The sequence below is a fragment of the Myxococcota bacterium genome (assembly GCA_039030075.1).
Classification (GTDB): Bacteria; Myxococcota_A; UBA9160; order UBA9160; family SMWR01; genus JAHEJV01.
The window spans coordinates 51,031-164,199 of sequence record JBCCEW010000011.1 but is presented as its reverse complement, the minus strand read 5'-3'; the positions used below and the strand labels follow the sequence as shown (position 1 = coordinate 164,199).

Sequence of the window (113,169 nt, the reverse complement as noted above, 5' to 3'; positions counted from 1 at the left end):
GTCGGCCGTCGGTCCTCCCCCGCGGCGCGATAGGGGGCCCGGTACTCGGCGAGCTCGGCTTCGCTGAGCTCGCGCATCACGAGCCGCGGGACCAGCGAGTCGACGAAGAAGTTCCGGCGCAGGATCAGCCACTCGCCCAGCCCGCCGCGCATCGCGCGAAACAGCAGCGACTGGCTGAACGCCATGTCGCCGAAGCGCGCCGGACGCAGGATCGCCTCCATGTGGGCGATGCCGCGAACCCGCTCGGGGTAGCGACGCGCCCAGTCGAAGCCGAGGGCCGAACCCCAGTCGTGTACGACGAGCACCACGTCGTCGTCGCCACTCACGGCCGCGAGGAAGGCTTCGAGATAGCGGCGATGTTCGACGAAGCGGTAGCGCCCGTCGGCCCCGTCGGGAGTGCGCGGCGGAAGCTTCGCCGAGTCGCCCATGCCCACGAGGTCGGGGGCCAGCACCCGACCATGGGGTTCGGCGTGGGGCCAGACGTTGCGCCAGAGGTACGACGACGTGGGATTGCCATGCAGGAAGACGATCGGGCGCCCCGCGCCGCGCTCGATGTAGGCCATCTCGACGCCCTCGACGGTGACACGCTGCTTCGCGCGCGCGAACGCGGAGGGTTCGGCCGGCGGGGCATGCACCGCGCAGCTGGTGGCCGCAACGGTGAGGCTGAGTCCGAGCGCGGCGACGCGGGCGCGACGGACGACGAGATTCCAGGGGGGCATGGCAGCTCCAGAGAGGGCGGGCGGGACCAAAGAGAGGCCAGACCGCTTAGCGCCGCCGGGATCGGTTCGCGAACATATCTCGCGAACCGCGCCCCGCGCGGACGCCGAGGAGGCCTCCGTGAGCGAGATCGACGCCTACGCCACCCACACCGTCACCAACCAGGCCACGGCCTTCGAAGACATCAACCTGTTCACCTCCGACGTCGCCCTCCGCGAGGGCACCGCAGCGATGGGCGCGGGCTGGGCGGAAGCGAAGCTGGTGGCCTTCGGTGCCCTGTGCGGGTCGGCCGAGTTCCGGGAGTGGGGTCACCAGGCGAACCGCCACGAACCCGAGCTGCGCACCCACGATCGCTTCGGACATCGCATCGACGAAGTGGCGTACCACCCGGCCTGGCACGAGGTGATGCGGCGCGCGATGGCTCACGAGGTGCACAACCTGCCCTGGCGTCACCGGCGCGCGGGCGGGCAGGTGGCGCGCAGCGCGCTCCACTCGATGCTCAGCCAGGTCGAGAGCGGGAGTTGCTGCCCGCTGACCATGACCTTCGCCGCGCGGCCCGCGCTCGCGGCCGACCCCGAGGTGCTGGCGGCCTGGGACGCCGGGCTGTGTGGCACCGAGTACCAGCCGGAGCTGCGGCCGGCGCCGGAGAAGCCCGCGGTGCTCATCGGGATGGCGATGACCGAGAAGCAGGGCGGTAGCGACGTGCGCGCGAACACGACGCGGGCGACGCCGACGGCGTCCTCATCGAACGGCACCGAGTACCGCCTGGTCGGCCACAAGTGGTTCTGCTCGGCGCCGATGTCCGACGCCTTCCTCACCCTGGCCCAGACCGACGCGGGCATCACCTGCTTCGTGGTGCCGCGGGTCCTGCCCGACGGCACCCGCAACGCCATCCGTATCCAGCGCCTGAAGGACAAGCTCGGCAATCGCTCGAACGCGTCGAGTGAGATCGAGTACGCGGGCACCCACGCCTGGCGCCTCGGAGAAGAAGGACGCGGCGTGCGCACGATCCTCGAGATGGTGCACCACACGCGACTCGACTGTGTCTCGGGCAGTACGGGTCTCATGCGTCAGGCGCTGGCCCAGGCGCTCCACCACGCGAGTGGGCGCGCGGTGTTCGGGAAGCGGCTGTTCGACCAGCCGCTCATGCAGTCGGTGCTCGGGGACCTCGCGCTCGAAGTCGAGGCGGCCACGGCATTGATGCTGCGCCTGGCCCAGGCCTTCGACCACGCGGAAGAAGACGAGGGCGAGCGCGCCTTCGCGCGGATCGCGACGGCGATCGGAAAGTACTGGGTGTGCAAGCGCGCCCCGTCGATGATCTACGAGGCGATGGAGTGTCTGGGCGGCGCGGGCTACGTCGAAGAGTCGATCCTGCCGCGGCTCTATCGCGAGGCGCCGGTGAACGCGATCTGGGAAGGGTCGGGGAACGTGATGTGCCTCGACGTGCTGCGTGCCATGGTGCGGGAGCCCGACTCGGTCACGGCGCTCTTCGGCGAGCTGCGCCGCACGAAGGGCACCGACGCGGCATTGGACGCCCACGTCGATCGGCTCGAGGCCGACCTGCGGAAGCCGGAAGACATCGAGCGCCGGGCACGCTCCCTCGTGGAAGGGCTTGCCCAGGCGCTGCAGGCGTCGGTACTCCTGCAGCGCGCGCCGTCGGCGGTGTCCGACGCCTTCGTCGCGGCCCGCATCGGCGCACCGGCCCAGACCTTCGGCGCGTTGCCCGCAGGCGTGGATACGGCGCCGCTCCTCGAGCGGGCACTTCCGGTCGAGCGCGGTTAGCGCCGCAGGCGCAGCGCTCCGCTCGCCCCGAGCAACACGACCAACAGCGCGGCTGCCCACGGGCCCAGGCTCGGCACCAGGGGCAACAGCACGAAGTTCGTGAAGAAGATGTCGTCGGCGACGGAGCTGATGTTCTCGGTGCCCGCGGTGACGTCGACGTCGATCGTTCCCTGGAAGGTCCCGATCACGTGGGAGCGGCCGCTGGCGTCCAGGGCCAGGCCGATGCCGCGTGCGGTCGCCGTGGACACACCCGAGGTGGAGTAGGCGACGCGGTAGGCACCCGTGTTGGTGTAGCTGGCGACGTAGGCCTGGGCGGCGCCCGACGGGTTGAGGATCGCCGTTCCGCCCGCCGGGTTGAAGTCCACCGCGTTGTTGAACTCGCCGGTGACGTAGAAATTCCCGGCGCCATCGACGGCGGCATCGAAGCCGCGGTCGACCGCGATATCGCCGAGGGGGAACGCGAAGCGCAAGGCACCTGCGGTGGTGTAGCTCGCGACGAAGGCATCGCCGCCGCCGGCCGAGGTCACGGTGGTGGTTCCCGCTCCGGGATCGAAGTCGACGGAGCCTTCGAACTGGCCGGTCACGAGCGCGTTTCCGCTGGCGTCCACGGCAACTCCGTTCCCGATGTCCGTCGTCGAGTCGCCGAGGCTCAGCGCGTAGCGAAGCGCTCCTGCGTCGGTGTAGCTGGCGAGGAAGGCGTCCCGGGCGCCGACGGCGTTCAGGGTGGTGACACCCGCGCCGGGTTCGAAGTCGGCCGAGCCGGTGAACGACCCGGTCACGTAGCTGTTGCCCGCGGTGTCGACGGCGATCCCGAGGCCTTCGTCGGCGAGCGTGCCACCTACACCGATGCCGAAGCGCAGCCCGCCGAGGGTGTCGTAGCTGGCGACGAAGATGTCGTTGACGCCGGCGGACGTGGCCGGGCTCGAGCCCGCGCCCGGGTCGAAGTCGATCGTGCCCGAGAAGAAGCCGGTGACGTAGCTGTTGCCCGCCGGGTCGACGGCGATGTCGGATCCCTGCTCGCCGTTCACCCCACTGTCGAGGTTGAACGCGTAGCGGAAGGCGCCGGCCGAGGTGTAGCTCGCGACGAAGAGGTTGCCGCTGCTCGAGTCGAGGGTCGCGGTGCCGGCGCCCGGGTCGAAGTCGACGATGCCCGAGAACCAGCCCGTGACGTAGATGTTGTCGAAACCGTCGACGGCGATTCCCCGCTCGGGGACCACGGCGTTCGAGCCCCCCAGCGCAAAGGCATACCGGAAGTTGCCCGTCGGCCCGTAGCTGGCCACGAAGTTCTCGTTCCCGACCGCTGTCAGGTTCGCGGTGCCGGCGCCCGGATCGAAGTCGACGGTCTGCCGGAACGAGCCGATGAGGGTCGTGTTGCCGTTGCTGTCGACGGCGACGTCTTCTCCCGCGTCCGCCTGGCCGGCGCCGAGGCCGAACCCGAACTGGGCCTGTGCCGCGGAGGCGAGCGCCAGGCTGAGCGCCACGGCGCACACGGCCTTCCCGGCCCATCCCTCGAATGCCCTGAACGGGCCCGTTCCCACTGCTGCTCGAAACTGCATCGTCGCTCTGCCTCCGCTGCTGCTGCTGGACGCCATTCTCTACGTCTTGCGGGGAAGAAGCAAACGGGTTGGCCCGGCGCGTTCTGGGCATACACGCGCACACCCCGACCCGGTGTTCGCGCTCCATGCCCATGAACCAGGCAGTGTCACCCTCCTGCCGAAGGCTCGGCGGTGCGATGACTCCTGCCTGGCTGTGCCTCCTCGTTCCGTAGGAGGTGCACTCTTGCTCACGCGCGTCCTTCCGCGCGCAGGTCGCCCCCGCGTTCTCCTTGGCACGTTGCTTGCTCTTGCATATCGGTGACCGCGCAAGCCGCGGCGCGAAGGAGGGGTCCGATGAGCCACGATGACAAGCATGTGCACACCGATGCGTGTTGGGACGCGAGCGAGCACAGCGACGGCAGGGATCAGGCACCCGAATCACGGATCGACGAGTTCATCGAACGCTCGGTGTTGAATGCGGCACTGGGCGGCGATCTGACCCGTCGACGCTTCGTCGAGGCGCTCGGTTCGAGCGCAGTGCTCGCGATGGTCAGCCAGTTCTTCCCGGTCGAAGACGCGAAAGCGATGGTGAAGGAAGCCGCCGGGCCCATCGAGAAGGCGGACCTCTCGATCGGCTTCATCCCGATCACCTGCGCAACGCCGATCATCATGGCCGAGCCCCTCGGCTTCTACAAACGCCACGGTCTCAATGCGAAGGTTCGCAAGGCCGCGGGCTGGGCCATGGTGCGCGACTGGTCGATCAACAAGGACGTCGACGCCGCCCACATGCTGAGCCCCATGCCGCTCTCGATCAGCCTCGGCGCGGGCTCGAAGGAAGTGCCCTACTACATGCCGGCCGTCGAGAACATCAACGGCCAGGCCATCACCCTCGCCAACAAGCACAAGGGTGTGAAGGGGCCGCAGGACATGAAGGGCTTCCGCTTCTGTGTGCCCTTCGAGTACTCGATGCACAACTACCTGCTCCGGTACTACCTGGCCGAGGGCGGGATCCACCCGGACAAGGACGTGCAGATCCGCGTGGTCCCGCCGCCGGAGATGGTCGCGAACCTGAAGGCCGGCAACGTCGACGGCTACCTCGCGCCCGACCCGTTCAATCAGCGGGCGGTCTACGAGAACGCGGGCTTCATCTTCAAGCTCTCGAAGGAAATCTGGGAGGGGCACCCCTGCTGTGCCTTCGCGATCTCGAAGGAGTTCGCCGCGACGAACCCGAACACGTTCATCGCACTCTTCCGCTCCATCGTGGACGCCACGCACTACGCCCAGGACAAGAGCAACCGCAAGGACATCGCGAAGGCGATCTCGCCCAAGAACTACTTGAACCAGCCGGTGATCGTGTTGGAGCAGGTGCTCACGGGGCGCTTCGCCGACGGTTTGGGGGGGATCCAGAACGTCCCGGATCGCATCGATTTCGACCCCTTCCCTTGGCATTCGATGGCGGTCTGGATCCTCACCCAGATGAAACGCTGGAAGCACGTCGAGAAGGAGTTCGACTACCAGAAGGTCGCCAAGGAGGTGTACCTGGCGACCCAGTGCGCCGAGATCTCGGAGGAGCTCGGTTACAAGAGCTACGGAGACACGGCCACCACCCACGTAATCATGGGCAAGACCTTCGATCCGATGAAGCCCGAGGAGTACGTCAAGAGCTTCCCGATCAGCAATCTCTCCTAGTTCCGCCGTGTCGCCTGCCCGTGACGCGGGCAGACCCGGACGGATCAGAAAGGCCTAGCCATCCATGCTTCCGGACCCGTATCGCGCGCGGATTCTGACCGTGGTCATCGTCGGAATCGCTTTGCTGGTCTGGCACATGGCGACGCTGGCTCCGAGCTTCGACGCCAGCGGCAAGTCGGACGACGAGCTGATGTTGATGGAGTTCAACGGAGACATCGTCCGCACCGAAGACGGCGCTTACGTCTACAACCCGGACAAGGCCCAGGGCCTTCCCGGGCCATGGAAGGTGGGAGAGAAGGCGTACGCCGAGCTCTCCGAGGCGTTCCACAAGAAGGGAACGAACGACCACGGCGTCGCTCACCTGGTCTTCTACACGGTGCTGCGGTTCGCGGCCGGCTTCTTCGCGGCTTCCGTGGTCGCGATCCTGCTCGGGGTGGCCGTCGGCCTCTCGCCAATCCTGTTCAAGGCACTGAATCCCTTGATCCAGCTCCTGAAACCGATCTCGCCGCTCGCCTGGATGCCGCTCTTGCTCTACAGCGTTCAGGATCCCACCTGGACGGCGATTCTCGTGGTGTTCATGGCCGCGCTGTGGCCGACCGTCGCGAATACGGCGTTCGGCGTCAGTTCGATCCGCACCGACTATCTCCGCGTCTCGAGCCTGCTCGAACTGGGCTGGTTCGAGCGCCTCTACAAGGTGGTCTTGCCGGGTGCCGCCCCCGCGATCATCGCCGGGCTGCGCATCGCGTTCGGCAGTGCACTCGTGGCCGTGGTGCCAGCGGAGATGCTGCTCGGCGAGCTGGGCATCGGGTACCTGACCTGGATCGAGTGGAACAACCTCGACATCTCCGGGGTGGTGTTCGCGATTCTGGTCGTCGGCGTCGTCGGGATCACCCTCGACAGTCTCTTCACCCAGGTGTCTCGCCTGGTCACGTATCCGGAGTAGGGGGTCTCGGGAGGTGTCGTATCTGCAGATCGAAGGTCTCGAGAAGGTGTACCCCCTCGAGCAGTCCGAGCGCGGTGCCAGCGGTTCGCTTTGCGTCTTTCGCGATGTCGACCTGCAGATAAAGAAGGGTGAGTTCGTGACCATGATCGGTCACTCGGGCTGCGGGAAGAGCACCCTGCTCAACATCATTGCCGGGTTCGAGTCGCCCACCAACGGCGTCGTGATCCTCGAGGACAAAGAGGTCACGAAGCCGGGGCTCGATCGCATGGTCGTGTTCCAGTCCTTCGCGCTGATGCCCTGGTACTCAGCGGGTGACAACGTCCGGCTCGCTGTGCAGGCGGCCCATCGCGACTGGAGCCAGGAGCAGATCGCCGCGCACACCCAGAAGTACATCGAGATGATGGGGTTGGCCGGTGCCGAGAAGAAGAAGCCGGCCTATCTCAGCGGCGGAATGCGCCAGCGGGTCGGGCTCGCGCGCGCGTTCTCGGTCGAGCCGAAGGTCATGTTGCTCGACGAGCCCTTCGCGCAGATCGACGCGCTCACGCGCGGCGTGATTCAGGAGGAGTTGATCCGCATGTGGGGAGCCACCGGGAGCACCGTCTTCATGGTCACCCATGACGTCGACGAGGCGATCCTGCTCTCGGACCGGATCGCGCTGATGAGCAACGGCCCCGAGGCGGAGGTCGCCGAGCTGCTCGAGGTGGACATCCCGCGCCCGCGCACCCGCGAGAAGCTGATCGATACCCCCGAGTACATGCAGCTCCGCAGCCAGATCCTGCACTTCCTGCTGTCTCGCGCGAAGCGACACCCCACGAACCTCGCGGCGAGCGCGACGCCCGCCGCATGAATCGGGAGACCCCATGATCGAAAAGAAGGAAGCGACGCGTCAGATCCTCGAGGCGAAGAAGACCAAAGGAGTCACCTGGGAAGACCTCGCCGCCGAGGTGGGACGCGACAAGGTCTGGATCGCCGCCGCGGTGATGGGGCAGGCAAGCGTGCCCTCCGAGTACGCCACGAAGCTCACGTCGCTGCTCGGGCTCGGGCCCGAGGTCGCGGAGGCTCTCGAAGAGTTCCCGCTGAAGGGTTCGCTCGACTCGACCGTTCCGGTGGATCCGCTGATCTACCGCTTCCACGAGATCACCCAGGTCTACGGCACCGCGATGAAGTCCGTGATCCACGAGATGTTCGGAGACGGGATCATGAGCGCGATCGACTTCGAGCTGGACATCCAGAAGGTCGAGGACCCGAAGGGGGACCGGGTCGTCGTGACCTACAACGGCAAGTTCCTGCCCTACCGCAACTGGTGATGGCGCGACGAGCCCCTCGTCGCGGGGGCAGGCGATGACCGAGACGCGGCCTCCGCTGCCGCCCTTCGACGCCGATTCTGCGGCGCAGAAGGCGCGAGCGGCCGAAGACGCCTGGAACACGCGCGATCCGGCACGCGTCGCGCAGGCCTACACCGTCGACAGCCAGTGGCGGAACCGCGCGGAGATCTTCTCGGGGCGCCCCGCCATTCAGGCGTTCCTCGAGCGCAAGTGGAAGAAGGAGCTCGACTACCGCTTGATCAAGGAGGTGTGGGCGCACCGCGAGAATCGCATCGCCGTGCGCTTCGCCTATGAGTGGCGCGACGACTCGGGGAGTTGGTTTCGCGCCTACGGAAACGAGAACTGGGAGTTCAGTGAGGCGGGTCTGATGCGGCGCCGGATCGCGAGCATCAACGATCTTCCGATCGCGGAGTCCGAGCGCTTGTTCCATTGGCCGAGCGGGCCCCGACCGACCGATCACCCGGGGTTGACCGAGCTCGGGCTCTAGACCGATCCCGGCGTCGCTTCGGCCCGTACCCGTGCCAGGTGGCGCGCAAAGGAGCGCATCACCCAGTGGTGCAGCGGCGCCTGGGTGCTCGCGTAGATGCGCCAGGGCAGGCGCGGTTGGAAGTCCTGCACGGCGGCGAGGGCTTCTTCGTCCTCGCGCGTCACCCGGAACTCGAGCCGCGGGATGCCGTGATGGGGCCCGCCACGCGAGAGCATCCCGCCGACGATCTCGTAGAGGGTTCGGTTCGGGCTGCTGCGCTCGGCCGAGTAACGCAGGGCAAGGAAGGGTCGGTCGACCCCGGTCAAGCCGAGTTCCAGTACGCCGCCCCGCTGCTCGGCGCGGATCCACGGCCGCAGGAAGCGCGGGAGCCAGCGCGCGTACTCGTCGGCGAGCCAGCGGGCGTCGCGACCGACGGGGAGGGGCAGCCGGTGCACGGCGCGCGCCGTGGGCTCGCGCAGATAGCCCTCCTCGCGGACCGCCTGTTCGAGGGATGCGCGAAACGGGCGCCCGGGGACCCCGAAGCGCTCCTGGAGGCGCCGATCCCCGGCGACCATCGGATGGCGAAGGGATTTGACGAGCGGCGCGACGAGCGCCCGGGGTGTGCGCGTCACCAGGGTCACCCACAACCGCGACAGGGCCGGCGTAAAGAAGGGCAGGGGAAAGAAGAGTCGACGTTTCCCCATGACTCGCGCGGTCTCCTGCATCATCGCGCGATATGAGAGCACGTCGGGACCGCCCACGTCGTAGGTCTCGCCGGCGGTGTCCGGGTGCAGGATGCAGGCGCGCAAGAGCGCGACGATGTCTTCGACGGCGATCGGCTGACACGGCATCCCCGTCCAGCCCGGACACACCATCAGGGGGAGGCGCGCGACCAGCCGCAGCAGGATGCGGAGGGACGACCCGCCCGCACCCACCACCAGGCCGGCCCGCAGCGTGGTCACCGGCACGCCGTGGGCGCCGAGCGCACGCTCCATCTCGCGCCGGCTCTCGAGGTGTTCCGACAAGCTCGCGTCGTCCTCGGGGATCAAACCACCCAGATACACGATGCGCTTCACGCCGGCACTCGCGGCGGCCCGGGCGAAGTTGTCGGCGAGCAGGAGGTCGAGGTCCTGGAAGCGTCCCTGGGTCAACCGCGTGGTGGGGAGCATCGAATGGACCAGGTAGACCGCGACGTCGACGCCCTCGAGGGCCGCTTCGGTTTCGCGCAGCGAAAAGAGATCACAGCGGCGCCAGTGCACGTCGCCCGTGGTCTCGAAGTCGGGGTGTCGCGAGAGCGCGATCGGCTCGGTGACGCCTTCGAGCGCGGGCAAGAGCAAGGCGCCGACGAAACCGGTGGCGCCGCTCACCGCCACCCGCGGCCTGGCGGCGTCGGCAGTCGGCGGCGGTGACGACAGCGCGTGGTCTTCGGCCATGGAGAGAGCCTAGAGCCGCCGGGAATCACGGCCATCCGCGTTTCCCCGCAGCCGCCGCGCGCTAGGGTTCGCGGCGTGTTCCAGCGGCTTGCCTGTCTTCTGCTCGCCGCCACCCTGGTGGCCTGCGTGGGGCCGCGAACGCGCGTCGATTCGCTGGAGCCGCTCAACCGTGTCTCGCACGGCCTCGAAGACCTCGGTCCGAACCAGATCTCGGCGGGCCTCGACGCCAGCGCCGACGCGGTGCTTCCGGACGTCGTGCGGCTCGGCTTCGGGAACTTCTTTCGGAACCTGGCGACGCCGAAGCCCTTCGTCGCCAACCTCTTGCAGGGGCGTCCGGTCGACGCCGCCGTCGACCTGACACGGCTGGCGGTCAACTCGAGCGCCGGAGTCGGGGGCTTCGTCGACGTGGCGCAATGGCTCGGCCTCGACCCGCATGACGAGGACTTCGGTCAGGTGATCTGCACCTGGGGCATTCCGTTCGGGCCGTATGTCTACTTCCCCGTGCTCGGGCCCTCGAGTGCCGGGGAGGCGACCACGGTGACACTCGATCTCGCGTTTGCGCCCGCGGACATCCTGTTGCCCCAGCTCGCCATCCACTCCTCGCGGCCCCAGCAGCTGCGCGCGATCGCCCGGGCCCGGGAGCGCGACGCGCCCGATGCAGACCCCTACGTCTACCTGCGCACGGCCTATCGCCGCGATCGCCTGCGCCAGGTGCGCGACGAGCCGGCCTTCGTGCCCCCGAGCGCCGAGGAGGTGGCGGCCAGCGCTTCCTACGGCACCTGCGGCTACACCCGACCGCCCGCGCCTCCCGGCGCTTGACACCCCGCTGTGATCCCGCCTCGTGGTAGCCTGATCGCTCGATTGGCGGGCTCGGATGTCCTACCGCGAGCGAAGACACACTTTGGCAGCCCTTTCGCCGAGTGCCTGCGCAAGGCGCTTGGCGCGGAGCGCTCGTGGGCTCGTTTTGTGCTTGGGGCTCCTTGGCGCCGTGGCCGCCTCGGCCGTCGTGCCGGGCCAGGTCGATTTCCAGGGGTTGCTCCTCGACGATACGGGCCAGCCCGTCAACGGCGTCGTCGACCTGGACCTCACGCTCTTCGACGCGCTGAGCGCGGGCAACGCGGTGTGGACCGAGAGCCACGCGGGCGTGTCCGTGTCCGACGGCATCTACGCCGTGACCCTGGGCGCGATGGTCACGCTGACGCCCGAGGTGTTGGCGGGAGGATTCCTCTACCTCGAGATCACGGTGGAGGGCGAGACACTCACGCCGCGACGGCCCCTGCTCGCCGTGCCCTATGCGGTTCGGGCCGACACTGCCGAGCGCGTCGAGTCCGTCGCCGGGGTCGCCCCGGCCTTCATCGCCCAGGTCTTCGCTCACTTCGACCACGACGGCAACGGCCTCGCGAACAGTGACGCAATCGAGGGGCTCGCCGACGTCGACCTCGACGGCCGCGCGAACTTCATCGATCCGGACAACGATGGCGACGGCATGGACGACGCGGCAGAGGTCGCTGCCGGAACGGACCCGAACCAGATCACGCCTCAGGTGACCGGCTTCTCGCCCACCCGCTTCGACGAAGACGCCGTGTCGGTGGTCGTGACGATTCAAGGGACGAACTTCGACCAGCCCGGTCTCGACGTCGTGTTCGGCTCGGCGACGCCCACGCCCTTCAATGTGACGCCCACCTCCTTCGACGTCAGCGTGGGTTCCTTCCCACCGGGCGATGCCGCGGTGACCGTGAGCCTGGGGAACGGCGAGTCGAGTGCGGCGAGCTACCCGGTCGCGCGCGTGCTCCGCGCGTTCGTCACGAGCGGGACGTTCAACGGGCTGCTCGGAGGGACCGCCGGGGCGGATGCCATCTGCGCGACGGCGGCGTTCAACGCGGGGGTCTCGGGATCCTACTTCGCGTGGATCGCCGACTCCTTCAGCAACCCCCAAGACCGGCTCCCCGCCTTCTCCGCGCTGACCTTCCGAACCGTCGACGACGTGCCCTTCGCGACCGAAGCGCTCGAGGCGGGCCCCGCACGCGACGAGTTCGGCAACGCCGCCACCCAGACCTTTGCCCGCACGGGCGGCGGCAGCGTGAACCCCGCAACCGAGGACTGCGAGGACTGGACGAGCCAGGCCATCGTCTTGAACGGGACGCTCGGCGACATCGGAGCCGGCAGTCCGGACTGGCAGGTCTCGGCGCCCGCCGGGTTCCCCGACGTGCGCTGTAGTCGGTTCCATCCCCTCTACTGCTTCGAGCAGTAGAGGGGCCGCGCTACTGGCCTGACTAGAAGCCGGTGGCCTTCGCGAACGCGTCCCGGTGGAAGCCACCGTCGCCGAAGGTGACCTCGGCCGCCTTCGCGCGCTTCATGAAGAGGCCGATCTCCTCTTCGTCGGTCATGCCGATGCCACCGTGCATCTGCAGTCCTTCCCGGGTGACGAGCTCGGCCGTGTCCGACGTACGCGCCTTCGCCGCCGAGACGACGCGCTCGCGGAACGGGCGCTCCTCGTCGACGGCGCGCAGGGCATCGATGGTGATCGACTTCGAGAGCTCGACCTCGGAGAACATGTTTGCGGCCCGGTGCTTCAGCGCCTGGAAGGTGCCGATCTTCACGCCGAACTGATCCCGCGTCTTCAGATAGGTGACCGTGCGATCGAACACCTCCTGGATCAGGCCGAGCAGCTCCGCCGACACGGCGGCCGTCCCGCGCTCGATCAGCGCATCGAGCAGGTCGGCCCCGCGGTCGGCGTCGCCGAGCACGTCGTCGGCGGTGACCACCACGTTCTCGAAGCGCACGTTCGCAGCGTTGCGGCTGTCGACCATGTTCGTGCGCGACACGCCGACGCCGCTGGCGCTCGGATCGACCAGGAAGAGGGTGAGACCCTCGCGCTCGCCCACGCTGCCCGAGGTGCGGGCCACCACGATCAGGCGATCGGCGACGTGGCCGTCGAGGACGAAGCGCTTCTCGCCGGTGAGCTCGAAGCCGTCGCTGGTGGCCTTTGCGTTCAGCGCGATGTCGTAGGGCGCGAACCGCGGCTTCTCCTGGTGGGCGAGGGCCAGCAGGGTCTCTCCCTGGGCCACGCCCGGAAGCAGGGCCTGTTTCTGGGCGTCGCTACCGCCGAGGGCCAACGCGCTCGCGCCGAGCACGGCGGTCGACAGCAGCGGGTAGGGAGCGAGGGTGCGTCCGCACTCTTCGAGGATCACGCCGATCTCCGACAGGCCGAGGCCCGAGCCCCCGTACTCTTCGGGGATCAGGATGCCGGCCCAGCCGAGCTCGCTCATCTCCTTCCAGAGAGCACGGGAGAAGCCGGTGGCGTCGCTCTTGTCGCGAAGCTCGCGCAGGTGGGTGACGGGCGACTTCTCCTGGACGAACTCGGCGGCGGTTTCCTTCAGGAGGGTCTGTTCTTCGGTCAAAACCAAGGACATGATGATTCTCTCGTTCGCGGTGGGGTGGGATGGGGCGGTAGGGCGCTTCGGCCTAGTCGGGCAGGCCGAGCACGCGCTTGGCGATCACGTTGAGCTGCACTTCGCTGGTGCCGCCCTCGATGGAGTTGCCCTTCGAGCGCAACCAACCGCGCGTTTCCATGATTTCGTTGCTGCTGAAGCCTTCGCCTTCCCAGCCGAGGGCCGCGGCGCCCCGCGTCGACATCTGGATCTCGCCACGGCGCTTGTTCATCTCGCTCGCGTAGAGCTTGAACATCGAGCTCGCGGCGCTGGTGCCCTGACCTGCCTTGGCTTCCTGCCCGTTGCGCTTCAGGGTGAGACCGAAGCAGAGCTTGTCGAGCTCGTACTGGGCGATGCGATCGCGCAGGGCGGGGTCGGCGAGGCGGTCGCCTTCGGTCCCCAGGTAGGCGCGCGCGTCTTCGGCGAGCGGGCTGGTCGGCGCGGGAACCTCGGAGGCCCCCCCCTTCTTCGGGGTCGGCGACTCGCCGCCGGGCATGCCGCCCGAGAGCGTCTGTCGTTCGTGCTGGAGCAGGCGCTTCGCGATCGTCCAACCGCCGTTCAGCGGCCCGACCAGGTTCGAGGCCTCGGCCTTCGCGTCTTCGAAGAAGACCTGGCAGAAGTCGGACTGCCCGCTGATCAGCTGGATCGGCGAGATCGTGACGCCCGGCTGGTGCAGGTCGAAGAGCAGGAAGCTGATGCCATCGTGCTTCGCCGCGTCGGGGTCGGTGCGCACGAGGCAGAAGATCCAGTCGGCCTGGTCGGCCATCGACGTCCAGATCTTCGAGCCGTTGACGATGAACTGTTCGCCATCGCGCACGGCGCGGGTCTGGAGGCCGGCGAGGTCCGAGCCGGCGCCGGGCTCGCTGTAGCCCTGGCACCACTGCACGCGGCCGAAGGTGATGTCGCGCAGGTGCTTCTGCTTCTGCTCTTCGTTGCCGAACTCGAGGAGCACGGGCCCGAGCATGACGGTGCCGAAGAAGCTCACCCCGGGCGGCATCACGCCGAAGCGGGTGACCTCCTCGTTCAGCACCGCGACTTCCTGCTTCGAGAGCCCGCCACCGCCGTACTCCTTCGGCCAGGTCGGGGTCGTGTAGCCCCGCTCGGCGAAGGCCTCGAGCCAGGCCTGGCGGTCTTCCGCCGAGGGCGTCGTGTCCGAGCCCGGCTTCAGGCTGGGCGGACACACCTCGGGCAGCCAGCTGCGGATCTGTTCGCGGAACGTGGCCAGAGCGGCGTCTTCGGTGCTCAAAGCGGTCTCCTCGTGCGGGTCCCACGGGCAGGATTTCCCTGCTTGGGGCCGTTGGGGGGGCGGCGTCGGTGGGGCAAGCCGGGCCTGCCGCGGCGCGCCCACATTGTGACAGGAACCCTGACAGAGTTCCAGACGGGCCCGCTCGGCCCCGTTCCGAGATGGGCGTAGGCGCGAGGTGCTAGCTTCCACGAGCGCGCCAAGGGGGTGGTCATGGTTGGAGCCCGACGGCGATCGATGCGAGGCGAGGACTTTCGGCGGCGGCGCCGCGGTTTCGCGCTCTTCGGCTTGCTGCTTGCCGTGGCGTTGCCACAGCTCGCTTCGGCCGAGTTCTTCGTCGAAGGCTACGCCGGGCCGTCCTTCGCCGAGAACGACACCCTCCGCTGCACCGGCTGCAACAACCTGGGTCTGCCGGTGCTGACCCGCAGCCGGACCGACTACGAGTACGCCTCGTCCACTTTTGGCCTGCGCGGCGGCTACTGGTTCCCGGGCTGGGCGAAGTTCCTGGGCGTGGGGCTCGACTTCTCCTTCTACTCGGCGAGCGACGACAACATCGCGAAGCTCGACCTGCTCGCGGTCCCCGTGACGCCGCTGCTCATGCTGCGCTTGCCCCTGCTCACCAGCGATGAGTTCCCGAACGGACAACTCCAACCCTATGGGGCGATCGGACCCGGCTTCACGGTCACCATCGCCAACGCCGACTTCTCGCGCTTCGAGATCTTCGAGGACTTCGTCGACGCGAAGCTCGACGTCGGGTTCGACGCGCGCGGCGGCATGGCCTTCCAGTTCCACCCGAACTTCGCGGTGTTCACCGAGTACCGGTACACCCGCGTCGACCTCGACTTCGACGACGAGGTCGACTTCGACTTCGGCCCGGACATCGACGTGCGCCTCGCCACCCGCCTCGCCGTCCACCACGCGGTGGCCGGCGTGTCGTTCCGCTTCTAGACGGCGGGATCGGTCCCAGTCCGCGCCGTCCGGGCGTTCAGAACGGGCGCGTCTCGCCGACGTCCAGGATCCAGGCGCCGTCGGCGCCGAGCTCGGTGGCGGCCGCGGCTGCGCGGAAGCGACGCGGGGGCTCGTCGAGCGGCTCGTCGGAGAGATCGAAGGTGCCGAAGTGCATGCCCACGGCGCGCGCGGCCTTGAGGTCCACGGCAGCGCGGACGGCTTCCTCCGGGTTGAGATGCGAGGGCGCCATCATCGCGCGCGGGTCGTAGGCGCCGATCGGAACGGCGGCGAGGTCGAAGCCTCCGAAGACCTCGGCGATGCGGCGGAAGCCCTCGAAGTAGCCCGTGTCGCCAGCGAAGTAGAAGCGACGCTCCGCTCCGGTCACGGCCCAGGACGCCCACAGGGTCTCGAGATCGTCGGTGAGACCGCGCTTGCTCCAGTGCTTCGCCGGAAGGCAGTGGATCCGGACGCCGCCCTGCACGCGACTCTCCCCCCAGTCGAGTTCGACGACCCGCTCGATGCCCTCGGAACGCAGGAGCGCGGCGTTGCCGAGGGGGACGTAGAAGCGGGTCTCCGGGTCGCGTTCGGCCAGCGCCCGCAGACTCGCGAGGTCGAGGTGGTCGTAGTGGTTGTGCGAGACCACGACGAAGTCGATCGAGGGGAGCACTTCGATCGCGAGGCCGGGTTCGACGAAGCGCTGGGGGCCCAGGAAGATCGGGCTCGCCGTGTCCGACCAGATCGGGTCGGTGAGGAAGGTCGTGTGGTCCATCTGCACCAGGAAGGTGGCGTGGCCGACCCAGGTGATCGTCGGGGTGCTGTGGCGCGCGTTCTCGCGCAGGAAGGCGCCGTCGTTCTCGACGCGTTCGGGAGCGCCGTCTCCCGACGCGCCCACGACCCGACGCAAGAAGAACGGTAGGCGGACGCCGAGGGTTCCGTGCGGGAGTTCGCCCGCCCAGTTGGTGAAGCGCCCGTCTTCGCTGCGCGGCGCCGGACCGAGGGAGGAGGGGTCCGGCTCTGCGCTCGCGGCGATCACCACGAAGAGCGTCGCGACGAACCCCACCGGGAGAGCGGTCTTTCGTCCAAGCTGGGTCACGGGAATCCCCGATCGAGCGCGCGTGGCAGGCGGGCGGCTGCCGGATTCCAGCAAGGCTAGCCGTGTCGTGTTGCGTCGCCCGCCCTCGGGAGCGCGTCACCGCCCACGAGGGTCAAGTGCGCGGCGGGAGCCGCCGTCGGTGCACTCGGCTCGCTCTCGGCTCGATCCGGTCGGCCGCCGGGCAGGACCTGCAAGCCGGGCGCGCTGCCGGGTTTCTCGCTGCGCAGGGCCCAAGCGAGGGTCGCGACCCACCCGATCAACGTCCAGCCGAGCAGCAGGTTTGCAGCGAGGACCCAGTTCTTCGATGGGAGCTCGCGGCCTTCGGCCACGCACCAGGGTGCGAGGTAGAGGCAGAGAAAGACGACGAGAAACAGCTCCACGAAACCGGTGCTCCCGGCAGCAGCATAACCCGCCGCAGCCAGGAGTCGCGTGACGTTCAGGAGTCACGTGAGGTGCGGGTGCCCGCGTGAGCGGCGGACCGAGCCCCGCGCCGCCCCAAGACACCGCAGGCCAGCGCGCCGATGGCAAGGCCGAGCGCGCCCGGCTCGGGCAGCACGCGCAGCTCCTCGCCCACGTCGCCATCGGTGGCGGCGAAGTACACCTGGGTGCCGACGCCGATGAAGCCCTCGCCCGTCGGGTCCGAATCGGCCGGACCCGTCGCGATGTCGCCGAGGGCAACCGTCCCGGCGGTGGTGCCGTCGCTGATCCAGGCCTCGCGGCCGTTCGTGCCATCGTCGGCCGCGAAGTAGAGCGTGCCGCTCACCTCGCTGATCACCGGCGTGAAGTCGGTGAAGCTGCTGCTCGAGCCGGGCCGGATCTCCTTCAAGAGGGCGGTGCCCGCCGCGGTGCCATCGCTCATCCAGAGTTCGCGTCCGGTGGTGCCGTCGCTGGCCGGGAAGAAGAGGGCACCGTTCGCGACCACCAGCTTCGACGCCACGAAGTTGCCGAGCCCGATCGAGCCGGGCCCGATGTTGAGCAGCAGCTGGGTGCCGGCGGTGGTGCCGTCGCTCTCCCAGATCTCCTCGCCGTTCGTGCCGTCGTTGGCCAGGAAGTAGAGCGTGCCGCCCAGCTCGACGAAAGAGTTGGGCTGGGAGCCGAAGAAGGTGCCGGCACGGATGTCCTTCACGAGCGTCGTGCCCGCCGCCGTACCGTCGGTCTTCCACAGCTCGGTGCCCGTGCCGTCGTTGCCGGCGAAGTAGAGCTCCCCGGCGAAGGCGATCATGCCGCCGATGAAGCCGCTCCCCGTGCCCGGGTTGAGATCGGTCACGAGACTGGTGCCCGCCATCGTCCCGTCGGTCACCCAGAGCTCACTGCCGTTCGTGGCGTCGGAAGCCCGGAAGTAGAACACGCCGCCGACCTCGAGGCCGGGTGACGGGGACGACCCCGACGCGCCGGGGTTCAGGTCGTCGACGAGCTGGGTGCCGGGGTCGGTCCCGTCGCTCACCCACAGCTCGCGGCCGTTGCTGCCGTCGTCGGCGCTGAAGAGCACGCTGCTCCCGAGTGCGCCGAGCATCTGGGGCGAGGATCCGCCGGGCCCGCCCACGATGTCGGCGACGCGCGTCGTTCCGAGGTCGGTGCCGTCGCTCTTCCAGAGCTCGAGGCCGCTGCCATCGTCGGCCCGGAAGTAGGCCGTCCCACCGACGACGATCAGCTCGTCGACGTCGGGGTCGCCGGCGGGAAGGATGTCGCGCACGACACTCGTGCCTGCCGCCGTGCCGTCGCTCGTCCACAGATCCCGCGAGCTGCCGCTCCGCGCCGTGAAGAGCAGGTTCGACCCGAGCGCCGCCATGCCGCGGATCTGCGCGTTGTTCGTGCCGTCCCAGGTGTCGGACACCTGCAGGGTTCCGACCACCGTGCCGTCGGTCTTCCAGAGCTCGAACCCGCTGCTGCCGTCGGTGGCCTGGAAGTAGAGCGTGCCACCGGCCACCCACATCTCGAGGGTTCCGAAGATGTCGAAGGCGTTGGGAGCACCGGAGTGGAGGTCGGTGACCAGCACCGTCCCGACCGTGGTGCCGTCGGTCTTCCACAGCTCCTGTCCATCGGCACCGTCGTCCGCAGAGAAGTAGACCAGGCCACCGCTCGCGACGAGTCCGGCCAGTCCGGAGCCGGGTGCGCCCGGCTGCACGTCGAGCAGGAGCTGGGTGCCCAGCGCCGTCCCATCGGTCACCCAGAGCTCCTGGCCGTCGGATCCGTCGTCGGCCCGGAACACGGTGGACGTGCCCACGGACGCGAACTCGGTGGGAAAGGAACTGCCGGGGCCGAGCTGGATGTCCGCCACCTGCAGCGTGCCCAATGCCGTGCCGTCGCTCGTCCAGAGCTCGGTTCCGTCGACGCCGTTGGTGCCCGCGAAGTACAGCGCGCCGTTCGAAACGGCGAGCTCGAAGCCGCTGATGCCACCCGTCGGGTTGATGTCGACGACCTGCACCGTGCCCACCCCCGTGCCATCGCTCGTCCAGAGCTCCTTGCCGTTGGTGCCGTCGTTCGCGAAGAAGTAGAGCACTCCGAGGAACGGCGTGAGCGCCGACGGACTCGAGCTGCTGCTTCCCGAGCGGATGTCGAGAACCTGGACGGTCCCCGCGCCCGTGCCGTCGCTCGTCCAGAGTTCGTTTCCGTCCGAATTGCTGGCGGTGAAGAAGAGTGTCCCGCCCACGTCGGTGAGGTTGCGGGGGTTCGATCCGATGCCGCCCGGCCGGATGTCGGCCACCTGGACCGTGCCGACGGCGGTGCCGTCGGTCATCCAGAGTTCATTCCCGTCCGAATCGCTGGCCGTGAAGAAGAGCGTGCTGCCGACGACGGTGAAGTTGCTCGGAGAGCTGTCACCCGGTCCCGACACGATGTCGGACACGAGGGTGGTGCCGACCTCGGTGCCGTCGGTGCGCCAGAGCTCGGTGCCCTCGGCGTCGGTGGTTCCGGCGAAATAGGCGAAGCCGCTGAAGGCGGTGGTCGGGGTGCCGGCGACCATCGCGACGTTCGCCGTGATCTGTTGGGTACCCGCGAGGGTCCCATCGCTCGTGAATGCAAAGGTGCCTTCGAAGGTTCGACCTTCGAACACGAGAGTCGGGCCGCCGAGGTCGACCACGTTGCGCGGATAGCCGTGACCTTCCGAGGTCGAGAGGTTGACGTCCTGCACCAGCATGGGTTGGGCGAAGGCAGGGAACGCGGCGAGCGTCGCAAAGAGTGAAGCGGCGAACGCGGTGAGACGTACATCACACATCGAGGGATCCTCCAAGCAGGGGTAACGGAATCGATAGACCCACCACCTACGAGGAACCACTCGCGTACGCGGTCATCGAAGGGCTCCCGGCGGTCGCGCAAGTCGTCGATTCGCAACGGGTTCCGGTTAGGCTTGGTGTGTTCGAGTCCACTCGGACTCGCGTTTGCACGCGGAGGTCTCAAGCATCCATGAGCAGTCCCTCACCTCCCGACCCGCGCCGACGCGCACCGCGTCAGGCGCGCTCCCGGGTGCTCGTGGAGAGTCTGCTCGAGGCGACGCGCCGCATCCTCGACGAAGAGGGCAGCGAGGCGCTGACGACGAACCGCATCGCCGACGTCGCGGGGGTGAGCATCGGTTCGCTCTACCAGTACTTCGAGGACAAGGAAGGGCTGGTGGACGCGATCTTCCTGGCCGAAGAGGAGCGCAATCTCGAACAGCGCGTGCGTTGGGCGAGCGAAGCGCTCGAGCTTCCGCTCGAGGAGATGTTCCGCTTCTTCATCGAACGGATCGTGGCCCAGCACCGACGCTTGCTGGCGATGCACGCCGGTCTGTACCACGAGCACCGCAAGCGCACCGACATGCGCATCCTCGGCGACGCGCGCATGCCGCCCCACCCGAGTGGACCCCACGTGGTCGAGCTCTTCTTGCAGGCGTGGTGTCAGCGCCACCGCGAGGAGGTCCGCCCCGAGAACCTGGAGCACGCAGCGTTCCTGGTCGACCGCGTCGGCTACGCCATGATCCGTGAAACGGTCGACGAGCGTCCCGGGTATCTCGAGGATCCCCGCTTCGTCGACGAGATGGTCGAGCTGCTCGTGGCCTACCTGCGGAAATAGGCCATCGCTGGGCCATGACGGCTCGTGGGTGGACAGAGCGCTTCGGAGTGGGAATCCTCGCCCTCGTTCATGTCGCTCCGGCGCTCCCCGCGATGGGTTCGGACCCGGGTCCTCGGGCTCCTGCTCCTGCTTGTCTCCGCCTCCGCGGCTCCGGCGCGCGCGACCGAGTCGGACGCAGCGGCGTTCTTCGCGGGATTGCGCGCCGTCGATACCGCACTCGACGCCGGCGCAGACGAGGCGGCGGGCGCGCGTCTCGCCGCGCTCCTGGACGCCCACAAGCGAGCGCTCTACGCCCGCCAGGCGCGGAACGAAGTGGAGTGGCTGGACCAGCGGCTGCGCTTTCGGTCCCGGTACCGGACGCCCTCCCTCGACGCCTTGACCACGGGCCAGGTGCTCGCCTTCGACGCCGAGGCCGGCGAGCTCGCGCTTCGCTACACGCCCGACACCCTCGGCGACTTCGAGGGAAGAGAATCCGAACCCGAGGTGGAATGGCCGGCCGGGTCGGCGCCCGAGAACCCCGGCCGGCGGGCGCTGATGCACCCCGCGCTCTTCGAGGAGGCGCACGTGCGCGTGCGCGGCCGCTCCTACGCGTCGTCGCGTTTCCTCGCCCTGGTGCGCGAGGACGGCCACACCGAGTTCATCCTCGGGAATCCCCCGCGCCTGGTGAAGGGGCGCTACGGCTACACGCCGGCCCAGGTCGCCGAGGTGGCCGGGCCGGATCGCGTCGTGCGTAAGCGAGAACACTGGGGCGCAAACGAGGGACGCATCCGACCCTGGGCCCACGACCCGTTCGAGAAGCTCGGGTTCCCGATGCGTCGCGGCGAGCCCTTCGAGGCCGAGCTGATCGTCGGCCGCAACGTGATCGTGGCGGGGGTGAACGGCACCGAATCCGGGCGCTGGCAGAAGTCTCCCGAGGTCTTCGGCCACGTCACCGTCGACTTCCCGCGCTTCGAGAGCCTCGAGATCGGGGGGCGTGTCCAGCCCTCGTGGTGGGACCGTCTCCGCGATCGTCACCGGCAAAGGGCCTTCGCCGCTTTTCGTGCCCGCGAGGCGGGCGGACTGCCGGGTTGGTTCTCCGAGCCCGTGCCCTCCGAGGCGTCGGCCGCTCACCCGCGCGCGGACTCCCGCTTGCCCGGATCGCGGCCCTATGGTGAACGCACGCTCATCGAATGGGTTTCCGAGGCGTTGGACGAGAAACGCCACGAAGACGTGTTGGAGCGGCTCGACCCGCAGACCGCCCTGTCTCCGCCGGTGCGTGACTTCCTGCGCGCACATGCGCACTTCGGTATGCGCGACTATGGGGCAGCGGGTGCGGCGATCGACCGCGTACTGGCGGCCGATCCCGAGTTCGCCTCTGCGCAGCTCATGCGGGGACGTTTGCACCAGCTCGCGCGCCGCTTCGATGCGGCGGAGGCGGCGCTGGCCACGAGCTACCGGGTGCGACCCGACCATGCGCCGATCGTCGCGAGTCTCACGCGCTTGCATCTCCAGCGCGGCGAGTTCGGGTCCGCGCGCGCGGTGCTACACGGGGCGCGACGACGCGGTGTCGACGCCGAGACCCTCGCGCCGCTGGAAGAGGTGTTCCTCGCGCTCGCCTACGGGCCCGAGCTGCTGGAAGTGCGTCGGATCGAAACCCCCCACTTCCGGATCGCGGCTGTGCTCGACGAAGCCACGCTGCGCGCTGCGGGTGAAGCACTCGAAGCGGCCCATGCCGAGTTCCGCGCCCACACCGGTTGGGGCACGCCGCCGACGCGCGAGCCCACCCAGGTCTGGATCTTCGCGGGCCCGGAGAGCTACCTCGCCCACGCGGCAGCTCTCGCCGACTCCGCTCCTACCCACACGCGCGGGGTCTACAGCGGGTACTACCGTCAGCTCCTCGCTTGGAACAGCACGAGCCGCGCCGCGCTCTTGCGAACGCTCCGGCACGAGGCGGCCCATCAGTACCTCGACGATCTCGCCGGCCAGGACGTGCCCGGCTGGCTCACCGAGGGCTTCGCCGAGAACGTCGAACTGCCCACTCTGGAAGACGGCCGCTGGGGGCCGGTTCCGGATCGTCATCGGCTGGTGTTGAAGCGCCGTGCCGCCGAGCTTCCCTCGGCGTCCGAGGTGCTCCGAGGGGATTCGGGACGACTCGAAGGGGACGATCACGGCGCCTACTCGAACGCCCTCGCGCTCGTCCGCTTCCTGACCGAATCGCGCGGTGCGCGCCGCAAGACGATTCCGCGGCTCCTCGAGGGTCTCGCGGCGGGCGAGCCCTACACGCGCGTGCGCGATGCCCTGCTCGAGGAGCTGGACCTCGAAGCGCTCGACGCCGACTTCGACGCGTACCGCACCGCGCTCGTTGGCGAGGAGCCGACGCCCGAAGAAGATCAGGCGCCCAGGTAGCCCCCGTTGATCACGAGGGTCTGCCCCGTGACCCAGCTGGCTTCTTCGGAGGCGAGATAGACGACGCCGGCGGCGACATCGGCGGGCGTCCCGATCCGCCGGGTGGCAAAGGACTTCTCGACGCCCCGTCCCTCGAGGAACTCCTTCGGCACCGTGTCGATCAAGCCGAGTGCAACCGTGTTCACGGTCACGCCGTGGCGGCCGACCTCTTTCGCGAGGGTGCGTGTGAAGCCGTCGGCGGCGGCCTTCGCGGCGCCGTAGACCGACGATCCGAAGTTGCCGACGCGGCCGGCGTCCGAGGTGATCGAGAGGATCCGTCCGAAGCGCCGCTCCTTCATCCCCTCGACGACCGCGCGGGTGCAGTTGAGCACGCTCGTGAAGTTGAGATCGAGGTACTGCTGCCAGGAGTCTTCCGGCGTCTCGATGAACGGGGTCGGAAAGGCGTTGCCGGGCGTGCCGCCCGCATTGTTGACGAGGATGTCGATCGGCCCCGCCGACTGCTCTGCGGCGACGATCGCATCGCGACAGGCCTCGAGGCGCGTCGCATCGAACGCTGCGGACGACGCCTGGCCTCCTTGCGCCTGGATCTCGGCGCTCGCACGCTCGGCTGGCTCCGCGTGGAGATCGTTGACGATCACGTGGGCTCCCTGCGATGCGAGGGTGCGTGCGATCCCCGCACCGATGCCCCGCCCCGCGCCCGTCACGAGCGCGATCCTTCCCGACAGATCGAACATGGCGCTCCGCTCCTTCTCTTCCGGTGTCCCTGACCCACGCGCTGGGGCACACGAACGCGCGTAGTATAGGAGCGGAAGGAGGACGTACGGTGCCTCGAGTCTTCAGCGACACCGAGCTACGCGAAGCCGGGCTGCGGTCCGTCGACGGCCTGAAGGAAGCGCTCGCCGCGAGCGATGCGTCGCGTGCGTCCGCCATGGCGAAGCGTCTGCGACGCGAGGTCCTGGCCATGCAGGCGAACTACCAGGGCTGGGAAGTCGGCTTGCTGGATCAGCTCGAGGAACGGGGAGGAGCCGCGGCCCGTGAAGTCGTGTCGGCGCGACTCGATGCCCTGCATCCGCGACCGGCTGACGAGCCCGAAGACCTGGTGAACGCGTGGCGTGAGACCGCGCGAGCACTGCGGGACGCCATCGAGGCGGGAGACGCGGCGGAAGCCTCCCGCCTGGGCGAGCAGCTCCACTCCGAAGGGCTGGCCCGCCACGACCGCGGCATGGCGCGTGTACTGCGGCTGCTCAGCGAGCTGGGCACCCGCTTCGGAGACGACGCGGTCGAGGCCGCGCTCGCCGTGGTGATGCGCAGCGACATGCTCGGCGACGCCGGGTTCCGCGAGCGCGCCGAAGCGCTGATGCACTTCACGCGCGTGCATCTGCAGCCCTTCGCGCTCGAAGAGGACGACGAGAAGCTGACCTTCCGCTGTCCGGTCTGTCCGAGCGGGGGACGCCTCTTGAACGAAGGGCACTACGACGGGCCCGACGCGGGCTACACGGTGCGCGGGCCGCGACCGCTGACCTGGGGCCGGGACGCGCTCCCGGTCTACTGTTGTCACGAGCCGGCGATGGAACAGAGCTCGATCGAAATGTCCGGGTCGCCCCTCTTCGTCGTCGAACCTGCGACACACCTCGGGCAGGAGCCCTGCCTGACGTACCTCTACAAGAATCCAGCCGACGTCCCCGAGCGCTACTACACCCGCCTCGGTCTACGGAAACCGAAGCCCGATTCGGGCTGAGTCGCGCGCGACACCTCTCAGGCCGGTGGCGCGCCCGGTGCGTCGGCCATGTGAAACACGGGGTAGGCGGCTGCGACCTCGAGGCCGAGCTCGCGTCGAACGGCGTCGATCGGACGGTCGAGGAAGCGGTTCCAATCGACGGCGAGCAGCAGCGGCGAGCGCTTGCCATGGCGGACACCGCGGAAGGCGGTACGAAACACGTCCGGCCGCCCTCGGAGCGTGCACATCGTGGCATTCAAGAGAAAGATCAAGAAGAAGCCGCGGTTGCGCAGCTGTGCGTAGGTCCAGCCGATGATGCCGGCTTCGCCCGCCATGTCGGTGCCGTAGCCGGTGAGCACGTGCCAGAGATCGTGGCTGTCGCGATACCGGTCGTACACGAACCGATGCTCATCGGTTGCGGGGAAGGTGCTTGCGACCTTCTGGCTCTCGGTCGAGATGAGCAAGGGGTCGAGCTGGTTCTCGCGGCAGTGAGCCCAGTACTGGTAGCCGAGGGTGTCTTTGGGGAGGTTCTTCAGGAGCTCGGGGCGCAGTACGGCGTCGGGCAGCGGAATGCGGTCCGCCAGGACCTTCTTGCCCTCGGGGTGGCTGCGCATGCGTCGCAGGATCTCGCCGTCGTCGCGGCCCCCGAAACCGAAGAAGAAGAGGACCGCCGAGCGGAAGTCGGTGGGGTCTTTCTTGCGGATCGCGGCCGCCTGGCGCAGCAGGTCGAAGTCCAAACGCCAGTACCAGGTGGGCTTCGTCTCAGCCTGCGGCGCAGAGTCGGATTCGGCAGCGGTGGAGGCGGGGGCGGTCACACGCAAAAGGGTACCCGACGCGGTCGCGGTGCCCATGAAGCCCGCCCGCGGTAGTCTGGTGGAGCGCTCGAGGGAGGTCCCATGGATCACCGCGTCGTGGTCGTCGGTGCCGGTCCGGCCGGTGCGCTGCTCGGTTACCTGCTGGCTTCGCGGGGTGTCGACACCCTGCTCCTCGAACGGCAGACCGATTTCGCCCGCGAGTTTCGCGGGGAGATCCTGATGCCGAGCGGCTTGCGCGCCCTCGAGGATGCGGGCGTCTCCTTGGACACGGTGTCCACCAGCACGCCCGAGCGCATCGAGGCCTTCCACAACGATCACCAGTTCGTCGACCTGTCCCTCGAGGACCTGGCGCCACCGCTCCCGATGGCGGTCTCCCAGCCCGAACTCCTCGAGCACCTCGTCGCGCTCGGCGAGCGCACGGGACACCTCGAACTCTGGCGCGGTGCGGCCGTCCGCGGCGTCGAGCGCGAGTCGGGCAAGACGAGGTTGCGCGTGAAGCGCACCGGCGAGGACCGTGAGCACGAGCTCTGCACACCCTTCCTGATCGGCGCCGATGGTCGCGCGTCGGTGGTGCGCAAACGCCTGGCGCCGCGGGTGCGACGCACGAGCCTCCCGATGGACGTGGTCTGGTTCAAGATGCCGTATCCCGATTGGCCCGAGGCCCGCGGGCGCGTGGTGCTCGGCCGGGGCCATCTGATGATCGCGGTGCGCTCCCCCGACGGTCTCTTCCAGGTGGCCTGGGTGATCCTCAAGGGCACCTACGGCGAACTGAAGTCGAAGGACGTCGCGACCTGGGTGGAGGAGATGGCGGATCACGCGGACCCGGAGCTGGCGTCCCATCTGCGGGCGAACGCGGGAGCGTTGAGCCGACCGTTCCTGTTGGATGCGGTGTCCGATCGGGTCGTGGGTTGGGCCCAACCCGGTACGCTGCTCGTGGGCGACGCGGCACACACCATGTCGCCCGTCGGCGGTCAGGGACTCAACGTGGCCCTGCGCGACGCCATCGTCGCGGCGAACGCGCTGGTTCCCGCCTTGCGGGCGGAACGCGGCGTGGATGCCGCCGCAGCAAGCGTCGAAGCCGAGCGCGCGCGCGAGGTCGACCTCTTGCAGCGGCTCCAGGCCCTGCCCCCGCGCCTGCTGCTCGGCCGCAGCCTCTTACACGAGTGGGCGCGGCGCGGAGTCGCGGCGCTGGTCGGGTCGGGACGCGTCGCTGCCCGGGATCGGCCGCCGGCTCGCTTCTTCCTCGATGGGGTGAGCCCGGTGGCGCTGCGGGTCTAGCCCGATGCATCGGCGTGGGCCCTCGGTTCACACCGTCTGTGGCAAGATGAAGGCGAGGAGAGCCCCATGACCGAACTCGTACGACTGCCGGCCACCGCCACTCCCGACGAGATCGTGCCGATCGTGCAACGCGACGGTGCGCTGATCCTGGAGGACGTATTGGCGTCGACCCAGGTGGATCAGGCGCTCCGCGAGCTCACGCCCTACATCGACGCGACGCGTCCCGGCCACGATGACTTCTCCGGTCGGCACACGACGCGAACCGGTGCGTTGGTCGCGCGGTCGGCGGCGTCGCGGGAGATGGTCCTCCACCCCGGCGTTCTGGCGTCTGCGCGTCAGTTCCTCGCCCCGTGGTGCGATCGCATCCAGCTGCATCTCTCGCAGGTCATCCGGATCCTGCCCGGGGAGAAGGCGCAGCGGATCCACCGCGACCGCTGGGCCTGGGGCACCCATCTCAGTGGCCTCGAGCCGCAGTTCAACACGATCTGGGCCCTGACCGACTTCGAGGCGAAGAACGGGGCGACCCAGGTCGTCCCGGGGAGTGTCGGCTGGAAGGACGGTCGCGTCCCCGAGCCGTCCGAGATCCGGCGCGCCGAAATGAGCGCGGGCTCGGTGCTCGTCTACTCGGGTTCGGTGTACCACGGTGGCGGCGCGAACGAGTCGGACGGGCCGCGCATCGGCGCGAACATGACCTATACGCTCGGCTGGCTACGTCAGGAAGAGAACCAGTATCTGTCGTGTCCGCCCGAGATCGCGCGGGAATTCCCGAAGGAGCTGCAAGAGCTGATCGGGTACGCCATGGGCAGCTACGCGTTGGGGTACTACACCCCGCCGCTTCCGCCGGGCGAGGGGCCCGAATCCGTCGGGCCCGAGTTCGCCCTGGGGCAGGGTGGCGACGCCTATCGCCTCGGCAGCGACGAGCTCTACGAGAAGCTCAACGACCAGATTCGCGCCGCCCGCGATCGCTGAGCCCGCTACGGGCGGTCGGAGTGGAGGTCGTAGGGACGCTCGCTCTCGAGCGTCGTTGCAAACCGTCCGTCGCGCACGGCCCAGGCGCAGTTGTCGTAGATCTCGCCCGTCGTTTCGTTGTGCTGATCTCCGCGGCAGTACTGGATGACCCAGGCGCGGCGTTGACGATCCCGCGTCTGGTTGCCGACGGTCTGGTGCACCAGCAGCGATGAGAACACGAGCACGTCGCCGGCACGGGCATCGAGGGGCACGGCGTCGCTCACGGCGATCGATTCTTCCGGGATCACCGCGTGCACACCCTGCCACTCGTGTTCGCGGTGGCCCGCCTTCGTCGAGCCCGGAATCACCAGCAGCCCGCCGTTCTCGAGGCTCGAATCGTCGAGCGCGAGCCAGCAGGTCAGGTACTCCTGGGTGCGGCCGCGCTGGTAACCGTTGTCCTGATGCCAAGCGATCTTGCTGCCGGCTCCGGGCGCTTTGTTGATGCCCTGGTCCCACCAGAAGCGCACGTCGGGGCCGAGCAGCTGGGTCGCGATCTCGAGGAGCGCGGGCTCGAGGATGCAGGCGGCGAGCTCGGGGCTCCGGAAGTTCAGCATGGCGCGGTAGGGGAAACGTCCTTCCGCGTCGTTCCCGAGGGTCTGAGCGTCGAAGTTGACGAGGCGGTCGTACTCGCGACCGATCGCGTCGAGCTGGAGGGCGTCGAAGAGCGGGCCGGCGTTCACGAAGCCCTGTTCCTGGAACTGGGCAAGCTGGTTCGCGTCGAGGGGCATGGGACGGCTCCTGCTGAGGCGTCAACGAGTAGCACGGGGTGCGCCCGGGCTTCAGCCAGCGGGCCTGGGCCCCGCGACCCGGGCGTCCCAGACGAAGAAGACCACGCTCCCGGCGAGCGTGACGACCCCGGCGAACGCGAACATCGGTCCGAAGCCCAGCAGGTCGACCAGCGCGCCGAAGAGGGGGCCCCCCAGCAGCATCCCCAGGTCCGAGAGACCCGTGTAGATGGCCATCGCGGCGCCGCGGTTCGCGGCCGGCGTCCGGGTGACGACCATTCCGAAGAGGATCGGGAAGGCGTAGCCGTGTCCGACGCCGCAGAGCAGCCCGGCGACCGCGAGCGCAGCGGCGCTGGTCGCTCCGAGCATCACTGCGAAGCCAACGGCGAGACACGCGAGCGACGGGGCCAGGACCCGCTTCGGTCCGACGCGATCGGGCAGCCGCCCCGCCGCGATGCGCACGAAGAGCGCCGCCACGGTGTAGGCGCTGAAGAAGAGCCCCACGCTGCCGACCCCCGTCTCGTCGACGAAGCGCTTGATGAAGATCCAGAACGCCGCGAGTACCAGGAAGAAGACGGACGTGATCCACCAGAGCGGCAGGAGGTCGCGCTGGCCGAGCGCGGCCCGCATGCCGACGCGCTCGCCCTCGGCCGGACGCAACCGCTCGAGGCGCGGCAGGGCGAGGGACACCACGAGGGCGAACAGGGAGATGCCGACGGCGGCTTCGAAGAGCAGGGGGAACCCGCCCCGCGCGAGCAGCGCGTCGCCGAGGACGCCGCCCAACGAAATGGGAAGCATTCCCGACACCCCGAAGAGCGCGAGGCCCTGGGTGCGGGACTGCTCGGGAACCACGTCGGCGGCGTAGGTGAAGAGCGCCGTGAACAGGATCGCTTCGGCGAGGCCATGCAGGATCCGCACGAGGATCAGCGTGACATCGATCGCCTCGACGATGAGGTAGAGGGAGAGGCTGCCCACCATGAGCAGCCCGCCCGCCCAGGTAATGCCGCGTCGACCGTGACGATCCATCAGCGGGCCCAGGGGACCGCGCAGGACGATGGCGGCGAACGCCGTGAGCCCGGTGAGGAAGCCGATCTGCGTATCGCCGGCGCCGAGGTCGTGCAGGTAGCCCGGCAGGTGCAGGAAGAGATTGAAGGCGAGGCCCTGCAGCAGATTCGCCGCGAAGCAGACGAGGAACGCGCGGGAGAGCAGCGGGCGGGACGTGTCGGACACGGCGGAGCGCGAGGATAGACGAGGCAGAGCCGCTTCGCGTCGAGGCCGGTACGATGGACCCCGGCTGAGTTCGGATGAGCTGGACGAAGGGCTTCGGCGGAGAGCGCGAGCGATGCGAATCGGGGTGATGGTCGGCGGCAGTGCCCAGCGGCTTGACGTAGAGGCGTTGATCCAGCGCGCTCGTGAACTCGAAGCGCGGGGCTTCGCGACGATCTGGATCCCCCACGTCTTCGGAATGGACGCCGTCACGGCCGCCGCGGTGGTGGGCCGCGAGACGGAGCGCATCGAGATCGGAACCGCGGTGGTCCCCACCTATCCGCGCCATCCGACGGTGATGGCCCAGCAGGCACTCACCGCGGCCTCTGCTTCGGGCCGACGGTTTTCTCTCGGGATCGGCCTGTCCCACCCGGCGGTGATCGAGGGCATGCTCGGTCTCTCCTACGCGCGTCGGGTGTCTCACATGCGCGAGTACCTGGCCGTCTTGGGGCCGCTGCTGCGCGGTGAAACGGTGGCCTTCGATGGGAGCGAGTTCCGGGTTCACGAGACCCTCGACGTGCCCGACGCCGCGCCCGTCCCGCTGCTGCTGGCCGCGCTCGGTCCCCGCATGCTCGATCTCGCGGCACGCGAAGCCGACGGGACGATCCTATGGATGGCCGGCCCGCGCACGATCGAGAAGCACGTGATGCCCCGTCTGCGTGAGGCGGCGACGCGGGCCGGGCGCACGCCGTCGCGGGTCGTGGCGGGCATGCACATCGCGCTCACCGACGATCCGGACGCCGGGCACGCGCGGGTTGCGGAGCTGCTCGCCCTCTACCGACAGATGCCGAGCTACGGCGCACTACTCGAGATCGAAGGCGAGGCCGATCCGCAGCAGATGGCCCTCATCGGTGACGAAGCCAACCTGGAGAAGGGGCTCCGACACCTCGCGAATCTCGGGGTGGACGACTTCGAGGCCTCGGTGCTCCCGCTGGACCCAGCGACCGAGGAGCGCACCCTCGCCTTCCTTGCCGAGGTCCGGGTCCGAGCCTGAGTGGGGCGGCGCCCGCCGGCAGGGTGGGTGCGCGTGCGTCATCCTTGTCGCATGCGCACCGCACTCGCTTCGCTCCTTCTGACCGGCCTGCTCGCCGCGCCGAGCCACGCCCAGCTCGTCGTCGGGGGGCCCGGGGTCGACCCCGCCGATTTCGAGGTGACCGTGTTCGCGACGGGGCTCAACTTTCCCGTAGGGATGGCGGAGCTCTCCGACGGGTCGGTGCTCGCGACGGTCGTGACGGGAACGAGCTACTTCGGCAGCACCACCGGTGACCTCGTGCGCCTGGTCGACACCGACGACGACGGCGTGGCCGATGTGCAGACGACGGCCTTCTCCGCCCTACCCGACGGCACGCTCACCTCGGTCCGCATCGCTGGCGACCTTGCGTTCGTCGCGGCGGCCGGGGGCGCGATCTTCGTGCTTCGGCTCGGGGCGACGCCGAGCGACACGCTGACCTTGGAGGGCACGCTCACCTTCAGCTACCCGATCTCGTGGATCCACCCCCACTCGGCGCTGGCCGCGCGCGAGCTCCCGAGCGGCGACCTCGAGCTCGTCTTCCAGATCGGATCGGCGACGAACTTCGCGGCCACGACGGCCCAGGCCACGCTCACGAGCGACGTCGGACTCTCGGGCAGCCTCGATGGGGATGCGCTCTACCGCGCGACCTTCAGCGACGACGGTTCGACGGTGACGGGTCTCTCGGTCATCCAGCTCGCCAGCGGATTGCGCAACGCGGCGGGCATCGCCTTCCATGCGACGACCGGGGATCTGTACTTTCAGGACAACGGCATCGACGGCTTGATCAACGGCGCCGAGCCGCTGAGCGCCGACGAACTCAACGTGATCGCCGCCGCGGATCTGGGTGGCGCGATCGAAGACTTCGGGTTCCCCACGAGCTACGTGGAGTACCGCACCGGCACCGTGGTCGGTGGCACGGGCGTTGCTCCGCTGGTGGCCTATCAGCCGATCCCGGATCCGATGACGGGCGCCGAAGCCGAGGGTCCGAACGACATCAGCTTCGCACCGCCGGGTTTCCCAGCGGTGCTGCGCGACGGGCTGTTCCTCGGGTTCCACGGTCAGTTCCCCACCGCGGGGGTGATCAACGAAGAGAACCCGGTGGTCTTCACCGACCCGGTGGCGGGCAGCTACTTCCACTTCGTCACGAACGATCTCCCCGGGATCGGGCATCTCGACGGCCTGCTGGCCACGAGCGACGCGCTCTACCTCGCCGACATCTCGCCGCTCGGCGCGTTCGGCGCGGCCAACGCGAACACCGGGGTGATCTACCGCGTGCGAGCGCTTCCGCCGGCAGTGGACACCGTGGGTCCGACCGCGCGCACGTGGCTGTGGATCGGTTTGCTCGTGCTCGGCAGCGTGGTGACGGTGCGCCGCGCGCGCGCGGGGTTCGCCTACCTCGGCTAGAGGCGCAGCTCGGCGATATCGCCCGGCGCGAGCTTGCGGTCGGCGATGCCCTCGAAGCCGTCGGAGCCCGTGTAGGTCTCCTCTCCCACGAGCTTCCCCTCGACCGGGTCGACGGGCCAGACCACGCCCATGCGCGTCTCGTAGAGGTAGTAGGCCTCGTCGTCATCGACTTCGATGCCCATCGCGCGCAGCGTCGCCCCCGGGTAGGCCATACGCATCACACCCTCGGTGAGCACCGCGTGCTTGTCGACGATCACCCGTTCGCAGTCGAGCTCGAGGCGGTGGGCGCCGGTCTGGACGATCGTGAGATCGTAGAACTGGCGGACGGCGTCCTTGCTGCCGTCCGGGTTCATCACCGGATTCCCCGGGAGGTCGTGGGTGACGTAGCGCGGCTTCTCGACCAGGGTGTCGACGACGCCCTCGATGTCCGCCTTCGCTTCGCACTTCATGTGGGCGAGCACCAGCTCGAGGTTGCGGCGGAGGGTGGGGTCGGTCTCTTCCGCGAGCCGCTCCTCGACGACGCGCCAGGTGTTGTTCGGGTCGATCCGCATGGGCAGGGCTCCTCGGGAGAAGGGAGGGGAAGCGTCTGCCGCATGCTACCCGACGGTGGTGTCACGCAGGCCGAGTTTGCGAGCGAGGGCGAAGACGAGGTCGTCGAGGGACGTGTCCGCATCGACGCCGCCGAAGAGGAAGCGATCGGGTCGGACGAGGAGGGCCGGGTGCTGGTCGAGGGCGTAGTCCCACTCGCCTTCGGTCAGCTCGAAGTCCTCGAGCGCGAGGATCGTCCCGCCGAGCCGCTCCCAGACCGCCGCGGCTTCTGCCCCGAGCGCGATGTCGTCCGCGCGCTGGCCGACGATCGCGAAGCCATCGCCCAGGAAGGCATCGAGGCGTTCCGCGCGGCCGCCCTTCTCGCGGACCGAGGGCTGGCGGAGTTGAACGCCCACAGCGCTGGTGTCGTCGTTTGCCGCCATCAGAACGCCGCCGCGCAAGGGCGGTGCCGTGCGTCCTTGTCCGTAGCCCGAGCTCTGGTCGACCTGGTAGGGATCGGGCAGGCCGGCCTCGCGCGCCGCCAACGTCTCCATCAGCTTGCCGATGGCCACGGCCCAATCGACGAGATCGCGGGCATGCGCGTCGCGTTCCTCGGCATAGGAGTCGAGGAGCGAGGCTTCGCACAGGCCCGCGTGGACCAGCGGGATCTTCCAGCCGAGGTTCACGGCGTCGCGGAAGCCCGCATTGAGACCCTGCCCGAGGAAGGGGGGTGTCTGGTGTGCGGCATCTCCCGCGAGAAAGACGCGGCCCGCGCGCCAGGCCGCGGCGTTGGCGGCGTGGAACTGATACACCGCCGCGCGCCGCAGGTCGTAGTACTCGGCCGACGTCCAGGGATCGAGGAGCTCGCGGATCTTCTCCGGCCGCAGCATCTCTTCGCGGGTTTCACCGGGCAGGACCTGGAACTCCCAGCGTCGATTCGGATCCTTCACGCACACGTAGGTGGCGAGCCGCGCCGGGTCGCAGACCTGCATGGTCACGCCGGGCAGGCCCGCGCCGGGCTTCTGGATCACGTCGATCACGAGCCAGTCCTGGTCGTAACCGAGACTCTCCCACTCGATGCCGAGGGTCTCGCGGACGAAGCTCGACGCTCCGTCACAGCCGATGGCCCAGGCGCCCTCGTGCGTCTGGGGGTCGTCGCCGTCGACGGCGGTGCTCGTCAGTTGCACGCGATCGGCGTCCTGACCGAGCTCCGTGACTTTGCGGCCGAGCCGCACCTCGATCCGCGGTTCCGCCGCGACCACCTGGCGCAGCGCCGCTTCGAGCTCAGGCTGGTCGAAGAACACCATGTCGCGCCAGCCATTGGCGCCGTGGAGCGGCATCTCCATGCCGAACAGCGGCTCGTGCTTGGAGTTGGTGAACCAGACCGCGTCGCCTTCGCGGGGCGGCTGATAGAGCTTCGCCATCTCGTCGCCGATGCCGAGGCGCTGGAACATGCGCGCGGTTTCACCGTCGAGGCCGACGGCACGCGGCAGGTCGAGCGGTTCGGTTCCGCGCTCGAGAATCAGCACGCGAAGCCCCGCGTGCGCGAGCTGGAGCGCCATGACGGCCCCCACGGGCCCGTACCCGACGATCACGACATCGTGCATTGCACTCCCTCGGCCGGTCCCCATCGTACCAGCGTTCAGCGCTCAGGGGCCGAAGCGGCCCCAGAGCGTTCCGAGCGCGACGTCCGGGCCGTGACGCTCCGTTGGATGGCTGGCGTTGAGCAGGTCGCCGTCGGCAAAGTGCTCGACGACATGGCCCCACGGGTCCTTCCAGTAGTCGAAGATCTGACTCCCGAGAATGTGACGACCGATGCCCGCGTGGTGGTCGCGCTCGTGTTGCACGAGGTGTTCGTGGCCCATCATCAGGGTGTCGAGGTCTTCGACCTCGAAGGCCGCGTGGTCGAGGCCCGGTTCGGGAGCGCCGATGCAGACCAGCGTGTGGTGATCGGTGAACGTGTCGCCGCGATCGCAGCGGAGGAACGCGGCGATGATCGCGTCTTCACCGAGGGCCACTTCGTCCGACGGGATGAAGCCGAAGCGCGAGGCGTACCAGTCGGCGCTGGTGCGGAAGTCCGAGCCCCGAATGCCGACGTGGCCGAGGCGCTTCACCGAAGACGGCCCCGACGGCGGTCGGTGCAGGGTGCCGAAGCGCTCGCGGTGGCTGCCCCGGTTGATGCCCGACCCGGTCGGGACGGGGAGCGCGGGCAGGAGTTCACGGCCGTGGACCACCTCGACGCCATGCCCGTCCGGATCACGGAAACGCACCACGTGACCACCGCCGGGCGCGTCGAGCTTCTCCACACCCGAGGCGCCGTCCAGCTTCGACGCAGCCTCGAGGTCGGCCGCCGAGGCCGCCTCGAAGGCCACACCGCGGTAGCCGGGCTCGCCTTCTTCCGTGACGTGGATGTAGGGGGACGGGTCAGTGCCGCGGTGGTAGAGGGAGCCGCCCTGGCGGGCGGCCAACACCAGGCCGAACTCCGCCGCGAAGCGCTCCATCGCGTCGAGGTCGGGGGCGCCGAAGCGCACGTAGGCGATGTCCTGGACTCGGATCATGGGTGCTCCCTGCAAGTGTCACGAGCGACGGTCCGAGAATTATACAATTGGATAATTCTCCGGGCAAGCCATGAGTCGGTCAGGGCGAGCCGTTGCCGATCCGGGCGAGCGCCCCGGGGCCGGCAGATCCGCGGCTAGGTCCTTCGCCCGATCCGCGGGCCGCAATAGACTCGATCGTCAGCCGGTGTGCCCGGGCCGATGGGCCCTCTATGGATCCCCGTTTCCCGTCGATCCGGTGTACGCAGAGGGAGGGTTCTGGCCGACCTCGCGGTCGTCCTCGGGCTGGCCAGCTGCTCCTGCTCGCGACGCTGGGATTCGTGCTTGCCGCCCCGCCGAGCGGCGCGGAATCCCTCGAAACGCCGGTCCGGATCTACCTCGATGCCTCCCAGACCGGGGGCTCGAAGGAGGCGGGACGCGCCATCGAGCGCGGCATCCGCACCGCGCTCGCCCTCGAAGACGGGAAGCTGGGCGGCCGACCCGTCGAGCTGGTGGTGCGGGATCACCGCGCGAACACGGCGCGAAGCTTGCGTCATCTCGAAGAGTTCCACGCCGATCCCCAGGGTCTCATCGTCTTCGGCGGGATGCACTCGCCGCCGCTGCTCGCGCTGCGGGATCGGATCCACGAACGCGCGATCCCAGTGCTGGTCCCTTGGGCCGCGGCGGGCCCGATCACCCGGGGCGCGCCCCCCGGTTGGATCTTCCGCCTCTCGGTCGACGACACGAAAGCGGGCCACGCGATCGCGCGTTCGGCCATCCGGCTCGAGGGCTTTCGCCGTCCCTTCCTGATCCTCGAGAACACGGGCTGGGGCGATTCCAACCTGCGAACGATGAGCCTCGCCGTGAAGCAGGCGGGCGGCGAGGTCGCGGGCGTGCACCGCTTCGGCTGGGGGACGGGCGTCCTGACGGCCTCCGAACTGATCGAGGATGCGACCGACTCCGGCGCCGACGTCATCTTCCTCGTCGCGAACGCAGAAGAAGGGACGAGCTTCGCGCGTGCGATCTTGCAGTCGCCCCCGGAAGAACGACTTCCGATCCGAAGTCACTGGGGAATCACCGGCGGAACGTTCGTGGCAGATCTGGGGCCGGACCGGATCGCGGAGCTCGACCTCAAGGTCATCCAGACCTGCTTCTCGTTCCTGTCGGAGAGCTCCCCGCGTGTCCGCGAGGTGCTGGGCGTTGCGCGACGGCTGTACCCCGAGCTCGAGCCCGACCCGCGTCGGATGCCCGCGGCGACTGGCTTCATTCACGCCTTCGATCTCATGCAGATCCTGGTCGCGGCCACACGCGATCTCCCCTGGACGGGCGAGATCGAGAGAGACCGACGCCTGCTCCGTGACGCGCTGGAGCAGGTCGCGGGTCCGGTTCCCGGCCTGATCAAGGCCTACCAGAACCCCTTCCGCCCGCGGGTCGACGGGGACCCGGATGCGCACGAAGCCCTGGGTCTCGACGACCTGCGCATGGGTTCCTTCGCGAGGGACGGATCGATCGAGCTGCTGTCGAACGTGCCGGCGCAGCCGCATCCATGAAACCCTCGCTCGTCAGCCTGATCGTGGTGGCGACCATCGCGATCTTCGCGGGCAGCTTCGGCTCGGCCCTGTTCTTCGCGCACACGGAGCTGCGGGAGTTCGCGGCGTCCGAGCGTCAGCACCAGGCCCAGGAGGGCCTCGCGCAACTCGAGGAATCGGTTCGACACTGGGAGTCGCGGATCGTCTCGCGGGTGAAGGATCTCGGTACCGTTCCCGAGCTGATCCAGGGCGTCATGCAGCCCGGCTTCCGCATCCGTGAGATGCGGCGCTACCTGGACCACACGAACTGGGACGGCCGCCCCGTTCAATTCACGGTGCTCGACTTCGAGGGCGGCGAACTCTACCAGCGGCTGGGGGAGCCGGCCGTTGTCTTCCCTCACTCCGGAGTCGTCGCGGAGATCCTCGACGGCCTTCGGGCCAGCTTCGTTCTTGCGCACCGAACCGGAGCGGCCGCGTGGCTCTCGGTCGGTGCCCCGATCGGTCGGACGGGATTTCCGGAAGGCGTGATCATCGCGACGGTGCCGATTGGAGCCCTGACGGATCAGCTGCCCTCGATTCGCTCGGGTGGCCTGGAGCTCCGGCTCGGGGACGCGGTGTTGTTCCGAAGCGGCGCGGCGCAGGTCGACAGCGCGGTCTCGTTCTCGGACAGTCCCCTCTCCCTCCACTACGGGCCCGACCTCTCGCGGCTCGATGCAGCCCTGTCGGGCTTCGAGACGACCATCCTCGTCACCTTCCTGGCGATGTTCTTGGGGAGTCTCGGTCTGCTGCACGCGAGCCTGCGGAGCTTCCTCGCGACTCCGATCCGGCAGCTGGTGGCGGCGATCTCCCGAATCGATCCGGCAAAGCCCACGCCCCTGCGCCTGCGCCGGCAGCCATTCCGGGAGACGGACGCTTTGGTCCGCACTTTCTCTGCACTCCTCGCACGACTCGCCGAGTCGCAGCGTTGGCTGGACGGCGCCAACCGCAACCTGGAGCGAAGGGTCGAGCGTCGGACGGCCGAACTCGCGGCGCGGAACCAGGAGCTCGAGCGCTTCGCGTATGTCGCATCGCACGATCTGCAGGAGCCGCTGCGAAAGATCTCCGCGTTCTCCGAGATCCTCTGTGAGGAGCACGCCGCCGAGCTGAGTGACGAAGGGGTGCGGATCCTCGGCATCGTCCGGGATGGGGCGGTGCGCATGGGAGAGCTCATTCGGGACTTGCTCGACTTCTCCCAGATCGGACGCACGAAGTCCGAGCCGACGATGGTGAACCTCTCCGAGACCGTGTCGGTCGTGCTCGAAGACCTGGCGCAGCGGGCGAACGAATCCGGCGCCCGCATCGAGGTGGTCGAGCCGCTGCCCAGCGTGCCCGGACACCGCCGCTATCTGCAGCAGCTCTTCCAGAACCTGCTTTCGAACGCGATCAAGTTCAGCGGGGAGCAGCCCCCCGACATCCGGATCGAGGCGCGCTCGACGGCGGAAGAAGTCACGATTCGGGTCCGCGATCGCGGGATCGGGATCGAGCAGAAGTACTTCGACCGCGTGTTCGGCATGTTCGAGCGGCTCCACTCGAAGTCCAGCTACTCCGGGACCGGCATCGGCCTCGCCATCTGCAAGCGCGTCGTCGAGGTGCACCACGGTCGGATCTGGGTGGAGACGACGCTGGGAGGAGGGGCGACCTTCGCCTTCGTGATCCCCGCGGTGCGCGAATCCCTCGACGAGGGGGAGGCGTGAGTGCGCGCCCGGCGACGGTGCTGCTCGTCGACGACGACGCTGCCGATCGCGAGCTGACGCGGCGCGCGCTCGTCGGCGGCGGTCTTCGCGCGCACCTCGAGGAGGTCGAGGGTGGCGAAGAAGCGCTCGACTATCTGCGACGCCGGGGCGACTACGCCAACGCGAGCGAAGTAGCCGGGCCGGACCTGATCCTCCTCGACCTGAACATGCCGCGGATGAACGGGATCGAGCTCCTCGAAGCGATGCAGGCACTCGGGTTCACCGGCGTCCCGATCGTCGTGCTCACCACCTCCCAGGCGGACGTGGACGTTGAAGCCTGCTACGCCCTGGGTTGTGCGTCGTTCCTCTCGAAGCCGGTTCGCTGGGGGGAGTTCGCGCAGGTCGTGGCGCAGCTCGGTCGGTCGTTCTGAGGCCGGTGCCGAGTCGCACCCGGTTCGACCTTACCGCGCAGCTCCCGGCGCGAGGTCGACGCGTAGCCAGAGACGCACGGCTTCGGGGGCCGCACCGCGTCCCTGACCCCCGAACGGCCCGCCGCCCGCGCTCGGAGGCAGCGCCTGGGGCGGGTTGACGTCGAGACCCAGGCCGAGCAGCGGGCCCGGGTCGAAGCGGAAGCGGTTGCTACGCCGTCCGCCGGGGACGAGCGCCGTGCCGCGCGCGACCCGAAACTCGTAGGCGAGGACGTCACTGTGCTTCGCCGCGCGCAAGGCGACCGGCCCGTCGGGGGCGATCTCGGCGAGCTGGTGGCCGTACTCCGAGCCGTCGAAGACGATCTCGAGGCTGGGCGTGACGGCTTCCTCGAGCGGCACCTCGTGCGGCGCGATGCGCAAGCCCAGCGCGGGTTCGTCGCCCCCTTCCGGGTCGAACCACAGCGTGAATCCGCCGCGCTGCAGCATGGCCGAGAGGATCAAGTCGCGCGTGACCAGTGCCAAGACGACCTGGTCGTCATCGTGGGCGACACCGATCCCGGCGCTGCGCTTTCCCTGGATGCGGGTGAAGCGACCCTGCCAGTCGTCGTAGGCGCCGTCGATCTCGATCGGTGGGTCGGGCGTCGTGCTCTGGACCGTCACCGGGCTCGCGCAGGCGAGCCCGACGCCGCCGAGCGCCGCGAGGAGCCAGCCGCGTCGCCGCCGCAGGCGCGGGACGCGGCGCGCACACCCGGCTCGCGCACGCGTCACGCCTTGGCCGCGGACTGCTCTCGCGCTTCGCGCAGCGCGGTCTGGAAGAGGTAGCAGTTCGAGTCGCGCGGGATGTCGCCGAGCGGCAAGGGCTCATCGATCTGCGCAGGTGTCGGGCCGTGCTTCTCGGCCAGCGGCTTCAGCTTGTCGAGGTCGAAGTCGTAGAGCGCCGCCGCGTTCTCGGCGAAGAGCATGCGCCGGTGCTCCTCGGAGATGTCGGCGAAGGTGAGCCGCAGGGATTCGAGGTTGTAGGGGAAGGTCCCTTCGTAGTGCGGATAGTCGTTGCCCCAGAGCACCCGCTCGGCGCCGACCTCCTGCATGCCCTGGAGCTCGAACTTGCTGGGGAAGCTCGCGCCGTACCAGCAGTGCTGGCGCGCGTACTCGCTCGGCTTCTGCTTCAGGCCCCATTCGCCGTCGCCGTAGTGCATTTCGCCCATCATGCCCGCCTGCATGCCGCCGTGAACGCGATCGAGCTGGGCGAGCATCGCCGGCGCCCAGGAGCAGCCGCTCTCGGTGAGGATGTAGCGAAGCTTGGGGAAGCGCTCGTAGACGCCGCTCATGATGAGGTGCGCGAAGCCGCGCCGACAGAAGAACTGGACCTCCGAGATCCAGATCGCCTCGGCCACCATGCCCTTGCCGTAGTCGGGGGAGCCCTGCCCCGAGTGCTGGTTCATGACGAGGTCGCAGTCCTGGATCGCAGCGAACACCTTGTCCCAGTCACGGTGGTAGAGCGGCTTCAGCCAGTGACAGTCCTCGGGGATCAGCGGCAGCAGGACGCCGCCGCGCAGACCCGACTTGGCGATGAACTCGATGTCCTTCACCGCTTCGTCGAGATCGTTGGGCAGGATCAGGCCGATGCCCGCCCGGCGATCCGGATCTTCGTTGCAGAAGTCGACGAGCCAGCGGTTGTGGGCGCGAATCCCAGCCAGGCACTGCTCGTACTCGGCGGGCTTCGGCGGCTGGGTGGTCACGATGCTCTTCTTGTAGAAGGGCGGCACCGTGTTCGGGAAGACCACTTCCCCCACGACACCCTGGCTGTTCTGGTCGCCGTTGCGGATGTCGAGGTCCCAGTTGCGCATCTTCTTCACGCCGTAGTGCTGCTGGGCCGGGTTCTTGTAGCCACCGCGCCATTCGTCGAAGGCTTCGCGGTACTTCGGGTCGAGGTATTCGCGGTACTGGGCGTGGCTTCCGCCGGCGTGGGTATCCGCGGTGATCAGCGTGTAGGGGGTCTGGTTCATGGCTGCGCCACTCTAACAAAGCCCCCGACGACGTGATTTCAGCGTCCCAGTCCCACCGCCGTCAGGTGCACCGCGACCTCGCGGGTGCCGTCGAGGCCGAGCAAGGCGTCGAGGGCGTCGTCGTAGAAGGCGGCGAGGTTGCGAGCGGCGAGGCCCAGCGCTTCGGCCGCCAGGTAGACGCGCTGGGCGGTCGCGCCGGCCTCGAGCAGGAGGTGGCGATAGCTGCGCTCGCCTTCCCGCGCGACGGCCTCGCCCAGCCGGGCGACCCCCACCACGGCGAGCCCCGCCTGCCCCGATCGCTCCTGGCCGAGGGTGGCTTCGACGAGGGGTTCGGAGAGCGCTTCGCGGCGGTGGGGTTCGAGCGCCTGGGTACCCGGTGCGTAGCGGTACAGGCCCGGCGGCGTGTGTTCGACCCGGTGTGCGACCACGTAGAGGTCCAGCCCGATGCAGCGCTGGAGGCTCGGGTTGTCCTGGGCGATCGAGAGCAGTCGCACGAGCTTCTCGCGCGGCACCGGTGCCGCGTCGAACGCACTCGCCGAGCGCCGTGCCCGGATCGCGGCGCGCAGGGTCAGGGGCGCGCGCGGACCCCGGCGCGCGTTCGCCGGTCTTGTTGCGGAAGCGCCCGAGGCAGGGGCGGCCCCGCCGCTCGCACCGCCGCGGGGCACCAGCTTCGTCGCCGTGTGGTAGCGCTCGGGGGCCGTTGCGCCCGACGCGCCCCCTTCGGGACGTTCGGTGCTCCACTGATGCTCGACGAGCGGCCGCGGCGCGGGCCGAGCGCTTCCGCCCGCGCCCGGGGCACCGACGAAGTGGAGGTCGCAGACCGCCTCCTTGCGTCCGTCGATTCCGAGCAGCGCGTTCAGGTGATCGTCCTCGAAACGCAGCGGGCCGGTCTCGTGGAGGCCCAGTTCTGCGGCGGCGAGCCGCAGGTTCTCGCCGATGTGACCCGCATCGATCAACGCGTAGCGATAGCCGCGGTTCGCATACCGGACCTGGTAGCGCGCGAAGACGTTCGTGATCGCGACGGCCAGCGCCGCTTCCGATCGATCGCCCGGGACCTCGACCGCTCCGGCCACCTCGCCGAGGAACTTCCCGGAACGCAGGCGCACCAGTTCGCCCGAGAGCGGTGCATAGGAGTAGACGCCCGCCTCGAGTCCGCGCACCCGCTCTGCGACGAGGTACAGCTCACCCGCGTAGAGCGCACCCGCCGACGGGGCGGCCCGCAGCGGCGCGGGCCCGGGTTGGGTGACGCCGTTCGCCAGGAAGAGCAGCTGGGAAACCGCGCCGAGGGAGACGGTCGTGGGTGCAAAGCCCGCGTCCGGGGTGAAGGCGGCGACCAGGGCTTCGAGGCCACGACCGCCGGTGGCCTCGGGAACGGGCAGGGCGACGCGCGGCTTTCCCGGGTAGGGCTTCCAGGCCTGCAGCGGGCCGCGCCAGCGGCGGATGCGCGCGCCGATCGCGCCGAGCTCGGTGTTGCGCGTGGCCCGGTGGATCGCGAGGGCAGTCTCGGTCTCTTCGGCGTGGGCCGGGCGGACACCCAGGGCCGCGAGCACGCCTGCCGAGAAGCGGAAGAAGCCGCGACGATCCGTGTTCGCCACGCGAAGAGGGTAGGCGAGATCGACGGGACCCCCACCCTTGCCTCACCCTGCCGCGCTTTCACGCAGGGAGCGCCTCGGTAGTTCGCGGGATCGAGTCGCGCACGCGGCGCGACGAACCACGGGGGATGACGAGCGGGACAGCACGGGGTGCCTCGGAGTGCGCGAGGCGGGGAAACCAGGGCTTCACGCTCGTCGAGATCGTGACCGTCGTACTGATACTCGGCGTCGCCGCTTGGGTGGCGCTCCCGGCTGCTGCGCCCACCGCCCCCTTCGCGCTGGAGCGCGCCACCGAGTCCTTTGCCCGCGCGATCCGCTTCGCGCGAGACGAGTCGCTGCGCACCGACGCGCCCTTCGGTGTCGAGGTCGACACCGTCCAGCGCCGCCTGCGCGTCTTCCGTGGCGACGCCGCCACGAACCCGCCCACTCCCATCTTCGACGTCGTCGATCCGCTCTCGGGGCGGCTCTACGACGTGGCTCTGGAAGCCGACGCGTCGATGCGCGACATCGGCATCGTCGCGACCCCCACCTGGACCGCGAGTTGCACCGCACCCCTGCGGCTCGGCTTCGAGGGTCGCGGGGCGCCTCGGTGCGGTGATCCCTGGTCGGTGCTGCTCCAGACCGCGACGATCGATCTGACCCTGGCGGGCCACACCCGGCGGATCGCGATCGATGGCGTGACCGGACGGGTGTCGCTGCCGTGAATCGAGGAAGGAAGACGGGGGCCTCACGGATCGCCGAGCGGAGGCGTCGCGAGTCGGGTCTCGGCTATGTCGAAGTCCTGATCGCGACCGTGCTCGTGGCGATCGCGTTGGTTCCGATGCTCGAGGGGCTCTCCGTCGGGATGCGCGGGTCGGCGGTTCGACACGACAGCCTCGAGGGCCGGCTTCGCGCGGCCTCCCGCATGGAAGAGGTGCTCGCCCAGCCGTTCGCCGACCTCGACGCCGAGGCGCTCGCGGTGGGCGATCCATCGACGGCGAGCAGCTACTCGGACGCACCGGGCACGCCCCAGCGCCGGCTGGTCTTCCTGTCCCGATACGACGGCGACGATGCGGATGGCGACGGTGATCCGTTTACCGACGTCGACGAGGATCTCGTCTGGGTCTCGGTGGCGATCGAGAACAGCGTGCACGTTCTCACCACGCTGACGCGACGATGACGGGCAGCGGCCAGCGGCGCGGTGCCCATGGTTTCACGCTCGTGGAGCTCCTCGCCGCGGTGGCGATCGCCGCCGTGCTCGTCGGCGGCCTGATCGGCGTCGTCCAGACCACGCTGGCGGCGTCCGAGGACACGCGCGTCCGCAACGACCTGGCGGCCCAGGCCGAGTTCGCGATGGACCGCATCGCCCGCGCGATCCGGGGGTCGCAGGTGCTGCTCGTGCCCCTCGACGAGGATCCCTCCACCGGGAACAGCGAGTCGATCATCGAGCCCGGTCTGCTCGCCGTCAGCCTCGATCCGAGTCTGGACCTCGATCAGGACGGGATCGCCGACGCGGACAACGACGGCGATGGCCTCGTGGACGAGGACCTGCCCGGCGACAGTACCAATGACGCACGCCCTGGCGTCCGCGGGATCGACGACGACAACAGTGGGATCACCGACGTCTCGTTCGCGGGGAGCCGGGACGACGACGAGACCGGGTTCGTTCGCGACGAGGATCCGATCAACGGCCTCGACGACGACGGAGACGGCAGCATCGACGAGGACCCGCCTGCCGACATGAACGGAGACGGCGCGCCCGGCGTCGCGGGGGTCGACGACGACGGGGATGGCAGCGTCGACGAAGGCGACGTGGCCGACGACGACGAGGACGGCACGAGCGACGAAGACTGGTACGACGTCGTCGCGTACTTCGTGAGCGGTCAGGATCTGATCGAGCGGCACCCGGATCTCGACCCCACCGATGGCACGGACTACACCGAGCGCACGATCGCGAGCCCGGTGGTTCGATTCCGCGTGGAGCGGCTGCCCCGCGACGGCCTGCGGGCCACGGTCGTCGACGTGCTGCTGGAGCTCGGCAGCGACCCGACGACGGTGACCGTGCAGCGAAGGGTGCGCGTCGCCGGGGCGGATGGATGAGCGCGCGCGCGCGTGGAGCCCACTCCCGGCGGCGTGTCGGCTATCTGCTGTGGCCGGTCGCGCTGCTAATCACGGTGCTCGGCGCGGTGTCGTTCCTGGTGGCCACGGAGGGGGCGGTCGGTGCGGATGCGAGTGCCCGCGCCTCCGAAACCGAGGCCGCCGGGCTGGTGGCCGAGGCCGGCCTGGCCCATGCGCGCTGGCTCGCGAACCGGAGCGCGTGCGCGAACTACGCGCTGGGCCCCACGGCCTTCGGTTCCCATAGCTACGAGGTGACCTTCGACCCCGCCTCCGGTTCCCCCGTGCGCCTGGTGGCGACGGGCCAGCTGGCCTCGGCGGCGCGCTCCGTGGTGGAGCGGAGCGGGCAACCCATCTTCGACCTGGACGCCGCCGTGGCCGTGACGCTGGCGCCCAGCGACGGCAAGGACACCTTCATCGAGGGCCAGAACGGTCACCTCGACCACAACAAGGAGACCGACAAGGCGCTACGCATCAACGCCCAGCCCGACCGGAAGGATCGAATCCTCATCGAGTTCGATTTCACGGGCTTGCCCGACCCGATCCACGTGGTCTCGGCGGTGTTGCGCCTCGAGGCGTCGAAGCATTCCTCGACGGACACCGTCACCGTCCACCGTCTGCGCGAGAGCTGGACGGAAGCCGGCGCGACCTGGCAGACCCGCGACGGATCGACACCGTGGGCCAACGAAGGGGGCACCTTCGACGCCACACCCTCGGCCTCCTTCGTGTTCGACGGAACCGGACCGAAGGCGGTCGACGTGACCCCGCTGGTGCGCGAGTGGCTCGAAGAAGGGCAACCGAACTACGGGATGCTCCTGCAGTCCCCGGACGACACCGGCACCGGCGACAACGAGTTCGACAGCAGCGACGAGAACAATGGGGTGATCCCGGAGCTGCTCGTCGGCTTCGCCTGCGAGTGTGGATCGGTATGCAGCGGCACACCCATCGGAAACCCCCTGCTGCTCTCGACCGACGGGTCCGCCGAGCTGTCGGGCGTCGCTTTCCGTGACCGGGATGTCGTGGAGTCGGACCCCGTGAACGGCACATCGCTCTTCTTCGAGGGTGACGACGTGGATCTCGATGAGTCCGTGAATGCGTTTCACGTACTCGAAGACGGGCGTCTCGTGCTCTCTGCGGAGGACGACAGCGAGGTCGAGGGCATCGACATCGAGCCCCACGACCTCGTCGCCTACGACCCCGGTTCGGGAGTGGCCACCCTCTTCTTCGAAGGCGACGACCACTTCACGGGCAACGAAGACATCGACGCGGTCCACGTCCTCTCGAACGGTTGGCTGATCCTCTCGACCGGCGGCGACGCGACCCTGGGCGGGCTCTCCTTCGAAGACAACGATCTGGTGCAGTACGACCCGGTGAGTCGAATCGCCACGCTCCTGTTGGAGGGCGATGCGATCGGCCTCGACGAGGACGTCCGCGGCTTGCATGCCCTGGAAGACGGCAGTTACCTGCTCGCGGTCGACGACGACGAGACGCTCGGCGGGCTCTCCTTCGGGCGCTCGGACGCGGTCAAATACGATCCCGTCCTGGACGTCGCGACGCTCTACTTCGCCGGCGACAGCGCCTTCGAAGACAGCGGGGAGCGCATCTCGGCTGTGCACGTGCGGGGCGATCCCGGGCCGCCGGTCCCGGCCGGGTCGACGCCGATCGCCCACTGGATGTTGGACGACGGCAGCGGGGGGCGCGCGGTCGACTCCGCCGGAGGGCATGACGGCAAGCTCGACGGAGGCCCGAGCTGGTCCGCCACAGGCGCGGTCGATGGCTCCCTCGGCTTCGACGGCCTGGACGATCGCGTGGTCGTGCCTCACGACGACGCCTTCAACCTGAGCGCGGTGACCATCGCCGCGTGGGTCTGGATCGATTCCGCAACCGCAACGCATCGCATCCTCAGCAAGGAGCCGAACGGCAGCAACGGGAGCTACTGGCTGGCCGTCCAGAGCGGCGCCCTCTGGTTCGGTGCCGGCGGGTCCTTCCACTCACCGGTCGGTACGGTCGCGGTCGGCGAATGGGTGCATGTTGCAGCGAGCTTCGACGAAGGGACCGGCGACGTCCGGATGTATCTCGACGGCGTCCGGGTCCTTCAGGAAGTGGGGTTCGGCTCGCTCACGCCGAACACTGTAGATCTCCAGCTAGGAGCGAACTGGGAGTCCTCGAAGTACCTCGGTGGCGCCCTCGACGACGTGCGGCTCTACGGCGTCGCCCTGCCCGACGACGAGGTCGCCGCGCTCGCTGCGGGCGGTGCACCCGGCGGAGGAGGCGGCGGGTCCGGCGATTGCGGTGAGTTCCTGGACGAGTTCAACGCGGTGTCCTTCTCCGGCGACGACGGGACGCTTTTATGGGCGACGGACTGGCTGGAGATCAACGAGAGCAACGGCGCTTCGAGCGGCGACATCCGCGTCCGGAACGACGACAGCTTCTACCACCTCCGCGTGCGCGACAACGATGGCGGTGGCGAGGGCGTCCAGCGCGAGGCAGATCTGTCGGCCGGGACGTCGGCCACGTTGGGCTTCTCGACCCGCCGCGACGGCCTCGACGGCACCAGCGACTACGTGACCCTGGACGCTTCCGACGATGGCGGTGCGAGCTGGACCGAGTTGATGCGCTTTCAGGGGCCGGGCACCGATTCTTCGTATACCGGCCACAAGGTCGATCTCACCCCGTACTTGTCGAGTGAAACCCGGATCCGCTTTCTGAGCTCGCCCACACTCGGAGGTCAGGACGAACTCATGATCGATGACGTGCGCATCGTTCTGGAGGGTTGCGGGGGCCGATGAGTCAGCGATTCGACTGACACGGATATGAGTCAGCTGATCAAGTGAAGAGGCGCGGTCACCGACGAAGAGGGGGCCGCGAAAGTGCGTTCGCTTCGGTCAGTTGCGTGCACGAGTCGCGGGATCCGGGAGAGTCGAACGTTGGCGTCCGAAGCAGGTACGGAGTCACCGCGAGCCGCGGTCGCTGGGAGTGTGGGGCTGGCCCTGGTGCTCGCTCCCCTCGCGGTCGCGCTGGTCATTTGTGCGCTCCACTTCCACTCGGAACTCGAAGCCCGCTCCGAGCGCAACCGCGCGCAGGGGGTCAGCCTGGCGCGGCTGCTGTCACAGCTGCCCTACGACAGCCTGACGGGCTCGGGGGGCGCCAGCGGGCCCCTGGAGCTGGTGCGCAACAGCCAAACGAACCCGGACTTCGCCTACGTGCTCCTCGCCCGACTGGACGGCAGCCCCCTCGACCAGGTCGCGGCCCCCGGCGTTGCGCCGGCGGTGGCGCCTGCCCAGACGGAAGTGGCGGCCTGGATCGGCGAGCGACTCGTCACACCCGCGGTCGGACGCGGCGTCGTCCGCGAGTTCTTCGCGCCGGTGATCGACCGGGGCGAACGCGTGGCCGAGCTTCGGGTGGCCTTCTTCGAGCCCGGCGCGGGGATGCTCCTCTCCGAGGCTTCCGAGCTGGCCGCGTTCGCGCTGCCGGTCTTCCTGCTCGCGCCCCTCTCGTACCTGGCGTTTCGCCGCGGCCTGCGCCCGATCGCCGCCGTCACTGAGGAGATGCGGGGGCTCGTCGAGGCACGCCGCTTCGATACGGTCGAGCTCCAGGCACAGGGCGAAGTCGGTCAGTTCATCCGGGGCTTCAACGAGTTCATGGAGCTCGCGCGGGCGCGGGTCCGCGAGTTGGAGGAGGAGCGCACGGGCATCCTGGCGTCCTCGAAGGTGGTGGCCTACCAGCAGTCGCGTATCGAGGCGGTGCTCGGAGCCCTGCCGGATCCGACCCTCGTACTCGACCCGACGGGCACGCCGATCTTCGCGACGCCGCAGCTCGGCCCTGCGATCGGCCTGGACGCCGAAGACTTCGTGGGTCGTCCCGCGGCCGACTGGTGTTCCCACGCGGAGCTGCTCGGCTTCTTGACGCGCGCGGTGCGCTCGGGAGGGGCCCACAGCCCGGAGCGGGGGGAGTTCGAGTTCGAGACGTCGCTGGGCCCGCGTCGCTTCGAGATCGAACGGCATCTGATCGGCGGCGCCGACGGATCCGCGGCCGGGGTCGGCACGCTGGTGACGTTTCGCGACGTCAGTGAGTCGCGGGCTTCCCAGCGGACCCAGGGAGAGTTCGTCGCCCACGTGGCGCACGAGCTGAAGTCTCCCCTGCACGTCATGTCGATGTACGGCGAGTCGCTCCTGGACGCCGAGGCGGCCTCGGAGGAGTTCCGCATCGAAGCCTCGAACGTCATTCGCGACGAGGTCGAACGGCTGGACTCGCTGGTTCGGTCGCTGCTCAGCATCTCGCAGATCGAAGCCGGGACCCTCGCGGTCGATCGCCAACGCCTCCGGGTTCCTGACTTCCTCGCCGACTGCGTCGAGGCCGTGTCCCGCAGCGCGGCGAAGCGATCGATCTCGTTCACGGTGCACGCCCCCGCGGACGGCGGCGTGCTCTTCGTGGACAAGGATCTGCTCCGCGTCGCCGTCAACAACCTCCTGACCAACGCGATCAAGTACAACCGGGACGGCGGCGAAGTCGCCGTCCACGGTGAGGATGTCGGAACGCGCTACGAGATCCGGGTGCGCGACGGAGGGATCGGGATTGCGGAAGAGGAGCTCGAGCACGTCTTCGAGAAGTTCTTCCGGTCGAGTGATCCCGAGGTCCAGAAGCGGGGCGGGCACGGACTGGGGCTGGCCCTGACCGAGCGGATCGTCGAACTCCACGGCGGGCGCATCTCGGTGCAGTCGCGACCGGGAGAGGGCTCCGAGTTCACCATCTCCCTCCGGAAGCGCACCGAAGCATGAGCGAAACCGTGCGCCGCGTGCTGGTCGCCGACGACGAAGCGCCGATCCGCCGGGTCGTTCGCTTGTCGCTCGAGCGGGCGGGCTACGTCGTGGAGGAGGCCTCGAACGGCGTCGCGGCGCTCGAGGCGCTGCGCGCGCGCCCGTTCGACGTCCTGGTCACGGACATCGAGATGCCTCAGATGAGCGGAGACCAGCTCTGCTGGACCTTGGCCGATGATCCGCCGCCCCATCCACTCATGATCTTCGTGGTGACGGGCCGCTCGGATGCGAGGCTCGACGAGATCGAGAACGTCGAGCGGCTCGAGAAGCCGGTGAGCCTGCGCCATCTGCTCGCGCGGATCGCCGCCCGCCTCGAAACCCAGGCGGCGCCGACGACATGACGAAGATCCCTGCGAAGCTCTTCGAGCGCCCGGCGCGCATCCTCGCGGCGATTGCACGTGGCCCCAGCGTCGTCGCGCATGTGGATGCCGCGGGAAACGTCCGCTGGGCATCCTCGCGAGAGGGGTTCGCGGCGCTCCGCCAGCTCGGGGAGCATCTCGCCGACGGGGGCGACCTGACCCGGGTCTGCGCCGATCATCATGCCGTCGCGGTCGAGATCCCCGCCGAGCTGCAGTCGCTCGGGTGGCTCGTGCTTCACTTGTCGGCTCCGATCGATGCGACGGAGAACGAACGGATCCACGGGGTTCTGGAGGACGTCGCCCGGGAGCTCAGCGAGCGTCTCGAGCTGGGGCTCGAGGCGGATTCGCTCGCCGAGGAACTGAGCCTCCGCTACGAGGAGCTGAACCTCCTCTACTCGATGGACTCCCATTCGCGCACGTTCGACGGGGGAACCGCAGCCGCACAAGCCCTGCTCGAGAATCTCGTTTCCCGGCTCGAGATCGACCTGGCCGCGCTGGTCATCGCCGAGCGCAAGGCGCCCATCGTCGCGAAGCACCCGACCCGGGCGACGCCGAACCTCGACCTGCTGCTGACCGCAATGCGCGGCGATCTGTACCGCTTCGCCGTGCAGGGTGGCGCACCCGTGGTGCTGAACGACGAGAAGGACCCGCGTCGGCAGTATCTCCTCGCCAACATGCCGTATCGCATGCTCGCGTGTCCGGCGACGCGATCTGGGCGTGACGCGGCCATGCTCGTCGTGATGCGACAGTGCGATCAGCCCGAGTTCACCAACGGGGACCGCAACCTCTGCGCGGCGATCGCAAGCCAGACGGCCATCATGATCGAGAACCAGGGAGTCCTGGGCTCACTGCAGCGCTTCGGAGAGCAGATCGCGGCGTCTCTCATCGAGGCCATCGAGGCGAAGGACCCGTACACACGCGGCCACTCGGAGCGCGTCCAGAAAGGATCCGTCTCCCTGGCCATGGCAGCGGACCTCCACGCCGAGACGGTCGAGGGCGTTTCTTGGGGAGCCCTGCTCCACGACATCGGCAAGATCGGGATCCCGGACGCGATCATCTGCAAGGCCGGCAAGCTCGACGACGACGAATACACGATGATCAAGACCCACGCCGAGCGCAGCTACGAGATCCTGCGGCACATCGAGTATCTCGGAGAAGCTTCGCTCCGCGCGGCGCGTCACCACCACGAGCGCTTCGACGGCAACGGCTACCCGAAGGGTTTGTCGGGCGAGCAGATCCCGGTCGAAGCGCGGGTGGTTTCGATCGCGGATACCTACGACGCGCTGACCAGCTCGCGCTCGTATCGGGCCGCGACGTCGCACGGGGACGCGATGAAGGTCATCCGGGAGGCGGCGGGCAACCAGCTGGATCCGCGTCTGGTCGAGGTCTTCGAACAGGTGGTGGCGAGCAAGGCGTCGGAATTCGACCTCTCCGATGGGTGAGATCACACGCTCACGCATCGGTTCGCTCTCGCATCTGTTCCCGACCGGGCCCCTCGATCGTCCCGAGGCGATCGCAGCGCTGGAACGCGAGCTGTCGGAATCGATCGCGCGCGGCGAGATGCAGCTCGTGGTGGATCTCTCGGAAGTGTCCGTCGTCAACAGCGCGGCGCTCGAAGCGCTCGCCGAAGCGCACGAGACGCTCAGCCGGATCGGTGGCCGCCTGCGCCTCGCCCACCCGAACCAGGTGATCGGCGAAGTGCTGGATCTCACCGGTCTCTCGGGTGAGCTCGAGGTGCTCTCGGCGTCCACGGGGAGCGATGCGCCCGAACCCGGCGGAGAACGCCTGGTCGGCGCGCGGATCGGGGAGATCCTGGTGGCGCGGGGCCACGTGGAAGAGGCGCAGGTCGAGGCGGCACTCGAGATCCAGGCGAACACGGGTCGGCGCATGGCCGAGGTGATGGTCGAAGAAGGCTGGCTCTCCGAAGCGGATCTGCTCTCGGCCCTTTCCGAGCAGCTGGCCCTGCCCCTCGTGCGTCTGCGCGCGGGACTCTACGACGCGGCGGCGGCCCGTCTCCTCGAGGTGGCCGTTGCGAAACGGCTCGGGGTGCTGCCGCTCTTCCGGGTCCGCGAGAACCTCTTCATCGCCACCCCGAACCCCCAGTCGATTCCGACGGCCGACGCGGTCGAGGATCTGACGGGCCTGCGGGTGAAGCCGGTGCTGGCCACGGCGACGGACGTCGAGAAGGCGACGGACGACGCGTATGGTGAGGTCGACGACCTCGCCCAGTACGTCGGCGATCTCGAAGGAGACATCGAGCTCGTCGAGAGTCACGAGCCCGAGGACGAGGACCTGATCGACCAGATGGCGGAGGGCAACCCCGTCATCAACCTGATCAACGGAATCATCCAGCGCGCGATCAAGGATCGTGCGAGCGACATCCACATCGAGCCGGCGCGCAGCAAGTGTCGGATCCGCTTCCGCGTCGACGGCGTTCTCTACCCGGTGATGTCGCCAGGGATCGAGATCCACCCCGCCCTGGTGTCGCGCCTGAAGGTGATGGCGAAGCTCGACATCGCGGAGCGCCGACTCCCGCAGGACGGTCGCATCCAGGTGGTCACCGGCGGTCGAAGCGTGGATCTGCGCTTCAGCTCCCTGCCCGGGATCTACGGCGAGAAGATCGTGCTGCGGGTGCTCGACAAGAACGAGTCGATCCTCGAGATCTCGCGGCTCGGCTTCTCGAACACCAACGAAGAGGGCCTGGTGGCGCTCCTCGCGCGCAGCTACGGCCTCATCCTGGTCACGGGTCCGACCGGCAGCGGGAAGACGACCACGCTCTACGCGGGCGTCAACCACATCGCCAGCGACGAGAAGAACATCGTCACCATCGAAGATCCCGTCGAGTACCAGATCGATGCGATCTCGCAGAACCAGGTCCGCGAGAACATCGGCCTCTCCTTCGCGAAGATCCTGAAGCACGTGTTGCGACAGGACCCCGACGTCATCATGGTCGGCGAGATCCGCGAACAGGAGACGGCGGAGATCGCGGTCCAGGCCGCGTTGACGGGTCACCTGGTGATCTCGACGCTCCACACGAACGACTCTCTCGGCGCCATCACCCGGATGCTCGAGATGGGGGTCGAGCCCTTCCTGCTCTCGTCTGCCCTGATCGGCGTGGTGGCCCAGCGTCTTGTGCGCCGCGTCTGTCCGAAGTGCACGACGAGCTATGCGGCGCCGGCGGGTGCCTTGGACGCCTACGGCGTCGACCACGAGGGACAGCTGACCCTGTACCGGGGCCGCGGCTGCAGCCATTGCTATGACTCGGGCTACCGAGGCCGCCGCGGGATCCACGAGGTGCTGATCGCCGACGATGCGCTGCAGCGCCTGATCCTCGAGAACCCGACGCGCACCGAGCTCGACGCCTACCGCGACGAACACCAGGTCACCACGCTCCAGCGCGACGGCATCCAGCGGGCCATCGAAGGCGAGACGACCGTCGAGGAGGTGCTGCGGGTGGTGAACACCTAGCCGTGCCGATCGAACGTGCCCAAGCAGCGCGCTCCAGCACGGACTGGGGTGACCGGCTCCGCGAGATCGGATCCATCGAGCTCACGTCCGAGCGCGTGACGGATCGCGATCGCATCTTCTTCACCGAGCGCCTCGCGCTGCTGCTCGGGACGGGGAACGGCCTCCACGCGAGCTTGCGCGCGCTCGAAGAGCAGGCGGGCCACGGCGGTATGGAGAGCGTGATTCGCGACCTCCAGGAGGGCGTCGAGGGCGGGCTGAGCTTCTCCCAGGCGCTCGCGCGAAACCCCGAGTCCTTTCCGCCTTCGTTCGTGAGCGTCGTCGCCGCCGGTGAGAGCGGTGGCTTCCTGTCCGAAGTGCTCGAGCGTCTCCGCGACCTCGACGAGAAGCGCCAGGAGCTGCGTTCGACCCTGTTCTCGGCGTTCTCGTACCCGGCGTTCCTGGCCCTGTTCTCCGTTGCCGTCGTGGGCTTCGTCCTGATCGTCGTGTTCCCGAAGTTCGGCGAGATGTTCGTCCTCATCTGGGACCAGCTCCCGGTGACGACGCGCTGGCTGATGGGCGCCAGCGAGGCGCTGCGTCAGCACGCATGGGCGTTCCTGGTGGCGAGCGTGGGTCTCTCGGTCGTCGCATGGCAAGCGCTGACGCGACCGGCCGGGAAGCGCTGGGCCGATCGCGCGCTCACGCGGCTCCCCGTCGTGCGCGAACTCGCCGTTCTCTACCGACTCGTCCAGTTCATGCACGTCATGAGCCTCGGCCTCGCCAACGGCGTTCCCATGCTCGAAGCCCTGCGCTCCTGTCGCGACGTCGTCGGGAGCCCCGAGTTCCGAAGCTTCGTGCTCGGACTGGAGAGCTCGGTTCAGGAGGGTCGAGGCGTTGCCGTCGGATTCACCGAGGCTGACTTCGTCCCTCCGTTGGTTGCCCAGATGATCGAGACGGGCGAGGAATCCGGTGAGTTGGCGACCGTGATGGGGCGCATGGCCGACTTCTACGAACGCGAATGGAAGCGGAAGCTGAACGTGATCTCGAAGCTGATCGAGCCCATGATGCTCGCGGTGATGGGCGTCGTCGTCGGGATCATCGTCAGCTCGCTGATCCTGCCGATCTTCAAGCTGTCGACGACGGTTCGGTAGTTCGCTGTATCAAGTTAGTGCTGCTGTGCTCCGAATCACAAAACGATCCAAGTCTCGGGAAGCACGGGACATTTCAGATTGAAACGCCACTCGCAGAGGTCTCGGGCGGCGGCTTCGAAGATGGGGAGAATGCAGATGCGAAGCGCAGCCGTTCGAAAGGGCTTCACGCTGGTCGAACTTCTGATCGTCGTGATCATCCTGGCGATCCTGGCGGCGATCGTCGTTCCGCAGTTCGTTGCGACGACCGACGACGCGAAGCTCGCCGCGCTGGATTCGAATCTTCGGAACCTGCGCGCCGCGGTGGCTCTCTACAACCAGCAGCACGGTGAGTTCCCCGGCGCGAACGGCGATGGCACGAACGCGGCGGGCAGCGAGGCGGCGTTCATCACCCAGCTCACGACGTTCACGAACGCCGACGGGGCATCGAACGCGACGCAGACGGCGACGCACATCTACGGCCCCTATCTCACGCGAAGCAGCATGCCACCGGACCCGATCAACAACGTCGCGACCGTCGCGATCGTGACCACGGGCTCATTGCCGCTGGCCTCCGCAGGCACCACCGGGGGATGGCTCTTCGATACCGTCACCGGTCAGCTGGTGATGAACCACACCGGCTACGACGATCGCTGATCCACGGCGTTCGACCGGAGCGCTGCTGTCGTGCGCCAGACGGGAGCCGACCCTCGGGTGGGGCCGGTAGAGCGGGCATCGCGCCCCGAGTCTTCGGAAGCGAACCCGATGTCATCCCACCAAGGCCGGCGTCCGTGAGTTGGCCGCCGCGCTGGCTGCGCCGTCCCGCTCACGGGGCGGAGTACGGCCCGATCGGACTCGAGGTGACGCCCCACGAGGTACGCGTCGCGCAGGTCCATGGGGAGCAGCGCAAGGGTCTCCATGTGGGAGGGGTCTTCGAGCGGCGTTCGGACGCCGAGCTCGCCGATCCGTCCGAGCTGAAGGGGCTGCTTCGCGAGGCGGGTTGCCGCGGCCGTCGGGTCGTCACCGTGTTGCCCGAGGAACGCACGCGCTTGTTGGTCTTGAACTTCGAGCCCGAAGAGGCGACGGACGAGTCGGAGACGGTGTTGAATCTGATCGACGAGCGCGTCGAAGAGTCGATCGAGAACTACGTGGTCGACTACCTGACGCTGCGCGCGGCCACGGAGAACCAGGCCGAACGCTCCGTGTTGGCCGCAGTCGCTCCGAAGCGCGTCGCGCTCCGCCACCTCGAGAACCTCCATGCGAGCGGCCTCGACGTCGAAGCGCTCGAGATTCCGCCGCTGGCGCTGCATCGCCTGCTCTCCGAGACCGGCTTCCTCGGCGAACGCGAGACCGTGGTGGCGATCCGCGTCCTCCCGACACGCAGCGACCTGCTCGTGCAGTCGGGTCGGCGCCTCGTGCTCTTCCGCACGATCGACCTGGGCGAGGACGCCTTCCTCGCGGCTCTCTCGAAGGGCCTGGAGGTCGACCGGAGGACCGCGTCGGAGATTCTCGACCGCTTCGGGTTCGGCGGCGCGAACGCCTCTCAGAATCTCGTGCAGGCACCGGGTTCCGATGCCGAGGTCGCAAGAGCCGTCGCGGAGATCTTGACGCCGCTCGGCGAGGCGCTCGTCGAAGACATTCAGCGTGCCGGTGTGTACGTCGCGTCCCAGTGCCGGGGAGCCGGGCTCGATCGGGTCCTGCTGCTCGGCCGTCCCGCGTCCTGGCCGGGCCTCGCAGCGTGGGTCGGAGAGTTGTTGTCGGTTCGGACGGAGGTCCTCGAACCGACCAGTGCGATTCCGGGGGGCATCGCCGAACCCCAGGGCGACCTGTCGGTGGCGCTCGGCTTGGCCCTGCGCGGGAGCGCCGCATGAACACGCTCGACCTCGTGCCCACCGAGTACCGGGCCCGGCTTCGGGGCCGCGCGGCGCTGCGCCTCACCGCCCTGGTGCTGGCGCTCGTCGGCGTGTGCCTCGCGGGTACGCGCTGGGCGATCGGTAGCCTGGAGACGTCCCGGAGGGCAGAGATCCAGGCGCTCGATGCCGCCGAGGCGATGGCCTTGGAACGCCGGCAGCGGCTCGACCTGCTGGAAGCGGAGCGCGCCCACTCTCGGCGCCAGCTCACGATCCTCGACGGACTGCGCGGAGGCGTACAGAGCACGCAGGTCTTCTTTGCGGTCGACCGTTCGCTCGCCCAGGGAATCCACTTTCGCGACTGGTCGTTCCGCCGGGCCGGTCAGGTCGTGAACGCCGGCGCGAAGCCCACGCGACAGGGCTACTTCCTGGTCGTGCCCCTCGAGGAGGAAGGCGAGGGCGAGAACCGGGCCTGGCGCCTCGAAACCCACATGGAGATCCAGGGGCGCGCTCGGGATCACGCCACCCTGGCCGGTTTCGTCAGCCGTCTGGTCGATGAGCCGTTGATCGAGAACGTGCGGGTCGTGCAGACCCGCGCCAACCCCGCGACCCTCGCGAGCGCAATCGACTTCGAGCTCGCCGTGGTCGTGCGGACGGGCGCCTGACGCCATGGAGTTTCTCTCCCGGGTAGCCGAGCGGGTGGGCGCGCTCTCGGATCGCGAGCGGCGGATCGTGCTGTTGGGTGTGGTCGCCGTCGCCACGACGCTCGGCTACGCGCTGCTCGTGCGCGGTCCGCTCGCACGCCTCCAGGCGTTGGCGCGTCAGGACCCGAGCGTGAGCGTCGAATCGATTCGTGCCGAGGTGTCGCGTCTCGACGCGACGATCGTCGACACCGAGGCCCACGTCGTCGCGGCGCGCGATCGGCTCTTCGGCGGCTTGGCCGAGCTCCCCGCGGAGAAGACCGAGTCCTACATCATCGAGCGCCTCGACGCGATCTCGGGCCGCTATGCGGTCGACCTCGTCGGTGTGAACCCGGGCCCGAGCCGCAGCGTGATGAGCTTCGACGAGCACATCTACGAGGTGGAAGCGACGGGTGAGTTCTTCGCACTCTTCGCGTGGTTGAACGAACTCGAAGTCGAGCTGCGCCCGCTGGTCGTGAACGAGTTCGGCCTGGTGCCTCGTGGCGAGGCCGGCGGAGTTCGCCTCAGTGTGCGATTGGCCTCGTATCGACCGACGGAACGCGCGTCGTGATGCGCCGCGGTCGATGGATCGGCATCGCACTCGTGCTGGCTTCGGGCAGTGGGGCCGAAGAGGCGCCGACTCTGCACATCGATCCGTTCCGCCCGCTCGCTGCCGAGTCGGGGACTTCGGGCGGCAGTTACGGACGCGCTCCCGCGCCTGGCTGGCAGCCCGTTCTGCAGGCGACCCTGGTCGGCGCCGATGGCGGTTTCGCCAACCTGGGTGGGGAGATCCTGCGGGTGGGAGAAGCGACCCGGGGATACCGACTCGTCGAGGTGGGCGAGTGGGATGCGGTCTTCGAGCATGGGGGGAGCTTGATCCGACTCTCGGTCTCGCCCCCGGCGAGGTCGCGATGAGACGGTTCCTCGTCATCCTTGTGCTCGCGTGTTGGGTCGGTGGGGCGCTGTGGGCCGAGCCGATCCAGATCGAGCGGCAGGCGCCGGGTCGCGTGACGCTCGTCGTGCGAGAAGCGCCGATCGAGGAAGTGTTCGAGATGCTCGCGCGCACCGAGCGTGTGAACGTGCTCCTCCACGAGGATGTCGAGGCCACGGTCTCGGTGAACCTCTTCGACGTGTCCGTCGATCGCGCGATTCGCGCCATCGCCGATGCGGCAGGGCAGGTGGCCGAGCGACGCCACGGGACCTACGTGATCGTCCCGCGGGAGGAAGCCGGCCGCGATTCCGCCCAGGGGAATACCGAGATCCGCTCCTTCAGGGTCGAGTACTCGGATCCCGAGCGGGTCGCCGAGCTCGTCGAGAAGCACCTGTCGCGCTACGGCGAGGTGACGGTCCTCGTCGATCGCCGACTTCTGGTGGTCGAGGATCTTCCCGAGTTCCAGCGTCGGATCGAGGCGCTGCTCGCGGAGGTCGACCGCCAGCCGAGCTTGATCTTCATCGAGGCGAAGATCCTCGAGGTGCAGCTCGACGAGGACGAGACCATCGGCGTCGACTGGGTGACGACCTTCGAGAAGGGCGCCGTGGGCGCGCGCGATCTCGCGTTCGCCGACGCGCCGGGCCTCTTCTTCGATCTGATGACCAGCGATCTCGAGATCCAGCTCACGGCGCTCACGGAGAAGGGCCGGGTGCGTACGCTGTCGAGCCCGACGCTACTCGCGGTGGAACACGAAGAAGCCGAGGTCGTGATCGGGGATCGCTTGGGCTTCCGGGTCACGACCACGATCAACCAGGTCACGACCGAGAGCGTCGAGTTCCTCGAGTCCGGCGTGATCCTGCGCTTCACGGCCTCCGTCGACCGCGACGGTCGCATCGTCCTGGACATCCACCCCGAGGTGAGCAACGGCTTCATCCTCGACGGCCTCCCGCAGCAGCGCACGACCGAAGTCACCACGCGCTTGCGCGCGCGCGACGGCCAGACCGCGTTCATCGCCGGGTTGATCCGCGACAACGAGACGGACACGCGGACGGGGATTCCCTTCATGATGGACATCCCGATCTTCGGTCGCGTCTTCGAGCGAACCGAGACCGTCGACGTCAACACGGAGACGGTCGTGCTGCTCACGGCGCACATCGTGGATCGCTCGGCCGACGCCCACCCCGCGGCCGTCGAGCGCACGGAGCGGAGCGAGCGCGACCTGGCGGATGAGCGCGTCGAACGGAGCGAGCGGGTCGTCCCCGTGAACCCCCTCACCCAGGACCTCGGAGGCGTGCCGCTGGGCGGCTACGAGGACGGTGAGGTGGCGCCGGCCTCGGACTCGGAGCGCTGACGCTCCAGGAAGCGCGCACTCTCGAGCGTGCGGAAGTAGGCCTGATAGGGCTCCGCGTCTTCGATGGGTCGCAGGTAGTGCTGGGCCGAGGCGCGTACGACCAGCTGAGTGGCGCTGCGCTCACGCACGGTCACGGTGAATCGCACGAGGTCGCTGCGGTGATAGAAGGGTCCCCAGGAGCGGAGCGCCTTCGTGAACACCACCAGCTTCTCGGTGTCGTAGAGGAAGTAGTCGGCCATGTCGCGCCGCTCGAGATCGACGAACTTCTTCCCCGAGACGATGCCCAGCTCGGTGTCGAGGACTTCGACCTGGAAGTCGAGGTCCTGGAAGGTCGTGACCACGGTCTGCAGCATGCGCTGCTTGTCGCTCGTGTCGAAGACGCGGCTCTGGGCGTTGCGTACCCGGACCTGGCTCGCTTCTGCAGCCCAGATCTGTTCGGCCGAGTTCCAGCCGATCTCGTGGCGCGCCATGTACGGCGTCACGCAGCCCGCCATCGCGAGGGACAGGAGCGCGCCGAGCAGAAGCAGGGCAGGGCGCCGCACGTGTCAGTTCCGCCCGATGAAGAGCGAGCGCTCGAGGGTGGCGAAGAAGTTCTGATACACCTTTGCGTCGGTGATGGGTTCGTTGTTGTAGATCGCGTTCGCTCGGATCTGCATCTGGCCGCCCTTCTGGGGACGCACCGTTACCGTGATGCCCAGCACGTCGAAGTAGCGGGGCTCGGCGAAGCGGGCCGCCGTCACCAGCCCGAGCGGTTCGTTCGCGCGCTCGATGATGAAGCCGAGGTCCTGGAGTGCCGCGATGACGCCGCGCATCGCCTGGTTCTTGTCCTTCACCTCGAAGGTGCGCGTCTGGAAGCTGCGCAGCTTCATCTGCTCTTCGGAAGGCGCGAGCAGGTCCGGGGCGGGCTCGGGTGTCGAGGCGCAGCCCCAACCCAGCAGAGCCGAGGCGAAGAGAGGCAGGAAGCGGCGGAACGTCGCGCGTCGCATGGGCGGACCTTTCAGATCTTGTGCGCTTCGAGGAAGACGGCCTTCGAGAGCCGGGCGAAGAACTGCTGGTAGATGAGCGGGTCGCGGATCATCTCCATCTTCTGCTGGCCCGCTGGAATGTGCTGATCACCGTTCTGCCCGTCGCTCTTCCACACCAGGCGATAGAAGAGCACCCGCACCTCGTAGCGGGAGCCGTCGGCGGCGATGGGACGCGTCACCAGCGAGGCGTTGATCTGCTGGTGGAGATCGACGGGAATCACCTGGGTGGCATTGGACTGCCCGGCCGCCGACAGCGCGAGGCTCAGGACGAAGACGATCCCGCGCTGGATCTCCTGTCCGTACTCGCGCGCGCCGCGTTCCTTTGCGGCACGCAGGAAGCCCACCTCGCGCACGCTCTCCGACACCTGGAAGCCGAGGTCCTGGAGCACGGCGGCCGAGGCCGACAAGAGCTCGGTCTCGTCGCGGGTCTCGAACTCACGGGTCTGGGCCGCGCGATGCTGGGCGCTCTCGGGGGTGAGCTGGAAGAACGTGCCCGGGTCGGTCGGCGGCTGCGCACACGCGCAGCACATCGCCACGAGGACCCCCAGTGCGATCTGCGCGCGCAAGCTAGAACTGCGAGTAGTTGTAGCTGTAGTCCCGGACCATCTTCTGTTCGTCGAACTTGATGATGATCGTCAGGGTGCGCTGGGTCGACGAACTCGACTGGCTGCTGCGTCCGCCGCCGAAGATGATGATGCCGCCGCCGATCGAGCTCTGGGTCGACACGCGGTCGCTGGAGACCTTGTCGTAGATCCAGGTCTCGCGGCGCTGGTCGTCGGTGGTGACGATGTTCGGCGAGCCCAGGACCTGGGCCACCGAGGCGGCGTCCATGCCCACCTTGATCTCGCCCTGGACCTTGCCCACGGTGAGATTGTCGGCGTCGTCGGGCGGGGGCGCGCTGGCGCAGGCGCCGAAGACGAGGGTGGCGGTCAGGGCGAGGCCGATCGCGAAACGCTGCATGCTGGATCCTCCGCGCGGGAGTATCCCCCGCTGGCGCCGGGTCGTGCCACTGCGATCGCAGGGCCCGCCCCCAGCACGTTCTCCGGTCGCGAGGGGCTACGCGGGAGCGAGCTCGACGGGAATCCCGTTCACGATCGCGTTGCCCGAGAGGGTGTCGACGAGATCGCCCGGCGCCAACACGTTGTTGCAGACGCCGGCGTGCTCCGCCGCGACCCCGAGCTTCGCGCCGGGCTTGTCGTGCCCCCATCCGTGCGGGAGGCATACGACCCCAGGACGCATCTCGTCGCTCACCTCGACGGGCGCCACCAGGCTCCCCGCCTTCGACGTGATCTGGGCCTGGGCTCCGTCGACCAGACCGCGGCGCTTCGCGTCGTCGGGGTGGACGAGCAGCGTGCAGCGGTCCTTGCCGGTCATCAGCGGCGCGACGTTGTGCATCCAGGAGTTGTTCGAGCGGACGTGCCGGCGACTCACCAGCACGAGGTCGGACTCGGTGCGGTCCAGCCGCTCGCGCAATCGCGGGATGTCCCCGGTGATGTACGCGGGAGCGAGCTCGAGCCTCCCGCTCGGGGTGCGCAGTAGCTCGGGCAGGCGCGCTTCGAGGGCGCCCATGTCGAGGCCGTTCGGCTCGGCCGCGACCTTCTCGAAGGTGAGGCCGTCGGGCTTCTGCCCGAACGCGTCGCCCCAGGGCCCGATCCGGATGGCGAAGTCGAGCAGCCGGTGCGGACCGGGGGCGCCGCTCATGCCGACGATCTCGGCGGGGTCGCGACCGGCGATCGCCGACTGCGGGTCCGCCGCGACCGTTGCCACGATGCCCGCGTAGAAGAGGTTGTCGAGGGCCGCGACGTCGACGTCGGCGGCTTTCTGGCCCTGCAGGATCGCGGCGAGGGTGAGCAGGATCTCCCACTCCGCCGGTCGCTCGGGATCGGCGGCGAAGACGGGCTCCGAGTACTTCCCGGCATTGCGCACGGCCCAGTTCCACAGGAGCTCGTCGTAGTGGGGCTGTTCGAGCACCGACCAGCCAGGGAAGATCACGTGGGCGTGGCGGGTGGTCTCGTTCAGCCAGTTGTCGATGCTGATCATGCAGTCGAGTTCGGGCAGGGCTTCGTCGAGCTTGCCCGCGTCGGGCGCCGAGAGCACCGGGTTGCCCGCGATCGTGATCAGGGCCTTGAGCTGGCCCTCGCCGGGCGTGGCGATCTCTTCCGCCATGCACGAGACGGGCACCTGTCCCAGGACTTCCGGCGCGCCGCGGACCCGACTCTGCCAGCGCCCGAAGGTGAAGCCCTCGGCGAACTCGGGCGGCGTCAGGTTGACGAACGACCAGGCGATCGGGTTCGCGAACATCGAACCGCCCTCGCGGTCGAGGTTGCCCGTCAGCACGTTCACCACGTCGACGAGCCAGGAGGCGAGGGTGCCGAACTCCTGGTTGCAGGTGCCGATGCGCCCGTAGACCGAGCCCGCGTTGGCCTCCGAGAGGCCGCGCGCGATCTCGCGGATCGTCTCGGCGGGAATGCCACAGCACGCCGACACTGCCTCGGGCGTGAAGTCGGCGCAGAGTCGCTCGACCTCGTCGACGCCGACGGTGAAGTCGGCGAGGCGTCCGAGGGCGACCCGGTCTTCCGCGAAGAGCACCTGGCACACGGCGAGCAAGAAGGCCGCGTCGGTGCCGGGCTGGATCGGCACCCAGGCGTCGGCGCGCTTCGCGGTGCCGGTGCGGCGCGGATCGACGACGATGACCTGGCCGCCTCGTTCGCGGATGGCGTCGAAGCGTCCCAGCACGTCGGCCGCGGCGAGCAGGCTCCCCTGGGAGGCGTGCGGGTTCGCGCCCATCACCACCAGGTAGTCGGTGCGGTCGATGTCCGGTGTGGGGATCGTCCACATGCCGCCGTACATCAGCGCGGACGACACGTTCTTCGGCCACTGGTCGACGGTGCCGGCCGAGTACAGGACGGGGATCCCCGACATCGGCGCGAAGGCGGCGACGTAGCGCGAGAGCGAGAAGTTGTGCGCCGTCGGATTGCCGATGTAGGTGGTGACCGCCGTCATGCCGTGCTTCTCGATCACCGGCCGCAGCAGCCGTTCGGCCTCGGCGAAGGCCTCTTCCCAAGAAGCTTCGACGAATTGCCCGTCGCGACGGATGAGCGGCGTGCGCAAGCGGTCCGGATCATGGTGCAGATCGCCGAGGGTGGTGCCCTTCGGACAGATGTAGCCCTGGCTCCAGACGTCCTCGTCGTGGGGTCGGATCTTCTCGACCCGCCCGCCTTCGACATGGACCTCGAGTCCGCACATCGCTTCGCAGAGCGGGCAGGTCTTGATGTGGACACCGTCTTCCGAGGGTCGCGGGGACATGGTGCGGACTCCTGGGTCAGCGCCGACGCGGTGGACGTCGCGCGGCCGTGGCAGAATGCGCGGCCTGCGCATTCTACGCGACGCGTTCGCGTCCGTGGAAGCGCGGGTCAAGCGGGGCTGACCACTTGCGCGCACCGCGCGCTCCAAAGGACAGGAGATGGGATGCAGATCGGACGCTGGCTGTTCGCAGGGATCGCAGGTCTGGCGCTCTTCCTCGCCGGCTTCTGGCTCGGGCGCAGCCCGACCGGAGAGTCGATCCGCGAGCTCGGGCTCGAGGCCGCCGGTCGCGTCGGCGCCGTGGTCGCCCAGCGCGCCGGCACCGACACCCGTTCGCGCTTGATCCTCGAGAACCCGGACCTCTACCGCCGCGTTCAGGGGGGAGGCGCTTTCGGCGGCACCTTCTCGCGTCACGTCGCGCAGAACATGTTCGGGCAGACCGACGAGGCGATCGCCGACGCGAACGAGCTCACCGAGGTGGAGGAGCTGGCGCCGCGCACCTGGCTCGTGCGCTTCCCGATCGTCAACTGCGTGCTCTTCGAAACCGACGAGGGCCTGGTGGTCGTCGATACGGGCATGTCGCCCGCCGGGCCGGCGCTCGTCGAGGCGATCCGCAGCATCAGCGCACTCCCGGTGCACACGGTCATCTACACCCACGGTCACGTCGATCACGCCTATGGCACCTGGGCACTCCTCGAAGCGGGCTGGAACCCCGAGGTGATCGCCCACGCCGCCATCGAGGAGCGCTTCGATCGCTACATCCGACTGCGGGGGTCGATGGCGAAGTACATGTCCCAGCCCGAGCATCAGCTACCGGCGAGCCGTGAAGATCTCGTGTGGCCAACGCGCACCTTCGACGACCGCCTCGAGATCGAGGTGGGCGGTGAGACCTTCGTCTTGCAGCACCACCGCGGCGAAACCGACGACCAGCTCTACGTGTGGGCGCCTGCGCGACGCGCGCTGGCGACGGCCGACTATTACCAGGGCTTCTTGCCCAACGCGGGCAACGGCAAGCGCGTGCAGCGCCACCCCGAAGAGTGGGCCTTCGCACTGCGAGAGATGGCGGCCCTGGAACCCGCGCTCCTGCTTCCCGCCCACGGCGAGGCGCTGACCGATCCGTCCCTCATTCAGGAGAACCTGGGGGTTCACGCCGAAGTGCTCGAGTTCGTCGTGAAGCACACCATCGACGGGCTGAACGCCGGGCTGCGCAAGGACCAGATCTTCCAGTCCCTCGAGCTGCCGCGGCACCTCGACGAGCACCCCACGCTTCGCGTGCAGTACGTCACCGCGCGCGACATCTCGAAGATGGTGATCCGGCAGTACACGGGCTGGTGGGACGACATTCCCTCCCATTGGTCGCCGGCCCCCCTCGAGCACGAAGCGCAGGCGATCGTGGAGTCCGCCGGTGGGATGGACGCCTTCGTCGATCGGACGCGCGAGTACCTCGCCACCGACGTGATTCTCGCCAGCCACTTCGCCGACTGGGCCTGGCTCGCGGAGCCCGAGAACGCCGCCGTGCAGCAGCTGGTCCTAGACGTCTACCGCGAACGGATCCTCGACCCGCGTTCGAACACCCAGGACATGCTCGCCTATCTCGACGCCATGGCCCTGGCGCGCGACGCCCAGCTGGCGGCGGGCACGCCCTGATTCCCCGGCCGCGCACCTAGGGCTCGATGATCGCGAAGTTCGCCTCCGGCGCTTCGAGCAGCGAGAAGAAGCGGATCAGCGCCGTGCGACTGCCGTCGACGTCGAGGTCGTCGGAGAACAGGAACTCGCGCGCCGTCTTGCGCCCCGCGATGAGCTCGAGGAGCAGCTCCCGCGTCAGGTGGACCGTCGCGTCGGCCTCGGGATCGACGGGCTGCTGGCGGTGGTGGAGCACCGCGTTCTCGATCCACAGCGTGTAGTTCTCGCGCGTGTCGGTGAAGTCGAGGTTGACCGCGAGTTCGACGTCGGCCGCGTCGGGCCCGTTCAGTCGCGTGGCGAAGCTCTCGAGGAAGCGCTCCATCGGGGTGTGGCGGAGCAGATCGAAGGCGAGTTCGAGTCGGGTGCCGCCGGGCTCGGGCGTGCCGTGGCGCAGCTCGTGGGCTCCCACCAGATAGACGTCGCGCCACGGGCCCGACTCGGCGCGGTAGCCGAGCTGGTCGTAGGTGCGCGCCAGGAGCTCGCGCGCGTCGTCGTTGCCGGGTTCGGCGAAGACGAGGTGGTCGAGCAGCATGGCGGCGAAGCGCAGGTCGTCCGTGTCGAAGGCGGCCTGGGCCTTGCGCAGGACCTCGTCCGCGCCGCCCATCGCCGCCACGTACTTCTCGCCTGCCTGCTTCGGCGGCAGCGGGTCGAGGTGGGCGGGGTTGCCGTCGTACCAACCGAAGTACCACTGATACACGGCCTTCGCGTTGTGGCGCACGGTGCCGTAGTAGCCGCGGTTCGCGAACGACGGGCGCAGCGAAGGCGGGAGTTCGAGGGTGTCCGCGATCTCCTGCGGAGTCGCGCCCGAGTTGGCCAGACGCATGGTCTGGTCGTGGACGTACTTGTAGGTGTCGCGCTGCTTCTTGAGGTAGTCGACGATCTCCGCATTGCCCCAGGTGGGCCAGTGGTGGGTCGAGAAGAGCACCTCGGCGTCGCCGCCGAAGAGCTGGAGTGCCTCGTCGATGTAGCCACTCCAGCGCAGGGCGTCGCGCACCTTCGCGCCGCGCAGCGTGTAGAGGTTGTGCATGGTGCGCGTCACGACTTCGGCGCCGCACAGGGCCTGCTTCTCGGGCAGGTAGAACATGAACTCAGCGGGCGCCTCGCTCTCGGGCGTGTACTGGAAGAGGAAGCGAACTCCGTCGAGCACGATCTCGGTGGGGGTGCGGTCCACGCTCTCGGTGGGCTCGGCGATCCCGACGCGTCCGTAGGCCGGTGCGCGGCCTAGGCCACTGTCGACGTGACCGCGCGCGCCGCGCGGAAGCCGCGCGCCGAACATGAACTCGGCCCGGCGCTGCATGCCCACGCCGGCGATCACGTTCTCGCTGGTGGCTTCGTCCATGAAGTGGGCCGGCGCAATGATGTTGACGCCCTGCTCCTCGATCTCTTCCGGGGTGAGGATCCCCTGGATCCCGCCGAAGTGATCGATGTGGCTGTGGGTGAAGATCACGGCGCGGATCGGCCGCTCGCCCAGGTGCTTCTCCACGAGGGCGTAGGCCGCGGCCGCGGTCTCCTTTGCGGTCAACGGATCGACGATGATCCGGCCGGTCTTCCCCTCGATCACGGTGAAGTTGCTGAGGTCGTAGCCGCGCACCTGGTGGATGCCCGGCGCGACCTCGTAGAGGCCATGGAGGTGATTGAGCTGGGCCTGTCGCCAGAGGCTGGGATTCACCGTGTCCGGCGCGGCTTCTTCGAGGAAGGCGTATTGCCGGTTGTCCCAGACCACCTCTCCCTGGGCGTTCTCGATGACGAGCGGCTCCTCGCGCGCCACGAGCCCGCGCTCGGCGTCGCGTCGATCCGCGCCGTCGGCGAGGGGCAGCTCCTGGTAGGTGGCGTTGGCGGCGCGCGTGGCGGCCGACGCTGCCGTGGCGCCGGACGCGTCGGCCTCAGGGGCCATAGCGGGCGTGTCCGCCCCGGGATGCACACAGGCCAGGAACAGCGCGGCGCAAAGCCCCGCGCCGGATCGCAGGAGACCAACCGACGTCACGAGAAACCTCCGATGGGATCGCATCTGCGATGGCCCTACGCGTACTTCCGGAACTCGGGCTTGCGCTTCTCGGCACGCGCCCGACCGCCTTCCTTCGACTCTTCGGTGTCGTAGTAGAGCGACACCGCCTGGAAGGCGATGTTGCCGAGCCCCTTGATGCTCTCGGTGTCCGCGTTGAACGAAGCCTTCGCCAACGCGATCGCCGTCGGGCTGCGCTCGACCAGCTCGGAGCACCACTGGGCGACCTCGGTGTCGAGCTGGTCGTCGGGAACCACGCAGTTCACGAGCCCCATCTCCTCGGCCTGGGCGGCGGTGTAGCGGCGGCACAGGTACCAGAGCTCGCGCGCCTTCTTCTCCCCCACGATGCGCGCCAGGTACGCCGTGCCAAAGCCCGGATCGACCGAACCCATGCTCGGGCCGACCTGCCCGAAGATCGCGCTCTCGGCGGCGATGGTGAGATCGCAGAGCGTCGCCAGCACGTTGCCACCGCCGATCGCGTAGCCGCGCACCTTGGCGACGACCGGCTTCGGGGCGTCGCGCATCGCCGTGTGCACTTCGTCGATCGGCATGCCGAGGGCGCCGCGCCCGCCATAGCTGCCGTCGCCGTGGTCGCTCTGGTCGCCGCCGGTGCAGAACGCGCGCTCGCCGGCACCGGTGAGCACGATCGCTCCGATGTCCTTGTCGGCGCCGGCGGTGTGGAAGGCGTGGATCAGCTCTTCACAGGTGTTCGCGCGGAACGCGTTCATCACCTTCGGCCGGTCGATCGTGATGGTGGCGACGTGGTCCGCAACGTCGTACTGGATGTCTTCGTAGTCCATGGGGGTTCCTTCCGTTGGGCTGCGGTCTCGGGCCGGGCGCCGTGCGAGAACTAGCCGTGCATGGTGAGGCCGCCCGAGACGCTGATGGTCTGGCCGGTGATGAAGGCCGCTTCGTCCGAGAGCAGGAACGCGACGATTCCGGGGTAGTCACTCGGCTGGCCGAGCCGGCGCATCGGAATGGCGCGTTCGAGGGCAGGACCGAGGCGGCCGCTGGGGTCGAGATTCTCGAAGAGAGGCGTGTCGGTCGGTCCGGGCGAGACGATGTTGACGGTGATACCGGCTTTCGCGTGCTCGCGCGCGATCGACTTCGAGAACCCGACGATCCCCGCCTTGCACGCGGCGTACACCGACTCGCCCGACGAGCCGACGCGCCCCGCGTCGCTGGCCAGGCTCACGATGCGACCGGCGCCCTCCGACGCCATCCGCGACAACACGGCGTGGGTGACATGGAGCGGTCCATAGAGGTTGATGTCGATGATGCGGCGCCAGTCCTCGGGCGTCGTCGCCACGAAGTCGGCGGCGGTGTCCCAGCCCGCGCCGTTCACCAGACCGTCGATCCCGCCCGCGTCGCTCTCGAAGGCGTCGATGGCGCTTGCGACCGCGGTGGCGTCGCTGATGTCCGCCGGGTGGCACGAGGCGTCGCCCCGATCCGCCCGAATCGCGGCGGCCACCTGTTCGGCGCCGGCGGCGTCCCGATCGAGCAATCCGACGCGGACCCCTTCCCCACCGAGACGCAGCGCGATCGCTCGCGCGATGCCACTCGCGGCACCGGTCACGAGGACGCGGCGGCCCGCGAGTCCGACGAAGCCCGGCACGTGTCCTCCTGTCCACCGATCGCAGCCTCGCGAGGGGGCCAGGCCGCGTCGCATTCTAGCGGCGTGGCGGGCTAGAGTGCGCCGCGATGCGAAGGAGCCGACGGGCAGGGTGCTGGGCCGCCGCGATCTGGATCGCTGCGATGGGATGCGGGAGTCCGAGCGTCGACTACGAGGGCCCCACCGCCGACTGGCCCGAGTACGCCGGCGACAAGGGCGGCTCGCGGTACTCCGCGCTCACCCAGGTCGACCGCGAGAACGTCGCGCACCTGGAGCTCGCCTGGAGCCACCACAGCGGCGACGCCTTCCCCGGCAGCGCCGAGCAGGCACCCACCGCGCTGCAGGTGACGCCGCTCGTCACGAACGACACGCTCTACTACTGCACGCCCTACATGCGGGTCTTTGCGCTCGACCCCGAGACCGGGGAGGAGCGTTGGAGCTTCGATCCGGAGCTTCGCGGGAAGGGTGTCGGCGGCCCCTACCCCCTCACCTGTCGCGGCGTCGCGTACTGGGAGGACCCCGACCCCGAGCGCGTCGGGGAAGCATGTCGCAAGCGCATCCTCTATGGGACGCGAGACTCGGAGTTGATCGCCCTCGACGCCGACGACGGGCGCCTTTGCGAAGGCTTCGGGAACGGCGGCCGGGTCCCCCTGCGCGAGGGCATCGGCGGGGAAGTTCCCGATTGGGAGTACTACCCCACCTCGCCGCCGCTGGTGATCCGAGACGTCGCCGTGCTCGGCGCCCTCGTCGCCGATCAGCTGAAGACCGATGCGCCCTCGGGTGTGGTGCGCGCCTTCGACGTGCGCACGGGGGAGCTGCGCTGGGCCTGGGATCCGGTCCCGCCCGGCTGGACGCCCGACCCGCCCGAAGGCGAGTGGTACCAACGCGGCACGCCGAACGTGTGGTCGCTGCTCTCGGGGGACGAGGAGCGCGGGCTCGTGTTCGTCCCGACCGGCAACCCATCTCCGGACAGCTTCGGCGGCGCGCGCCGGGGGATCGATCACTTCGGTAGCTCGACGGTGGCCCTCGACGCCGAGTCCGGAGACGTCGTCTGGCACTACCAGACCGTGCATCACGACGTCTGGGACTACGACGTCCCCGCGCAGCCCCAGCTCTTTCGACACCCCGCTGTCGGGCGCGGACGTCCGGCGGTGGTGCAGCCGACGAAGATGGGTCACCTCTTCCTCCTCGACCGCGAGACGGGCGAGCCGCTCTACCCGGTCGAAGAGCGTCCGGTTCCCCAGGCCGGGGTTCCCGAGGAGACGCTCGCCGCCACCCAGCCCTTTCCGACCCACCCGCCGCCGCTCCACGACACCGAGCTCCACGCGGACAACCTGTTCGGCTTCACGCCGATCGACCGCGCTTCCTGCGTCGAGCAGTTCGAGGCGCTCGACTGGGAGGGGCCGTTCACGCCGCCGACGACGCACGGCTCCATCCAGTACCCCCACACCTCGGGTGGCATGAACTGGGGCGGCGTCGCGATCGATCCCGAACGCGGCCTCTTGATCACCAACCAGACCCACGTCGCGATGGTGGTGCGGTTGGTGCCGCGGGCCGATTTCGAGGATCTCCCGGCCAGCGCGCTGGTCTACCCGAACGAGGCCTACCCGATGCGGGGGACACCGTACGGCGTCATCCGACATCCCTTCTTCTCGAGCTTCGGCGCACCGTGCAACCCGCCGCCCTGGGGCAGCCTGACCGCCGTCGATCTCGCCACGGGCGACGTGCGGTGGCGCGTGCCACTCGGGACGACCCGCGATCAGGCGCCGTTCCCGGTCTGGGCGCTGCCCTTCTGGGGAGAGCTCGGTGCCCCCAACTTCGGTGGCGGGCTGCTGACGGCGGGCGGCGTGTATTTCATCGGCGCGACGACCGACAAGTACTTCCGCGCCTTCGATGCCGACTCGGGTGAAGAGCTCTGGCGCACCCGCATTCCGTTTACGGCGAATGCGACGCCCGCCACCTACCGGTTGCGCGCGTCGAGTCGTCAGTTCGTCGTGGTCGCGGCCGGCGGCAACCCGCTCACGGGCACCGGCGACGCGCTGCTGGCCTTCGCGCTCCCCGAATAGGGTGGGCCTCAGGGGGCCGATTTTCACTTGCATGTCAGGCAGTTGTGGCGCCTCCGCCGGGCCGCGGCGCCGCTGGGATCCCCCCGCTTCCCAACTCCCAGATTTGGGTTAAAATTCCCAATATCGGCAGCACCCGGAATCCAGGGCCCCCATGAGTGAACAGCTGCGGGCGACGCTGACGGCGGCGATTCGCCGGCTGCTGCGGCCCTTGGTGCGCATTCTTCTGCGCAACGGCGTGCCGTTCGGAGTCTTCTCGGATCACGCGAAGCAGGTGTACGTGGAAGTCGCGGAGCAGGAGTTCGGGGTCCCGGGCAGGAAGCCGTCGATCTCGCGCGTCTCCGTCCTGACCGGCCTGACGCGCAAGGAAGTGAGTCGGCTCCAGCGCGAGGGCGATGCCGCTGCGGCGCCGGTCGAGCGATACAACCGCGCCGCGCGCGTCATCAGCGCCTGGGTCCGTGAGGCCGACTTCAACGACAAGGCCGGTCGACCCGCGACCCTGCCGATCGAGGGCGAAGGGCGCACGTTCACCGAGCTGGTGCAGCGCTTCGGCGGCGATGTACCGGTGCGTGCGGTACTCGACGAGTTGCTGCGGGTGGATGCCGCGGAGTACACCCGCGATGGGCGCCTGCGGCTGGTGACGCGTGCCTACGTTCCCCGGACGGGCGAAGAGGAGAAGCTCGCGATCCTCGGGTTGGACGTGACGGATCTGGTCGAGACGATCGATCACAATCTCACCCAGCCTGCGGAAGATGCGTTCTTTCAGCGCAAGGTCTCCTACGACAATCTCGTTGGGGAGAGCCTGCCTTCGCTGCGTCGCGACGCCGCGAAGCGCGCGCAGCGCCTGCTCGAACACCTCGACGAGCGCATGGCGAAGAGCGACCGGGATGCGAACCCGGAGGTGGAGGGCAGCGGTCGGCATCGCGCTGTGCTCGGCATCTTCTACCGCGAACACTCGGTCGAAGACGAGAACGACGACGAGGACGCGTCGTGAGTGCTCGACTCGCATTCGTCTTCGGGCTCGCATTCTGCCTCTCCTGCAGCGGCGGAGGGAGCAGCGGAGGCGGTGGGACCGACGTCGCGAGTGGCGGGATCGGCGGCACGGGTATCTCCTCGGGCTCGGTCACGGGCTTCGGTAGCTTCTTCGTGACCGGCACGGCCTGGAGCCTGGCGGCCACGGGAACGATCGAGATCGACGGAGAGACCCGCGGCGGCGGGGGTGCGCCATTCACCGAAGCGGATCTCGAGCTCGGCATGTACCTGCGCGTCGACGGCACGCGCGACGCCACGGGCGCGACCGGCTCGGCCACGACGGTGATCTTCGATGAGGCGATCCGCGGCGCGGTCGAACAGACCCCGGTGAACGTGATGGGACAGACCAACCAGCGAGAGTTCACGGTGCTGGGGCAGCGGGTCGTGATCGACGAAGGACTCACCGTGTTCGAAGGCATCACCTTCGACACCCTCGCGCTGAACCGCGTCGTCGAAGTCAGCGGCCCGGTCGAGACCGACGGCACGATCCGCGCGACCCGACTCGAGGATCTGGGCCCCCTCGTCCTCAACGCGACCCCGGTCGAGTTCAAGGGGCGGGTCGACAGCCTCGGCCTTCTCGATTTCGAGATCGGGCCCACGACCGTTCAGTTCGTCTGCGGCGGCACGACCGACTGCAGCGGGCTGCCGACCATGTCGCCTTCCGCTGGCGCGCTCGTCGAGGTGGAGGGCATCCAGACGCAGGCGGGCATGAACCCCGAGGTGATGGCCACGACGATCCGACCCTTCGTGCCCTTCTCCCAGGCCGTGCCGATCGGGAGCCCCGCGGTCGAAGTCCAGGGCGTGGTCGACGACTTCTCGAGTCTCTCCAGTTTCAGCGTGAACGGGCTGCCCGTCTCCGCCGGCAGCGCCACCCTCGAGCCGAACACGCCGGCGCTCTTCGAGGACGGGGTCTATGTCGAGGTCGAGGGCGACGTCGTCGGCGGGATCCTGGTCGCAGCGACCCTGCGTCTGGAAGATCCGAACGCGCAGGTCGCGGCCCGGATCGCGACGGGCGGCCTCGACCGCCTGGCCCAGAACGAGATCCTGCTGCTCGTCGAGGGAACGCCCGGGATGGAGGGGTTCTCGCAGCTCATCGTCGAGGTCGATCCCTCCCTGCGTCTCGAAGACGACGACGGGGGCGACGACGATCTGAACCTCGAGGAGCTGATGGTCGGGGACTTCCTCGAAGTGCACGGGGTCGACGTCGGCGATGGGCGGATCCGGGCGACCGAGATCGAACGGGAAGACGTCGACGACGTCGAGCTCACGGGGGCCATCGAGGCCGTGGACACCGATCCACTGGGTGGGCGCGGTTTTATGCTGCACGGCGTGTTCGTCGAGCTCGTCCAGGGCACCACGCGCGACGATGACGGGAACGTCCTCGACGTGACCGCCTTCCTGGCCGGGCTGGCCGTGGGCACCGAGCTGACCGCGACCGACGAGGAAGACGGCTCGGAGACGACCTTCGACATCGCCAACGAAGTGGATCTCGACGACTAGGTCTGCCTAGAATGCGCCACCGCGCGACGGGAAGTCGCCGGAGAGGAGTGCGTTCATGGCGGGACGTGTCGCAGGGAAGGTGGCGATCGTGACGGGCGGTGCGTCGGGCATCGGTCGGGGCACCGCCGAAGTGCTGCTGCGGGAGGGCGCGCGGGTCGCCATCACCGACGTGAACGAGTCACTCGGACGCGAGGCCGAGAAGGAGCTCGGCAGCGACGCCCTGTTCGTGCGCCACGACGTCACCCAGGAGGCCGACTGGGAGCACGCCATCGCCGCGACCCGCGAGCGCTTCGGCCCCCTCGACGTCCTGGTGAACAACGCCGGGGTGATCGAGCCCGGGGACCCCGAGTCGTCGACCCTGGCCCTCGTCGAGAAGGTCTTCGCGGTGAACTTCTCGGGCGTCTTCCTCGGGTGCAAATACGCCATCGCTGCGATGCGCGAGAGCGGTGGCGGCTCGATCATCAACATGTCGTCGGCTTCCGGGCTGGTCGGCTTTCCCACCTTCGCGGTCTACGGCGCCAGCAAGGCCGCCGTGCGCGGCTTCACGAAGAGCGTCGCGGCCCACTGCATCGAGCGCGGCGACCCGATCCGCTGCAACTCGATCCACCCCGGCGGCGTGGACACGCCCGGGATTCGCTCCTTGCAGGCGCGGACCGGGGTCGACCCGGCGACGGTCGACAACGCGCCCGAAGACGGTCGCTACCTGGCCGGCACGCCCCAGGAGATCGGCGAACTCGTGCTCTACCTCGCGTCCGATGCGTCGCGCTATATGAACGGCTCGGAACTCGCCATCGACGGCGGACTGACTGCCGTCTGAACGCGCTTCACCAGGAGAACCCCGTGACCCGACTCCCCGCCGTTGCTCTTGCCGCCGTTCCCGGCCGCCGGCGTTCCGCCCTCGAGCTCGCCACCGAATGCGAGAAGCGCGGTTTCGCCGGCCTCTACTGCGCGAGCTTCGGCGATGCGGTCGGGCTCTGCGAAGCCCTGGCGCTCCACACGAAGACGATCCGGTTCGGAACCGCCATCGCCAACCTCTACACGCGACACGTTCTCGACTACGCCGAGACCGTCGCGCTGATCCACGAACTCTCGGGCGGGCGTTTCCACTTCGGCGTCGGCGTCAGCCATGCGCCGATGAACGCGCGGCTCGGCCTTCGCACCGGAAAGCCGCTCTCGGACATGCGAGAGTTCGTCGAGGGGCTGAAGGGAGCCAAGCGAGTCGGAGAGCTGCCGCCGGTGGTCGTCGCCGGGTTGCGGCAGCGCATGGTCGCGCTGGCCGGCGAGATCGCCGAGGGCGTCGTGTTCGCGAACGCATCGCGCTCCCACATGCAGGCCTCGCTCGCCGCGTTGCCCGACGCGAAGCGGAACGATCCGAACTTCTACGTGGGTGACATGCTGCCCACCTGCATCAGCGACGACCGCGAGGCGGCGAAGGCGCGCAATCGCAAGACCCTCGTCATGTACGTGAACCTTCCGAACTACCGCAACTACTGGAAGGAAGCCGGCTACGTCGAGGAGATGGAGGCGATCGAGAAGGCCATCGAGAACGGGGAGCGCGACCGGCTCACCGAGCTGATGAGCGATCGCTGGCTGGCCGATTGCACCCTGTTCGGCTCGGTGAACGAGGTGCGCGAAGGTCTCGAGGCCTGGTTCGACGCTGGCGTGCGCACGCCGATCCTGGTGCCCTCCTCGGCGGCGGGAAACCAGCTCGTCGCGTTCCAGGAGCTATTCGCCGCGTTCGACTAGTCGTCGCTCGACAGCCAAGGAGGAGTCGATGCCCGCTCCGCTCGTCGTCAGTCACTTGATCGTCCATGTCGCGGATACGGACGCGACCCTCGACTTCTGGTGCAAGGGCCTCGGAGCCGAGCTCGAGTCGGACGAGGAGCTCGAGGCGCCCGCCCTGGACGCGATGTTCGGTCGCCCGGGTGTGCGGATCCGGGACACCTTCGTTCGCGCCGGCTCCGTCCGCTTGCACACGATCGAGACCCTCGACGTATCGCGCGCAGCGGCAGCGCCGCCCGAGGGCTACCCGGTCGGACTGGGCGGGCTCTCCTTCCGTGTGGCGGACCTCGACGCGGCGCACGCGCGGGCGAGCGCCGAGGGGCGCGAGCCGACGCCCATCTTCGCCTTCGACGACATCGCGACGCCGGTGCGCATGTTCTTTCTCACGGACCCGAACGGGATCCGCGTCGAGATGATGGAAGGGGACGCCTAGCGGGTCGGGCGCAGGGCGACCGGCGCACTCGTGTCGGCGCCCTGGTCGAGCGCGTGCAGCGAGGCGCAGACCCCGCTACCGCAGTGCGGATGCAGGGGGTCGGCGAAGAGCCCGACGGCCGCCAGGAGCGACACACCGGCGAGGAAGAGAGCGGCGATCTTGGGGTGCATGAGCGGAGCCTCCAAGGGGGACTCCAGAAGGATCGTCGGCTCGGATCCCCGGCTGCTGTGAACTAGTTCACGTTCCGCGAAGAATCCTGGCCTCGGAGCGCTTCGCCGATCCAGGCGTCGAGCTCGGTCCAGGCATCGAGCAGCCATTCGCCCCGCTCGGCGGGCAGCTGCGACGCCGGGGTGGTCCAGCAGCGGACCCGGATCTCCCGATCGATCACGCGCCCGCTCCAGAGGTCGGACCAACCCGCGGCGCCTTCGAAGCCGACATGCCCGCACACGACGACGTGGCCGTTTCCCTCACTGGCGAACCGGTCCAGGAGCGCGCTCACGCCGCCCAGGCGGGGGGGCAACACGTTGCGGAGGCGGGCGGCGCGGGCTGCGAAGGCCGGGTCGCCCGTGTCCTGGAGGCGCTCGACGGCGCGCGCTCGCTTCTCGGCCGAGAAGCGGGTGCCTTCCGGGTAGATCAGCACGCCTTCGTGAGGCTCCAGGTTGCGCGCGAGAGCGGCGACCGCGCCGATCTCGGTCTTGCCGTTCGGGGCGCTGCGGTCGACGAACACGTTGGGCAGACGCTGCCCGACGATGTCGAGGCAGGGATCCCAGAGGAGCTCCTTCTTCAGCACGTAGCGAAGCTGGTAGCCGTAGGGGATCGCGAACAGGACCGAGGGAAGCAGCGTGTCGCCCATGCTGGCGTGGCGCAGCAACAACAGGATCGGTCCGTCGGGCGGCGGCTCGCCCCCCGGTTCGATCTGCACGCGCAGGCCGAAGATGCGCTCGACGCCGCGGAAGATCGCGCCGGCCCAGAAGTTCTGGAGCTGGTAGTTGCGCTCGCGAAAGCGTGCTTCCGAGTCGACCCCGAGGGCGCGCAAGATGCCGATGCCGGCGGCAGAGACGAGGCCGAGGACCTCGCAGGTGAACATCCAGGTCAGCATCGCGGCGAGCCGCGTGCCCGCAAAACGCACGCCACGCACCACGTCCGTGACGAGCAGAATCGGCAGCCACACCGGCAACGTGATCCACGATGCGACACAGCCGAGGAACATGGCGGGGACGGTGATCCCGCGACGAGTGAATGCGGAGCTCATGGCGTTTCCGCGAATTCTCCGTTGTGGCTCGCCCCAGCGGCCAGTCATAGCGGGTGGGAGATCCGGCGCCAGTGAGGCGCCGGGGCCTCCGAGGGGCCCTCATGCCGGTTTCGCGAGCCGCCGTTAAGGTCACCCTATGGCAGATCCGATCCCCGCGAGTGAGCTCTTTCAGCGATCCGGCTGGCAGGTGGCCATCCTCTTCGATGGGGACTGCCCCCTCTGCGCCCGGGAGATCGCGATGCTCGAGCGCCGCAATCCCGAGGGGCGGCTGGCGACCGTGGACATCGCGGCGGCGGACTTCGATGCAGGCCTCTTCGAGACCGACCACGCCACGCTGATGGCGCGGATCCACGGGGTGCTGCCCGACCGCACGCTGATCGAGGGGATGGAGGTCTTCCGTCGGGCCTACACCGCGGTGGGGCTCGGCTGGGTGACGGCGCCGTCGGCCTGGCCGGTCCTCGGCCCCGTCTTCGATGCCGCCTATCGCTGGTTCGCGAAGTACCGCCTGCGCCTCACCGGGCGCAACCACGCTTGCGAGGACCACTGCGCCGCGAAGCTCGGGGCTGGCCCGGCATGACCGAACACCTGTTGCGACGCGAACTGCGCCTCGAGGGCAGCCCGAAGGACGTCTTCCCGTTCTTCGCCGACGCCGCGAACCTGGGACGCATCACCCCGCCCGAGCTGCGCTTCCAGATCACGACCCCGCTCCCGATCGAGATGCGCGTGGGTGCGATCATCGAGTACCAGCTACGCCTGTTCGGCGTGCCCTTTGGCTGGCGCACCGAGATCTCGGCCTGGGAGCCGCCCTACCACTTCGTGGACGAGCAGCGCCGGGGTCCCTACGCGCTCTGGCACCACACCCATCGCTTCGAAGAGTCGGAAGGGGCGACCCTGATGATCGACGAGGTGCGCTACGCGCTTCCGCTTTCGCCCCTCGGCGAAATCGCGCACCCCATCGTGCGCCGCCAGCTCGACCGCATCTTCGACTACCGCGCCGCGATGGTGCCCGAGCTCGTCGGCGGCTGACCGAGAGCGACGCTAGACCCGCGACAGGAATGCGAGCACGTGGGACGCCACGTACTCGATCTGTTCCTCGGTGAGCTGCGGGTACATCGGGATCGAGATCAGCTCTCGGCAGGCCTCGCGCGTCACCTTGAGATCGCCTGCGCGATGCTCGTGATGCCGCAGTGCCGGCTGTTCGTGGCCCGGGTTCTTGTAGTGGATGCCCGTGCCGATGCCCTGCTCGCCCAGATAGGCGGCGAGGGCGTCGCGCTCGGGAACCCGCAGCGTGTACACGTGGTAGACGTGCTCGTTGCCCGCTCGTGCCACCGGAACGCGCGCGGCCGAACCGGCGAAGAGCGCGTCGTAGCGGGCCGCGTGGGCGCGCCGTGCCGCGTTGCCCTCGTCGAGCGTCGGGAGCTTCGCCCGGAGCACTGCCGCCTGGAGCTCGTCGAGGCGCAGGTTGTAGCCGATGATCTCGTGTTCGAACTTCGAGACGTGGCCATGGTGCCGCAGCAACTCGACCTGGCGCGCGATCTCGTCGTCGTTGGTGGTGACGAAGCCGCCTTCACCGACGCCGCCCAGGTTCTTGGTGAAGTAGAAGCTGAAGCTCGCGACGTCGCCGAGGTTGCCGCAGCGTCGGCCGTGGTAGCGGGCACCGTGGGCCTGCGCCGCGTCCTCGATGACCCGGAGCTCGTGCTCGCGCGCGATCTCGTGGAGCGGATCCATGTCCGCGGCTTGTCCGTAGAGGTGAACCGGCAGGATCGCCCGGGTCTTCTCGGTGACGGCCTCGCGGACCGCGTCGGGGTCCAGGGTCAAGGTGTCCGGCTCGACGTCGGCGAGCACCGGGATCGCACCGACGTGCACGATCGCCTCGATCGTCGCAAAGAAGGTGTGGGCGGGAGCGATGACCTCGTCGCCTCGCCCGACCCCGCAGGCCATCAGCGCCGCGAACAGCGCGTCGGTGCCGTTCGAGAGGCCGAGGCCGTGGCGGGCGCCGCAGTAGTCGGCGAACTCGCTCTCGAGGGCTCGGATGTGGGGGCCCTGGAACAGCTGCATGCCATCGAGAATCGACTCGAAGTCACGAAACACCTGCTCCTTCACCGGCGCGAAAGCGGCGCGCAGATCGACCAGCGGTACCTGCATCGTGCTGTTCCCCATGCGCCTGTTCTAGCGGAGTTCCACGGGTTCAGCCCGCCGGCGGGGGAGCCCCATGGCTCGAGAGGCCCTGTCGCGCCCGGACGCGCCGAAAGCTCTCCTCGTAGAGGTCGCGTGGCGTCGGGGGACGCGGGACCCCGGGGAAGACGTCGGTCGAGACGTGGCACAGTCGGGCCCGGTGCCAGAGGCTGATCCCCCGAGCGCCGGCCTTCCGCATGCGGTTGCGCAGCTCCGAGTCTTCCTTGCCGAAGCCCGCGAAGGCTTCGTCGAAGCCATCGACCTTCCAGAAGAGGTCGCGGGCCACGGCGAAGTTGCCGCCCCGGATGCGCGGTCGGTTCGGTTTGCGCCCCGCATAGAGCCAGTTTCGGAAGTGGGCCCAGTGGAGTCGTCGCCAGGTGGCGGCGTCGAGCCGGCGCTCGTGGGCTCCGGCGCGCACCGAGGCTGGCGTCAGCGCCGCGGTCTCTTCGGGGTCCAGGAAGATGTAGCCCCCGACCAGGAACTCTCCGGGCACCGCCGCTTGCCGGTACACCTCGACCCAGTTGCGGTAGGGCACGCAATCGCCGTCGACGAAGATCAGGAGCTCGGTTTCGGTGGCGAGCGCGGCGCGGTTCTGCGCGCGCATCTTCTGAAACCCGTCGTCCTCTTGCCAGACGCAGCGCACGGGAAACGGGAGCTCGGCTCGCAGGCGCTCGACGGTCTCCTGAGCGGGGGGGTGTGAACCGTCATCGGCAACGACGACGTCGAAGGCCGGATCGGTCTGGGCCGCCAGCGCTGCGAGTACCAGCCCCAGCTCGCGCGGCTGGTTGTAGGCGGCCACGATCACCGACGTGGTGGGGCCCTGGGGTCCGAAAGAGGTTCGCATCGTGGGCCCCCGACGATATCCTCCCGGCGCTCGCCGAACGAGGCACCCATGCCCGCTGGCACCGACATCCTCGTCGAGATCTCCGAACTCGACGTGCAGATCGCCGCTTGCGACGAAGAGAAGGCGTCCCTCCCCGAGGCGCGGGCCACACTGGCCGCCCAGCGGAAGGCGGGCGCCGATGCCATCGCGCTCGCCGAGACGCAAGTGCAGGAGGCCGAGCAGGAGCAGCGGCGGCACGAGGCCGTGCTGGCCGATCAGGAGGCGCTGGTCACGAAACTCGAGGGCCAGCAGCACGCGGTCAAGACGAACGAGGCCTACACCGCGCTGCTTCAAGAGATCGAGAATGCGCGCGCGCAGGCGTCGGCGGCCGAGACCCAGATTCTCGAGTCGATGGAGTCGAGCGAGCAGGCACGCGGCATCGTGGCCGAGGCGCAACAGGCGTCCGCCGAGATCGACGAGCGCGCCGCGGCGGAGACGATCGTCCTGGACGATCGCGAGAAGTCGCTCGACCAGAGCCTCGCCAATCTGCACCGGGAGCGCGGCAGCCGCGCCGAGCAGCTCGACGCCAAGCTCCTCGCCCACTACGACAAGGTCGCGAAGCGCCGCAAACCCGCGATCGCGGTGGCGAAGGGTGAGACCTGCATGGGCTGTCGGGTGGGCCTGCCGCCCCAGAACCTGATCGAGCTCCACAAGGGCGAGTCGCTGATCACCTGCGGCAACTGCCAGCGCATCCTGGTGCTCGAGCGCGACTGAACCGCCGCGGGAAACCCGGGATTCGAGGTCGATTCCGGGCGTTTCGAGGCGATGTTCCCCGGCCCGCGGCGATGCCCGATCGCATGCGCAAAAATTCCCTTTTCCCCATTGATAACGAGAGGTTGCGGGTTCCTCCCGACGGAGCCGCGAACGCCGTTCGGAAGGGCCCGTCTGCTATGCTGCGCCTTCGACCACCGGCTGGGGCCTCCCCCCCTACTCCAGCGGACGGGGCATGAAGAACAACGATCGGTACTGGGACTGTCTCGACCAGGCGATGGAAGCGTCTCACGGCGGACGCATCGATGAAGCCCTGGCATGGCTCGATGAAGCGCTCCGCGCGCATCCCGATGGCGCCGAGGCCCACAACGGCCGCGGCGAGATCCTCTGGGACGAAGGGCGCGTGGAAGAGTCGCTCTACGAATTCGAGCGCTCGCTGCAGGCCGATCCCAAGTTCATCACGGCGCATTTGAATCGTGCCGAGCTGCTCGTCGAGGACCTCGGCGAGTACGAGCAGGCTGTGGCGCTCTGCGACGAGCTGTTGGGCGGACAGGCCAGCCTGCCGCGCCTCGACCGCAGCAGCGAGGGCGAGGTCTACTACCTGAAGGCAAAGGCGGTGTTCTACCTCGACGACCTCGAGGGAGCCCTGTTCCTGACCCGCCGAGCGATCAAGACCGCCGGCGATGTGCCCGTCTACCGCGCCTTCGACGGTCAGATCCTCTTCGAGCTCGGTCGCTTCGACGATGCCCGCCGTGCCCTCGAGGCCGCCACCATCCTCGACCCCGAGTCGGGACACGCCTTCTACCACCTGGCGCTGGTGCTCGAGCGACTCGGGGACGCCGACAACTCCGAGCGCGCCTTCGAGGCGGCGAACGCCCTCGACCCCCACCACTACCCGCTGCCCGTGGCGGTCGACCCCGAGTTCTTCCGCGGGGCGGTCGCCGAGGCGATCGACAACCTGCCGCGCTCGATCCGCGAGTACGTCGACGACGTGCCCGTCCTCGTCGAGGACTACCCGTCCGACGCCCTGCTGGCCGAGGAAGGCGTGTCCCCCCAGATCCTGGGGATCTACATCGGCACGCCGCGCACCGAAGGCGGCCCGACGCATCAGCCGACGGACGTGACCCGGGTGATCCTCTTCCAGAAGAACCTCGAGAAGATCTGCCGCGATCGCGACGACTTGATCGAGCAGATCCAGATCACGGTGCGTCACGAGATTGGCCACCACCTGGGGCTTTCCGAAGAAGACCTCGAACGCCTCGGTTTGGCGTAGGAGCTCGCCTTCGGGCCGATCTCGGTGTCGCGAAATCTCGGCGTAGGAAGCACTACGCCTCCGATTTCGCGCCATGATCTCGACCCGAAATCGAGCTCCTAGACCGGAACCCGCCTTCGGCTCGATCTCTTCGTTGCGAGATCTCGGCGTAGGGGGCACTGCGGCTGCGATCTCGCGCCTCGACCTCGAGCCGCAATCGAGGCCCTGGGAAGGCAGAGCTGGCTGCGCCTCCGTGCCCGGGGCCGGGCGGTCACAAGGCGCTTACACTGGAGCCATGGCCTCTGCCCCGGACGCTTCCTCGCGGTCGGCGCTGATCCCGGCACTCGAGGCCGTGGTCGGGCGCGAGCGCTGCTTGTCCACACCCGAGGAGCTGCTCGTCTACGAGTGCGATGGCCTGACTTCCCACGTCGCGACGCCGACGGCCGTGGTGTTCCCCGAGACCACCGAAGAGGTCCAGGCGCTGGTGCGGGCCTGCCGCACCGCCGGCGTTCCCTTCGTGCCGCGCGGCGCCGGGACGGGGCTGTCGGGTGGGGCCCTCGCCAGCGACGACGCGGTCGTCGTCGAGTGCTCACGCATGCAGGCGATCCGTCACATCGACGTGGAGAATCGGATTGCGGTCGTGGAACCCGGCGTCGTGAATGCCGATCTCTCGGTGGCCGCGAAACCCCATGGGCTCTTCTACGCCCCCGACCCGTCGAGCCAGCTGGCCTGCACCCTGGGCGGCAACGTTGCCGAGAACTCGGGCGGGCCCCACACGCTCAAGTACGGCACCACGACCGATCACGTGCTTGCACTCGAACTCGTGCTGCCGGACGGGGCCTGCATCACACTGGGCGACGCCAGCGGGCTCGCGCCGGGCTTCGACTGGGTGGGCGCGGTCGTCGGCAGCGAGGGCACGCTCGGGATCGTGACCGCGATGACCGTGCGGCTCGAGCCGATCCCCGAGCGCGTGGAGACGCTGCTGGCGATCTTCGACGACGTCGTCTCGGCCTGCCGTGCGGTCGGGCGCATCATCGAGTCGGGGCTGGTGCCGGCCGCCCTCGAAATCGTCGACCAGCGCACGATCCGAGCGGTGGAGGATTCGGTCTACGCGGCCGGGTTGCCGCGCGATGCCGGCGCGATCCTGATCGTCGAACTCGATGGGCCCGACGTTGCGCTGGACGCCCAGATCGCCGAGGTGCAGACCCACTGCCGCGCCGACGGCGCCGAACGCGTCGAGGTCGCGCGCGACGAGACCGAACGCACCCAGTTCTGGCGCGCCCGGAAGGGTGCCTTCGGCGCGATGGGCCGGCTCGCCCCCGACCTCTACGTGCACGACGCCGTGGTTCCACGCACCGCGCTGCCCGAGGTGCTCGCGAAGGTCTGCGAGATCGGCGATCGCTACGGCCTGACGCTCTCGAACGTGTTTCACGCCGGCGACGGCAATCTCCACCCGAACATCTCCTTCGATCGCCGCGACCCCGACGAGATGGCACGCGTGATCGCGGCCGGCGAAGCGATCCTGCGCACCTGCGTCGAGGCCGGCGGCGTCATCACGGGCGAACACGGCGTGGGCAGCGAGAAGAGCGACTACATCTCGCTCGTCTTCGGCGAGGCCGACCTCGATGCCATGCAGAAGCTGCGCTCCGTGTTCGATCCCGAGCGTGTCTGCAACCCCGGCAAGATCTTCCCCACGACGCGCTTCTGCGCCGAGTCGAACCCGAAGGCCCGAGGCTATGACCGTGTCCCCTTCGGCTGAGCGCGCTTCGGTTTCCCGGCTCGCCGATCGCGCGGGAGCTCGCTGGCAGGAACACGCTCCCGTGTCGTTCGGGGAGACTTCGGTCGCGGCGACCTGGACACCGTCCGACGCCGATGAGGTCGCCCACGCGCTGGCGGCGTCCGCCGAGCTCGGCGCCGCCGTGCTGCCGCGGGGAGCTGGTACTCAGGCCGACTGCGGGAACCTGCCAGAGCGGGCGGATTGTTTTCTGTCGAGTGCCGCGCTCGAGACGATCGACGCGCTGGACGCGAGCGAGGGGGTCTGTCACGCGGGAGCAGGGACGCCGCTGGCCCGGTTGCAGGCGGCCGCGGTCGAAGCCGGCTGGGAGCTTCCGCTGGAGGACGCTGGCCGCGGCTCGAGTCTCGGCGGCGTGCTGGCCACCGCGCGGCTGACGCCGCGCGCTCAGGGCTTCGGCCGGGTGCGCAACGTGGTGCTCGGGCTCGAGATCGCCCACGCGAACGGCACCGTGACCCGCTGCGGCGGCCGCGTCGTGAAGAACGTGACGGGCTACGACCTTGCGAAGCTCTACCTCGGGTCTCTCGGGAGCCTGGGGGTTCTGTGCGGGGCCTGGCTGCGGCTGCGTCCAAAGCCGCAGCGCGTGGTCCGGCTCGAGTCCGACCCGGGAACCGAGACGGCGTCGCGCGCGGTGGACTGGGCGCGGCGGGCCTCGGTCCGCGCTTGTGCCGTTCGTGAGGGAGCGACGAAAGCGGGTGCGGCGATCGAGCTCGCGGGGGACGCGGCGAGCGTGGCAGCCGATCGCGACGCGCTCATCGCGGAGGGTCTCCAGGAAGCCGAAGACGTCGACCTCTTCGCGCATCCCGCGGCGGACGGTCACCTGGAGTTCCAGCTCTCGTTCTTGCCGACGCGCTGGCCGGCGCTGGCCGCGCACTTGCGCGACCTGAGCGTGGGCTACTGCGCCTGGCCCGGACTCGGGGTGCTGTCCGTGCAGTTCGACGCCGATGCCGAGCGCGCCTTTGCGCTCGCCGGGGAAGCCGCTGCCATCGCCGAGGGGCGTTGGCGTTGCGAGACGCCGTCGTTGGCGGGGGAGCGTGACGTCTTCGGAGCGACCGACGCCGAGTCGGCGCTCGGGCGCGCGTTGAAGGCCCAGTTCGATCCCGCGGGCGTGCTCAACCCGGGTCGCATGGCGGGACGCCTGTGAGCGCGTCCGAGGAAGCGCCGGTCTGTCCCCCGATCCGTCGCGGTTGGGACGACATCTACGAGGGGGCCCTCGACTGCGTGCACTGCGGGCTGTGCCTCACGAGCTGTCCGACCTATCGCGCGACCGGGCGCGAGTCGTCGTCGCCTCGGGGCCGGATCTATTTGATGCGCGGGATCGCCGAGCAGCGGGTTCCCCTCGGCGAACTCGCCCGGGACGAGGCGCACCTCTGCCTCGGCTGTCGTGCCTGCGAGACCGCTTGTCCATCCGGTGTGCAGTACGGCGCGATGCTCGAGCGCACGCGCGAAGAGGTGCGGCTCGCCGGCCTGCGCGAGGACTGGCCGGCCCGGATCGAGCGTTTCCTGCTGCGCCACCTCGTCCCGCATCGGGCGCGCCTGGGGCTGGCATTCGACCTGCTCGCCTTCGCCCAGCGGCTCGGCCTCGATCGCGCGGTGGGCGCGATGCTGCCCCCGCGGCTGCGAGAGGCCCAGGCGCTGTTGCCGCGGGTGCCTTCTCGCGCCGAGCGACGCACACCGCCGACGCGGATTCCCGCCCAGGGCCAGCAGCGTGGCAGGGTGGGCTTCTTGCGCGGCTGCGTGATGTCCGAGGCGTTCGCGGACATCAACGCTGCGACCCTTCGCGTGCTGGCGCGCAACGGCCTCGAGGTGGTGGTACCCGACGACCAGGGTTGCTGCGGCGCGCTGCAGGCACACGCAGGCGATCGCGACACCGCCGTCGCACTCGCCCGAGTGAACCTCGGGGCCTTCGCCGAGGTGGACACGGTCGTGACCAACTCGGCCGGCTGCGGTGCGGCCTTGTGCGATGCCGGTCACTGGATGCCTGGCGAAGGGGAACCGCTGGCGAAGAAGTCGCGCGACGTCTGCGCGGTGCTCGACGAGGTGGGGCTGCGCCCGCCGGACCGACGCATCGAGGCGCGGGTCTGCTACGACGATCCTTGTCACCTCGTGCACGGCCAGCGCGTCGCGGACGCTCCCAGGCGGCTGTTGGCGCAGATTCCCGGCCTCCGTTTGACGGAACACGCCGAGCCCACCGCGTGCTGTGGTGCCGCCGGGACCTACAACCTCACCCAGCCCGAGATGTCCCAGGCCGTGCTCGCGCGCAAGATGGACGCCCTGGCTGCGGCGGACCCCGACCTGATCGTGACCGGGAACCCGGGCTGCCTGATGCAGCTGCGCGCTGGGGCGACGGCGCGCGGTCTGCGCGCCGAAGTGTTGCACCCGGTGGAGCTCCTGGACCGCGCCTACTCCCGGTAGAGCACCGCGTCGGGCGTTTCGCGCGGCGGACGCAGGCGCGGGAACGCGCCGAGGGTGAGGTCGGCGAGCGACCCCTGGAGCACGAGCTCGACGGGCAGGATCGACTCGCGACTGCGCACCATCCCGTAGCGCTCGCGCATGCCGCGATAGTCGAAGCGCGCCTCGCTGCCCGGCTTCGCGTCGTCTCGTTCGTCGAGCCCGAGCCGCGCGCGCTCGAACCAGACGTCGCGCTGCGGGTTCGCTTCGAGCGCATCGTCGGTGTCGAGCAGTGAGTTGCGGAAGCTGGTCTCTTCGAGGCGCGCGACCAGCCGACCCAGGTGCTCTTTCGAAAGGCGTGCGTTCAGGGTCTCGGGTTCGGCGTCCTCGTCCTCCCCCGCCGCGACCACGTGGACGAGGAGGTCGCGGCCGCCGACGAAGACCACGCCCTGCGTGTGGAGCTCGCCGTTGTCGAGGCGTTCGTCGAGCAGCGCGGGGGCGAGATCGAGCCCGCGCGGGCCCGTGACGCCCGGGTTCTCGAGCAGGAACCCGCGCGAGAGCCGAATCTCGGGGCCGCCGCGCTCGAGGGCGAGCTCGCGGGCCAGGCGCCCGGCCTCGGCGCCGGCGCGGCTCTCCGGGTAGCTGCGCGCGACGGTGGTCAGCAGGGTGCCGCGCAGGTCGCGCCGCTGCTCGGCGCGTGCCACGCCCAGGGCCTGCTCGGCGGCCTGGTCGCGCAGCGCGTCGAGCTCGGCTTCGTCGAAGTCCGGCTGGGCTTCGGCGAGACGCAGGGCGCCGATCGCGTTCCCCCGGCGGCTCTCGAAGTCGAGGAGCCAGGCGCGAATCCGCCGCGCCTCCGCATCGTCGCGCGCTGTCTCGAGGGCGCGTCGCGCGTGGACCGCCATCCGACGCTCCCCCCGCGTCGGGTCGCGCCACGGGAGCCCCACGAGTCGGAAGGGCAGCAGGCTCGCCCCCTGGACGCGCGACGGGAGGTCGAGCAGGTACTCGAGGGCGCCGAGGGGCGCGTCGCTGGGGCCGCTGGCGAGCGGGCCGAGCAGCACGTACGTCGCCGTCCGCCGGCGTTCCAGCGTGCGTTCTGCTTCGAAGGCACCGCGCGCGTTGCGCACGGGGTCCTGGAGGAGCGCCGTCGCATGACGCGCCATCACCGACGTGTCGTCCGTCGCCAGCGCGGTGAGCTGCTCCCAGCTCTCCGATGCGTCCCGGTCGCGGGTGGTCGCCCGGAACGACACGACGTCGGCGAGCGCCGGGATCTCGGCCGCTTCGGGTGTCTTCGCACCGAGCGCAGCGAGCACCGCCTCGCGTTCGCCCGCGACGAAGGGCGGCTCGCGTGCGGCGTCGGCGGCTTCGAAGGTGAGGGCGTGGGCGCGTTCGCGATCCTGACGATCGATGGCGGCGTCGGCCCGGTCGAGGGCGTCGCGGACTTCCTCGCTGGCCTGGTGTCGCTGGGCGCGCAACGCGTAGAGGCGGGCGGCGCGTGGGCGCCCGTCATCGTGGGCGTCGTCTGCGAGCCCGAGCGCGCGATCGTGTTGGGTCTCGTGCCAGGCCTGCTGGTAGTCGGCGATCTCGGCGTCCAGATCGGCGGCCTCGGCCGCATCCGGGTAGCGGCGTCGGAACTCCTTCCAGTGGGCGAGGGCCTGGCGGCGCCGCAGCGGCAGCGGATCTTCCCGGGCGACATCGATCGCCACCCGCGCGAGCGCCCGGCCGAGGCTGTAGGGCAGCAGGGTCGCGTTGGAGATCGAGCGACCCACCGGGGCCGAGACCGCATTGAAGACACGCGCCACATCGACGAAGCGCGCGTCGCGGAGTCGCGCCTCGGCCAGCAGCAGCGGGTCGTCGGCCAGCGTGCGCTCGAGCCGTTCTCGCGTGGCCGCGTCGACGTCGGGGCGTTCGAGCAGGCGGGCGGTTGCGTCCCGGCCCGCTCTCCCCGGGAAGAGCACGGCGTTCGCGGTTTCCTCGGCCAGCGCGCCCAGGCCTGTCGTGTCGTGCTCGCTCGCGCCGAGCGTCGAGGTGTTCTCGAAGCGCCCGAGGGCCGCGGCGGTCTGGGCGGGATCTCCCGTGAGCGCCGCGGCCGCGAGATCGGCGGCGGCGTGGTCGATGGCATCGGGGACGACCGGCGCGAAGCGCGGCGTCCCGCCGATCGGGGCACCGCTGGGAAGGGCGGCGGGCGACTGGCAGGCGAGCGCACCCACGGCGGCGAAGACGAGGCACCCGACCCTCACGGCGCGAACCGATCCCGATCGACGGAGAGGGAGAACGCGAGGAAGGCTTCGAGGCGCCGCCTGGCTTCGATGCGCTCCGGGGTGCCATCGCGCGCGGCGACCATCTCGTAGATCCGTGCACCCGATTCGACCAGATCGCGGAAGTCTCCCGGATCGAAGCGCAGCCCTTCGGGCGGGTGGGCCTCGACGTACTCGACGGCGAGGTCGGCGTAGAGGTCGGCCAGCGCCAGGAGATGTCGCGCGGCGAACTTGCTCTCCTGGTGCCGCAGGGCCACGCGTTCGAGCTCCCCGGCCGCGCGCACGCCACCGTCGGGGATCCAATCGCGCAGGCGTCGGAAGTGACGCGCACGCGTCAGGTCGAGGCGTTCGATCTCCTCGCGGATCACGTGTCGATGGTGGGTGTCTCCGGCGTCGGCGAGCAGCTGTTCCAAGGCTTCCGCGCGGGTCTCGAATGCGTCGAGGGCCGCTTCCACGCTGGGGAGCGTGACGACGCCGGCGCTCGCCGGAGTCGCGAGGAAGTCGGGGGCGGTGGCGGCGGCATGGAGGTCGTCGCAGAGGGCCGCGCTGCGCTGCGCCTCTGCGGAAAGCGTCGGCTCGAGTTCGGCGGCCCTTCGGTACGCGATCGCGGCCAGGTCGAATGCGCGCAGCCGTTCGAGGGAGCGCGCTTTCGCGAAGGCGATCGCGCCGTCGAAGTGGCCGGCGCGCAGTGCGCTCTCGTGCAGGCGCTCGAGGTTCTCGAGTCGCAAGAGTGTGCTGCGGTAGACGTTGCGCTCGGTGAAGTCGCGCGCCGGCGGAAACCGATAGGTGTCGTCCGGGACGTGGCGCTCCAGCACTGCGATGATCTCGAGCACGCTGGCGGCGGGCCGATAGCGCGGGTCGATCTCGGGCGATCCCGCGCAGGCCAGCGCGAGCCAGGCCACGCCAGCGAGAACGATTCGCCCGAGGGGCGCGGGAGCCTTCATGCGCGCCGAGTCTACCGAAGCGGCGGGGTGGGCCCGATCAGCGCCGGCGTGGGGACGCCAGCGCGTTGAGCATCTTCTCGGTGGCGATCACGGCCGCGTGGAGCTGGTCCGAGTCGACGCCCAGGGTCGAGAACGAGTCGACCTCCGGGTCGTCGGGTCGCCAGGTGATGAGCGTCTCGACCAGTGCGGTGGTGCGGCCTCCGGGGGGGATGCGCACCCGGAAGTCGGCGAGTCGCGCCACCTCGATCTCGAGCTTCTTCGCGGCCTTGCGCAGTGCCGACATCAGGGCGTCGTAGCCGCCGTCGCCACCCGCCTTCGCCTTCGCCGTGCGGCGCTTGTAGGCGAGCGTCACCTCCGCGTGCGGGGCTCCCTCGGTCGACACTTCGACCCGGTAGTCCTTGACGCGAATACGCTGGTGCTCGGGCGTCTTCAGCACGTCGGCGATGATGTAGGGCAGGTCCTCGGCGACCACCGTGTGCTTCTTGTCACCGAGGTCGATGATCCGTTGCAACACGAGTTCGCGATCATCGCTCGGGAGCACGATGCCGAGGTTCTTGAGGTTGTGGTCGAGGGAGGCCTTCCCCGAGAGCTTGCCGAGCGCATAGCGGCGGCGTTCGCCGAAGCGGTCGGGCGCGAGCTCGCTCGCGTAGAGATCGCCCTTCGCGTCGCCGTCGGCATGGATGCCGGCGGTCTGGGTGAAGACGTCCTTGCCGACGACCGGCGCGTTGGAGGCGACGTCCTTGCCGCTGAAGGTCGCCACCAGTCGCGAGATCGAGGAGAGCCGCTTCTCGACGACGCCGGTCTTCCAGTCCGTGTGGTCGTGGAGCGTCGCGACCACTTCGGCGAGACGCGTGTTGCCGGCGCGCTCTCCCATGCCGTTCACGCTGGTGTGAACGCCGCGCGCGCCCGAGCGCACCGCGGCCAGGCAGTTGGCGTTCGCCAGGCCGTAGTCGTTGTGGGCGTGGAACTCGAAGAGGGTGTCGGGCCAGGTGGCGGTCATCAGACCGACGTAGCGCTGGACGTCTTCGGGGGAGAGAACGCCGAGGGTGTCGGCGAGGTAGACGCGCTCGACGCCACTCTCGCGCAGGCATTGCACCATCGAGAACACGTAGTCGAAGGAATCCCGAACCCCGCTCGACCAGTCTTCGAGGTACGCGTTCGCGAGGATGCGTTTCCGCTTCGCGTTCTTCGCGGTCGTGGCCACGCGATGGCGGTGTTCTTCGGGGTCGAGGCCGAGCTGCCCGCGGCAGTGCTCCTCGGAACCCTTCACCAGGAGATTCATGACCCGACCACCGGTCGCGGCGATCCAGTCGACCGAGGCCCGCCCGTCGCAGTAGCCGAGGATCTCGACGCGCGGCAGCAACCGCTTCTTGCGCGCCCAGTCGGTGATCAGCCGCGCTGCCTCGCGCTCCCCCTTCGAGACGCGGGTCGAGGCGATCTCGATCCGGTCGACTTTCACCTCGGTCAGGAGGATGCGCGCCAGCTGGAGCTTCTCGGCGGGCGTGTAGGCGACGTCGGGCGTCTGCTCGCCATCGCGCAGGGTGGTGTCCATGATCTGGACGCGGTTGGGGTCGAGGCGCGGCACAGGTGGGATCTCCGGGCCGGAAGTGTGACGGTGCGCGACCCCCTGTCAATTCCGACCCGGGAACGCGACCTCCCTATACTGCGCGCCATGACCGAAGCGAAGGAAGGCCTGCCGCAGACCGCGGCCGATGGGGGCGGCCAGCGCTTCGAGGTGCCGCGTGAGGACGCGGGACGGCGGCTCGATGCCTGGCTGGCCGAGCGCCTCTCGCTCTCGCGAGCCGCCGTGCGACGGCTACTGGCCCGCGGTGCGGTCCGGATCGGTGGCACCCCCCAGACCGGGAGCGCCAAAGGGCTGGCGCTGCGCGCGGGCGAGCAGGTCGAGGTGGACGACGCCCCCCGGCCCGAAGACGAGCGAGCCGCGCCAGAACCGGGCGCCCCGCTCACGGTGCTCGCCGAGGGTCCGGGCTGGCTCGCGGTCGACAAGCCCGCCGGCGTTCCCGTTCATCCCTTGTCGCCGGAAGAGGGCGGCTGCGTCCTCAACGCGGTCGCGGCGCGTCACCCCGAGATCCACGGGGTGGGTGAGGGCGCCTTGCGCAGCGGTGTGGTGCACCGGCTCGACGTCGACACCTCGGGCGCACTGCTGCTCGCCACCGAGGAAACCCGTTGGCAGGTGCTGCGTCAGGCGTTTCGGGAGCACCGCGTCGAGAAGCGCTACCGGGCGATCGTCCGCGGGCCCCTCGCGACGGACGGTGAGCGCCGGCTTCCCCTGGTCGTGGCGCGACACCAGCCGGCGTTCGTGCGGGTCGCCCGTCCGAAGGAGCAGGAGAACGCCCGCGAGACGACCACCCGCTGGCGCGTGCTCGAACGCTTCGCCGAGGCCAGCCTGCTCGAGGTGGAGACGACCAGCGGGTTCCTGCACCAGGTGCGCGCGGTCCTCGCCCACGAGGGGCACCCGCTCGCCGGCGACCGAACCTACGCCGAGACGCGCGAGGCGCCGGACCCGACGACGGCCACCCGCCACTTGCTGCACGCGGCGTCGCTGTGCGTCGATGACGTAGCGGCGGAGAGCCCGGATCCGCCGGACTTTGCGGTGGTGCTCGCCGACCTGCGCGCCCGCGGCTAGGCGACGCGGCGCGCCAGCGTCAGCCCGTCGCTGACCGAGACCATCACGTTCTCGACGCGGTCGTCGGCGGCGACGTGGGCGTTGAAGCGGCGCAACGCTTCGGTATCCGCGTCGGTGACGGTCGGATCGATCACCTTCCCGGACCAGAGCACGTTGTCGACCACGATCAGCCCGCCGGGTCGCAAGCGCGGGAGGATCTCTTCGTAGTAGTCGTGGTAGCCGGTCTTGTCGGCGTCGATGAAGGCGAAGTCGAGATGGGGCTCGCGCGGCAAGCTGCGCAGGGTTTCGATGGCCGGTGCGATCCGCAGCTCGATGCGGTCTGCGACGCCCGCCTGCTTCCAGTGTCGCTGGCCGATCGCCGTCCACTCCTCACTGGTGTCGCAGCAGAGCAGCGTGCCGTCGGCGGGGAGCGCGCGCGCCACGTAGAGGGCGGACAACCCCGTGAAGGTGCCGACCTCGACGCAGCGCTTCGCGCCGAGGAGCTTCACCAGCATGGCGAGGAAGGGGCCCTGCTCCGGGGCGATCTGCATGATGCGCACGCCGCCCAGCGCTTCGGTTTCGGCGATCAACGCGTCGACCACCGGATCGTTCCCCGGCAGCTGATCGACGACGTAGGCCTGGAGCTCCGGCGAGAGTCCGAGGGTCTTCTCGTTCATGGGAAGCGCGGCTCAGCGTCGCCCGGCGGCGCGCATCTGGAGCTGCATGGCGATGGCCTTCTCCTCCTCGGCCTCGGGAATCAGCCCGTTGCGCATATAGAGAATGGAGAGGTTCGTGTGGCCGAGCGCGTCGTCGGGTTCGAGTTCGATCACGCGGCGCCCGGCTGCGATCGCTTGATCCAGCTGGCCGAGTTGGCGATAGGCGAGGGAGAGCCCGTTCCACGCGATCGCGAGCTCGGGGTCGAGCGCGAGGGCCTTCTCGTAGAGCGCGATGGCTTCCTCGTGTCGGTCGTTGGCGAAATGGTCGAAGCCCTCGCGGTAGAGCGCCTTCGCCTCGGGGTTCACGGGACGCGGTGCGTCGGTCGCCTGGGCCGGTGCCGGGGCGGCCGCTTCGCGCGGGGGGCGTCCCAGGCTCTTCTCGGCGCGCGCGAGAAACACCTCCATCTCCCGGCGCGTCTGGAGGTCGCCCTTCCGCGATGCCAGCTCGAGGGCGCCGTCGAGGACGCGGGCTGCCGCTTCCGCGTCGCCGAGTTCGAGGTGGGCCCGCCCCAGATCGCGGTGGGCGGCGGTGTACTCGGGATCGTGGACCAGCGCCTCCCGGAACGCGTCCCGGGCGTCGTCCCAGCGCCGCAGATCGATGAGGGCGCGGCCCAGCGTGAACCAGGTGGTGGCGTCGGCGGGCTCGCGTTCGAGCAGGGCCCGCAGGCGTCGCGCGCGGTCTTCGAGCTCCTCGGTGGTTGCCTTCGCCATCGCGCCGACCCTACCGAATCGCCGGCCCCCTGACCGGGATCGCCCCTCCGGAGGCGGCGCTCGGGGCAGGGACTGGACGGCTTCGGCGCTGCGCGTAAGCCTCTCGCGGCGCCCGCCCTTCCCCATGAACGCGTGATGACGAACGCCCCGCCTTCGACTCTTCGCCGTCGCTTCTTCTCCCGCCTGGTCTTCCACCTCGCGGCCCTGCTCGGGGCTGGCCAGGCCGCGCTCGCCCACTGGGTCCACGCCGTCGCGTGGAGCCGGCCACCGCTCTCCGGCTGGGTGTGGGTCGGCACGGCGGTGGGGCTCGGCCTCGCCAACGCGTGGATCGTGCCCTGGTTGAACCAGGCACGGCGTCGCCAGGACCGCGCCGGTCGGCTGGCCCGCTTCTACATGGAGTTCGGGGTCGCGTCGATGTTCGTGGCGCTCGCGGTCGCGGGCAGCTGGCTCGTCTACGGCACGGCGTCGCTCGTGGCCGCTCCCTTCGGTGTCAGCAGCGAGGCCATCTGGCCCGCGTTTCGCTGGCTCTCGACGGCGGGCGTGTTCGCGGTCGCCGGGTATCTCCTCTACGGGTTCACCTGGGGACAGCGCCGCGTCGACGTGAGCGAGACGCGCTTCACCCTGCGCGAACTCCATCCCCAGCTCGCGGGCCTGCGTCTGGCCCAGATCAGCGACCTCCACATCGGGAATGGCCTGGAAGGTCGCCGTCTCGAACGCATGGTCGAACGGGTGAACGCGACCGAAGCCGACCTCGTCGTGATGACCGGCGACATCTTCGACTTCGATCCGCGTTTCGTCGAAGACGGGGCGCGGCGTCTGGGCGGGCTGCGCGCGCGCTACGGGGTCTACGCGATCCTCGGCAACCACGATCGCTACGTCGGCTCCGAGCTGGTGGCGAACGCACTCGCGACCCACGCGCCGGAGATTCGACTCTTGCGGGACGAATGGGTGCGGGTGCCGACCGAGCGCCCATTCTACCTCGGCGGCATCGAGGACCGCGGCGAGTACTGGTTCGGCACCGAGCTGCGCTACGACGCCGTCGCGAACCTCGCGGCGTCGCGTCCCGACGACGGCGCGCACGTCCTGCTGGTGCATCAGCCCGAGCTGTTCTCGCAGGCGGCGGACCACGGATTCCCGCTGGTGCTCGCCGGGCACACCCACGGTGGGCAGATCGCACTCCCCGTTGCGGGTGGGCGCGTCAATCTCGCCCGGGTGATGTCGCCGCTGACGCGGGGTCGCTACGAGGTGGCGGACTCGACGCTCTACGTGAACCGCGGTCTCGGCGTCGGCGGCCCGGCCGTGCGCATCCACTGCGATCGCGAGATCGCCGTGCACCGGCTCGAGCCCGCCTAGGGCGGGCGGCGTGGCGATGTTGGCTCTCGCGAAAACACGGCTTGACCCGGAGTTGGCTACGTGAAACGGTCCACTCAGGGTGCGCGCGCTGGGAACACCAGCCACCCCATCCCAACCGCCCTCGCTTGGGTCAGAAGAAGATGCGACTCCGCCACCGATCCTGGATCGTGGCCTGCTTCGCCGCGGCCCTCGCGTGCCTTTGCGCACCCCAGGCGCAAGCACGGACGCTGCTATTCGAGGCGACAGGAGACGAGTCCGGCATCACCGTGCCGGGCGCTTGCTGTTTTTCGATCGATGGCACGACCTTCGATGGGGGGCCGGGCGTCTTCGCCCCGATGGATCTCGCGCTGACGGCGTCGGGCACCCACGCCTACCAGATCCAGGGCACGGACAGCGCCCTCGCGGTGACCTTCGACCCTCCGGTCGATTCCGTCCAGTTCTTCTTCGCGCACACCCTGGGCGCCGGGACCGCGGTGATCGTCGGACCCGAGGGCCAGAGCGAGACCCTCTTCAGCCAACCCGCCACGACGCCGGGCGATCCCGCGAGCTTCGTACGTTCGAACCTCGGGGCGCCGATTCACGAGATCCAGTTCTTTGCGCTGGGGACCGTTGCGATCGACGACTTCCGCTTCGAACGAACGCCGGCGCCGATCCCGTTCGGCAGCAAGTGGAGTCGCGCACTGCTGGGCGGGAGCTTGTTGGTCGTGACTGCGATCGTGCAGCGCTGGCGATGGTTTCGCGCGCGGGCACGGGCTGGATTGGGCTAGAGCCGCTTCTCGAGGACGTCGATCAGTCGGAAGCGCCGGAAGCCGGTCTTCTCGTAGGCGCGCATCGCACTGCGGTTCGCCGGGGAGAGCATCAACAGCCCCGCGCGTGCGCCGTCGGCGAAGCGATTCGCCAACGCGTGCGACACGAGCTGGGTCCCCAGCCCCCGTCCGCGTCGCTCGGGGTCGACGCCGACGAACGCCACCCACGGGCGCTCGGGCCAGTGGGTCTCGAGTTCGACGAAGGCGATCAGCTGCTCGCCGTCCCAGGCCATCCAATGGAGATGTCGCCCGTCTTCGAGAACGCTGCGCATCTGATCGGGTGTGCGCGGTTCGAAGTCGCAGGCGTTGTAGAGGTCACAGAGCGGGCCCGCATGCTCGGTCGTCGCGGGTTCGACCTGCAGAGACGCTTCGGGGAGTGACTCGGGCGCACGATCGCAGCGCATCAGGAAGGCCTGCCGCACCGGCCGGAAGCCGTGGCTGGAGAGCAGCGAGTAGCCGCCGCGGTTGCGCGTGCCGATCCCGGCCGTCACGAAGTCGATGCCGAGGGAATCGGTCGCCGCGTTCTGTGCGGCGCGGAGCAGCTCGCCGCCCACACCGCGCCCACGTTCTCCACGTCGCACGATCGGGCAGATCATGCCCGCGCTGGTGTCGCCGGGCCGGCGCAGGAAACCCACCAACCCGACGAGATCGCCGTTGCCGTCCGGGTCCGCCACCCACAGATGTTCTTCTGGGGCGATCCCGAAACGCCGGAACTCGGCGTCGAGCTCCTCGGAGGTCTCCCAGAGCGGGTTCAGCACGAAGTCGTTCTCGCCGCGGGCGCAGGCAACGGCGAGCTCGGCCACGGCTTTCGCGTCGTCGGGGCGATAGGCACGGATCGACATCGCTGCGAGTATGCAGCGCCGCTTCCGTCCCTGCCTACTCTCTTGACGTCCCGGCGGCCCGGCCTCCGACCCTTCGTCGGATGGATTGCACGACGCGGCCGAGATCGAAGCCGCGCTCGGGCGGGATCTGGAAGTAGTGGTCGCCGTCGTCCTTCACCAGGAAGCGCACCTTCTGGCCGGCCAGCACCTGGTCCGCGGGCCCTTCCGCGGTGGCCCGGTCGAGGGTCGCGAAGACGCGTCGCCCGTCGATTTCGAGGAGTGCGACGTGGATCGGCTCTCCACCGCCCGAGGTGACGTGGATGGTGGTCGCAGCCACGACGCGCGCGGCCGATCCGTGGAGCCCCTGGGCCTGTTCGCGGACGAGGCGGTGCTCGTGAGAAGAGAACTCGCGGCGCGGCGCGGGCACGACGTCGCGGTGGCGCCGGCTGTCGCTGCGCTCGAGCAGCGTCACGTAGTTGTTGTTGCCGGGGCCGCCGATCGAGTGGGAGATCCCGAAGCGGGCGTCGGGCACCTGGGCCTTCGGGTTCGGGAAACGACCCATGATCTGCAGGTAGTTCTCACAGATCTGGAACAGGCCCGTGCCACCTACGGGATGGCCGCGCGCCTTGAGCCCTCCCGAGAGATTCGTGGGGATGGCGCCGCGCGGTCCGGTGATCGGGTTGGTGTACGGGTCCTGGGCAGGGCCGCTGGTCTTGCCGACCAGGGCCTCGAGGACCTTCGGCGGATCGAAGAGCCCGAGGTCGACGAGCCCGATCGGCAAGAGACTGTTGAACGCGTCGTGCACCTCGACCACCAGACCCTCGATCTCGCGCGGGTTCGCCACACCGGCGCGCCAGTAGGCGAGCTGGGCCGCGCGGCGCGTGGCTTCGAGCCCGGTCAGCACCGTGCGGTCGAGGATCGAGCTGGTCTCGGTGGCCGAGCCGAGGCCGGCGACGCGCACTGACTGAGGGCGCGAGGTGAGGATCAACGCAGCGGCTCCGTCGCAGATCGGCGAGCAATCCTTGCGGCGCAGGGGTGTCGCGACGGGCAGGTTGCGGCCCTCGTCGTGGTACGCCGCCAGCGGTTCGGGTTTGTCGAAGAAGGCGGCCAGCGGGTTCTGGGATCCGAGGGCGTGGGCCCGATGCATCAGCCGCGAGAGGGCTTCGACCGCGGCGGCGTCGCCGATGCGTCGTTCTTGAAGCCAGGCCTGGGTGATCAGCGCGATCAGGGCGGGCATCGTGAAGCCGAAGCGGCGCTCCTCGGGATCGACCGTCTTCGACATGATCGTCGTGGCCACCTCGGTGGTGACGGTCTTCATCCGCTCGCCACCGAGCACGAGCACGCTCTCGAACGCGCCCGATGCCACCTTGTAGTAGGCCTCGTGCAGGGCTGCGGCGCCGGTGGACGACGCCGTCTCGCTGCGCACCGCGGGAATGCCCGTGAGCCCGAGCCGATCCGCCACCTTGGTGGCGATGTTGGCGCGGTTCTCGAACTCCTCGCTGTCCATGATGCCGACCTGGACCGCATCGAAACTGCGCACCGAGGAATCCTCGAGGGCGCGTGCGAACGCATCGGCGAACAGGTCGAAGATCGAGGCGAAGATGCGACCGGTGAGGTCGACCTTCGTGAGGCCCACCGCCGCGACGTAGACCTCTTTGGCCATCGGCGCCAAGGATAACCTACGCTCGACCTGCGCCGATTCGCGGTTTCCTGAGCGCGTTTCGCTCCCTGCGGATTCGGTGACGCGGCCTCGGTCCACGAGGCCCTGCATGGAGAAGAGGGGGGCGGAATGAAGGTACTTCGCGTTCTCGGCGTGTTGTTCGTCGTGTTGCTGCTGCTGGTGTGGCTGTCGCCGAGCGGCTTCGAGATCGAAGACGACAGCGTGCTGGTGCTGGATGTTTCGGGCACCTACGTCGAAAGCACGGACCCACCGCTGCTGGCGCGCCTCGCCGGCGACGCGTCCGTCCCGTTCGCGACGCTGCTGTCGAACCTGAACAAGGCCGAGCGCGACGCACGACTCGCCGCCGTGGTGCTGCGGATTCGCAGCGTCGGCATCGGGTGGGCGAAGGCCCAGGAGCTGCGCGCCGCGATCGAGCGCGTCAGCGCCGCCGGTCGCCGCACGGTCGCCTACCTCGAACTCGAGGCGTTCAGCGGTAATCTCGAGCTCTACATCGCCAGCGCTGCCGACGAAGTGGTGGCTTCCCCGGCGTCGACGGCCCCGCTGATCGGGCTGGCCGGCGAGTACCTGTTCCTGGGCGGCTTCTTCGAAGAACTCGGTGTGGACTTCGACGTCGCCCGGATCGGTCGCTACAAGACGGCGGCCGACACGCTGAGCGGAAAATCGATGAGCGACGCCCACCGGGAGATGGCGGACGCGTTGCTCGACTCGATCGATGCCCAGTTCGTCGCCGGCATCGCCGAGGGACGCTCGCTCACCCCGGCCCAGGTGCGCGCCGCGATCGACGCGGCCCCCTTCGACGCCGCGAGCCTCGAAGCGCTGGGCATCATCGATCGGACGAGCCACTTCGACGGGCTCTGGGACGACCTGGGTGACCCGACCCGCGTCGACGCCGATGTCTACGCCGCAGTCGATCCCGCGAGTGTCGGGTTCGTGCCGCAGGCGACGTTCGCGCTGGTCTACGGGACGGGCAACGTCGTGACGGGCGATGGCCGCACGACGTCCACGGGCGAGATCGTGCTGGCCTCGGACACGGTTTCGCGGGCCCTGATCGATGCGGCAGAAGACCCGGAGATCTCGGCGATCCTCTTCCGCATCGACAGCCCCGGCGGCTCGGCGCTGGCGTCCGACGTCATCTGGCGCGCGACCCAGCGGGTGCGCGAATCCGGGAAGCCGCTGATCGCGACTTTCTCCGACGTCGCGGCGTCGGGCGGCTACTACGTCGCCGCCGGCGCCGACGCGATCGTCGCCTCGCCGGGCAGCATCACCGGGTCGATCGGGGTGTTCGTGCTGCGACCGGTGCTCGCCCGCACCTTCGAGAAGCTCCAGATCGGCGTCGAGTCGTTGACCCGCGGCACCCACGCCGGCATCCAGGTCAGCTCGCAGCCGCTCTCGCCCGAGACCCGAGCGCGCCTGCGCGAGGAAGTGGAATCGATCTACGGGCTGTTCCTGTCGCGCGTCGCCGACGGGCGTCCCCTCGACGAGAATCAGGTCGACGCGGTGGCGCAAGGACGCGTATGGACGGGGGCGCAGGCCGCCGAGGCCGGGCTCGTCGACGAACTGGGAGGAATGAGGGAAGCGTTGCTGCTGGCGAAGGAGAAGGCCGGACTCCCCGCCGACGCCGATGTCGCGCTGGTGCCCTATCCGCCGCCCCAGCCCTTCGCCGAGCAGCTCGGCGAGGTGCTGCGTCAGGTGAGCGTTTCCGCCGTCGGAGACACGCCCTGGAGCCGCTGGCAGCGACGGCTGCAGCCTTGGATCGACGCAGCCAACGAGGGGCGCGCGGTCGCGCTGCTTCCCTTCTGGTTCGAGGTGCGCTGAGCGTCGGCGCGGCCTCGGTCGAGCTACCGTTGGCGCAGGCGTTGGAGGATTCGATGCATCTCGAGAAGCAGTTCGACGTGAAGCGCTCGCGCCAGGAAGCGGCGGACATCATCCGCCAGAACGAAACCCTGGTCGGACTCTTTCCCGACAGCGATACCGAGATCGTGGCGGACGAGGGGCAGCGCAAGACCACCCGTACCCGCTACACCGCGCTCGGTCGCGAGGGCACGGCCACCTTCCACTTCGACTTCGCCCCCGACGGCGACATCGCCTTCGAGAAGGTCTGCGACGGCAACGTCTGGAAGCGGCTGTCCGGGAAGCTGTCGCTGCGGGAACGGGGCGACAGCACGCGCGTGCGACTGCAGATGGAAGGCAAGACGAAGGGGCTGGTGCCCGAGTTCACCATCAAGGGCGCCATGCGCGACCAGCTCGACGAGATGGCGAAGGCGCTGCAGCAGCAGCTGGAGCGCTCGTGAAAGTCGAGACCTCCGATGGCCACGCGGTCTACGCCGAGGTGCACGGCGAGGGCCTGCCCGTGGTGCTGAGCTGCGCGCTCTCGACCACCCACGAGAACTGGCGTCCCCAGGTCGAGCCCTTCGTGGCGGCCGGGGCGCGCGTCGTGCTCTGGGACTACCGCGGACACGGTCTCTCCGACGCGCCGGAGGATCCCGACGCCTATCACCTGGACGCGGTCCTCGACGATCTCGGCCGCGTCCTCGACGCCACCGTCGGCGACACACCGGCCGTGCTCGGTGGGCTCTCGTTCGGCGGATTGGCTTCGCTGCACCTGGCGCTGCGGAACCCGGAGCGTGTCCGCGGCCTGTTGCTGGTCGACACGGGGCCGGGCTTCAAGAATCCCGAGGCCCAGGCGCGCTGGGAGAAGATGGTCGAGCGGACGGCTTCCTTCGTCGAGACCCGCGGCATGGAGGCCTTCGTCTCTGGCAAAGCGGCGTCGACGATGGTCGGCCTGCGCCCCGACAGCGACGTCGCTCGCGCCGCGGCCGCGGCGATCGCGGCCCAGCAGCCCCACGGCATCGCGAACTTCGCCCGGCGCGTGGCGGGGCCGGCGAGCCAGGTCATGGACCGGCTGGGCGAACTGACGATGCCGGCGCTGGTGATCATCGGCGAGAAGGACGACGCCTACCTGCGGGCCGCGGAAGTGCTCGAGACGCGCCTGCCGGCCGCACAACGCGTGATGATGGCCGGCGCCGGGCACATCACGAATCTCGACGATCCCGCCGCCTTCAATGAGAACGTGATCGCATTTCTGGAGCGGCTCCAGGCCTGAGCCCTGCCCGCCTGGATCCCCTGCGGGGAGTTTCCGATCTCGGAAAGACCGCAACCCGGAGGGCCGAAACGGGTTCGATGGAGGCAGTGGAGGCGCGCGCCCGGCATCCCGACGAAGACGTCCAGCTGATGCTGGCGTTCGCCGCGGGCGATGAGTCCGCCTTCGAAACGCTCTTCGAGCGCTGGTCACGGCCCCTCTTGCGCTACCTCGAGCGCCTGGTGACCGACGCAGCCAGCGCCGAGGAGCTCCTCCAGGAGTCCTTCTTGCGCGTATACCGCGCCCGCGAGCGCTACCGACCCGACGCCCGCTTCTCGACCTGGCTCTACCGCATCGCCACGAACCTGGCCTGGAACGAGCTGCGCCGCCCGCGCCGTCGCGATCCTCACGACAGCACGGATGCGCCCGAGGCTCCCGAGCTGGGGTCGGCGCTGCCGGCCGTCGACGAGGTCGTCGATGCGCGACGCCTTTCGGAGAGTGTCGATGCTGCCCTGCGGAAGCTGCCCGAGCGACAGCGCTCGGCGCTCTGGCTGGCCTCGGTCGAGGGCCTGTCCTACGCGGAGGTGGCAGAGGCGCTCGATACCTCGGAGAAGGCCGTGAAAGCGTTGGTGCATCGAGCCCGGACCGCACTCGCCGCGAAGCTGCCCCGAGTCGGAGAGACGCAACCGCCGGTCCCGGAGGCGAGCTCATGAGCGAACGGCACGTCCACGAAGAGCTCTCGGCGTGGCTCGACGGAGAGTTGGCTGCGGCCCGATCCGCCGAGGTCGAAGCGCACCTGGAATCCTGCGCCGAGTGCGCCGCCGCGCTCGATGCCCTCGAGAACGTCGACCACGCGCTGGGCACGCTGCCCCTGCCCGATGTGGAGGCGACCCGCTGGGACCGTCTGCAGGAACGCATCGCCGCCGAGCGAGACGCCGTCGCGACGGCTCCAGCGCCGTCGCGGGCACGCGGCGCCGCGCCGCGCCGCCGTCGACCCGAACGCTGGCTCGCGGCGAGTGCCGCGGCCGCGGCTTTGCTGGCGCTCTACCTCGCCTTCGGTCGCGACCCGGGTTCCACACCCACGCCGCCGCCGATCGCGCGCGACGAGTCGCCGGTGGTGCCGACCCCGGAAGCGCCCGCGCCGAAGCCGCCGGTCGAAGTGGCACGGGAGCCCGCGCCTCCGCCCGAAGCCTCGGACGTCGAAGGATCGGAACCGAGCCTTCCCGAGCCGCGGTTGGTCCCGCCGGTTCCGGATCCGAGGCCGGCGACTGACGCCACCTCCCTCGCCCGCGCGGAGTCCGCGCCCTCGAGCGCCCCGGCGGAGCCTTCGGACGAGGAGCTCGCTTTGGCGATCGAGCTCGAGACCGTCCGCGATCTCGAAGTGATCGCGAACCTCGAACTGCTCGAAGCCTGGCTCTCCCTCGAGGAGGAACGCAGCGGATGACGCGCCGTCGTTTCTTCGTCGCGTTTCTGCTCGCCGTCTGGTGGGTCGGGCTCGTACCGTCGAGCGCTGCGTGGGCCGAGGACGAACGCCCTCGCGCGACCGAGCTGCGCGAGCGCTGGCGCAACGCGACACCGGCGGAGCGCCGCGAGCTCCGGCAACGACTGCGCCAGCGCTGGCAGCAGGCCGGGCCCGACGAGCGCCGGAAGATGCGCGAGCGCTATCGGGCCTTCCTGGGCGAGCTGCCTGCGGACGAACGCGAACGCGTCCAGCGCCGCATGCGTCACCGCTTCTGGAATCTCTCCCAGGAAGACCGCCGCGCGCTCGCCCGCGATCTCGGTGGACTCGATCCCGCCGAACGGCGGGCGCTGCAGCAGCGGATGCGCGCGCTGCCCGAAGAGGAACGACGCGCCCTGCGCGAGCGTGTGATGCGCTACCGGTCGCTGCCGGTCGAGGAACAGCAGGCCCTGCGCGAGCGGCTCGAGACCTTGCGCAGCCTCGACGGAACCGAGCGCGCGCGTATCCGCCGGAACGCCGAGCGCTTCCGCGACCTCCCGCCCGACGAACAGAAGCGGCTGCGACAGGCCTGGGAACGCCTGCGCGAGATGTCCCCCGACGAGCGGGACGCCCTGCTCGAGCGCCTCGACGCCGCGCCCTGAGCCACGCGGGAGCACCCCCGGCGCTGGCGGGGATCGCAAGCCGCTACCTTCCCGCTGCGCCCGGTCCACACCGTGGAGGAGGCAGGGATGGGCAAGGTCTTCGACGGCATCGACGCTCGCAACGCGGGTTTCATCCGCAAGCAGCACGTCTTCTTCGTGGCGACGGCGCCGCGGGCCGACGAGGGTCTCGTCAATCTCTCGCCGAAGGGCCTGGAAGGGCTCGCCATCCTCGACGAGCACACGGTGGCCTACCTCGACCTGATGGGCAGCGGCATCGAAACCGTGGCCCACGTCCGGGAGAACGGTCGCATCGTGCTGATGTTCTGCGCGTTCGAAGGCCCGCCGCGGATCCTGCGTCTGCACGGTCGCGGAGAGGTGATCGAGCCGGGCGACGCCGATTGGGACGCGCTCTACGCCCACTTCGGCGACTACCGGAACGCGCGCACGATCCTCCGGGTGAAGGTCGATCGCGTGTCCGATTCGTGTGGGTACGGCGTCCCCGAGTACAGCTACGTCGGGGATCGACGCCAGCTTCACCTGTGGACCGACCGCCACGACGACGCGACGCTCGAGAAGTACGCGCGCGAGTTCAACGCCAAGAGCCTGGACGGTCTGCCGGGCCTGCGAGGAGGAAGCTGATGGCCGGGGGAACCGAGTTCTTCGAGCTCGAGACGACGGCGCCGCAGCAGTCCTTCGACATCACCGAGCGCGTCCAGAAGATCGTGGCCCAGAGCGGTCTCCAGCATGGGCAGTGTCAGGTCATGGTCCTGCACTCGACCTGCGCCGTCGTCGTCAACGAGACCGCCGACCCGAACATCGGGCAGGACGTGATCGACGGCTTCGAGGCGATCTTCCCGACGCAGAACGACTGGCTGCACGACCGCAAGGACGACAACGCCCACGCCCACGTGAAGGCCTCGGCGCTCGGCCCCTCGGAGGTGATCCCGATCCACGAGGGCGCCCTGTTGCTCGGCACCTGGCAGGCGATCTGGCTCTTCGAGTTCGACGGTCCGCGCCGGCGGCGCGTGGCGGTGCACCTACTCGGCTGAGCCCCTGCTCGTCGCCTGCTTCATCAGCGCTCGCTGGCCCCCGCGGAAGTGGTGTGCTTCGAAACCTACGCGACGCATGCGTTCGGCCAGCTGGGCCGAGAGCAGACCGTACTCGCAGGAGAGCACGTAGCGGCGCGCACGATCGAAGCTCGGATACGCGGACAGCGCCTGCTCGAAATCGAGGTGCAGGGCGTCCGGGTGGTGGCCGTTCCGATACTGGGCCACCGGCCGCAGGTCGAGGAGCAGCGCGTCCTCGGGCACGCGTTCCACCGAGAACGACGGGGCGTTCTCGAGATCCGGATCGATGCGATGCAGCTCGACGACCATGCGCTCGTCGAGGGCGCGGGCCAACAGGCCGGGCGGCAGCTGTGACTCTTCCGCTTCGACGCGGGAGAGGCTCGCCCGGGTGGCGGGCTTCGTCGGGACGAGGGCGCAGTACTCACGCACGCGCTTCGAGAGTTCGTACGTCCCGATCGCCGTCGCCAGCGCGGTGATCTCCTGCTTGTCGAAGCTCACCAGCGGTCGCAGCACGGTCATCTCCGCCGCGCGCGAGACCACGTCGAGGTTGGCGAGGGTCTGGGAGGACACCTGCCCGACGGCGTCCCCGGTAACGATCGCCTGGGCCCGGTTGGAGAGGGCGATGGCCTCGGCGGTTCGCAGCATCAGGCGCTTCAGCACGAGCTGCCAATAGCGGGTGGCCGTGTGTTCCTGGATCGCGGCGGTGATCGCCTCGAAGTCGACGACGTGGAGCTTCGGCCGGCAGCCGTAGGACCAGCGCGCGGCCAGCGACTTCGCCACGGGCAGCACCTCCTGCAGATGCTGGGCGCCGCCGAGGTTGCAGAACACGTAGTCGCACTCGACCCCGCGCTTCTGGATCTGCCAGGCCGCGACGGCGGAGTCGAAGCCGCCCGAGAGCAGCGCGACGGCGCGTCCTTCGACGCCGACGGGCAGGCCCCCCGGCCCCTTCGCGCCCTCGTGGAAGAAGGCGGTGGCGTCCTCGAGCAGCTCGATGCCGAGCACCACCTCGGGCTGGCGCAGGTCGACGCCCGCCGAGAGCGGGAGGAGCAGGGCGCCCAGGGCGTGCTCGACGTCGCGGCTGCGGATCTCGGCTCGGCCTCGGCGCCCGACGTGGCGGGCACGCACGGCGAAGCGGCGACCCCGCACAGCGTCGCGGAAGAGCGCCGCCCCGGTCTGGACCACGCCGTCGAGGTCGGTGATCGGATGCCGCTCGACCAGCGACAGGGAGGAGACCCCGAAGACGTGGGTCAACGGATGGTCGTCGAGCTCGATCGCGTCCGGGAGCGCGATGTAGAGACGGTCGTGGGAGACCTCGACGCGCTGGTGCATTCCCGCGTAGCCCAGGGCGTCGCGCAGGTTCTGGATCAACCGCTTGCGAAACCGCATGCGGGTAGCGCGGGCCTTGATGCCGATCTCGCCGGAGAGGCGCAGCAGCGCGAGCCGAGTGTTCTGCTCGCCCATGGGCCCAGGCTACCCGGTTTCCCGAGCCCCAGGCAGCGCCCGCCTCAGCCGCCGCAGAGTCGGGTGAGGATGGCGCTGAGCGCGATCAGCCCCCACACGGCCAGCCCGCCGAAGCGGCGCGCCAGCTGGGTGCGGCTCTCGGCCTCTTCCTCCTCCAGGACGTCCTGGGGGGAGGGCGGGCCGGTGCCGTGTTCCGAAGCGGGAACCGGCTCGAAGCGCTGCCCCATGCCGCGGGCGCCCACCTTGGCACCACAGTGCAGGCAGCGTCGGGTCTCCGCCGGGAACGTGACCTGGCACTGGTAGCAGTAGACCTCGAAGGGGGTCTGCGGACCTTCGACGCGTTGCATGGGCAGGGCCGAGCATATCGAACCCCACCGGAACGGCGTGTGATCAGCGAGCAGGGCGTTCGCTCGGCGAGAAGGGCACGCGCTCAGCGCTCGAAGAGACAGTCGGCCTCGCCTTCGTCCGCCTCGAAGCTCGCCAGATCGGGGAACCACCGCGACGGTACCCCGTCGATGGCGAGCGCCTTGATCGACGGACCGGCGCGGACGCCGATGCCGGCCGCGATCTGCCGGGCCCAGTCGATCGCGCCCTCGCCGGGGTCGGCATCGAGCCGGAGCGTGTGGCTGATACCGGCACGCCGCACCCGGAGATCGAAGACGATCGCGCACACGCCCTGGGGCTCGCCGACCTCGGCCGCCACCGCGCCCACGATGGCGTCCCAGCCCACTTCTTCGGTACCCGCCGGTCCCTCGAAGCGAATCCCGGTCTCGTCGGCCTGGGCGGCCGCGGCGATCACGACCTCTCGCGTGTCCCTCATCCGGTGCCCCATCGGCGAGAAGCCCCGCCGAGTTGACCGACGCGGCCCGGCCGGCGGCCCTCCCGGGCCCCGGGCAAGGTGACCCGGATCACCGGATCCACCCGGAGAAACACGAGAAACGGGTTGCCTCGGGGGAACGAAGCCGCAACCCTATGTCCCGCGACACCTGGGGGGGCCGTTCGTACCCGATCGGGGACTGGCCTCGAGACGGGTCACCGGACCGTCGGCGCCCGGGCTTCGGTCGCACCGCATTCCGGTCGGAGGAGGGGAAGATGACCCAGCAATCGCTCACGCGAACCATCGGCGTCCTGTTCTTGGCGAGCATCACGGGCCTCTGGGGCTGCCAGAGCAGCCAGGAGAACACCGCCGCTGCGACTCCCGACACGGGCAGCGAATTCCAGGAGGCGCCGGTCGAGCCGCCGCCGCCGATGCCGACCAAGCTGGCTGAGTTCCAGACGGTCTATTTCGATTTCGACCGCTTCGACATCCGCGACGACGCCCGCCCGGCGCTGCGCGGCAACGCCGACGCGGTGAACGCGGCCGACGCGGGTGCCGTCACCATCGAAGGCCACTGCGACGAGCGCGGCAGCGCCGAGTACAACCTGGCCCTCGGGGAGCGCCGCGCCAACGCGGTGAAGCGCTACCTGGTGGACCTGGGCGTCCCGTCCTCGAAGCTCCGCACGGTGAGCTTCGGCGAGGATCGCCCCGCGGTGCAGGGTCACGACGAGTCGGCCTGGCGCTACAACCGGCGCGCCGACTTCGTGCAGTAGCACCGACAGACCGGTTTCTTTCGAACGGCGGGGGTCGTGGCAACACGGCCCCCGTCGTCTATTTGACCCTCGCGATGGCCCGGTGATACCGTCGCCAGCCTCTCCCCGAACCACCGAGGTCTCCCCATGTCCGATGTCCACGGCGGCATTCTCGCGGGTCGCGCTCTGAAGGCGGCTGGCGTCGAGTGCATCTTCACGCTCTGCGGCGGCCACATCATGCCGCTCTATGCCGGCTGCAAAGAGCAGGGCATCCGCATCATCGACGTCCGCCACGAGCAGGCGGCGGTGCACGCGGCCGATGCCTGGGCGCGCTGCAACCCGGGGAAGATCGGCGTCGCGGCGATCACCGCCGGACCCGGCGTCACCGACGGTGTCACCGGCATCGCCAACGCCTGGCGCGCGAACTCGCCGATCCTCGTCTTCGGTGGGCAGGGGCCGTTCGAGAACCTGCGACGCGGTTCGCTGCAAGAGATGGATCACATCGGCGTCGTCCGGCCGATCACGAAGTACGCGGACGCGATCTACCAGACCCACCGGATCCCGGAGTACATCGAGCTCGCCGTGCGCCACGCGGTGTCGGGCATCCCCGGACCGGCCTACCTCGAGATCCCGATGGACATCTTCATGGGAAACGTCGAGGAGGAAGTGACGATCCCGCGGATCACCACGGCGCCACCGCGCCTGTCGCCCGACAAGGCGACCATCGGGGAGGCGCTGGATCTCCTGCGCTCGGCCGAGCGCCCGATGCTGATGGCCGGTACCAGCGTGAAGTGGTCCAACGCCTCGGCGGCGATGAACCACTTCATCTCCGAGACCCACATTCCGTCCTACGCGAACGGCATGGGGCGCGGCACGATTCCGCCCGAGTCCCCCGAGTTCTTGAATCGCTCGCGGCGCACGGCGCTCGAGAAGATCGACTGCATCATTCTCGCCGGCACGCTGCTGGACTTCCGGATGCGCTTCGGGGCGACGATTCCGGCGGATGCGAAGATCATCCAGCTCGACATGGACGCAACCATGATCGGCCAGAACCGCCAGGCCGACGTCGGCCTCGTCGGCAACCTCGCGTGCAGCTTCGAGCTGCTCACCGAGGAGATGAAGAACACGGGCACCCAGCTCGACTTCTCGAGCTGGCGCGACGAGCTGCGCGAAGTCGAGACCGCCGCCGAGGCGAAGGTGCAGGCGGCCCTCGACAGCGACGAGAGCCCGGTCGATCCCCAGCGCATGTGCCGAGAGGTGCGCGACTGGCTCGACACCCTCGGCGACACGATCGTGATCGGCGACGGCGGCGACATCGTCGCGACGGCGGCGAAGATCATTCCGGTGAAGCGCGAGGGTGCGTGGATGGACCCGGGCCCGCTCGGCACGCTCGGCGTCGGCATGCCCTTCGCCCTGGCGGCCCAGGCGGCGAACCCGGACAAGCGCGTCGTGATCGTCTACGGCGACGGCAGCTTCGGCTTGAACGGCTTCGAGTACGACACGGCGGTGCGCTTCGGACTGCCGATCATCGGTGTGGTCGGAAACGACGCCGCCTGGGGCCAGATGATGCGTCCCCAGGGCGCGATCTACGGTCACTACGACAGCACGCTCCTGCACCCCACCCGCTACGACAAGGTCGTCGAGGCGATGGGCGGGCACGGCGAGCTGGTCGAGCGGCCGGAAGATCTGCGACCCGCGCTCGAGCGTGCCGCGGCGTCCGGGAAGCCCGCCTGCGTGAACGTGATGATCCGCCAGGATCGCGGCTACTCGGGTGGCATCTACGTCTAGCCGACGCGCGCTCGGCTCCGGCCGAGCCGTGGTGCCGCAAATCGATCGGGCTCTCACGCTGCGCGGGGACGCATGCCCGCGCTGACCGGACCCCCGCGCGCGCTCGCGTCGGGCGACGACGGGATCGATCTGGACGCGTTGGCGCCGTGGCTGGCGAAGACGGGCCCGGTGGCGGTCGTCGACTTCGAGACCACCGGACTCCCGCAGGAAGGACGCGCCGAGCCGATCGAGGTGGGCGCAGTCCTGCTGGACGGGAACGGTGCCCGCTGTTTCGAGAGCCGGATCCGGCCGCAGGGAAGCGTGCCCGCGGCGATCACGGCGCTCACGGGTCTGCGCGATGCCGATCTTCGGGACGCGCCTTCGATCGGAGCGGTGGCTCCCGAGCTTCTGCAGCTCTTGTCGGGGCGGGTGATCGTGGCCCACAACGCCGACTTCGAGCGCCACTTCCTGACGCGCTTCTTGTCTCCCGCGTTTGCCCAGGCGACGTACCTGGACACCCAGGACATCCTCGGGATCTGCTTCCCCGATTCGCCGGATCTGCGGCTCGCCACCTTCGTCGACCGGCTGCTCGAACGCGAGGAGCGCCATCGCGCGCTGTCCGACGCGGTGGATGCGGCGGCCGTCCTCTCCCAGATCGCGCGCCGGGCCCACGAAGGCGACACCCGCTTCGACACGGCGCGGGCGGCCCTCGAGACCTACGCGCCCGAGGACCCGTGGCTCCCCCTGCTCGCGACCTCGGGCCTGCCACTGCCGGCGCCGGCGGCGCCCCAGTTCATCCGGATCCCCAAGAGTCCCGAGCCGCGGGTCCCCTTCGACGCCGACGCCATTGCGGCCGCGCTCGCCGACGAAGCCCGCGGTCGGCGGCACTTCCCGCGCTACCGCGTGCGCGAGCCCCAGATCGAGATGGCGCGCGAGTTCGTGCGACTACTCGACGAGGGCGGCCGTCTCCTGCTCGAGGGCGGAACGGGCGTCGGGAAGTCGCTCGCCTATCTCGCGGCGGCGATTCCCTTCGCCGTCGAGCGCGCGGCCGGCGGCGTGCGAGATCCGGTGGTGATCTCGACCCGCACGAAGGTCTTGCAGGATCAGCTGCTCCGGAAGGACATTCCCGCGGCCGCAGCCTTCCTCGGCTACTCGGACCTGCGCGCGCTGTCGATCAAGGGCCGCGCGAACTATCTCTGCCAGCGCCGCACGCTCCAGGCGCTGGCCGAGGGAGAGAGCCCGCTCGTCGACCCGCGCGATCGTCGTTCGTATGCCGCGCTCGCGAGCTGCACGCGACTGCGTCCGCACGGCGAGGTGGGCACGCTGCCCGCAGGACTGCTCGGGCGTTTCCCGCCGCTGCGCGAGCTCCGGAAGCGCTCGGTGGCCGCCCGCGCCGAACACTGCACCCGGGAGCAGTGCGCGTCGGAACCCCAGTGTCCGTTCGGGAAGCGGCGTTCGGCGCTGGGCCGGGCGGAGCTGGTCGTGGCGAACCACGACCTCTTGCTGCGTTGGCCGCCCGACTACCCGAACTTCGGTCATGTGATCGCGGACGAGGCCCATGAGTTGGTGGGCGTCGCCGACGAGGCCTATGCAACGGAAGTGCGTCCCGAGCGGCTCTTCGAGCGACTCGACGCGCTCTTCGGCGGACCCGTGCGGCGCACGCCGCCGCTCTTACGTCCGCGGACCGGGGCGTCGCCCCGGGTGGCGCGGGGCGATCTGCTGCAAGAGCTGCGGCTGTTGGGCCGTGCATTGGCGCCGCGCGCCAGCGACTTCGGGGAGGTCCAGCTGCCGCCCCACGCACCGCGCGTGGTGCCCGACGCGGCCGAGGCCGCCGATCGTGCGGCGGCCCGTCTCGAGGATCTCGCCGGGCTCGCCAGCGACCTGAACGAAGAGCGCGGTGAAGACGACGAGATCTCGGAGCAGATCGAGCGCGATGTCGGCGAGCTGCGCGATGCGGCCGCTTCCCTGCGCGGCGCGTTCGCCGAGGACGACGCGATCGTCGCGGCCTTCGATGAACTGCACGAACCCTTCGATCGCTGGCGGATGGCGCTGCGCGCGGTGTCGCCGGCGCGCGCCTTCCACGGTCAGCTGCTCGAGAAGCTCGAGGCATTCGCCGGCGTGTCTGCCAGTCTCTTCGTCGGGGGCGACGCGTTCGCGGCCATGGGCGAGCTGGAGGTCGAGAGCGGGGAGGCGCCGAGTTGGCGTGCATCGCTACCCAGCCCCTTCGACTACGCGTCCCACATGCGTGTCGTGGCGCTCGTGGACCGGGGCGACCCGGTCGAGCTCACCACCCAGGTCTTGACCGAGCTCGGACGCGCTCTCGGCGGCCGCACACTCGGGCTCTTCACCAGCCTGCTGCGCATGCGCGAGGTCCAGGCGCGGCTCTCCGCAGCGCTGCGTCCCGACGGCATCGAGGTCTGGATGCCGCGGCGCGCCACGGACGATCCGGGGGCGTTGGTCGAGCGATTTCGTCGCGCCGGCGGGGGCGGCGTGCTGCTCGGGGCGCGCACCTTCTGGCAGGGGATCGACGTGCCCGGCCCTGCGCTCGAAGCCGTCGTGATCGAGAAGCTGCCCTTCGAGGTGCCGAACGAGTTGCGCCGGCGGCGCGAGGGGCGAATCCGCGACCAGGGCGGGGACGCCTTCGAGCTCTTCACGCTGGGCAAGATGCTGCTGAATCTGAAGCAGATGGTCGGTCGCCTGATTCGCTCGGAAGACGACCGAGGCCTGGTGGTGGTCGTGGACCCGCGGCGCGACAAGCCCTACTTCGAGCGGCTGAGCGCGGCGCTGCCGCCGGGCTGTGAGATCGAGACGGCTTCGCTGCAAGAGCTCGTCGGTCTGGCGCGTGAGCTGGAGCTCGGCGCCACCGCGGTGAGCGGGCTAGATTCCGCCACGAACGGCCCGGAATCCGCTTCCGGCGGTCCGGGACCTGCTGCGGACGGTACGGAACCCGCTGGGGAGCGTACGGAACCCGCTGCGGAACGTACGGAACAGGGAGGGGGGACATGAGCTTCGACGCCGATCAGTGGGCGCTGATCCTCGGGGGCTCGAGCGGCTTCGGCCTCGCCACGGCGAAGCGTCTGGCCGCGGCGGGCATGAGCATCTGCATCGTGCACCGCGACAGACGCGCCGTGCTCTCGCAGATCGAGCCCGAGTTCGAGGCGATCCGCGCGGGCGGAACGCGCCTGATCACCAAGAACGTGGACGCGCTGTCGTCGGAGAAGCGCGCGACGGTCCTCGACGAACTGACCGGAGAGTTGGGGGGCGGTCGGGTTCGCGTGCTGCTCCACTCGGTCGCGTTCGGGAACCTGAAGCTGCTCGTGCACGAAGCCCAGAAGCCCCGGCCGGCGACCGGCGAACTCGCCGAGAAGCTGGGAATGGACGCCGAGAAGTTGCAGACCGCGATCGACGAGGTGTTCGCAGCCGGGCACGCTCAGGCGATGGGCCTCGCGAGCCCGGCCGAGTACTCGGACAAACACTTCCTCGACGAAGATGATTTCTCGCGCACGATTCACGCGATGGGTACCAGTCTGCTCGGCTGGGTCCAGGAGCTGCATCAACGGAGCCTCTTCGCCGACGACGCGCGCGTGTTCGGTTTGACTTCGGAAGGCAACGAGGTGGCCTGGAAGGGCTACGCTGCCGTGGCCGCCGCGAAGGTCTCGCTCGAGTCGCTGTCGCGCTCGATCGCCGTCGAGTACGCGCCCTACGGCATCCGCTGCAACGTGATCCAGGCGGGCATCACCCACACGCCGGCCCAGGATGCGATCCCCGGCTCGGTGCAGATGCGGGCTCAGGCGCTGGCGCGAAACCCGCTCGGTCGCCTGACCACGCCCGAGGACGTGGCCGGCGTGATCGCCCTGCTCGCGAGCGACGAAGCGGGCTGGATCAACGGCGAAGTGATTCGCGTCGACGGCGGTGAGCACATCTCGGGGGTGTCTTCGTGAGCGATGCGCGGTTCGCCCTGGTCACGGGCGGCGGAACCGGGATCGGTGCCGCCTGCTGCCGCGCCCTGGCCGCCGAGGGCTTCCGCGTCGGGGTGCACTACCGCTCCAGCGAGGAGAAGGCGCGGGCGCTCGCCGAC

Annotated in this window: 104 protein-coding genes (2 of these 104 cut by a window edge); 64 read left to right on the top strand and 40 right to left on the bottom strand. The window is 69.3% G+C overall.

Features of this window, described 5'->3' with window-relative positions:
* Positions 1 to 719 carry the 5' portion of a haloalkane dehalogenase gene (locus AAF430_13950; GenBank protein ID MEM7411336.1) on the bottom strand. 274 nt of this gene lie to the left of the window's left edge, so the window shows 719 of its 993 coding nt (coding positions 1-719); its start codon is at positions 717 to 719; its stop codon lies off the left edge, out of view.
* 118 nt (positions 720 to 837) lie between these two features.
* Here AAF430_13950 and AAF430_13945 point away from each other — a divergent pair, with 118 nt between their 5' ends.
* Positions 838 to 2,499, top strand: coding sequence for an isovaleryl-CoA dehydrogenase (locus tag AAF430_13945; GenBank protein MEM7411335.1), 1,662 nt, complete (start codon positions 838 to 840; stop codon positions 2,497 to 2,499).
* On the opposite strand, the gene AAF430_13940 is transcribed toward AAF430_13945, so the two are convergent.
* Positions 2,496 to 4,055 (bottom strand): SBBP repeat-containing protein, encoded by a 1,560-nt coding sequence (locus AAF430_13940; GenBank protein MEM7411334.1) that lies wholly within the window; start codon positions 4,053 to 4,055, stop codon positions 2,496 to 2,498. The two genes, AAF430_13945 and AAF430_13940, sit on opposite strands and share 4 nt — an antisense overlap.
* Before the next feature lie 333 nt (positions 4,056 to 4,388).
* Here AAF430_13940 and AAF430_13935 point away from each other — a divergent pair, with 333 nt between their 5' ends.
* The 5 genes from AAF430_13935 to AAF430_13915 all read left to right on the top strand — a co-directional run bounded on the left by AAF430_13935 (position 4,389) and on the right by AAF430_13915 (position 8,478).
* Positions 4,389 to 5,723, top strand: a complete 1,335-nt coding sequence (locus AAF430_13935) for a CmpA/NrtA family ABC transporter substrate-binding protein (protein MEM7411333.1) — start codon at positions 4,389 to 4,391, stop codon at positions 5,721 to 5,723.
* Between the two features lie 64 nt (positions 5,724 to 5,787).
* Positions 5,788 to 6,666: an ABC transporter permease gene (locus AAF430_13930; GenBank protein MEM7411332.1), complete on the top strand. Its 879-nt coding sequence runs from the start codon at positions 5,788 to 5,790 to the stop codon at positions 6,664 to 6,666.
* A gap of 13 nt (positions 6,667 to 6,679) precedes the next feature.
* Entirely contained in the window at positions 6,680 to 7,513 is an 834-nt protein-coding gene (locus AAF430_13925; GenBank protein ID MEM7411331.1) for an ABC transporter ATP-binding protein, read from the top strand.
* Positions 7,514 to 7,526: 13 nt separating this feature from the next.
* A complete protein-coding gene (gene cynS / locus AAF430_13920) occupies positions 7,527 to 7,973 on the top strand; it encodes a cyanase (GenBank protein MEM7411330.1) in 447 nt (148 codons plus the stop codon).
* A 34-nt stretch (positions 7,974 to 8,007) separates the two neighbouring features.
* Positions 8,008 to 8,478 (top strand): nuclear transport factor 2 family protein, encoded by a 471-nt coding sequence (locus tag AAF430_13915; GenBank protein ID MEM7411329.1) that lies wholly within the window; start codon positions 8,008 to 8,010, stop codon positions 8,476 to 8,478.
* Here AAF430_13915 and AAF430_13910 read toward each other — a convergent pair.
* A complete protein-coding gene (locus AAF430_13910; GenBank protein ID MEM7411328.1) occupies positions 8,475 to 9,890 on the bottom strand; it encodes an NAD(P)H-binding protein in 1,416 nt (471 codons plus the stop codon). The two genes, AAF430_13915 and AAF430_13910, sit on opposite strands and share 4 nt — an antisense overlap.
* 75 nt (positions 9,891 to 9,965) lie before the next feature.
* On the opposite strand from AAF430_13910, the gene AAF430_13905 reads away from it, so the two are divergent.
* Positions 9,966 to 10,709, top strand: coding sequence for an MlaA family lipoprotein (locus AAF430_13905; GenBank protein ID MEM7411327.1), 744 nt, complete (start codon positions 9,966 to 9,968; stop codon positions 10,707 to 10,709).
* A 169-nt stretch (positions 10,710 to 10,878) separates the two neighbouring features.
* Positions 10,879 to 12,141, top strand: a complete 1,263-nt coding sequence (locus tag AAF430_13900; protein ID MEM7411326.1) for an IPT/TIG domain-containing protein — start codon at positions 10,879 to 10,881, stop codon at positions 12,139 to 12,141.
* Between the two features lie 22 nt (positions 12,142 to 12,163).
* On the opposite strand, the gene AAF430_13895 is transcribed toward AAF430_13900, so the two are convergent.
* Both AAF430_13895 and AAF430_13890 read right to left on the bottom strand, forming a co-directional pair.
* Positions 12,164 to 13,303: an acyl-CoA dehydrogenase family protein gene (locus AAF430_13895; protein ID MEM7411325.1), complete on the bottom strand. Its 1,140-nt coding sequence runs from the start codon at positions 13,301 to 13,303 to the stop codon at positions 12,164 to 12,166.
* 52 nt (positions 13,304 to 13,355) lie between these two features.
* Positions 13,356 to 14,567, bottom strand: coding sequence for an acyl-CoA dehydrogenase family protein (locus AAF430_13890; protein MEM7411324.1), 1,212 nt, complete (start codon positions 14,565 to 14,567; stop codon positions 13,356 to 13,358).
* A 234-nt stretch (positions 14,568 to 14,801) separates the two neighbouring features.
* Here AAF430_13890 and AAF430_13885 point away from each other — a divergent pair, with 234 nt between their 5' ends.
* Positions 14,802 to 15,512 carry an outer membrane beta-barrel protein gene (locus AAF430_13885; protein ID MEM7411323.1) on the top strand — a complete coding sequence of 237 codons (711 nt, stop codon included), beginning with the start codon at positions 14,802 to 14,804 and terminating at the stop codon, positions 15,510 to 15,512.
* 37 nt (positions 15,513 to 15,549) lie between these two features.
* Here AAF430_13885 and AAF430_13880 read toward each other — a convergent pair whose 3' ends face one another.
* Genes AAF430_13880 through AAF430_13870 form a run of 3 tightly spaced genes read right to left on the bottom strand, consistent with a single transcriptional unit; the run spans position 15,550 to position 19,819 of the window.
* The gene (locus AAF430_13880; GenBank protein ID MEM7411322.1) at positions 15,550 to 16,605 is read right to left on the bottom strand and encodes an MBL fold metallo-hydrolase; all 1,056 of its coding nucleotides are present in this window, start codon (positions 16,603 to 16,605) and stop codon (positions 15,550 to 15,552) included.
* 56 nt (positions 16,606 to 16,661) lie between these two features.
* Positions 16,662 to 16,985: a superinfection immunity protein gene (locus tag AAF430_13875; GenBank protein ID MEM7411321.1), complete on the bottom strand. Its 324-nt coding sequence runs from the start codon at positions 16,983 to 16,985 to the stop codon at positions 16,662 to 16,664.
* A gap of 56 nt (positions 16,986 to 17,041) precedes the next feature.
* The gene (locus AAF430_13870; protein MEM7411320.1) at positions 17,042 to 19,819 is read right to left on the bottom strand and encodes an ELWxxDGT repeat protein; all 2,778 of its coding nucleotides are present in this window, start codon (positions 19,817 to 19,819) and stop codon (positions 17,042 to 17,044) included.
* A 188-nt stretch (positions 19,820 to 20,007) separates the two neighbouring features.
* Here AAF430_13870 and AAF430_13865 point away from each other — a divergent pair, with 188 nt between their 5' ends.
* Both AAF430_13865 and AAF430_13860 read left to right on the top strand, forming a co-directional pair.
* Positions 20,008 to 20,652 carry a TetR/AcrR family transcriptional regulator gene (locus AAF430_13865; GenBank protein MEM7411319.1) on the top strand — a complete coding sequence of 215 codons (645 nt, stop codon included), beginning with the start codon at positions 20,008 to 20,010 and terminating at the stop codon, positions 20,650 to 20,652.
* Positions 20,653 to 20,721: 69 nt separating this feature from the next.
* On the top strand, positions 20,722 to 23,037 hold the full coding sequence (locus tag AAF430_13860; GenBank protein ID MEM7411318.1) for a hypothetical protein: 2,316 nt from the start codon (positions 20,722 to 20,724) through the stop codon (positions 23,035 to 23,037).
* Here the strand turns inward: AAF430_13860 and AAF430_13855 are convergent.
* On the bottom strand, positions 23,022 to 23,771 hold the full coding sequence (locus tag AAF430_13855) for an SDR family oxidoreductase (GenBank protein ID MEM7411317.1): 750 nt from the start codon (positions 23,769 to 23,771) through the stop codon (positions 23,022 to 23,024). The genes AAF430_13860 and AAF430_13855 overlap by 16 nt on opposite strands.
* 89 nt (positions 23,772 to 23,860) lie before the next feature.
* Between AAF430_13855 and AAF430_13850 the strand changes: the two genes are divergently transcribed.
* On the top strand, positions 23,861 to 24,775 hold the full coding sequence (locus tag AAF430_13850; protein MEM7411316.1) for a hypothetical protein: 915 nt from the start codon (positions 23,861 to 23,863) through the stop codon (positions 24,773 to 24,775).
* A gap of 17 nt (positions 24,776 to 24,792) precedes the next feature.
* Here AAF430_13850 and AAF430_13845 read toward each other — a convergent pair whose 3' ends face one another.
* Positions 24,793 to 25,569, bottom strand: a complete 777-nt coding sequence (locus tag AAF430_13845) for a Coq4 family protein (GenBank protein ID MEM7411315.1) — start codon at positions 25,567 to 25,569, stop codon at positions 24,793 to 24,795.
* Positions 25,570 to 25,650: 81 nt separating this feature from the next.
* Here AAF430_13845 and AAF430_13840 point away from each other — a divergent pair, with 81 nt between their 5' ends.
* Complete coding sequence (locus tag AAF430_13840; GenBank protein MEM7411314.1) at positions 25,651 to 26,847, top strand: FAD-dependent monooxygenase; 1,197 nt, start codon at positions 25,651 to 25,653, stop codon at positions 26,845 to 26,847.
* Positions 26,848 to 26,913: 66 nt separating this feature from the next.
* A complete protein-coding gene (locus AAF430_13835; GenBank protein MEM7411313.1) occupies positions 26,914 to 27,816 on the top strand; it encodes a phytanoyl-CoA dioxygenase family protein in 903 nt (300 codons plus the stop codon).
* A gap of 5 nt (positions 27,817 to 27,821) precedes the next feature.
* On the opposite strand, the gene AAF430_13830 is transcribed toward AAF430_13835, so the two are convergent.
* Together AAF430_13830 and AAF430_13825 are read right to left on the bottom strand one after the other, a co-directional pair.
* Positions 27,822 to 28,583 (bottom strand): phytanoyl-CoA dioxygenase family protein, encoded by a 762-nt coding sequence (locus tag AAF430_13830; protein MEM7411312.1) that lies wholly within the window; start codon positions 28,581 to 28,583, stop codon positions 27,822 to 27,824.
* Between the two features lie 51 nt (positions 28,584 to 28,634).
* Positions 28,635 to 29,810 (bottom strand): MFS transporter, encoded by a 1,176-nt coding sequence (locus AAF430_13825; GenBank protein ID MEM7411311.1) that lies wholly within the window; start codon positions 29,808 to 29,810, stop codon positions 28,635 to 28,637.
* Between the two features lie 112 nt (positions 29,811 to 29,922).
* Between AAF430_13825 and AAF430_13820 the strand changes: the two genes are divergently transcribed.
* Both AAF430_13820 and AAF430_13815 read left to right on the top strand, forming a co-directional pair.
* Positions 29,923 to 30,840 carry a TIGR03564 family F420-dependent LLM class oxidoreductase gene (locus tag AAF430_13820; GenBank protein MEM7411310.1) on the top strand — a complete coding sequence of 306 codons (918 nt, stop codon included), beginning with the start codon at positions 29,923 to 29,925 and terminating at the stop codon, positions 30,838 to 30,840.
* A gap of 51 nt (positions 30,841 to 30,891) precedes the next feature.
* Positions 30,892 to 32,262: a hypothetical protein gene (locus AAF430_13815; protein MEM7411309.1), complete on the top strand. Its 1,371-nt coding sequence runs from the start codon at positions 30,892 to 30,894 to the stop codon at positions 32,260 to 32,262.
* Here the strand turns inward: AAF430_13815 and AAF430_13810 are convergent.
* From AAF430_13810 to AAF430_13800, 3 genes are read right to left on the bottom strand one after another with little or no spacing between them, the layout of a single operon-like run.
* Complete coding sequence (locus tag AAF430_13810; GenBank protein ID MEM7411308.1) at positions 32,259 to 32,813, bottom strand: nuclear transport factor 2 family protein; 555 nt, start codon at positions 32,811 to 32,813, stop codon at positions 32,259 to 32,261. The genes AAF430_13815 and AAF430_13810 overlap by 4 nt on opposite strands.
* A 45-nt stretch (positions 32,814 to 32,858) precedes the next feature.
* Complete coding sequence (locus AAF430_13805; GenBank protein ID MEM7411307.1) at positions 32,859 to 34,397, bottom strand: bifunctional 3-(3-hydroxy-phenyl)propionate/3-hydroxycinnamic acid hydroxylase; 1,539 nt, start codon at positions 34,395 to 34,397, stop codon at positions 32,859 to 32,861.
* Positions 34,398 to 34,439: 42 nt separating this feature from the next.
* Positions 34,440 to 35,348: a VOC family protein gene (locus tag AAF430_13800; protein MEM7411306.1), complete on the bottom strand. Its 909-nt coding sequence runs from the start codon at positions 35,346 to 35,348 to the stop codon at positions 34,440 to 34,442.
* A 317-nt stretch (positions 35,349 to 35,665) separates the two neighbouring features.
* On the opposite strand from AAF430_13800, the gene AAF430_13795 reads away from it, so the two are divergent.
* From AAF430_13795 to AAF430_13785, 3 genes are read left to right on the top strand one after another with little or no spacing between them, the layout of a single operon-like run.
* Positions 35,666 to 36,874, top strand: a complete 1,209-nt coding sequence (locus AAF430_13795; GenBank protein ID MEM7411305.1) for an ABC transporter substrate-binding protein — start codon at positions 35,666 to 35,668, stop codon at positions 36,872 to 36,874.
* Entirely contained in the window at positions 36,871 to 38,586 is a 1,716-nt protein-coding gene (locus AAF430_13790) for an ATP-binding protein (GenBank protein ID MEM7411304.1), read from the top strand. The genes AAF430_13795 and AAF430_13790 overlap by 4 nt, the downstream gene beginning before the upstream one ends.
* Complete coding sequence (locus AAF430_13785) at positions 38,583 to 38,996, top strand: response regulator (protein ID MEM7411303.1); 414 nt, start codon at positions 38,583 to 38,585, stop codon at positions 38,994 to 38,996. Before AAF430_13790 ends, AAF430_13785 begins: the two co-directional genes overlap by 4 nt.
* A gap of 30 nt (positions 38,997 to 39,026) precedes the next feature.
* On the opposite strand, the gene AAF430_13780 is transcribed toward AAF430_13785, so the two are convergent.
* From AAF430_13780 to AAF430_13770, 3 genes are read right to left on the bottom strand one after another with little or no spacing between them, the layout of a single operon-like run.
* Positions 39,027 to 39,761, bottom strand: a complete 735-nt coding sequence (locus AAF430_13780; GenBank protein ID MEM7411302.1) for a hypothetical protein — start codon at positions 39,759 to 39,761, stop codon at positions 39,027 to 39,029.
* Positions 39,758 to 40,999 carry an amidohydrolase family protein gene (locus tag AAF430_13775; GenBank protein MEM7411301.1) on the bottom strand — a complete coding sequence of 414 codons (1,242 nt, stop codon included), beginning with the start codon at positions 40,997 to 40,999 and terminating at the stop codon, positions 39,758 to 39,760. The genes AAF430_13780 and AAF430_13775 overlap by 4 nt, the downstream gene beginning before the upstream one ends.
* 38 nt (positions 41,000 to 41,037) lie before the next feature.
* Positions 41,038 to 42,594 carry a SagB/ThcOx family dehydrogenase gene (locus AAF430_13770; GenBank protein MEM7411300.1) on the bottom strand — a complete coding sequence of 519 codons (1,557 nt, stop codon included), beginning with the start codon at positions 42,592 to 42,594 and terminating at the stop codon, positions 41,038 to 41,040.
* A 125-nt stretch (positions 42,595 to 42,719) separates the two neighbouring features.
* On the opposite strand from AAF430_13770, the gene AAF430_13765 reads away from it, so the two are divergent.
* The 15 genes from AAF430_13765 to AAF430_13695 all read left to right on the top strand — a co-directional run bounded on the left by AAF430_13765 (position 42,720) and on the right by AAF430_13695 (position 59,244).
* Entirely contained in the window at positions 42,720 to 43,295 is a 576-nt protein-coding gene (locus AAF430_13765) for a prepilin-type N-terminal cleavage/methylation domain-containing protein (protein ID MEM7411299.1), read from the top strand.
* Positions 43,292 to 43,750, top strand: a complete 459-nt coding sequence (locus tag AAF430_13760) for a hypothetical protein (protein MEM7411298.1) — start codon at positions 43,292 to 43,294, stop codon at positions 43,748 to 43,750. Before AAF430_13765 ends, AAF430_13760 begins: the two co-directional genes overlap by 4 nt.
* Positions 43,747 to 44,670 (top strand): prepilin-type N-terminal cleavage/methylation domain-containing protein, encoded by a 924-nt coding sequence (locus AAF430_13755; protein ID MEM7411297.1) that lies wholly within the window; start codon positions 43,747 to 43,749, stop codon positions 44,668 to 44,670. Before AAF430_13760 ends, AAF430_13755 begins: the two co-directional genes overlap by 4 nt.
* A complete protein-coding gene (locus AAF430_13750) occupies positions 44,667 to 47,474 on the top strand; it encodes a LamG-like jellyroll fold domain-containing protein (GenBank protein ID MEM7411296.1) in 2,808 nt (935 codons plus the stop codon). The genes AAF430_13755 and AAF430_13750 overlap by 4 nt, the downstream gene beginning before the upstream one ends.
* Positions 47,475 to 47,612: 138 nt before the next feature.
* Complete coding sequence (locus AAF430_13745; protein ID MEM7411295.1) at positions 47,613 to 49,463, top strand: ATP-binding protein; 1,851 nt, start codon at positions 47,613 to 47,615, stop codon at positions 49,461 to 49,463.
* Positions 49,460 to 49,843 carry a response regulator gene (locus AAF430_13740; protein ID MEM7411294.1) on the top strand — a complete coding sequence of 128 codons (384 nt, stop codon included), beginning with the start codon at positions 49,460 to 49,462 and terminating at the stop codon, positions 49,841 to 49,843. The genes AAF430_13745 and AAF430_13740 overlap by 4 nt, the downstream gene beginning before the upstream one ends.
* Complete coding sequence (locus tag AAF430_13735) at positions 49,840 to 51,303, top strand: HD-GYP domain-containing protein (GenBank protein ID MEM7411293.1); 1,464 nt, start codon at positions 49,840 to 49,842, stop codon at positions 51,301 to 51,303. Before AAF430_13740 ends, AAF430_13735 begins: the two co-directional genes overlap by 4 nt.
* Positions 51,296 to 53,329: an ATPase, T2SS/T4P/T4SS family gene (locus AAF430_13730; GenBank protein ID MEM7411292.1), complete on the top strand. Its 2,034-nt coding sequence runs from the start codon at positions 51,296 to 51,298 to the stop codon at positions 53,327 to 53,329. The genes AAF430_13735 and AAF430_13730 overlap by 8 nt, the downstream gene beginning before the upstream one ends.
* 2 nt (positions 53,330 to 53,331) lie before the next feature.
* Positions 53,332 to 54,456 (top strand): type II secretion system F family protein, encoded by a 1,125-nt coding sequence (locus AAF430_13725; protein ID MEM7411291.1) that lies wholly within the window; start codon positions 53,332 to 53,334, stop codon positions 54,454 to 54,456.
* A gap of 135 nt (positions 54,457 to 54,591) precedes the next feature.
* Positions 54,592 to 55,089: a prepilin-type N-terminal cleavage/methylation domain-containing protein gene (locus tag AAF430_13720; GenBank protein ID MEM7411290.1), complete on the top strand. Its 498-nt coding sequence runs from the start codon at positions 54,592 to 54,594 to the stop codon at positions 55,087 to 55,089.
* Between the two features lie 134 nt (positions 55,090 to 55,223).
* Positions 55,224 to 56,303 (top strand): pilus assembly protein PilM, encoded by a 1,080-nt coding sequence (gene pilM / locus AAF430_13715; protein MEM7411289.1) that lies wholly within the window; start codon positions 55,224 to 55,226, stop codon positions 56,301 to 56,303.
* The gene (locus AAF430_13710; protein MEM7411288.1) at positions 56,300 to 56,947 is read left to right on the top strand and encodes a hypothetical protein; all 648 of its coding nucleotides are present in this window, start codon (positions 56,300 to 56,302) and stop codon (positions 56,945 to 56,947) included. The genes pilM and AAF430_13710 overlap by 4 nt, the downstream gene beginning before the upstream one ends.
* A gap of 4 nt (positions 56,948 to 56,951) precedes the next feature.
* On the top strand, positions 56,952 to 57,533 hold the full coding sequence (locus AAF430_13705) for a hypothetical protein (GenBank protein ID MEM7411287.1): 582 nt from the start codon (positions 56,952 to 56,954) through the stop codon (positions 57,531 to 57,533).
* On the top strand, positions 57,533 to 57,877 hold the full coding sequence (locus tag AAF430_13700) for a hypothetical protein (GenBank protein MEM7411286.1): 345 nt from the start codon (positions 57,533 to 57,535) through the stop codon (positions 57,875 to 57,877). The genes AAF430_13705 and AAF430_13700 overlap by 1 nt, the downstream gene beginning before the upstream one ends.
* Positions 57,874 to 59,244, top strand: a complete 1,371-nt coding sequence (locus AAF430_13695; protein MEM7411285.1) for a hypothetical protein — start codon at positions 57,874 to 57,876, stop codon at positions 59,242 to 59,244. Before AAF430_13700 ends, AAF430_13695 begins: the two co-directional genes overlap by 4 nt.
* On the opposite strand, the gene AAF430_13690 is transcribed toward AAF430_13695, so the two are convergent.
* From AAF430_13690 to AAF430_13670, 5 genes are all read right to left on the bottom strand, one after another.
* Positions 59,199 to 59,786, bottom strand: coding sequence for a hypothetical protein (locus AAF430_13690; protein ID MEM7411284.1), 588 nt, complete (start codon positions 59,784 to 59,786; stop codon positions 59,199 to 59,201). The two genes, AAF430_13695 and AAF430_13690, sit on opposite strands and share 46 nt — an antisense overlap.
* A 3-nt stretch (positions 59,787 to 59,789) precedes the next feature.
* Positions 59,790 to 60,230 carry a hypothetical protein gene (locus AAF430_13685; GenBank protein ID MEM7411283.1) on the bottom strand — a complete coding sequence of 147 codons (441 nt, stop codon included), beginning with the start codon at positions 60,228 to 60,230 and terminating at the stop codon, positions 59,790 to 59,792.
* A gap of 11 nt (positions 60,231 to 60,241) precedes the next feature.
* The gene (locus AAF430_13680) at positions 60,242 to 60,835 is read right to left on the bottom strand and encodes a hypothetical protein (GenBank protein MEM7411282.1); all 594 of its coding nucleotides are present in this window, start codon (positions 60,833 to 60,835) and stop codon (positions 60,242 to 60,244) included.
* A 1-nt stretch (position 60,836) separates the two neighbouring features.
* Complete coding sequence (locus tag AAF430_13675; protein MEM7411281.1) at positions 60,837 to 61,229, bottom strand: hypothetical protein; 393 nt, start codon at positions 61,227 to 61,229, stop codon at positions 60,837 to 60,839.
* Positions 61,230 to 61,325: 96 nt separating this feature from the next.
* Positions 61,326 to 63,575: a molybdopterin-dependent oxidoreductase gene (locus AAF430_13670; protein MEM7411280.1), complete on the bottom strand. Its 2,250-nt coding sequence runs from the start codon at positions 63,573 to 63,575 to the stop codon at positions 61,326 to 61,328.
* A gap of 162 nt (positions 63,576 to 63,737) precedes the next feature.
* Between AAF430_13670 and AAF430_13665 the strand changes: the two genes are divergently transcribed.
* Positions 63,738 to 65,219, top strand: coding sequence for an MBL fold metallo-hydrolase (locus AAF430_13665; GenBank protein MEM7411279.1), 1,482 nt, complete (start codon positions 63,738 to 63,740; stop codon positions 65,217 to 65,219).
* 16 nt (positions 65,220 to 65,235) lie between these two features.
* Here the strand turns inward: AAF430_13665 and AAF430_13660 are convergent, their stop codons facing one another.
* From AAF430_13660 to AAF430_13650, 3 genes are all read right to left on the bottom strand, one after another.
* Positions 65,236 to 67,149, bottom strand: coding sequence for an alkyl sulfatase dimerization domain-containing protein (locus tag AAF430_13660; protein MEM7411278.1), 1,914 nt, complete (start codon positions 67,147 to 67,149; stop codon positions 65,236 to 65,238).
* 125 nt (positions 67,150 to 67,274) lie between these two features.
* The gene (locus tag AAF430_13655; GenBank protein MEM7411277.1) at positions 67,275 to 68,057 is read right to left on the bottom strand and encodes an enoyl-CoA hydratase-related protein; all 783 of its coding nucleotides are present in this window, start codon (positions 68,055 to 68,057) and stop codon (positions 67,275 to 67,277) included.
* Positions 68,058 to 68,107: 50 nt separating this feature from the next.
* The gene (locus tag AAF430_13650; protein MEM7411276.1) at positions 68,108 to 68,872 is read right to left on the bottom strand and encodes an SDR family oxidoreductase; all 765 of its coding nucleotides are present in this window, start codon (positions 68,870 to 68,872) and stop codon (positions 68,108 to 68,110) included.
* A gap of 86 nt (positions 68,873 to 68,958) precedes the next feature.
* Between AAF430_13650 and AAF430_13645 the strand changes: the two genes are divergently transcribed.
* The 6 genes from AAF430_13645 to AAF430_13620 all read left to right on the top strand — a co-directional run bounded on the left by AAF430_13645 (position 68,959) and on the right by AAF430_13620 (position 75,679).
* Positions 68,959 to 70,935, top strand: coding sequence for a pyrroloquinoline quinone-dependent dehydrogenase (locus AAF430_13645; protein ID MEM7411275.1), 1,977 nt, complete (start codon positions 68,959 to 68,961; stop codon positions 70,933 to 70,935).
* A 151-nt stretch (positions 70,936 to 71,086) separates the two neighbouring features.
* Entirely contained in the window at positions 71,087 to 71,926 is an 840-nt protein-coding gene (locus AAF430_13640) for a DUF6502 family protein (GenBank protein ID MEM7411274.1), read from the top strand.
* Positions 71,923 to 73,464 (top strand): DUF5666 domain-containing protein, encoded by a 1,542-nt coding sequence (locus tag AAF430_13635; protein ID MEM7411273.1) that lies wholly within the window; start codon positions 71,923 to 71,925, stop codon positions 73,462 to 73,464. Before AAF430_13640 ends, AAF430_13635 begins: the two co-directional genes overlap by 4 nt.
* Positions 73,465 to 73,519: 55 nt before the next feature.
* Positions 73,520 to 74,281, top strand: coding sequence for a glucose 1-dehydrogenase (locus AAF430_13630; protein ID MEM7411272.1), 762 nt, complete (start codon positions 73,520 to 73,522; stop codon positions 74,279 to 74,281).
* A 23-nt stretch (positions 74,282 to 74,304) separates the two neighbouring features.
* A complete protein-coding gene (locus AAF430_13625) occupies positions 74,305 to 75,210 on the top strand; it encodes an LLM class flavin-dependent oxidoreductase (protein MEM7411271.1) in 906 nt (301 codons plus the stop codon).
* Between the two features lie 28 nt (positions 75,211 to 75,238).
* The gene (locus tag AAF430_13620) at positions 75,239 to 75,679 is read left to right on the top strand and encodes a VOC family protein (GenBank protein MEM7411270.1); all 441 of its coding nucleotides are present in this window, start codon (positions 75,239 to 75,241) and stop codon (positions 75,677 to 75,679) included.
* Here the strand turns inward: AAF430_13620 and AAF430_13615 are convergent.
* The gene (locus AAF430_13615; GenBank protein MEM7411269.1) at positions 75,676 to 75,849 is read right to left on the bottom strand and encodes a hypothetical protein; all 174 of its coding nucleotides are present in this window, start codon (positions 75,847 to 75,849) and stop codon (positions 75,676 to 75,678) included. The two genes, AAF430_13620 and AAF430_13615, sit on opposite strands and share 4 nt — an antisense overlap.
* Before the next feature lie 62 nt (positions 75,850 to 75,911).
* Positions 75,912 to 76,931 (bottom strand): 1-acyl-sn-glycerol-3-phosphate acyltransferase, encoded by a 1,020-nt coding sequence (locus AAF430_13610; protein ID MEM7411268.1) that lies wholly within the window; start codon positions 76,929 to 76,931, stop codon positions 75,912 to 75,914.
* 136 nt (positions 76,932 to 77,067) lie between these two features.
* Between AAF430_13610 and AAF430_13605 the strand changes: the two genes are divergently transcribed.
* Positions 77,068 to 77,508 carry a DUF393 domain-containing protein gene (locus tag AAF430_13605; GenBank protein ID MEM7411267.1) on the top strand — a complete coding sequence of 147 codons (441 nt, stop codon included), beginning with the start codon at positions 77,068 to 77,070 and terminating at the stop codon, positions 77,506 to 77,508.
* Positions 77,505 to 77,957, top strand: a complete 453-nt coding sequence (locus AAF430_13600) for an SRPBCC family protein (GenBank protein ID MEM7411266.1) — start codon at positions 77,505 to 77,507, stop codon at positions 77,955 to 77,957. The genes AAF430_13605 and AAF430_13600 overlap by 4 nt, the downstream gene beginning before the upstream one ends.
* Before the next feature lie 12 nt (positions 77,958 to 77,969).
* Here the strand turns inward: AAF430_13600 and AAF430_13595 are convergent, their stop codons facing one another.
* Together AAF430_13595 and AAF430_13590 are read right to left on the bottom strand one after the other, a co-directional pair.
* The gene (locus AAF430_13595; protein MEM7411265.1) at positions 77,970 to 79,091 is read right to left on the bottom strand and encodes a DegT/DnrJ/EryC1/StrS family aminotransferase; all 1,122 of its coding nucleotides are present in this window, start codon (positions 79,089 to 79,091) and stop codon (positions 77,970 to 77,972) included.
* Between the two features lie 28 nt (positions 79,092 to 79,119).
* Positions 79,120 to 79,950, bottom strand: a complete 831-nt coding sequence (locus AAF430_13590) for a glycosyltransferase (GenBank protein ID MEM7411264.1) — start codon at positions 79,948 to 79,950, stop codon at positions 79,120 to 79,122.
* Positions 79,951 to 79,998: 48 nt separating this feature from the next.
* On the opposite strand from AAF430_13590, the gene AAF430_13585 reads away from it, so the two are divergent.
* The 5 genes from AAF430_13585 to AAF430_13565 all read left to right on the top strand — a co-directional run bounded on the left by AAF430_13585 (position 79,999) and on the right by AAF430_13565 (position 86,159).
* Positions 79,999 to 80,703 carry a C4-type zinc ribbon domain-containing protein gene (locus AAF430_13585; protein ID MEM7411263.1) on the top strand — a complete coding sequence of 235 codons (705 nt, stop codon included), beginning with the start codon at positions 79,999 to 80,001 and terminating at the stop codon, positions 80,701 to 80,703.
* Positions 80,704 to 80,935: 232 nt separating this feature from the next.
* On the top strand, positions 80,936 to 81,973 hold the full coding sequence (locus tag AAF430_13580; GenBank protein MEM7411262.1) for a metallopeptidase family protein: 1,038 nt from the start codon (positions 80,936 to 80,938) through the stop codon (positions 81,971 to 81,973).
* A 274-nt stretch (positions 81,974 to 82,247) separates the two neighbouring features.
* Positions 82,248 to 83,711, top strand: a complete 1,464-nt coding sequence (locus AAF430_13575) for an FAD-linked oxidase C-terminal domain-containing protein (GenBank protein MEM7411261.1) — start codon at positions 82,248 to 82,250, stop codon at positions 83,709 to 83,711.
* Entirely contained in the window at positions 83,695 to 84,888 is a 1,194-nt protein-coding gene (locus tag AAF430_13570) for an FAD-binding oxidoreductase (protein ID MEM7411260.1), read from the top strand. Before AAF430_13575 ends, AAF430_13570 begins: the two co-directional genes overlap by 17 nt.
* Positions 84,885 to 86,159 (top strand): heterodisulfide reductase-related iron-sulfur binding cluster, encoded by a 1,275-nt coding sequence (locus AAF430_13565; protein ID MEM7411259.1) that lies wholly within the window; start codon positions 84,885 to 84,887, stop codon positions 86,157 to 86,159. Before AAF430_13570 ends, AAF430_13565 begins: the two co-directional genes overlap by 4 nt.
* Here the strand turns inward: AAF430_13565 and AAF430_13560 are convergent.
* The 3 genes from AAF430_13560 to AAF430_13550 are packed head-to-tail and all read right to left on the bottom strand — an operon-like array spanning position 86,147 to position 90,919.
* Entirely contained in the window at positions 86,147 to 88,372 is a 2,226-nt protein-coding gene (locus AAF430_13560; protein ID MEM7411258.1) for a hypothetical protein, read from the bottom strand. The genes AAF430_13565 and AAF430_13560 overlap by 13 nt on opposite strands.
* Positions 88,369 to 89,334, bottom strand: a complete 966-nt coding sequence (locus tag AAF430_13555; protein MEM7411257.1) for a hypothetical protein — start codon at positions 89,332 to 89,334, stop codon at positions 88,369 to 88,371. The genes AAF430_13560 and AAF430_13555 overlap by 4 nt, the downstream gene beginning before the upstream one ends.
* A gap of 37 nt (positions 89,335 to 89,371) precedes the next feature.
* Positions 89,372 to 90,919, bottom strand: a complete 1,548-nt coding sequence (locus AAF430_13550; GenBank protein MEM7411256.1) for an alpha-isopropylmalate synthase regulatory domain-containing protein — start codon at positions 90,917 to 90,919, stop codon at positions 89,372 to 89,374.
* Between the two features lie 87 nt (positions 90,920 to 91,006).
* Here AAF430_13550 and AAF430_13545 point away from each other — a divergent pair, with 87 nt between their 5' ends.
* Entirely contained in the window at positions 91,007 to 91,981 is a 975-nt protein-coding gene (locus tag AAF430_13545; protein ID MEM7411255.1) for an RluA family pseudouridine synthase, read from the top strand.
* Here AAF430_13545 and AAF430_13540 read toward each other — a convergent pair.
* Together AAF430_13540 and AAF430_13535 are read right to left on the bottom strand one after the other, a co-directional pair.
* On the bottom strand, positions 91,978 to 92,637 hold the full coding sequence (locus AAF430_13540; GenBank protein ID MEM7411254.1) for an O-methyltransferase: 660 nt from the start codon (positions 92,635 to 92,637) through the stop codon (positions 91,978 to 91,980). The genes AAF430_13545 and AAF430_13540 overlap by 4 nt on opposite strands.
* A gap of 12 nt (positions 92,638 to 92,649) precedes the next feature.
* Positions 92,650 to 93,387 carry a tetratricopeptide repeat protein gene (locus tag AAF430_13535; GenBank protein MEM7411253.1) on the bottom strand — a complete coding sequence of 246 codons (738 nt, stop codon included), beginning with the start codon at positions 93,385 to 93,387 and terminating at the stop codon, positions 92,650 to 92,652.
* 135 nt (positions 93,388 to 93,522) lie between these two features.
* On the opposite strand from AAF430_13535, the gene AAF430_13530 reads away from it, so the two are divergent.
* Together AAF430_13530 and AAF430_13525 are read left to right on the top strand one after the other, a co-directional pair.
* A complete protein-coding gene (locus tag AAF430_13530) occupies positions 93,523 to 94,740 on the top strand; it encodes a metallophosphoesterase (protein MEM7411252.1) in 1,218 nt (405 codons plus the stop codon).
* 140 nt (positions 94,741 to 94,880) lie between these two features.
* Positions 94,881 to 95,507 carry a hypothetical protein gene (locus AAF430_13525; protein ID MEM7411251.1) on the top strand — a complete coding sequence of 209 codons (627 nt, stop codon included), beginning with the start codon at positions 94,881 to 94,883 and terminating at the stop codon, positions 95,505 to 95,507.
* On the opposite strand, the gene AAF430_13520 is transcribed toward AAF430_13525, so the two are convergent.
* Together AAF430_13520 and AAF430_13515 are read right to left on the bottom strand one after the other, a co-directional pair.
* Positions 95,504 to 96,388, bottom strand: a complete 885-nt coding sequence (locus tag AAF430_13520) for a GNAT family N-acetyltransferase (GenBank protein MEM7411250.1) — start codon at positions 96,386 to 96,388, stop codon at positions 95,504 to 95,506. The genes AAF430_13525 and AAF430_13520 overlap by 4 nt on opposite strands.
* A gap of 34 nt (positions 96,389 to 96,422) precedes the next feature.
* Entirely contained in the window at positions 96,423 to 98,030 is a 1,608-nt protein-coding gene (locus tag AAF430_13515) for a beta-ketoacyl synthase N-terminal-like domain-containing protein (GenBank protein ID MEM7411249.1), read from the bottom strand.
* Between the two features lie 126 nt (positions 98,031 to 98,156).
* On the opposite strand from AAF430_13515, the gene AAF430_13510 reads away from it, so the two are divergent.
* From AAF430_13510 to AAF430_13475, 8 genes are all read left to right on the top strand, one after another.
* Complete coding sequence (locus AAF430_13510) at positions 98,157 to 99,863, top strand: S49 family peptidase (GenBank protein MEM7411248.1); 1,707 nt, start codon at positions 98,157 to 98,159, stop codon at positions 99,861 to 99,863.
* Positions 99,864 to 99,916: 53 nt separating this feature from the next.
* Complete coding sequence (locus tag AAF430_13505; protein MEM7411247.1) at positions 99,917 to 100,339, top strand: hypothetical protein; 423 nt, start codon at positions 99,917 to 99,919, stop codon at positions 100,337 to 100,339.
* Complete coding sequence (locus AAF430_13500; GenBank protein MEM7411246.1) at positions 100,336 to 101,151, top strand: alpha/beta hydrolase; 816 nt, start codon at positions 100,336 to 100,338, stop codon at positions 101,149 to 101,151. The genes AAF430_13505 and AAF430_13500 overlap by 4 nt, the downstream gene beginning before the upstream one ends.
* Before the next feature lie 77 nt (positions 101,152 to 101,228).
* Entirely contained in the window at positions 101,229 to 101,840 is a 612-nt protein-coding gene (locus tag AAF430_13495; protein MEM7411245.1) for a sigma-70 family RNA polymerase sigma factor, read from the top strand.
* Entirely contained in the window at positions 101,837 to 102,571 is a 735-nt protein-coding gene (locus AAF430_13490) for a zf-HC2 domain-containing protein (GenBank protein MEM7411244.1), read from the top strand. Before AAF430_13495 ends, AAF430_13490 begins: the two co-directional genes overlap by 4 nt.
* On the top strand, positions 102,568 to 103,227 hold the full coding sequence (locus AAF430_13485) for a DUF3106 domain-containing protein (protein MEM7411243.1): 660 nt from the start codon (positions 102,568 to 102,570) through the stop codon (positions 103,225 to 103,227). The genes AAF430_13490 and AAF430_13485 overlap by 4 nt, the downstream gene beginning before the upstream one ends.
* Before the next feature lie 87 nt (positions 103,228 to 103,314).
* Complete coding sequence (locus AAF430_13480; protein MEM7411242.1) at positions 103,315 to 103,866, top strand: pyridoxamine 5'-phosphate oxidase family protein; 552 nt, start codon at positions 103,315 to 103,317, stop codon at positions 103,864 to 103,866.
* Positions 103,866 to 104,276, top strand: a complete 411-nt coding sequence (locus tag AAF430_13475) for a secondary thiamine-phosphate synthase enzyme YjbQ (GenBank protein MEM7411241.1) — start codon at positions 103,866 to 103,868, stop codon at positions 104,274 to 104,276. Before AAF430_13480 ends, AAF430_13475 begins: the two co-directional genes overlap by 1 nt.
* Here the strand turns inward: AAF430_13475 and thiI are convergent.
* From thiI to AAF430_13460, 3 genes are all read right to left on the bottom strand, one after another.
* Positions 104,265 to 105,755, bottom strand: coding sequence for a tRNA uracil 4-sulfurtransferase ThiI (thiI, locus tag AAF430_13470; GenBank protein ID MEM7411240.1), 1,491 nt, complete (start codon positions 105,753 to 105,755; stop codon positions 104,265 to 104,267). The two genes, AAF430_13475 and thiI, sit on opposite strands and share 12 nt — an antisense overlap.
* A 44-nt stretch (positions 105,756 to 105,799) precedes the next feature.
* The gene (locus tag AAF430_13465; protein MEM7411239.1) at positions 105,800 to 106,102 is read right to left on the bottom strand and encodes a hypothetical protein; all 303 of its coding nucleotides are present in this window, start codon (positions 106,100 to 106,102) and stop codon (positions 105,800 to 105,802) included.
* Between the two features lie 83 nt (positions 106,103 to 106,185).
* Positions 106,186 to 106,575 (bottom strand): hypothetical protein, encoded by a 390-nt coding sequence (locus AAF430_13460; GenBank protein ID MEM7411238.1) that lies wholly within the window; start codon positions 106,573 to 106,575, stop codon positions 106,186 to 106,188.
* A gap of 272 nt (positions 106,576 to 106,847) precedes the next feature.
* On the opposite strand from AAF430_13460, the gene pal reads away from it, so the two are divergent.
* From pal to AAF430_13435, 5 genes are all read left to right on the top strand, one after another.
* A complete protein-coding gene (gene pal, locus AAF430_13455) occupies positions 106,848 to 107,345 on the top strand; it encodes a peptidoglycan-associated lipoprotein Pal (GenBank protein MEM7411237.1) in 498 nt (165 codons plus the stop codon).
* Between the two features lie 126 nt (positions 107,346 to 107,471).
* Positions 107,472 to 109,112, top strand: coding sequence for a thiamine pyrophosphate-binding protein (locus AAF430_13450; protein MEM7411236.1), 1,641 nt, complete (start codon positions 107,472 to 107,474; stop codon positions 109,110 to 109,112).
* A 72-nt stretch (positions 109,113 to 109,184) separates the two neighbouring features.
* The gene (locus AAF430_13445) at positions 109,185 to 112,097 is read left to right on the top strand and encodes a helicase C-terminal domain-containing protein (protein MEM7411235.1); all 2,913 of its coding nucleotides are present in this window, start codon (positions 109,185 to 109,187) and stop codon (positions 112,095 to 112,097) included.
* Positions 112,094 to 113,032, top strand: a complete 939-nt coding sequence (locus AAF430_13440; protein MEM7411234.1) for an SDR family oxidoreductase — start codon at positions 112,094 to 112,096, stop codon at positions 113,030 to 113,032. The genes AAF430_13445 and AAF430_13440 overlap by 4 nt, the downstream gene beginning before the upstream one ends.
* Positions 113,029 to 113,169, top strand: the 5' portion of a protein-coding gene (locus AAF430_13435; GenBank protein MEM7411233.1) for a 3-oxoacyl-ACP reductase family protein. Its footprint extends 588 nt past the window's final position; only the first 141 of its 729 coding nucleotides appear in the window; its start codon is at positions 113,029 to 113,031; its stop codon lies off the right edge, out of view. The genes AAF430_13440 and AAF430_13435 overlap by 4 nt, the downstream gene beginning before the upstream one ends.

Excerpts from the sequence above, each read along its gene's own strand:
- AAF430_13510 (MEM7411248.1), top strand. The coding sequence starts at position 98,157 with ATGAAGGTACTTCGCGTTCTCGGCGTGTTGTTCGTCGTGTTGCTGCTG.
- AAF430_13495 (MEM7411245.1), top strand. The coding sequence starts at position 101,229 with ATGGAGGCAGTGGAGGCGCGCGCCCGGCATCCCGACGAAGACGTCCAG.
- AAF430_13705 (MEM7411287.1), top strand. The coding sequence starts at position 56,952 with ATGGAGTTTCTCTCCCGGGTAGCCGAGCGGGTGGGCGCGCTCTCGGAT.
- AAF430_13775 (MEM7411301.1), bottom strand. The coding sequence starts at position 40,999 with ATGAACCAGACCCCCTACACGCTGATCACCGCGGATACCCACGCCGGC.
- AAF430_13580 (MEM7411262.1), top strand. The coding sequence starts at position 80,936 with ATGAAGAACAACGATCGGTACTGGGACTGTCTCGACCAGGCGATGGAA.
- AAF430_13465 (MEM7411239.1), bottom strand. The coding sequence starts at position 106,102 with ATGCAACGCGTCGAAGGTCCGCAGACCCCCTTCGAGGTCTACTGCTAC.
- AAF430_13665 (MEM7411279.1), top strand. The coding sequence starts at position 63,738 with ATGCAGATCGGACGCTGGCTGTTCGCAGGGATCGCAGGTCTGGCGCTC.
- AAF430_13600 (MEM7411266.1), top strand. The coding sequence starts at position 77,505 with ATGACCGAACACCTGTTGCGACGCGAACTGCGCCTCGAGGGCAGCCCG.
- AAF430_13520 (MEM7411250.1), bottom strand. The coding sequence starts at position 96,388 with ATGTCGATCCGTGCCTATCGCCCCGACGACGCGAAAGCCGTGGCCGAG.
- AAF430_13940 (MEM7411334.1), bottom strand. The coding sequence starts at position 4,055 with ATGCAGTTTCGAGCAGCAGTGGGAACGGGCCCGTTCAGGGCATTCGAG.
- AAF430_13805 (MEM7411307.1), bottom strand. The coding sequence starts at position 34,397 with ATGCACGATGTCGTGATCGTCGGGTACGGGCCCGTGGGGGCCGTCATG.
- AAF430_13590 (MEM7411264.1), bottom strand. The coding sequence starts at position 79,950 with ATGCGAACCTCTTTCGGACCCCAGGGCCCCACCACGTCGGTGATCGTG.
- AAF430_13865 (MEM7411319.1), top strand. The coding sequence starts at position 20,008 with ATGAGCAGTCCCTCACCTCCCGACCCGCGCCGACGCGCACCGCGTCAG.
- AAF430_13815 (MEM7411309.1), top strand. The coding sequence starts at position 30,892 with ATGCGCACCGCACTCGCTTCGCTCCTTCTGACCGGCCTGCTCGCCGCG.
- AAF430_13870 (MEM7411320.1), bottom strand. The coding sequence starts at position 19,819 with ATGTGTGATGTACGTCTCACCGCGTTCGCCGCTTCACTCTTTGCGACG.
- AAF430_13730 (MEM7411292.1), top strand. The coding sequence starts at position 51,296 with ATGGGTGAGATCACACGCTCACGCATCGGTTCGCTCTCGCATCTGTTC.
- AAF430_13445 (MEM7411235.1), top strand. The coding sequence starts at position 109,185 with ATGCCCGCGCTGACCGGACCCCCGCGCGCGCTCGCGTCGGGCGACGAC.
- AAF430_13515 (MEM7411249.1), bottom strand. The coding sequence starts at position 98,030 with ATGGCCAAAGAGGTCTACGTCGCGGCGGTGGGCCTCACGAAGGTCGAC.
- AAF430_13480 (MEM7411242.1), top strand. The coding sequence starts at position 103,315 with ATGGGCAAGGTCTTCGACGGCATCGACGCTCGCAACGCGGGTTTCATC.
- AAF430_13855 (MEM7411317.1), bottom strand. The coding sequence starts at position 23,771 with ATGTTCGATCTGTCGGGAAGGATCGCGCTCGTGACGGGCGCGGGGCGG.
- AAF430_13485 (MEM7411243.1), top strand. The coding sequence starts at position 102,568 with ATGACGCGCCGTCGTTTCTTCGTCGCGTTTCTGCTCGCCGTCTGGTGG.
- AAF430_13695 (MEM7411285.1), top strand. The coding sequence starts at position 57,874 with ATGAGACGGTTCCTCGTCATCCTTGTGCTCGCGTGTTGGGTCGGTGGG.
- AAF430_13545 (MEM7411255.1), top strand. The coding sequence starts at position 91,007 with ATGACCGAAGCGAAGGAAGGCCTGCCGCAGACCGCGGCCGATGGGGGC.
- cynS (MEM7411330.1), top strand. The coding sequence starts at position 7,527 with ATGATCGAAAAGAAGGAAGCGACGCGTCAGATCCTCGAGGCGAAGAAG.
- AAF430_13655 (MEM7411277.1), bottom strand. The coding sequence starts at position 68,057 with ATGGACTACGAAGACATCCAGTACGACGTTGCGGACCACGTCGCCACC.
- AAF430_13910 (MEM7411328.1), bottom strand. The coding sequence starts at position 9,890 with ATGGCCGAAGACCACGCGCTGTCGTCACCGCCGCCGACTGCCGACGCC.
- AAF430_13505 (MEM7411247.1), top strand. The coding sequence starts at position 99,917 with ATGCATCTCGAGAAGCAGTTCGACGTGAAGCGCTCGCGCCAGGAAGCG.
- AAF430_13615 (MEM7411269.1), bottom strand. The coding sequence starts at position 75,849 with ATGCACCCCAAGATCGCCGCTCTCTTCCTCGCCGGTGTGTCGCTCCTG.
- AAF430_13765 (MEM7411299.1), top strand. The coding sequence starts at position 42,720 with ATGACGAGCGGGACAGCACGGGGTGCCTCGGAGTGCGCGAGGCGGGGA.
- AAF430_13575 (MEM7411261.1), top strand. The coding sequence starts at position 82,248 with ATGGCCTCTGCCCCGGACGCTTCCTCGCGGTCGGCGCTGATCCCGGCA.
- AAF430_13700 (MEM7411286.1), top strand. The coding sequence starts at position 57,533 with ATGCGCCGCGGTCGATGGATCGGCATCGCACTCGTGCTGGCTTCGGGC.
- AAF430_13460 (MEM7411238.1), bottom strand. The coding sequence starts at position 106,575 with ATGAGGGACACGCGAGAGGTCGTGATCGCCGCGGCCGCCCAGGCCGAC.
- AAF430_13595 (MEM7411265.1), bottom strand. The coding sequence starts at position 79,091 with ATGGGGAACAGCACGATGCAGGTACCGCTGGTCGATCTGCGCGCCGCT.
- AAF430_13645 (MEM7411275.1), top strand. The coding sequence starts at position 68,959 with ATGCGAAGGAGCCGACGGGCAGGGTGCTGGGCCGCCGCGATCTGGATC.
- AAF430_13860 (MEM7411318.1), top strand. The coding sequence starts at position 20,722 with ATGTCGCTCCGGCGCTCCCCGCGATGGGTTCGGACCCGGGTCCTCGGG.
- AAF430_13800 (MEM7411306.1), bottom strand. The coding sequence starts at position 35,348 with ATGATCCGAGTCCAGGACATCGCCTACGTGCGCTTCGGCGCCCCCGAC.
- AAF430_13930 (MEM7411332.1), top strand. The coding sequence starts at position 5,788 with ATGCTTCCGGACCCGTATCGCGCGCGGATTCTGACCGTGGTCATCGTC.
- AAF430_13685 (MEM7411283.1), bottom strand. The coding sequence starts at position 60,230 with ATGCGACGCGCGACGTTCCGCCGCTTCCTGCCTCTCTTCGCCTCGGCT.
- thiI (MEM7411240.1), bottom strand. The coding sequence starts at position 105,755 with ATGGGCGAGCAGAACACTCGGCTCGCGCTGCTGCGCCTCTCCGGCGAG.
- AAF430_13450 (MEM7411236.1), top strand. The coding sequence starts at position 107,472 with ATGTCCGATGTCCACGGCGGCATTCTCGCGGGTCGCGCTCTGAAGGCG.
- AAF430_13670 (MEM7411280.1), bottom strand. The coding sequence starts at position 63,575 with ATGTCCCCGCGACCCTCGGAAGACGGTGTCCACATCAAGACCTGCCCG.
- AAF430_13605 (MEM7411267.1), top strand. The coding sequence starts at position 77,068 with ATGGCAGATCCGATCCCCGCGAGTGAGCTCTTTCAGCGATCCGGCTGG.
- AAF430_13660 (MEM7411278.1), bottom strand. The coding sequence starts at position 67,149 with ATGGCCCCTGAGGCCGACGCGTCCGGCGCCACGGCAGCGTCGGCCGCC.
- AAF430_13540 (MEM7411254.1), bottom strand. The coding sequence starts at position 92,637 with ATGAACGAGAAGACCCTCGGACTCTCGCCGGAGCTCCAGGCCTACGTC.
- AAF430_13755 (MEM7411297.1), top strand. The coding sequence starts at position 43,747 with ATGACGGGCAGCGGCCAGCGGCGCGGTGCCCATGGTTTCACGCTCGTG.
- AAF430_13915 (MEM7411329.1), top strand. The coding sequence starts at position 8,008 with ATGACCGAGACGCGGCCTCCGCTGCCGCCCTTCGACGCCGATTCTGCG.
- AAF430_13620 (MEM7411270.1), top strand. The coding sequence starts at position 75,239 with ATGCCCGCTCCGCTCGTCGTCAGTCACTTGATCGTCCATGTCGCGGAT.
- AAF430_13640 (MEM7411274.1), top strand. The coding sequence starts at position 71,087 with ATGAGTGAACAGCTGCGGGCGACGCTGACGGCGGCGATTCGCCGGCTG.
- AAF430_13440 (MEM7411234.1), top strand. The coding sequence starts at position 112,094 with ATGAGCTTCGACGCCGATCAGTGGGCGCTGATCCTCGGGGGCTCGAGC.
- AAF430_13535 (MEM7411253.1), bottom strand. The coding sequence starts at position 93,387 with ATGGCGAAGGCAACCACCGAGGAGCTCGAAGACCGCGCGCGACGCCTG.
- AAF430_13935 (MEM7411333.1), top strand. The coding sequence starts at position 4,389 with ATGAGCCACGATGACAAGCATGTGCACACCGATGCGTGTTGGGACGCG.
- AAF430_13610 (MEM7411268.1), bottom strand. The coding sequence starts at position 76,931 with ATGAGCTCCGCATTCACTCGTCGCGGGATCACCGTCCCCGCCATGTTC.
- AAF430_13810 (MEM7411308.1), bottom strand. The coding sequence starts at position 32,813 with ATGCGGATCGACCCGAACAACACCTGGCGCGTCGTCGAGGAGCGGCTC.
- AAF430_13720 (MEM7411290.1), top strand. The coding sequence starts at position 54,592 with ATGCGAAGCGCAGCCGTTCGAAAGGGCTTCACGCTGGTCGAACTTCTG.
- AAF430_13790 (MEM7411304.1), top strand. The coding sequence starts at position 36,871 with ATGAAACCCTCGCTCGTCAGCCTGATCGTGGTGGCGACCATCGCGATC.
- AAF430_13710 (MEM7411288.1), top strand. The coding sequence starts at position 56,300 with ATGAACACGCTCGACCTCGTGCCCACCGAGTACCGGGCCCGGCTTCGG.
- AAF430_13840 (MEM7411314.1), top strand. The coding sequence starts at position 25,651 with ATGGATCACCGCGTCGTGGTCGTCGGTGCCGGTCCGGCCGGTGCGCTG.
- AAF430_13820 (MEM7411310.1), top strand. The coding sequence starts at position 29,923 with ATGCGAATCGGGGTGATGGTCGGCGGCAGTGCCCAGCGGCTTGACGTA.
- AAF430_13895 (MEM7411325.1), bottom strand. The coding sequence starts at position 13,303 with ATGTCCTTGGTTTTGACCGAAGAACAGACCCTCCTGAAGGAAACCGCC.
- AAF430_13525 (MEM7411251.1), top strand. The coding sequence starts at position 94,881 with ATGCGACTCCGCCACCGATCCTGGATCGTGGCCTGCTTCGCCGCGGCC.
- AAF430_13585 (MEM7411263.1), top strand. The coding sequence starts at position 79,999 with ATGCCCGCTGGCACCGACATCCTCGTCGAGATCTCCGAACTCGACGTG.
- pal (MEM7411237.1), top strand. The coding sequence starts at position 106,848 with ATGACCCAGCAATCGCTCACGCGAACCATCGGCGTCCTGTTCTTGGCG.
- AAF430_13885 (MEM7411323.1), top strand. The coding sequence starts at position 14,802 with ATGCGAGGCGAGGACTTTCGGCGGCGGCGCCGCGGTTTCGCGCTCTTC.
- AAF430_13675 (MEM7411281.1), bottom strand. The coding sequence starts at position 61,229 with ATGCAGCGTTTCGCGATCGGCCTCGCCCTGACCGCCACCCTCGTCTTC.
- AAF430_13530 (MEM7411252.1), top strand. The coding sequence starts at position 93,523 with ATGACGAACGCCCCGCCTTCGACTCTTCGCCGTCGCTTCTTCTCCCGC.
- AAF430_13555 (MEM7411257.1), bottom strand. The coding sequence starts at position 89,334 with ATGAAGGCTCCCGCGCCCCTCGGGCGAATCGTTCTCGCTGGCGTGGCC.
- AAF430_13830 (MEM7411312.1), bottom strand. The coding sequence starts at position 28,583 with ATGCCCCTCGACGCGAACCAGCTTGCCCAGTTCCAGGAACAGGGCTTC.
- AAF430_13750 (MEM7411296.1), top strand. The coding sequence starts at position 44,667 with ATGAGCGCGCGCGCGCGTGGAGCCCACTCCCGGCGGCGTGTCGGCTAT.
- AAF430_13475 (MEM7411241.1), top strand. The coding sequence starts at position 103,866 with ATGGCCGGGGGAACCGAGTTCTTCGAGCTCGAGACGACGGCGCCGCAG.
- AAF430_13735 (MEM7411293.1), top strand. The coding sequence starts at position 49,840 with ATGACGAAGATCCCTGCGAAGCTCTTCGAGCGCCCGGCGCGCATCCTC.
- AAF430_13835 (MEM7411313.1), top strand. The coding sequence starts at position 26,914 with ATGACCGAACTCGTACGACTGCCGGCCACCGCCACTCCCGACGAGATC.
- AAF430_13630 (MEM7411272.1), top strand. The coding sequence starts at position 73,520 with ATGGCGGGACGTGTCGCAGGGAAGGTGGCGATCGTGACGGGCGGTGCG.
- AAF430_13490 (MEM7411244.1), top strand. The coding sequence starts at position 101,837 with ATGAGCGAACGGCACGTCCACGAAGAGCTCTCGGCGTGGCTCGACGGA.
- AAF430_13740 (MEM7411294.1), top strand. The coding sequence starts at position 49,460 with ATGAGCGAAACCGTGCGCCGCGTGCTGGTCGCCGACGACGAAGCGCCG.